General features: G+C 64.3%; 97 protein-coding genes and 2 pseudogenes (1 of these 99 cut by a window edge). 48 read left to right on the top strand and 51 right to left on the bottom strand.

The window, feature by feature from the left end:
- Window positions 1-1397: the 5' portion of an excinuclease ABC subunit UvrB gene (gene uvrB / locus AB0O52_RS05125; protein ID WP_364534331.1), read on the bottom strand. 691 nt of this gene lie to the left of the window's left edge; only the first 1397 of its 2088 coding nucleotides appear in the window; the start codon lies at window positions 1395-1397; its stop codon lies beyond the left edge, outside the window.
- Window positions 1398-1496: 99 nt separating this feature from the next.
- On the opposite strand from uvrB, the gene AB0O52_RS05120 reads away from it, so the two are divergent.
- A complete protein-coding gene (locus tag AB0O52_RS05120) occupies window positions 1497-1619 on the top strand; it encodes a hypothetical protein (protein ID WP_364534328.1) in 123 nt (40 codons plus the stop codon).
- Here AB0O52_RS05120 and coaE read toward each other — a convergent pair.
- Window positions 1616-2836: a dephospho-CoA kinase gene (coaE, locus tag AB0O52_RS05115; protein WP_364534325.1), complete on the bottom strand. Its 1221-nt coding sequence runs from the start codon at window positions 2834-2836 to the stop codon at window positions 1616-1618. The two genes, AB0O52_RS05120 and coaE, sit on opposite strands and share 4 nt — an antisense overlap.
- A 22-nt stretch (window positions 2837-2858) precedes the next feature.
- Between coaE and AB0O52_RS05110 the strand changes: the two genes are divergently transcribed.
- Window positions 2859-3548 carry a YigZ family protein gene (locus tag AB0O52_RS05110; RefSeq protein WP_364534322.1) on the top strand — a complete coding sequence of 230 codons (690 nt, stop codon included), beginning with the start codon at window positions 2859-2861 and terminating at the stop codon, window positions 3546-3548.
- Between the two features lie 886 nt (window positions 3549-4434).
- Here AB0O52_RS05110 and rpsA read toward each other — a convergent pair.
- The 4 genes from rpsA to polA all read right to left on the bottom strand — a co-directional run bounded on the left by rpsA (window position 4435) and on the right by polA (window position 11085).
- On the bottom strand, window positions 4435-5910 hold the full coding sequence (rpsA, locus tag AB0O52_RS05105) for a 30S ribosomal protein S1 (protein ID WP_184735405.1): 1476 nt from the start codon (window positions 5908-5910) through the stop codon (window positions 4435-4437).
- Between the two features lie 167 nt (window positions 5911-6077).
- A complete protein-coding gene (locus tag AB0O52_RS05100) occupies window positions 6078-7010 on the bottom strand; it encodes a polysaccharide deacetylase family protein (RefSeq protein WP_364534318.1) in 933 nt (310 codons plus the stop codon).
- 41 nt (window positions 7011-7051) lie between these two features.
- The gene (locus AB0O52_RS05095) at window positions 7052-8356 is read right to left on the bottom strand and encodes a GNAT family N-acetyltransferase (protein WP_364534315.1); all 1305 of its coding nucleotides are present in this window, start codon (window positions 8354-8356) and stop codon (window positions 7052-7054) included.
- 86 nt (window positions 8357-8442) lie between these two features.
- Window positions 8443-11085, bottom strand: coding sequence for a DNA polymerase I (gene polA, locus AB0O52_RS05090; protein ID WP_364534312.1), 2643 nt, complete (start codon window positions 11083-11085; stop codon window positions 8443-8445).
- Between the two features lie 187 nt (window positions 11086-11272).
- Between polA and AB0O52_RS05085 the strand changes: the two genes are divergently transcribed.
- Window positions 11273-11740 carry a hotdog fold thioesterase gene (locus AB0O52_RS05085; RefSeq protein ID WP_364534309.1) on the top strand — a complete coding sequence of 156 codons (468 nt, stop codon included), beginning with the start codon at window positions 11273-11275 and terminating at the stop codon, window positions 11738-11740.
- On the opposite strand, the gene AB0O52_RS05080 is transcribed toward AB0O52_RS05085, so the two are convergent.
- The 7 genes from AB0O52_RS05080 to AB0O52_RS05050 form a co-directional block, all read right to left on the bottom strand.
- Window positions 11693-12289, bottom strand: a complete 597-nt coding sequence (locus AB0O52_RS05080; protein WP_364534306.1) for a dihydrofolate reductase family protein — start codon at window positions 12287-12289, stop codon at window positions 11693-11695. The genes AB0O52_RS05085 and AB0O52_RS05080 overlap by 48 nt on opposite strands.
- Window positions 12290-12325: 36 nt before the next feature.
- Window positions 12326-12547: a hypothetical protein gene (locus AB0O52_RS05075; RefSeq protein ID WP_364534303.1), complete on the bottom strand. Its 222-nt coding sequence runs from the start codon at window positions 12545-12547 to the stop codon at window positions 12326-12328.
- Entirely contained in the window at window positions 12544-13758 is a 1215-nt protein-coding gene (locus AB0O52_RS05070) for an inorganic phosphate transporter (protein WP_364534300.1), read from the bottom strand. The genes AB0O52_RS05075 and AB0O52_RS05070 overlap by 4 nt, the downstream gene beginning before the upstream one ends.
- A 168-nt stretch (window positions 13759-13926) precedes the next feature.
- The gene (locus AB0O52_RS05065) at window positions 13927-14424 is read right to left on the bottom strand and encodes an HAD domain-containing protein (RefSeq protein WP_364534297.1); all 498 of its coding nucleotides are present in this window, start codon (window positions 14422-14424) and stop codon (window positions 13927-13929) included.
- A gap of 52 nt (window positions 14425-14476) precedes the next feature.
- Window positions 14477-18646, bottom strand: a complete 4170-nt coding sequence (locus tag AB0O52_RS05060) for a Pls/PosA family non-ribosomal peptide synthetase (protein WP_364534294.1) — start codon at window positions 18644-18646, stop codon at window positions 14477-14479.
- A gap of 33 nt (window positions 18647-18679) precedes the next feature.
- Window positions 18680-20080, bottom strand: a complete 1401-nt coding sequence (locus AB0O52_RS05055) for a diaminobutyrate--2-oxoglutarate transaminase family protein (protein WP_364534291.1) — start codon at window positions 20078-20080, stop codon at window positions 18680-18682.
- 111 nt (window positions 20081-20191) lie between these two features.
- Window positions 20192-21673 carry an aspartate kinase gene (locus AB0O52_RS05050; RefSeq protein ID WP_364534288.1) on the bottom strand — a complete coding sequence of 494 codons (1482 nt, stop codon included), beginning with the start codon at window positions 21671-21673 and terminating at the stop codon, window positions 20192-20194.
- Window positions 21674-21831: 158 nt separating this feature from the next.
- On the opposite strand from AB0O52_RS05050, the gene kynA reads away from it, so the two are divergent.
- Genes kynA through AB0O52_RS05010 form a run of 8 tightly spaced genes read left to right on the top strand, consistent with a single transcriptional unit; the run spans window position 21832 to window position 29158 of the window.
- Entirely contained in the window at window positions 21832-22716 is an 885-nt protein-coding gene (gene kynA / locus AB0O52_RS05045) for a tryptophan 2,3-dioxygenase (protein WP_364534285.1), read from the top strand.
- A 49-nt stretch (window positions 22717-22765) separates the two neighbouring features.
- Window positions 22766-24004 carry an aminotransferase class V-fold PLP-dependent enzyme gene (locus AB0O52_RS05040; RefSeq protein ID WP_364534283.1) on the top strand — a complete coding sequence of 413 codons (1239 nt, stop codon included), beginning with the start codon at window positions 22766-22768 and terminating at the stop codon, window positions 24002-24004.
- Window positions 24001-24855 (top strand): PaaX family transcriptional regulator C-terminal domain-containing protein, encoded by an 855-nt coding sequence (locus AB0O52_RS05035; RefSeq protein WP_364534280.1) that lies wholly within the window; start codon window positions 24001-24003, stop codon window positions 24853-24855. The genes AB0O52_RS05040 and AB0O52_RS05035 overlap by 4 nt, the downstream gene beginning before the upstream one ends.
- A gap of 56 nt (window positions 24856-24911) precedes the next feature.
- Window positions 24912-25997 carry a DUF2092 domain-containing protein gene (locus AB0O52_RS05030; RefSeq protein WP_364534277.1) on the top strand — a complete coding sequence of 362 codons (1086 nt, stop codon included), beginning with the start codon at window positions 24912-24914 and terminating at the stop codon, window positions 25995-25997.
- Entirely contained in the window at window positions 25994-26980 is a 987-nt protein-coding gene (locus AB0O52_RS05025; RefSeq protein ID WP_364534274.1) for an ABC transporter ATP-binding protein, read from the top strand. Before AB0O52_RS05030 ends, AB0O52_RS05025 begins: the two co-directional genes overlap by 4 nt.
- A gap of 16 nt (window positions 26981-26996) precedes the next feature.
- A complete protein-coding gene (locus AB0O52_RS05020; RefSeq protein ID WP_364534271.1) occupies window positions 26997-27842 on the top strand; it encodes an ABC transporter permease in 846 nt (281 codons plus the stop codon).
- A gap of 27 nt (window positions 27843-27869) precedes the next feature.
- Window positions 27870-28490 carry an L-threonylcarbamoyladenylate synthase gene (locus AB0O52_RS05015; RefSeq protein ID WP_364534268.1) on the top strand — a complete coding sequence of 207 codons (621 nt, stop codon included), beginning with the start codon at window positions 27870-27872 and terminating at the stop codon, window positions 28488-28490.
- 2 nt (window positions 28491-28492) lie between these two features.
- Window positions 28493-29158 carry an alpha/beta family hydrolase gene (locus AB0O52_RS05010; protein ID WP_364534265.1) on the top strand — a complete coding sequence of 222 codons (666 nt, stop codon included), beginning with the start codon at window positions 28493-28495 and terminating at the stop codon, window positions 29156-29158.
- Window positions 29159-29161: 3 nt separating this feature from the next.
- Here AB0O52_RS05010 and AB0O52_RS05005 read toward each other — a convergent pair whose 3' ends face one another.
- The 3 genes from AB0O52_RS05005 to hrpB form a co-directional block, all read right to left on the bottom strand.
- Entirely contained in the window at window positions 29162-31339 is a 2178-nt protein-coding gene (locus AB0O52_RS05005) for an elongation factor G-like protein EF-G2 (RefSeq protein WP_364534262.1), read from the bottom strand.
- Between the two features lie 113 nt (window positions 31340-31452).
- On the bottom strand, window positions 31453-32205 hold the full coding sequence (locus AB0O52_RS05000; RefSeq protein WP_364534805.1) for a M50 family metallopeptidase: 753 nt from the start codon (window positions 32203-32205) through the stop codon (window positions 31453-31455).
- Between the two features lie 67 nt (window positions 32206-32272).
- Window positions 32273-34993 carry an ATP-dependent helicase HrpB gene (hrpB, locus tag AB0O52_RS04995; RefSeq protein WP_364534259.1) on the bottom strand — a complete coding sequence of 907 codons (2721 nt, stop codon included), beginning with the start codon at window positions 34991-34993 and terminating at the stop codon, window positions 32273-32275.
- Window positions 34994-35106: 113 nt separating this feature from the next.
- Between hrpB and AB0O52_RS04990 the strand changes: the two genes are divergently transcribed.
- The 4 genes from AB0O52_RS04990 to AB0O52_RS04975 all read left to right on the top strand — a co-directional run bounded on the left by AB0O52_RS04990 (window position 35107) and on the right by AB0O52_RS04975 (window position 37459).
- A complete protein-coding gene (locus AB0O52_RS04990; RefSeq protein WP_364534256.1) occupies window positions 35107-35292 on the top strand; it encodes a hypothetical protein in 186 nt (61 codons plus the stop codon).
- A gap of 207 nt (window positions 35293-35499) precedes the next feature.
- Window positions 35500-36330 (top strand): slipin family protein, encoded by an 831-nt coding sequence (locus AB0O52_RS04985; protein WP_364534253.1) that lies wholly within the window; start codon window positions 35500-35502, stop codon window positions 36328-36330.
- Window positions 36331-36407: 77 nt separating this feature from the next.
- Complete coding sequence (locus AB0O52_RS04980; protein WP_364534250.1) at window positions 36408-36800, top strand: hypothetical protein; 393 nt, start codon at window positions 36408-36410, stop codon at window positions 36798-36800.
- A 152-nt stretch (window positions 36801-36952) separates the two neighbouring features.
- The gene (locus tag AB0O52_RS04975) at window positions 36953-37459 is read left to right on the top strand and encodes a DUF305 domain-containing protein (protein ID WP_364534248.1); all 507 of its coding nucleotides are present in this window, start codon (window positions 36953-36955) and stop codon (window positions 37457-37459) included.
- A gap of 86 nt (window positions 37460-37545) precedes the next feature.
- On the opposite strand, the gene AB0O52_RS04970 is transcribed toward AB0O52_RS04975, so the two are convergent.
- Window positions 37546-37788 carry a hypothetical protein gene (locus AB0O52_RS04970; protein ID WP_364534245.1) on the bottom strand — a complete coding sequence of 81 codons (243 nt, stop codon included), beginning with the start codon at window positions 37786-37788 and terminating at the stop codon, window positions 37546-37548.
- A gap of 212 nt (window positions 37789-38000) precedes the next feature.
- On the opposite strand from AB0O52_RS04970, the gene AB0O52_RS04965 reads away from it, so the two are divergent.
- The 8 genes from AB0O52_RS04965 to AB0O52_RS04930 all read left to right on the top strand — a co-directional run bounded on the left by AB0O52_RS04965 (window position 38001) and on the right by AB0O52_RS04930 (window position 46194).
- Entirely contained in the window at window positions 38001-39587 is a 1587-nt protein-coding gene (locus AB0O52_RS04965) for a CehA/McbA family metallohydrolase (RefSeq protein ID WP_364534242.1), read from the top strand.
- A 125-nt stretch (window positions 39588-39712) separates the two neighbouring features.
- Complete coding sequence (locus AB0O52_RS04960) at window positions 39713-40756, top strand: NAD(P)-dependent alcohol dehydrogenase (protein WP_364534239.1); 1044 nt, start codon at window positions 39713-39715, stop codon at window positions 40754-40756.
- A gap of 169 nt (window positions 40757-40925) precedes the next feature.
- Window positions 40926-41522 (top strand): TMEM175 family protein, encoded by a 597-nt coding sequence (locus AB0O52_RS04955; RefSeq protein WP_364534236.1) that lies wholly within the window; start codon window positions 40926-40928, stop codon window positions 41520-41522.
- Between the two features lie 38 nt (window positions 41523-41560).
- Entirely contained in the window at window positions 41561-42538 is a 978-nt protein-coding gene (gene trxB, locus AB0O52_RS04950; RefSeq protein ID WP_364534233.1) for a thioredoxin-disulfide reductase, read from the top strand.
- 164 nt (window positions 42539-42702) lie between these two features.
- Window positions 42703-43953 carry an Nramp family divalent metal transporter gene (locus AB0O52_RS04945; RefSeq protein ID WP_364534230.1) on the top strand — a complete coding sequence of 417 codons (1251 nt, stop codon included), beginning with the start codon at window positions 42703-42705 and terminating at the stop codon, window positions 43951-43953.
- Window positions 43954-43957: 4 nt separating this feature from the next.
- Window positions 43958-45205 carry an APC family permease gene (locus AB0O52_RS04940; protein WP_364534227.1) on the top strand — a complete coding sequence of 416 codons (1248 nt, stop codon included), beginning with the start codon at window positions 43958-43960 and terminating at the stop codon, window positions 45203-45205.
- 146 nt (window positions 45206-45351) lie between these two features.
- Window positions 45352-45741, top strand: a complete 390-nt coding sequence (locus AB0O52_RS04935) for a hypothetical protein (protein WP_364534224.1) — start codon at window positions 45352-45354, stop codon at window positions 45739-45741.
- Between the two features lie 195 nt (window positions 45742-45936).
- A complete protein-coding gene (locus AB0O52_RS04930; protein ID WP_364534221.1) occupies window positions 45937-46194 on the top strand; it encodes a mycoredoxin in 258 nt (85 codons plus the stop codon).
- A 204-nt stretch (window positions 46195-46398) separates the two neighbouring features.
- Here the strand turns inward: AB0O52_RS04930 and AB0O52_RS04925 are convergent, their stop codons facing one another.
- The 4 genes from AB0O52_RS04925 to AB0O52_RS04910 all read right to left on the bottom strand — a co-directional run bounded on the left by AB0O52_RS04925 (window position 46399) and on the right by AB0O52_RS04910 (window position 48762).
- Window positions 46399-47175 carry a lipoate--protein ligase family protein gene (locus AB0O52_RS04925; protein WP_364534218.1) on the bottom strand — a complete coding sequence of 259 codons (777 nt, stop codon included), beginning with the start codon at window positions 47173-47175 and terminating at the stop codon, window positions 46399-46401.
- Window positions 47175-47978, bottom strand: coding sequence for a thioesterase family protein (locus tag AB0O52_RS04920; RefSeq protein WP_364534215.1), 804 nt, complete (start codon window positions 47976-47978; stop codon window positions 47175-47177). The genes AB0O52_RS04925 and AB0O52_RS04920 overlap by 1 nt, the downstream gene beginning before the upstream one ends.
- Window positions 47979-48010: 32 nt before the next feature.
- Window positions 48011-48499: a VTT domain-containing protein gene (locus AB0O52_RS04915; protein WP_364534212.1), complete on the bottom strand. Its 489-nt coding sequence runs from the start codon at window positions 48497-48499 to the stop codon at window positions 48011-48013.
- Between the two features lie 68 nt (window positions 48500-48567).
- On the bottom strand, window positions 48568-48762 hold the full coding sequence (locus tag AB0O52_RS04910) for a DUF1918 domain-containing protein (protein WP_364534210.1): 195 nt from the start codon (window positions 48760-48762) through the stop codon (window positions 48568-48570).
- A gap of 96 nt (window positions 48763-48858) precedes the next feature.
- On the opposite strand from AB0O52_RS04910, the gene AB0O52_RS04905 reads away from it, so the two are divergent.
- The 3 genes and pseudogenes from AB0O52_RS04905 to AB0O52_RS04895 form a co-directional block, all read left to right on the top strand.
- Window positions 48859-48990, top strand: a complete 132-nt coding sequence (locus AB0O52_RS04905; protein ID WP_364534207.1) for a hypothetical protein — start codon at window positions 48859-48861, stop codon at window positions 48988-48990.
- A 140-nt stretch (window positions 48991-49130) separates the two neighbouring features.
- A pseudogene (locus AB0O52_RS04900) lies at window positions 49131-49640 on the top strand (polysaccharide deacetylase family protein); the annotation flags it as partial.
- 372 nt (window positions 49641-50012) lie between these two features.
- Window positions 50013-50603 (top strand): annotated as a pseudogene (locus tag AB0O52_RS04895) (S-layer homology domain-containing protein); the annotation flags it as partial.
- A gap of 57 nt (window positions 50604-50660) precedes the next feature.
- Here the strand turns inward: AB0O52_RS04895 and AB0O52_RS04890 are convergent.
- From AB0O52_RS04890 to AB0O52_RS04880, 3 genes are read right to left on the bottom strand one after another with little or no spacing between them, the layout of a single operon-like run.
- The gene (locus tag AB0O52_RS04890; RefSeq protein WP_364534204.1) at window positions 50661-51317 is read right to left on the bottom strand and encodes a DNA alkylation repair protein; all 657 of its coding nucleotides are present in this window, start codon (window positions 51315-51317) and stop codon (window positions 50661-50663) included.
- Window positions 51318-51347: 30 nt separating this feature from the next.
- Window positions 51348-51854: a dienelactone hydrolase family protein gene (locus tag AB0O52_RS04885; protein ID WP_364534201.1), complete on the bottom strand. Its 507-nt coding sequence runs from the start codon at window positions 51852-51854 to the stop codon at window positions 51348-51350.
- The gene (locus AB0O52_RS04880) at window positions 51844-52323 is read right to left on the bottom strand and encodes a dienelactone hydrolase family protein (RefSeq protein ID WP_364534198.1); all 480 of its coding nucleotides are present in this window, start codon (window positions 52321-52323) and stop codon (window positions 51844-51846) included. The genes AB0O52_RS04885 and AB0O52_RS04880 overlap by 11 nt, the downstream gene beginning before the upstream one ends.
- 105 nt (window positions 52324-52428) lie before the next feature.
- Between AB0O52_RS04880 and AB0O52_RS04875 the strand changes: the two genes are divergently transcribed.
- From AB0O52_RS04875 to AB0O52_RS04840, 8 genes are all read left to right on the top strand, one after another.
- Window positions 52429-53319, top strand: coding sequence for a ribonuclease Z (locus AB0O52_RS04875; RefSeq protein WP_364534195.1), 891 nt, complete (start codon window positions 52429-52431; stop codon window positions 53317-53319).
- Between the two features lie 140 nt (window positions 53320-53459).
- Window positions 53460-56228 carry a PAS domain S-box protein gene (locus AB0O52_RS04870; protein ID WP_364534192.1) on the top strand — a complete coding sequence of 923 codons (2769 nt, stop codon included), beginning with the start codon at window positions 53460-53462 and terminating at the stop codon, window positions 56226-56228.
- Window positions 56229-56818: 590 nt separating this feature from the next.
- Complete coding sequence (locus AB0O52_RS04865) at window positions 56819-57640, top strand: hypothetical protein (protein ID WP_364534189.1); 822 nt, start codon at window positions 56819-56821, stop codon at window positions 57638-57640.
- Between the two features lie 272 nt (window positions 57641-57912).
- Window positions 57913-61095: an efflux RND transporter permease subunit gene (locus tag AB0O52_RS04860; protein WP_364534186.1), complete on the top strand. Its 3183-nt coding sequence runs from the start codon at window positions 57913-57915 to the stop codon at window positions 61093-61095.
- Window positions 61092-61556 (top strand): hypothetical protein, encoded by a 465-nt coding sequence (locus tag AB0O52_RS04855; protein ID WP_364534183.1) that lies wholly within the window; start codon window positions 61092-61094, stop codon window positions 61554-61556. The genes AB0O52_RS04860 and AB0O52_RS04855 overlap by 4 nt, the downstream gene beginning before the upstream one ends.
- A gap of 1 nt (window position 61557) precedes the next feature.
- Window positions 61558-64752 (top strand): efflux RND transporter permease subunit, encoded by a 3195-nt coding sequence (locus AB0O52_RS04850; RefSeq protein WP_364534180.1) that lies wholly within the window; start codon window positions 61558-61560, stop codon window positions 64750-64752.
- A 130-nt stretch (window positions 64753-64882) separates the two neighbouring features.
- Window positions 64883-66787: a DUF222 domain-containing protein gene (locus AB0O52_RS04845; RefSeq protein ID WP_364534177.1), complete on the top strand. Its 1905-nt coding sequence runs from the start codon at window positions 64883-64885 to the stop codon at window positions 66785-66787.
- A 603-nt stretch (window positions 66788-67390) separates the two neighbouring features.
- Window positions 67391-68179, top strand: a complete 789-nt coding sequence (locus AB0O52_RS04840; RefSeq protein ID WP_364534174.1) for a metallophosphoesterase — start codon at window positions 67391-67393, stop codon at window positions 68177-68179.
- Window positions 68180-68195: 16 nt separating this feature from the next.
- Here the strand turns inward: AB0O52_RS04840 and AB0O52_RS04835 are convergent, their stop codons facing one another.
- Window positions 68196-68684 (bottom strand): DUF805 domain-containing protein, encoded by a 489-nt coding sequence (locus AB0O52_RS04835; RefSeq protein ID WP_364534171.1) that lies wholly within the window; start codon window positions 68682-68684, stop codon window positions 68196-68198.
- A 250-nt stretch (window positions 68685-68934) separates the two neighbouring features.
- Between AB0O52_RS04835 and AB0O52_RS04830 the strand changes: the two genes are divergently transcribed.
- Window positions 68935-69348 (top strand): VOC family protein, encoded by a 414-nt coding sequence (locus tag AB0O52_RS04830; RefSeq protein ID WP_364534168.1) that lies wholly within the window; start codon window positions 68935-68937, stop codon window positions 69346-69348.
- A 330-nt stretch (window positions 69349-69678) separates the two neighbouring features.
- On the opposite strand, the gene AB0O52_RS04825 is transcribed toward AB0O52_RS04830, so the two are convergent.
- From AB0O52_RS04825 to AB0O52_RS04805, 5 genes are read right to left on the bottom strand one after another with little or no spacing between them, the layout of a single operon-like run.
- A complete protein-coding gene (locus AB0O52_RS04825; RefSeq protein WP_364534165.1) occupies window positions 69679-71097 on the bottom strand; it encodes an aminotransferase class III-fold pyridoxal phosphate-dependent enzyme in 1419 nt (472 codons plus the stop codon).
- On the bottom strand, window positions 71094-72449 hold the full coding sequence (gene accC / locus AB0O52_RS04820) for an acetyl-CoA carboxylase biotin carboxylase subunit (RefSeq protein WP_364534162.1): 1356 nt from the start codon (window positions 72447-72449) through the stop codon (window positions 71094-71096). Before accC ends, AB0O52_RS04825 begins: the two co-directional genes overlap by 4 nt.
- Window positions 72446-73000: an acetyl-CoA carboxylase biotin carboxyl carrier protein gene (gene accB, locus AB0O52_RS04815; protein ID WP_364534159.1), complete on the bottom strand. Its 555-nt coding sequence runs from the start codon at window positions 72998-73000 to the stop codon at window positions 72446-72448. The genes accC and accB overlap by 4 nt, the downstream gene beginning before the upstream one ends.
- On the bottom strand, window positions 72990-74531 hold the full coding sequence (locus tag AB0O52_RS04810) for a pyruvate carboxylase subunit B (RefSeq protein WP_364534156.1): 1542 nt from the start codon (window positions 74529-74531) through the stop codon (window positions 72990-72992). The genes accB and AB0O52_RS04810 overlap by 11 nt, the downstream gene beginning before the upstream one ends.
- Window positions 74532-74577: 46 nt before the next feature.
- Entirely contained in the window at window positions 74578-74877 is a 300-nt protein-coding gene (locus tag AB0O52_RS04805) for a hypothetical protein (RefSeq protein WP_364534802.1), read from the bottom strand.
- A gap of 739 nt (window positions 74878-75616) precedes the next feature.
- Here AB0O52_RS04805 and AB0O52_RS04800 point away from each other — a divergent pair.
- The 4 genes from AB0O52_RS04800 (at window position 75617) to AB0O52_RS04785 (ending at window position 80649) form a co-directional block, all read left to right on the top strand.
- Window positions 75617-76141: an Lrp/AsnC family transcriptional regulator gene (locus AB0O52_RS04800; protein ID WP_364534153.1), complete on the top strand. Its 525-nt coding sequence runs from the start codon at window positions 75617-75619 to the stop codon at window positions 76139-76141.
- A 326-nt stretch (window positions 76142-76467) separates the two neighbouring features.
- A complete protein-coding gene (locus AB0O52_RS04795) occupies window positions 76468-77772 on the top strand; it encodes an MFS transporter (protein ID WP_364534150.1) in 1305 nt (434 codons plus the stop codon).
- A 39-nt stretch (window positions 77773-77811) separates the two neighbouring features.
- Window positions 77812-79008, top strand: a complete 1197-nt coding sequence (locus AB0O52_RS04790) for an acetyl-CoA C-acyltransferase (RefSeq protein WP_364534147.1) — start codon at window positions 77812-77814, stop codon at window positions 79006-79008.
- A gap of 33 nt (window positions 79009-79041) precedes the next feature.
- Window positions 79042-80649, top strand: coding sequence for a long-chain fatty acid--CoA ligase (locus tag AB0O52_RS04785; RefSeq protein WP_364534144.1), 1608 nt, complete (start codon window positions 79042-79044; stop codon window positions 80647-80649).
- A gap of 69 nt (window positions 80650-80718) precedes the next feature.
- Here the strand turns inward: AB0O52_RS04785 and AB0O52_RS04780 are convergent, their stop codons facing one another.
- The 10 genes from AB0O52_RS04780 to AB0O52_RS04735 form a co-directional block, all read right to left on the bottom strand.
- Window positions 80719-81207: a hypothetical protein gene (locus AB0O52_RS04780; RefSeq protein ID WP_364534141.1), complete on the bottom strand. Its 489-nt coding sequence runs from the start codon at window positions 81205-81207 to the stop codon at window positions 80719-80721.
- Window positions 81208-81448: 241 nt separating this feature from the next.
- Window positions 81449-81805, bottom strand: coding sequence for a hypothetical protein (locus AB0O52_RS04775; protein WP_364534138.1), 357 nt, complete (start codon window positions 81803-81805; stop codon window positions 81449-81451).
- Window positions 81802-83292 carry an MFS transporter gene (locus tag AB0O52_RS04770; RefSeq protein ID WP_364534135.1) on the bottom strand — a complete coding sequence of 497 codons (1491 nt, stop codon included), beginning with the start codon at window positions 83290-83292 and terminating at the stop codon, window positions 81802-81804. Before AB0O52_RS04770 ends, AB0O52_RS04775 begins: the two co-directional genes overlap by 4 nt.
- Before the next feature lie 94 nt (window positions 83293-83386).
- On the bottom strand, window positions 83387-84499 hold the full coding sequence (locus AB0O52_RS04765; RefSeq protein WP_364534132.1) for a Zn-dependent alcohol dehydrogenase: 1113 nt from the start codon (window positions 84497-84499) through the stop codon (window positions 83387-83389).
- 112 nt (window positions 84500-84611) lie between these two features.
- Window positions 84612-85988: an aldehyde dehydrogenase family protein gene (locus AB0O52_RS04760; protein ID WP_364534129.1), complete on the bottom strand. Its 1377-nt coding sequence runs from the start codon at window positions 85986-85988 to the stop codon at window positions 84612-84614.
- 43 nt (window positions 85989-86031) lie between these two features.
- Window positions 86032-87384, bottom strand: coding sequence for an FAD-binding oxidoreductase (locus tag AB0O52_RS04755; protein WP_364534126.1), 1353 nt, complete (start codon window positions 87382-87384; stop codon window positions 86032-86034).
- Between the two features lie 32 nt (window positions 87385-87416).
- Window positions 87417-88112, bottom strand: a complete 696-nt coding sequence (locus AB0O52_RS04750; RefSeq protein ID WP_364534123.1) for a hypothetical protein — start codon at window positions 88110-88112, stop codon at window positions 87417-87419.
- Window positions 88109-89476 carry a flavin monoamine oxidase family protein gene (locus AB0O52_RS04745; protein WP_364534120.1) on the bottom strand — a complete coding sequence of 456 codons (1368 nt, stop codon included), beginning with the start codon at window positions 89474-89476 and terminating at the stop codon, window positions 88109-88111. The genes AB0O52_RS04750 and AB0O52_RS04745 overlap by 4 nt, the downstream gene beginning before the upstream one ends.
- A complete protein-coding gene (locus AB0O52_RS04740) occupies window positions 89460-90392 on the bottom strand; it encodes an alpha/beta hydrolase (RefSeq protein WP_364534117.1) in 933 nt (310 codons plus the stop codon). The genes AB0O52_RS04745 and AB0O52_RS04740 overlap by 17 nt, the downstream gene beginning before the upstream one ends.
- Window positions 90385-91917: an NAD(P)/FAD-dependent oxidoreductase gene (locus AB0O52_RS04735; RefSeq protein WP_364534114.1), complete on the bottom strand. Its 1533-nt coding sequence runs from the start codon at window positions 91915-91917 to the stop codon at window positions 90385-90387. The genes AB0O52_RS04740 and AB0O52_RS04735 overlap by 8 nt, the downstream gene beginning before the upstream one ends.
- 171 nt (window positions 91918-92088) lie before the next feature.
- Here AB0O52_RS04735 and AB0O52_RS04730 point away from each other — a divergent pair, with 171 nt between their 5' ends.
- Both AB0O52_RS04730 and AB0O52_RS04725 read left to right on the top strand, forming a co-directional pair.
- Window positions 92089-93321, top strand: coding sequence for a helix-turn-helix domain-containing protein (locus AB0O52_RS04730; protein WP_364534111.1), 1233 nt, complete (start codon window positions 92089-92091; stop codon window positions 93319-93321).
- 127 nt (window positions 93322-93448) lie between these two features.
- Window positions 93449-93709 (top strand): hypothetical protein, encoded by a 261-nt coding sequence (locus tag AB0O52_RS04725; RefSeq protein WP_364534108.1) that lies wholly within the window; start codon window positions 93449-93451, stop codon window positions 93707-93709.
- A gap of 111 nt (window positions 93710-93820) precedes the next feature.
- On the opposite strand, the gene nrdF is transcribed toward AB0O52_RS04725, so the two are convergent.
- The 4 genes from nrdF to nrdH form a co-directional block, all read right to left on the bottom strand.
- Window positions 93821-94795, bottom strand: coding sequence for a class 1b ribonucleoside-diphosphate reductase subunit beta (gene nrdF / locus AB0O52_RS04720; RefSeq protein WP_364534105.1), 975 nt, complete (start codon window positions 94793-94795; stop codon window positions 93821-93823).
- Window positions 94796-94913: 118 nt separating this feature from the next.
- Window positions 94914-97034, bottom strand: a complete 2121-nt coding sequence (gene nrdE, locus AB0O52_RS04715; RefSeq protein WP_364534800.1) for a class 1b ribonucleoside-diphosphate reductase subunit alpha — start codon at window positions 97032-97034, stop codon at window positions 94914-94916.
- A 56-nt stretch (window positions 97035-97090) separates the two neighbouring features.
- Window positions 97091-97561: a class Ib ribonucleoside-diphosphate reductase assembly flavoprotein NrdI gene (gene nrdI / locus AB0O52_RS04710; protein ID WP_364534102.1), complete on the bottom strand. Its 471-nt coding sequence runs from the start codon at window positions 97559-97561 to the stop codon at window positions 97091-97093.
- Window positions 97562-97617: 56 nt separating this feature from the next.
- A complete protein-coding gene (gene nrdH / locus AB0O52_RS04705) occupies window positions 97618-97860 on the bottom strand; it encodes a glutaredoxin-like protein NrdH (RefSeq protein ID WP_028267421.1) in 243 nt (80 codons plus the stop codon).
- A gap of 477 nt (window positions 97861-98337) precedes the next feature.
- Here nrdH and AB0O52_RS04700 point away from each other — a divergent pair, with 477 nt between their 5' ends.
- Window positions 98338-99315 carry a LysR family transcriptional regulator gene (locus tag AB0O52_RS04700; protein WP_364534099.1) on the top strand — a complete coding sequence of 326 codons (978 nt, stop codon included), beginning with the start codon at window positions 98338-98340 and terminating at the stop codon, window positions 99313-99315.
- Between the two features lie 51 nt (window positions 99316-99366).
- Complete coding sequence (locus AB0O52_RS04695; protein WP_364534096.1) at window positions 99367-99873, top strand: DUF2004 domain-containing protein; 507 nt, start codon at window positions 99367-99369, stop codon at window positions 99871-99873.
- Window positions 99874-99953: 80 nt separating this feature from the next.
- Here AB0O52_RS04695 and metE read toward each other — a convergent pair whose 3' ends face one another.
- Both metE and AB0O52_RS04685 read right to left on the bottom strand, forming a co-directional pair.
- Window positions 99954-102302, bottom strand: a complete 2349-nt coding sequence (metE, locus tag AB0O52_RS04690; RefSeq protein WP_364534093.1) for a 5-methyltetrahydropteroyltriglutamate--homocysteine S-methyltransferase — start codon at window positions 102300-102302, stop codon at window positions 99954-99956.
- A gap of 66 nt (window positions 102303-102368) precedes the next feature.
- The gene (locus AB0O52_RS04685) at window positions 102369-103337 is read right to left on the bottom strand and encodes a methylenetetrahydrofolate reductase (RefSeq protein WP_364534090.1); all 969 of its coding nucleotides are present in this window, start codon (window positions 103335-103337) and stop codon (window positions 102369-102371) included.
- Between the two features lie 450 nt (window positions 103338-103787).
- Here AB0O52_RS04685 and AB0O52_RS04680 point away from each other — a divergent pair, with 450 nt between their 5' ends.
- Window positions 103788-103985, top strand: coding sequence for a hypothetical protein (locus AB0O52_RS04680; protein ID WP_364534087.1), 198 nt, complete (start codon window positions 103788-103790; stop codon window positions 103983-103985).
- Between the two features lie 24 nt (window positions 103986-104009).
- Here AB0O52_RS04680 and AB0O52_RS04675 read toward each other — a convergent pair whose 3' ends face one another.
- The 5 genes from AB0O52_RS04675 to AB0O52_RS04655 all read right to left on the bottom strand — a co-directional run bounded on the left by AB0O52_RS04675 (window position 104010) and on the right by AB0O52_RS04655 (window position 109856).
- Window positions 104010-104864, bottom strand: coding sequence for a carbohydrate ABC transporter permease (locus AB0O52_RS04675; RefSeq protein WP_364534797.1), 855 nt, complete (start codon window positions 104862-104864; stop codon window positions 104010-104012).
- A gap of 20 nt (window positions 104865-104884) precedes the next feature.
- On the bottom strand, window positions 104885-105688 hold the full coding sequence (locus AB0O52_RS04670; protein ID WP_364534794.1) for a sugar ABC transporter permease: 804 nt from the start codon (window positions 105686-105688) through the stop codon (window positions 104885-104887).
- A 126-nt stretch (window positions 105689-105814) separates the two neighbouring features.
- Entirely contained in the window at window positions 105815-107170 is a 1356-nt protein-coding gene (locus AB0O52_RS04665) for an extracellular solute-binding protein (RefSeq protein ID WP_364534084.1), read from the bottom strand.
- A 118-nt stretch (window positions 107171-107288) separates the two neighbouring features.
- Window positions 107289-108542 (bottom strand): ROK family protein, encoded by a 1254-nt coding sequence (locus AB0O52_RS04660; RefSeq protein WP_364534081.1) that lies wholly within the window; start codon window positions 108540-108542, stop codon window positions 107289-107291.
- A gap of 174 nt (window positions 108543-108716) precedes the next feature.
- Window positions 108717-109856: a methyltransferase gene (locus tag AB0O52_RS04655; RefSeq protein WP_364534791.1), complete on the bottom strand. Its 1140-nt coding sequence runs from the start codon at window positions 109854-109856 to the stop codon at window positions 108717-108719.
- 209 nt (window positions 109857-110065) lie between these two features.
- Between AB0O52_RS04655 and AB0O52_RS04650 the strand changes: the two genes are divergently transcribed.
- The 4 genes from AB0O52_RS04650 to AB0O52_RS04635 all read left to right on the top strand — a co-directional run.
- The gene (locus tag AB0O52_RS04650) at window positions 110066-110443 is read left to right on the top strand and encodes a cupin domain-containing protein (protein WP_364534078.1); all 378 of its coding nucleotides are present in this window, start codon (window positions 110066-110068) and stop codon (window positions 110441-110443) included.
- Between the two features lie 191 nt (window positions 110444-110634).
- Entirely contained in the window at window positions 110635-111228 is a 594-nt protein-coding gene (locus AB0O52_RS04645; protein ID WP_364534075.1) for a DapH/DapD/GlmU-related protein, read from the top strand.
- Window positions 111225-112433, top strand: a complete 1209-nt coding sequence (lhgO, locus tag AB0O52_RS04640; protein ID WP_364534072.1) for an L-2-hydroxyglutarate oxidase — start codon at window positions 111225-111227, stop codon at window positions 112431-112433. The genes AB0O52_RS04645 and lhgO overlap by 4 nt, the downstream gene beginning before the upstream one ends.
- 237 nt (window positions 112434-112670) lie before the next feature.
- Window positions 112671-115343: N,N-dimethylformamidase beta subunit family domain-containing protein (locus AB0O52_RS04635; RefSeq protein ID WP_364534069.1), on the top strand; the 2673-nt coding region annotated here is incomplete at its 3' end.

Here is a 115343-nt window from a genome sequence, read left to right as displayed (position 1 = left end):
GCCATGCGCTTGGTCAAGGTGGTGACCAGCACGCGTTCGTCGCGCTCCACGCGCGTCCGGATTTCGCCAAGGAGATCGTCGATCTGGCCCTTGGTCGGCTTCACGATGACTTCCGGATCGATCAGTCCGGTGGGGCGGATGATCTGCTGGACGAAACCGTCGGCCTTGCCCAGCTCGTACTTGCCCGGGGTCGCGGAAAGGTAGACGGTCTGGCCCACCCGTTCCAGGAATTCGTCCCATTTGAGCGGCCTGTTGTCCATGGCCGACGGAAGCCGGAAGCCGTGGTCCACGAGGGTGCGCTTGCGCGACATGTCGCCCTCGTACATGGCGCCGATCTGCGGGACAGTGACGTGCGATTCGTCGATAACCAGCAGGAAGTCGTCCGGGAAGTAGTCGATGAGGCAGTGCGGGGCTGTGCCGCTGCCGCGGCCATCGATGTGGCGTGAGTAGTTCTCGATCCCGTTGCAGAACCCCATTTGCTGCATCATCTCGAGGTCGTAGGTGGTGCGCATGCGCAGCCTCTGGGCCTCCACCAGCTTGTTCTGGCCTTCGAGGACCTTGAGCCGCTCCGCGAGCTCTTCTTCGATGGCGGTGATGGCGCGGGACATGCGTTCCGGTCCGGCGACATAGTGCGAAGCCGGGAAGATGTACATCTCGGTTTCCTCGCGGATCACATCGCCCGTGACCGGGTGCAAGGTGTAGATGTTCTCGATCTCGTCGCCGAAGAACTCGATGCGCAAGGCCAGCTCTTCGTACATGGGGATGATTTCCACGGTGTCTCCGCGGACACGGAAAGTGCCGCGGTGGAAGTCCATGTCGTTGCGGGTGTATTGCATGGCGACGAACCTGCGCAGGAGATCGTCCCGGTTCAATTCCGCGCCCTTGGTGAGGGTGACCATCCCCGCGATGTACTCCTCGGGGGTACCCAGGCCGTAGATACAGGACACCGTGGCCACCACAACGACATCCCTGCGGGTCAACAGCGCGTTCGTGGCCGAGTGACGCAGCCGCTCGACTTCCTCGTTCACGGAGGAGTCCTTCTCGATGAAGGTATCCGTCTGGGGAACGTAGGCTTCGGGCTGGTAGTAGTCGTAGTACGACACGAAGTACTCGACCGCGTTGTTGGGCAGCAGTTCCCGGAACTCGTTGGCGAGCTGCGCGGCCAGGGTCTTGTTCTGGACCATCACCAAGGTGGGCCGCTGTACCTGTTCGATCAACCAGGCAGTGGTGGCACTCTTGCCCGTACCGGTGGCACCGAGCAGGACCACGTCTTTTTCGCCGTTGTTGATCCGTTCGGTCAGCTCCGCGATAGCGGCCGGCTGGTCACCGGCCGGCTTGAATTCGCTGATGACCTCAAAGGGCGCGACGACTCGGTTGATCTCCTGGGCAAGACTCATGAATCCAATGTACCCCCGCCCGCGGACAGTTACTGTCCGCGTTTTCCGGTTGAACGGGGACCGCCGGGGCGCGTCCAGCTGTCATCCAGCCGTCCCCTGATGGAACGGAACATCTTGACGGCGAACCAGATGCCGGACACAAGCCAGGGCGCGAAGGGCGCCGAGCTGCTGCCCCTCAAGACGGGACGTGATTCTCCGACCCCGGCCATGCGTACCGCCTAGCCTCGCGCCGCGGAGTGCGACGGCGGCTGCCACCCGCTGCTTCTGGCCCAGGCATCCATGAGCGGCCAGGCCACTTCGGTGAACCAGGGTTCCTTGGCTTCCGCATACGCCAAGGTCCTGTGGTCGCCCGCGTGGAGCGCGGCGAGCTCCTGTTTCATGTCCGCATACATGCTCACTGCCTCGGGGTTGGCGCGGAGCCAGTCCCTGAACAACAACGCATAACGCCAGCCTGGACTTCCAAGGACCCGGACATGGACATTCGCGGCCCGCCCGGGGTCCGCATTGCAATGGAAGCGTTTTTGCCATGCCGATGGATCCAGGTCCGGCGGCTTGGGTGTGTCACGGGCGGAAGCCTCCTGCAACGGGAAACCGGCCTCGCCCAAGGCCGTTGCTATCCGGTCCGCGGCTTCCAGCGAGGACACATTTACTTGCAGGTCGATGACGTCCTTGGCGGGAAGGCGGGGTACCGACGTCGAGCCGATGTGGTCTGCGCCCAGGATCTCCGGAGATGACCGCCTGAGCCTGGCAAGCAGCCGTTCGGCCTGGACCGGCCAGTCGGGGTTTGGCGGGGACAAGACGGGTCCGCCGGCCCGCGGTGCCGGGCGGCCGGCTGCAAGATTGCGGGCAAACGGTGCCAGTCGTTCATCCCATAGGGCTTCCACGAGCTTCGCAACGTCCTCAACGCTTCCGGAGTTGTCCAGCACGACGTCGGCCGCTGCCAACCGTTCGTCCCTGCCGGCTTGCGCGGCCATGCGGGAGACCGCGTCCTCGACCGTCATGCCGCGGATCTCCGTCATGCGACGGATCCGCTCTTCGTCCGACGCATCGACCACGAGCACCAAGTGGAAGCTGCTGCCTTGCCCGGTTTCAACCAGGAGCGGAATATCCTGGACGACGATGTCTCCCGGTTTGGCGGTCGCGAGCATCGCGGCGGCCTTCTCCCGGACGCGTGGATGGATGATCGCGTTGAGCGCTTCCCGGCGATCCGGCTCAGCGAACACAATCGCGCCGAGGCGTGCCCGGTCAAGGCGCCCGTCGCCGTCGAGGATGCCCTCGCCGAACTCGGCAACAACCTCCGCCAAGCCTGGCGTGCCCGGCTCCACGACCTCGCGGGCCAGCGCATCGGCATCGATCAAGACAGCGCCCAGCTCCCGCAGACGGGCGGACACGAGCGATTTGCCGGAGGCGATCCCGCCGGTAAGTCCAATCTTCAGCACCCCTCCACACTAGACTGGGTCGGTGGCAGAACAGGACGAAAGCCGGGCGACCGCGTACACAACGTTGTCGCTTGGAGTCGATTTCCGCCACGAACTCGAGATCAAGCGTTCGCGCTTCATCACAGTGCTGCGCCGCGCCCCGGACGAGGACTCCGCCCGCGCCTTGGTGACGGAACTGCGCAAGGAATTCCATGACGCCCGGCACCACTGCTCGGCATTCGTCCTCGGTCCGGATCGCCTCATCCAGCGTTCCAACGACGACGGCGAGCCCTCCGGCACAGCCGGCATCCCCATGCTTGAGGCACTCATCAAACGCGAGACACTTCCCGGGGTGGCTGACCTCAGCGACGTGAGTGCCGTCGTCGTGCGCTATTTCGGCGGGATCCTCCTGGGCGCCGGCGGGCTGGTCCGCGCCTATTCCGAGTCAATTTCGGCCGCGCTGGACTCCGCTCCCCTGGTTCAGCGGCGCCGCCTGCGGATTTGCGACATCCACGTGCCCCACCACGCGGCCGGAAGGCTTGAAAACGACCTGCGATCCGCGGGCTACGTCATGGCCGAAACAAGCTACGAGCCCTCGGGGACGATCCTGCGCGTGGCACTGCCTGATGATGCAATCGCAATCGCCGACGCCGGTGAGCGGCTGGCATCGATGACCGGGGGCGCCTCGTTACTCCACTTGCGGGGAACGGAATGGGTCGACCTCCAGGCCTGAGCTTCCTGTGGACATGCCCTCCCCTGGCCGCCACCACTGGACATAGTAGGTATATGTCCAGTCCTTGCTGCCAAGGAGGGGCATGTCCAGTGGGGACCCGGGCCAAGCCGGAAGGGACATGCCCTCCCCTCGCCACCACCACTGGACATAGTGGGGATATGTCTAGTCGTCGCTGCCAACGAGGGGCATGTCCCGTGGGGACACTCGGATCGCACCGTGCGGGGTGGAATTCAAGCTGGATTGGTTCCTGAACCGGCAACAGCCTATTTCAGATGGTGGTCATTCTGCGGTGCAGTCATTCCGCCTGAGCCACGCGGGAGTGCCCTGGATCCTGCCTTCCGGAATAACTTGATGACGTAGAAAGTGGTGATGGCCAGAGCTGTCAGCAAGAGGAAAGGAGCGGAACAAAAGAAAGTAGTGCCTCAGGAAACGTAGGAACCAAGGGGTTCATAATTCTGATCACCCCCATCCGCAGGAGACTACTTCGTCCAAAGAGCCAATCACATGCCAACTCAGGGTGGGAGATATTTGATAGATAGTTATCAATTGGTGATCAAGGCTGAGCTTCCACACAGGGACATGCCCTCCCCCGATCACCACCGCTGGACATAGTGGGTATATGTCCAGTCCTTGCTCCCAAGGGGGGGCATGTCCCGTGGGGACCCGGGCCAAAGCGGAAGGGACATGCTCCACCCTGACCACCAACACTGGACATAATGGGCATATGTCCAGCGCTTGACCCGAACGAGGGGCATGTCCAGTGGGGACCGCGGCAAAGGGGACCCGGGCAGCAGCGAAACAGGGTTAAACAAAGCGGCTCCTGCGATTCGTAAATGAATCGCAGGAGCCGCTTTTATCCCGGCCCGGAAATCCGGGCCAGTGGCAATTAGTTGCCGGTCAGCTTCTCGCGCAGAGCGGCGAGGGCCTCGTCGGAAGCCAGGGTGCCCGCGTTGGACTCGGTGGCAGCCGGCTCGGAGGAGTAGCTGGTGGTGCCGGAGTCGCTCTCGCCGGAAGCGGCAGCAGCGGCGTCGTCCGCAGCGTGCTGGGAAACCTGCTTCTTGTGAGCTTCCCAACGTGCCTGGGCGTCAGCGTACTGCTGCTCCCAAGCGGCGCGCTGCGTCTCGTAGCCCTCGAGCCATTCGTTCGACTCGGGGTCGAAGCCCTCGGGGTACTTGTAGTTGCCCTCTTCGTCGTACTCAGCGGCCATGCCGTACAGAGCCGGGTCGAACTCGGTGCTGTCGGCGTCAACGCCCTCGTTAGCCTGCTTGAGGGAGAGGGAGATGCGGCGGCGCTCAAGGTCGATGTCGATGACCTTGACGAAGAGCTCGTCGCCAACGGAGACGACCTGCTCAGCAAGCTCAACGTGGCGGACAGCCAGCTCGGAGATGTGAACCAGGCCTTCGATGCCGTCTTCGACGCGAACGAACGCACCGAACGGAACCAGCTTGGTGACCTTACCCGGAACAACCTGGCCGAGGGCGTGGGTGCGGGCGAAGGTCTGCCACGGGTCTTCCTGCGTGGCCTTGAGGGACAGGGACACGCGCTCGCGGTCCAGATCCACCTCGAGAACCTCGACGGTGACTTCCTGGCCAACCTCGACAACCTCGGACGGGTGGTCGATGTGCTTCCAGGACAGCTCGGAAACGTGAACCAGACCGTCTACGCCGCCAAGGTCCACGAATGCACCGAAGTTGACGATGGAGGAAACGACGCCGGGACGAACCTGGCCCTTTTCCAGCTTGTTGAGGAACGTGGAGCGAACCTCGGACTGGGTCTGCTCGAGCCATGCACGGCGGGAAAGAACAACGTTGTTGCGGTTCTTGTCCAGCTCGATGATCTTGGCTTCGATCTGCTGACCGATGTACGGAGCGAGGTCGCGGACCCGGCGCATCTCGACAAGCGATGCGGGCAGGAAGCCCCGCAGGCCGATGTCGAGGATGAGGCCACCCTTGACAACCTCGATGACGGTACCGGTGACAACACCGTCTTCTTCCTTGACCTTCTCGATGTCGCCCCAGGCACGCTCGTACTGAGCACGCTTCTTGGAGAGGATGAGTCGGCCTTCTTTGTCTTCCTTGGTGAGCACCAGGGCTTCGACCTGATCGCCAACGGAGACGACGTCCCCGGGGTCAACGTCGTGCTTGATGGAAAGCTCGCGGGAAGGGATGACACCTTCGGTCTTGTAACCGATGTCGAGCAGGACTTCGTCGCGGTCAACCTTGACGACGATACCTTCGACGAGGTCTCCGTCGTTGAAGTACTTGATGGTGGCGTCGACAGCTGCGAGGAAGTCCTCAGCGGTACCGATGTCGTTGATCGCGACTACGGGGGTACCGGGCTTCTCGGTGGAGGTGATGGTCATGTAGTAGGGGCTCCGTTGTGGATAGAGTATCGGTCAGGCAAACCGCCCGCTTTCCGTCGCCGGTCCGCAGGACACGGCAAAACGCCGGGTCATCCTGAATTGTGGATTCTAAATTTGCGCGCACGTAGTATGCGCCCGTTCATTCTAGTCGTTCGCCGCAAGGAGGGTCAAAGCGGCAGCGTGTCACCGAGCCGCGCGAACGTCACGCCACGGTCCAGCAAGCCTGGAAGGGCCCGCGCATATCCCTCCGCAGTGCCGCCGGCAGGCTGGTTGAAATGCGAGATCACAATCTGGCCGGCGCCCTGTCCCGCACCGATCTTGTTCACTTCACCCGCGACCGTCGGGGCCGGGAAGGTCGCGCCGCCGTCGCCGTTCACCGTGAAGCTCACGGGGACCAGTCCGAGGGCATGGGTGATCGACACCGCGACGTCGTCGTAGTAGGCAGTTCCCGCCCTGAAGAAGCGGGGGGCCTTGCCGCAGAGCCGCTCCATGACTTCCTGGTTACCCATGACTTCGTCATAGACTTCGCCCGCATTGGCGGTGCCCGGGATGCCGTATGCCGAGCGCCCGTTGACCGATAGGGGCTGGTGCCGGAAGCCGTGGTTGCCGAGCTCGAACAAGGGATCGGCCGCGAGGTCGGCTGCCAGCCCGGGGTTGGCCTTGATCCAACGGCCGTTGACGAACAAGGTGGCGGGAACGTTGAGCTTGCGCAGGGTCTTGAGCAAGCGTTGATCGTAGTCCGAGCCTTGGGGGCCACCGCAAGCGTCGAACGTCAAGACCGCATGCTTGGACGGGGTTTTCGAGACCACGCCAGTGACGGAGAGCCCCCATTCGACGGGCTTGCGCCCGGAGAATTCGGCCACAACCTGGGACCTCGACGGCGGTTCAGGCCGCGTTTCGGGCACGACAGGATGCTGGCCCGCCTCTTCCACGACCGGCGTTGAAACCGGAGCCGGGCGAGGCGCCGGCGCCGCTGCCGGTTGTTGGGCGCAGGCGGCCAATCCGGTCATCGCGAGTCCGGCGGCAGCCGCCAGCAACGACCTCCGGCCCGGCAGCTCCGATGGGCCGAAGGAGTGGCCCTCCGGCTGGAATTCCCCCATGGAATCCTTCTTCTGCTGTAGATCCTGCGTGTGGGTGGTGCCTAGAAGTGCGTCAGGCAATGGGCTGGACGTTCGACGGCGAACATGTGCCCGGCAGCCAATGCTGCTCCCGGCGTGTGCTCCCGGATCCGGCCTGCCGAAGCCAAGATTACAGGACTGGCGGCACCCAGATAGACAGACCCCAAATCCGTGACGTCCATGCTCAGGTCCGGGCTCCCGCCACGCGTCTGCCTGACGGTGGCGACACCGCCGTCGGACGTCAATTCCCACGTACCGTCGGCAAAACCGAGCGCGTCCCGGATTTCCAGCACCAAGCGTCCATCGGTGCCGTAACGGCGGGCCGACAAGGCTGCAGGCACGTCCAGGACGCGCAACCACAGCATGTCGCGGTAGTCGGAGGACGTGACGCAGCGTCCGTCCTCGAGTGCCCACACGAGGGGGTCTTCAATGGGAGCTTCAGGCCAGGAGACCTGTTCGACAAGGTCGATGCTGCCCAGGAATTGCCACAGTTCCAGGTACGCGGAGTCCGTCGCGGCGACAAGGTCCACGATTTCCACGGTGTATGGCTTCGTGTCCCAGCCGGCGAACTTGTAGGACAGGTACCCGTCAATGCCGCCGTCCGGTCCGTAGTGGAGCGCACATTTGATGGCCTTGTCTTCACTGCCGTCGCGCTTCATGGCCCCGGATACATGATGGCGGTAGGAGTCCTGCCTCACGATGGACCCGGGCGTACGGCGGTGAACCCGTTCGAAAACCTCGGGCGCGAGGTCGAGAAGAACTCTTGGGTCTGCAATTTCCACCCGGCCAACGGGCTCGTGCATGATGCGGAATTTCGGACCGGTGTCCACCTTGATGCTCCGCTCGAAAGTTGCGACGCCAAATCCAAAGCGCCCGTAGATGGACGCCTCGGAGGCGGTGAGGGCGGCCATGGCGAAGCCATCGTCCTTGGCATCGGCGAGATCCGCGGTCATCATCCCCCGCAGGATGCCCTGGCGCCGATGCGTTCCGCGGACTGTGACAGCCGTGATCTGGCGCGTCCGTAGTTCCCGGCCGAAGCCGATATTCAGCTTGTTTTCCAGCGTTCCAAAGGTCGCCACCGGAAATCCCGGGTCGAGCGCATGCAACGGAGGTTCGTCGTTGACGTAAACGCCCGTCAACTCACGGTTGTCCGCCTGGTACATCGCGAGGATCTTCTCGATGAGCTCATCGCTTCGTTGCTCGTCGTGGAATCCGAAGCCGACGGCCCGGATCCACTCACGTGCTTGTCCGTAGTCCGGGTTCTCCTTGTCGACGGAACGAAAGCGCTTGACGTTGTATTTTTCGTTGGTTTCCTTGGGATCAGCCACGCCCCGAGCCTAGCCAGACGGCAAGGGGCACGCCACCTTATCGGCGGCGTGCCCCGTCCAGGCCCGTAACGGGGTCTGGGCGCCTGTTAGTGCCCGGCGTCGTACCAGCTGGAGCCGACTCCGAGCTGCACGTCCAGCGGCACCGAGAGCTCGGCTGCGGTCCCCATCTGTTCGGTCACGAGCTTTTCGACGGCTTCCCGTTCACCATGGGCAACCTCGAGCACGAGTTCGTCATGGACCTGCAGCAGCATCCGGGACTTCAGCCCCTGGCTGGTCAGCTCGGCCGAAACGCCGAGCATCGCCCGCTTCATAAGGTCCGCCGCCGAACCTTGGATCGGCGAGTTGAGTGCAATGCGCTCGGCGATCTCGCGGTGCTGGCGGTCCGTGCTGGTCAGGTCCGGAAGATAGCGGCGGCGGCCTTCGATCGTGGAGGTGTAGCCGTCGATCCGGGCCTGCTCCACCACGCCACGCAGATAGTCGCGCACCGCACCGAAGCGGTCGAAGTAGTCCTTCATGAGGGTCCTGGCTTCGTCGACCGAGATTTCCAGTTGCTTGGACAGGCCGAACGAAGTCAGGCCGTAGGCCAAGCCATAGGACATGGCCTTGACCTTGGAACGCATGGCACTCGTGACCTCTTCCGGTGCCACATTGAAGATGTGCGAGCCGACATAGCGGTGCAGGTCCTCACCCTCCTTGTAAGCCTGGATGAGCCCTTCGTCGCCGGACAGATGCGCCATGATACGCATTTCGATCTGCGAGTAGTCGGCCGACAGCAGGCACTCGTAGCCCTCACCGACGACGAAGATCCCTCGGACGCGACGACCTTCCTCACTGCGCACCGGTATGTTCTGCAGATTGGGATTGTTCGAGGAAATACGCCCCGTGGCGGCGACGTTCTGCGCGTACGTGGTGTGGATGCGGCCGTCCTCGGCCACCGATTTCTTGAGCGTCTCCAGCATCTGGGCCAGCTTCGAGGATTCCCGGTGGGCCATGAGCTGGACCAGGAACTCGTGGCCGGTCTTCTCCAGGAGGGTCTTCAGCGACGCGGCGTCCGTTGTGTAGCCGGACTTGATCTTCTTGGTTTTGGGCAGGCCAAGCTCTTCGAAGAGGACTGTTTGCAGCTGCTTGGGCGAGCCGAGATTGACCTCGTGGCCAATTGCGGCGAATGCCTGGTCCTGCGCGCTGTCGATCACTTTCGCGAGGTCCGCGAGCTGTTCGTCCAGTCGTTCCGTGGAAATGGCAATGCCCGAGAGTTCCATCTGGGCCAGGACCCGCGCGACCGGCAGCTCCAACGTGGTCAGAAGCGCTTCAGCCTTGCGTTCGGCGAGCTCGCTTTCGAAGTGCTTGCTCAGTGCGTGCACGACGGCGGCGTGCTGGACGAGCGCGCCGGCCGCGGCACCGTCCGGCCCATCACCAAGATCGAGTTCCAGCTGGCCGGTTTGCGCCGCTGCAGCCGTGACAGTGATCCTCAAGTGGTGCTGGGCGAGCTCGGCGAGCTCGTAGCTGCGGCGGTCCGGCTGGATCAGGTAGCCCGAAATGGCAGTGTCGTCCACCACCCCTTCCAAACCAAGTCCGCGGTTGTCCAAGGCCTTCAAGGCGTCCTTGAACTCGTGCATGACCTTGGCCTCTTCGGGGTCCCGCAGCCACTTGGCCAGGACGGCATCGGCAGCCGCGTCCAAAGACGACAGCTCGATGTAGGCAGCCCCGTTGGACCTCACGATGGCAAGGGCATCGGCGTCGTCGCCAATCCGTCCTGGGACCAACCGCACGGCGACGGCGGCACGGCTCCCCGCACCGGCGGCGAAGAACTCTTCCAGGGCGGCGGCGTCCTCCAGGATCTTGTAGTCGGGCGCCTCGATGGTTTCGGGAGGCGCGCCGACGGTGTCATCGCCATAGAGTTCGAACAGCCGGGCGCGGAGGGTCCTGAACTCGAGGGTGTCGAAGAGTGTCTCGATTTCCTGGCGATTTGGACGCGGCTCCTCAAGTTCCGCGAGCGTGACAGGGAGCTCAAGGTCGCTTAGGAGCGTGTTGAGGCGGCGGTTGCGCTTGACGGCGTCGATGTTTTCCCGGAGGGCTCCACCGACTTTGCCGCCGATGGAATCCAGGTTCTCCAGGATCCCGTCCAGGCCGCCGTAAAGGTTGATCCACTTGGCCGCGGTCTTGGGGCCGACGCCGGGAACGCCCGCAAGGTTGTCGGCGGACTCCCCTACCAGCGCAGCGAGATCGGAGTAGCGGGACGGGGGAACGAAGTACTTTTCTTCGATGGCCGCCGCGTCCATGCGGGGAATATTGGAAACGCCCTGTTTCGGGTACAGGACGAACACGTTGTCGGTGATGAGCTGGAAAGCGTCACGGTCTCCTGAGACCAGGAGGACTTCGTAGCCTGCGGCCTCGCCCCGTGCCGCGAGTGTGGCGAGAATGTCGTCAGCCTCGTAACCGGGCATCTTGATGGTCTTGATGCCCCACGCTTCCATGACTTGATCGATGAGATCGATCTGCCCGCGGAATTCCGGCGGCGTCTCGTTGCGGCCAGCCTTGTATTCGCTGTACTCCGCCTTGCGGAACGTCGTGTCGTCCGAGACATCGAAAGCCACCGCGACGTGGGTGGGCTTCTGGTCCTTGATGAGGTTGATCAACATCGAGGTGAAGCCATGGACGGCGTTGGTGTGCTGGCCCGAGGATGTGGCGAAGTTCTCTGCCGGCAGTGCATAGAACGCCCGGAAAGCCATCGAGTGACCGTCAAGGACCAGGAGCCTCGGCTTGCCACCTGCCCTGGCGCCCGCAATGGTTGTTGAAAGCTCTGGTGCCGTTGCGGTGGCAGTTGATGGTGCCGTTCCAGTTGAAACTGGCGTTGGCGTTGACGTTGGAACTGAGTCCGGTTTGGTTGTTTCGCTCACAGGTGCCAGCCTAGTTGCCATGATGGACAATTTCACGCCGGGCCCGTTCACTGACGAACTCAATGCGGCGGGAGTTCCGCAGGAGTTGCACGGATGGCTTTCCCGCTACGGAGTGGGGTCGCTCGTGGTGAAGATGGGCATCAAGTTCCTCGAACTGGGCCCGGAACGGACTGTCGCCACCATGCCGGTGGAGGGCAATACCCAGGTTGCGGGCATCCTCCACGGCGGCGCCCATGTGGTCCTCGCCGAAACCTTGGGATCCTTCGCGGCGGCCTTGCATGCCGGAGCCGGACGCCACGTGGTGGGAATCGAGGTGGGCGCAACCCACCACCGCTCCATAGCGAGCGGCCTGGTCACGGGCACATGCACGGCCATCCACTTGGGCGGCACCCTCGCCACCCACGAAATTGTCATGACCGACGATCACGGCCGACGGCTGTCAACCGCCCGGATTACGAACATGATCCGGGAGAACAGGGCCCGCTGACCCGGCACGCGCGGGGAACCTGTAGCGCAACTCGACTGCCGCGCCGCCAAGGGTGCGGGACGAGATCAACTCGAGCGGCGCCGTCGGGCTCTCGACAGGCAGCAATCGCTTGCCGGAACCCAAGGCGACTGGGATGAGGGTGACAATCATCTCGTCCAGCAGGCCGGCCTTGGCGAACTGGGCCACGAGGTCTCCACCACCAACCAGCCAGACGTTCTTCTCGCCGGCATCGGCAACCAGGTCCGGCGCGAATTCCGCAACCTCGCCGCGCACGAACGTAACGTCCGCGCCGGGCGGCGCAGCGTATTCGCGGTGGGTGAAGATCCAGCATGGAATACCCGGATAAGGCCATTTGCCCGGCTCGTGTTCCATGAGCCAGCGATACGTCTGGCCGCCCATGGCAATGCAGCCGATGCCTGCCATGAAGTCTTCGTAGCTTTCGGTGACGCCCTCGGCCTCTTCGAACTGGAGCAGCCAGCCGAGATCGTCTTCTTTCGTGGCGATGAACCCGTCAAGCGATGACGCCACGTAGTACTGGAAATCCGCCATGGCCCCACCCTACCCATGAGGCAGCGGCGTTCACAGCTACTTCGTGAAGTACGGGACGATCAGGTAGATCCCGAAAAGCACAGCGATTCCGCAGGCCGCGAAGCACACGTAGGCGAGGGAGCGGACCATGACCGGCGACTTCTGCCGGGCGTCGCCCGCGATGGCGGTGAGACGGACACCGAGGGAATACAGCACAACGAGCAGCACGGCTGCCACAAGGGTTGCGCCGGCTACCTCCACCAGATCCAACCACTTCATGACCGGATGTCCTTGCTCGTGCTTTTGCCCGGAATCTGTTTTTTAGCTTTCTTCTTACGGAAGCGGACTGCGGTGCCTGCTTCCTCGACTTCGACGGCGTTGTGGTGGCCCACGTGCGACTTCCTCGAGTAAATGAACATAAAGACAACGACGGCGGTGCCCACAACTACAGCGATCACCACGCCGGCGGTGCCGGCGCCGATGAGGAGCGCGGTCAAGGCGCCCACGATGGCAGCCGCAGGGAGGGTGAAAAGCCAGCCGGTGGCGATGCGCCCCACGGTTCCCCAGCGCACCGTGGTGCCCTTGCGTCCGAGTCCCGAGCCAATGACCGAACCGGAGGCCACCTGGGTGGTGGACAGCGCAAAGCCAAGATGGGAGGAAGCAAGGATGGCCGAAGCGGTGCTGGCTTCCGCCGAGAAGCCCTGCGCCGGTTTGACGTCGGTCAGCCCCGAGCCCATGGTCCGGATGATGCGCCAGCCGCCGGCATAGGTGCCGATGGCGATAGCGAGGGCGCAGGCTCCGATCACCCAGAGGAGTGGTCCGCTGCCGGCCGGTTGGGTTCCGGCGGCGATCAGGACCAAGGTGATGATGCCCATCGTCTTTTGCGCGTCGTTGGTACCGTGCGCCAACGCGACAAGGCTGGAGGTGAAGATCTGGCCTGCACGGAATCCGCCGCGCTTCTGGGTCAGTTTGTCGCCGGTTTCGGGGTCATGGCGGGACGTCAGGGCGTAGGCCAGCTTGGTGCACAGATAGGCCACGGCACCGGCGAGCAGCGGCGAGAAGATGGCAGGAAGGATGACTTTCTGGAGCACGGTGTCGAAGTTGACGGCGTGGAGGCCGACGCCGACGATTGCCGCACCGATGAGGCCGCCGAAAAGCGCGTGCGAAGAACTCGACGGCAGCCCCTTGAGCCAGGTGAACATGTTCCACAGGACGGCCCCCATCAGTCCGGCGAAGATGATCTCCGGCGTGATGTGGATGCCGTCCGTGCCCTCTCGGATAAGGCCTCCGGAGATGGTCTTTGCCACTTCGGTCGAGAGAAAGGCGCCCACGAGGTTGAGCACCGCGGCCAGGGCGACAGCCGTCTTGGGCTTGATGGCACCCGTGGCGATCGGAGTCGCCATGGCGTTCGCAGTGTCGTGGAACCCGTTGGTGAAGTCAAAAAATAAGGCCAGCGCTATGACAAGCGCGACCATGAAGGTGATTCCCACCTTGTGCCCAATCTGCAGAGTCGACGATGCGCAGTTCCACTTCCCAGGGCCTGCCTAACCCAAAACAGTTCAGCAATCCTTCATCTGACTGCACTGGCGGAATTATCTATGGTGGGCGTGAAACCTTAAGAATCTTACGTGCGATCGCCGGCATGGCCAAACATCGAATCATCCAAGGAATTGCCGAACGGCCGCGATGTCGCTCCGTGACAGGCCCCTCCGCGGGTCCGGGGAGATCCAAAGCACACGGTTGCCGAGGAATTCGGCCCAGGACCGGGCAGCGGCTTCATGGTTCAGCTGATCGTCCATCCACACGATGCGTTCGGCTCCGGATTCCTGGACGTCCTTTTGCAAAACGTCCAGCTTCCACCAATCAGCGGTCTGGTCCCACATGTCGCTCGTCAGGACGGGCCAGTGCTCGCCGTGGAGGCCGATTGCCGGGCACAGGAACTCGGGAGCGAGCCGCTGCCAGCTCGTCAGCCAGACAAACCTCGCCCCGGGATGGGCGGCCAGCTCATTGAGCTCGTCAACCAGTTCGGAGGCGTAAACGACGTCCAGGATTCCGGCGTCGGCGATTTTCCATTCAGTGCCCCAATCGGTGAAGCCCATGGGCCCGAAGGGGCTCACCACGCCGTCGACGTCCAGATACAGCGACACCGTGGCCATGAAGCCCCTCCCCGACGTGCCAACAAGGCCAGCGTAAGGCAAGCGCTGCGTGTCAGTGCAGTCCGGGGGTGGCTTGCCGCGTGAGTTGGCGTGCGGGATTGCCGCCGAAGATGCTGTGGGCCGGGACGTCTTCGCCCTTCATCAGGAACGAGTCGGCTTCGAGCTGGGCACCTTCGTGCAGGGTGGTTCCGTAGTGGACGAATGCGCCCACTCCAAGGGTGCAGCCGGGACCAATATTGACGGCATCGAGTTTGAACGCGCCGTCTTCCATCGAGTGGCATTGCGCAACGGAATAGGCGTTTAGGGTGCAGTAGTCCCCGATGGTGACGAGGGTCTTTTCCGGGAGCCCGCAACCGTCGTCGAAGACCTTCTTGCCTATCCGAGCCCCCAGGATTCGCCAGATCACGGCTTTGAACGGCGTACCGTTGAACATTTGGACAATGCCTCCGGCTCCGAGCTTCCAGAAGCGCTCATGGCGCCAGAAGGGCACTTCGTAAATGGAGCAAAAGGTCGGCGAAAGTCTCCTGAATCCGAGGGATGCCCACTCGACGAGGATCATCACGGCGCCGGTGGTCGTCACCATTGTTCCGACCGCGGCCAAGGCGGCTAGCGCTCCTGCGGTGGGGAGGAAAGCTTGCGATGCCCAGGCAGCGAGGAGTATCACGTACAGCTCGGCCCAGCGGGCAAGCAGGTAGTAGATCACCGTCACGGTGTTGTGGATGTTCTTTGCCGGGATCCGGCGCGCCCGTTCCTCAGGCGTCCTGAACCGGTCAAAGGTGTTGTCACGGTCCACGGTGCGCGGTATTTCAAAGGGAGGTGAGCCCAGGAGTCCCACTCCTTCGCGGAGCGGGCCCTCCACGGGCACCATGGTCTTCGTCCCCAGCAGGCAGTTGTCCCCTAGCCTCGCTCCGGCGGGATAGGCGATGTTGTTCCCGAAGAAGCTCTTGGCCCCAATGGCGGCAGGAGAGAGGCGGAAAGCGGTGTTCGAGTAGTCGGCATGGATGATCGACAGGCCATCGGAGACCATGGTGCCGCTGCCGACTGTGGTCAGGGTGGGGCTGTCATGCTTGAGTCCGACGCCGAAATTTGATCCGGTCTGCACCAGGTCCGGCTGGTGATAGCCGAGGACGTTCAGGTAGTAGACGATCAGGGAGCTGTCTCCGGTGAGCTGGAGGAGGGCTTTGAGGTTGGTCAGGCGCTGAGCTGTCCGCAAGAGTCCGAATCGGAAGCCGTAAAGGGGGTAGTCCTTGCCAGGGGCCAGGAGCAACGCAAGCAGCCTGGGAAGCGTGGCTGCAATGGCGAAAGCGACAAGGATGCTGCCGAAAAGAAGGACCCCGGAAATGAGCAGGAGCGCTTCCCAGAAAAGCGGCCGGCCCGGGTTTGTTTCTCCAGTCGGGAGAGAGGCGAGTACCAGGTCGATGGCTCCAAGCCCGAGGGCTGACACCAAAACCACGTGGACCAGCAGGGTCCAGAAACTGAAACTGGCCCGACGGGCCGGCCCTGACGTGGCTTGTCCCGCCCTGCGGTAGCTGGCGTTGGTGGGCTCGGCGGGTGAGCCTGCCCACGCTCCCCCATCCGGAACAGCCTGGAAGCGATGCAGGCAGGAGCTGTGCCCCAGTTGGGCGTCATCGCCCATGGCTGTGTCAATGTCCAGCGTCGTCTGTTCGCCGATCAGGACATTGCGGCCCAAAGTGACGGTCCCCGTCTGGATCCGGCCGGCGTGGGCACGGTAGCAATTGAAGCTGCAATCCCTCCGGATCACCGTGCCGGCACCTACCGTCAGCAGGTCGGTGCAGGCGGGAATCCTTGAGGAGAGGATGGTTACCCGGGGGCCGATCCTGGCCCCGAGTGCGCGGAGATATAACGGAAAGACCGGCGTCCCGACGAACAAGCGGAGCGGGCTCGTGTTGACCAATGTCTTGATAAACCAGAAGCGGACGTACCGCAAGGACCAGATAGGGAACTCCTCGGCCTTCCACCGGCCGATCAGCATCCATTTGAGCACAACGGGTATGACCGCCAATGCCAGGAACGATATGGTCCCGACGACGGCGGAGCGCGCCACGACGACGCCGGGCTGCCGCGACCCGCCGATCCACTGCTCACCGGTGAAGGGGATGAGCACGACCACGTAAGCGTAGAACAGCCCGGCTAACGCCTGCAGAAGCCCGCACAGCAGGTACTGGCGAGTGCCTACACGCAGGTACGGCTCAGCCATTGCGGTTTCCCTGGCCTGTGCCGGGGACACCCCCAGCGCCTCGCCGTTCGCGGCGTCCAGGGCGGCCGCCAAGGCGGCGATGGTCGGATGTGCATAGATGTCGCGCATCGAGACTGAAGGCGGGTTGGCTTCCTTGCGGACGTTGGCGCAGAAATGAGCCAACAGCAGGGAATTTGCCCCGAGGTCGTTGAAGAAATCGGCGGTGGTGGAGACTGACGTGAGCTGGAGTGCCGCAGCGAGGGCCGGGGCCAGGATCCGTTCCGTAGGAGTTACCGGCCCGGTGTCGGCGGAATCTGTACTGACCGCGCGCGGGCCGGAGGGATCTGGAAGCCTGCCGCGGTCCACTTTCCCGCTGACCATCATCGGCATGGTCCGGAGGGGCTGGAAATAGCCCGGCACCATGTAGGCGGGGAGCCGTTCGCGCAGCCAGGCGCGGAGCTCGCCTCCTTCCACCTTGGGTGCGTTCCGGTGCAGCGTGTAGTAGGCGGCAAGTTCCGTGATTCCCGGTCCGGGCTCCCACGCCTTCACGACTGCCATCGCTATCCCGGGCATCTGCAGAAGGACGCTTTCGATTTCGCTCAGCTCAATCCGATAGCCCCGGACCTTCACCTGCGTGTCGGTGCGTCCGTGGTACTCGATTTCGTCCTGGTCGTTGAACCGGCCGAGGTCACCGGTGCGGTAGATGCGATGGGACGGGTTGTCCTCCAGGCCCAGGAAATCGGGAATGAATGCCTTTTCTGTCAGTTCGGGCCGGTTGACGTAACCCCGGGCGAGCCCGATGCCGGCCAGTCCGATTTCTCCCAGCTCGCCGCGGGGCAGTGCGCGGTCCTGGACGGGATCCAGGATGACCGCCGAATAGCCGGGCAACGGTTTGCCCAGGGTCACGGGCTTGCCGGGCTCCGCTGTGCCCCACGTGGCTGTCACGGTCGCTTCGGTAGGCCCGTAGACATTCAGGAAACGCCGGCCGGGCCGGTGCCACCGCTCCACAAGGTCTTCCGGGCAGGCTTCACCGGAGACGAGCAGGAACCGCAGCGCGGGCATGTCGTCGTCGAGCGTGGCCAGCAGGGTCGGCACGCAGCAAAGGGCGGTGATGTTCCGGGCCTCGATGAACTCGGCAAGATCCGGTCCGAGGAGGTTGTTCCCGGGCGGCCGGGGCACCAAGGTGGCCCCGACCATCCAAGGCACCCAGATCTCCTCCACGGAGAAGTCGAAAGCCGTGGTCATGCCTTGGTAGACCCGGTCGCGGGGATCGTACCCATAGGTTTCGGCGGCAATCCGCACGAAGTGGCAGATGCTGGCATGGGTGATGGCCACTCCCTTGGGCCGTCCCGTGGATCCGGAAGTGTAGATGATGTAGGCCAGCCCGTTGTCCGGGGATGCCTGCCCCGCCCAAGCCAGGCGGGAGGATTCAAACGCGGCGATGCGGTGGTCCTCCTTGTCCACGCGAACGGCCAGCTCCGCAGTCCCGGGCGGGAGGCTGTCCGCGAGGCGGGAGACAGTCAGGAGCATGGTGACGCCGGCGTCTGCGGCGATATAGGAAATTCTCCCTGGCGGGAACACCGGGTCCAGGGGCACGTAGACGGCGTGGGCCTTGAGGACCGCAAGCATGCCGACATAGGACCGTACCGGGTCATCGAACAGGAGCGCGATTCTGTCGCCGGGCCTTACCCCGCGGGCAAGGAGGTAGCGGGCGAGCCTGTTGGCCCGGGCGTCCAGTTCTTCGTAGCTGAGCGAGCCATCCGCCGTTTCCACGGCAGGATGACGGCTGCGGCCTTCGGCCCGTAGCCGGTCGCACCGGTTCTCGAAGAGCTCCTCAAGCCGCTCGCCGGGGCTCCACCGGATTGTGTTGCCCAGTCCTGAGTTGCCCGGTCCTGTGTTGCCCAGTCCTGAGTTGCCCGGCGCGGCGCCGACCAGGACCGGGGCGCCGTCCCTGAGCTGGACCAGGGAGCGGGGGCGTGTGGCCGCTCCGCCGGAGGTCCGGCCCGGATCCACGTGCCTTCCCATGTTCGCCTCCTTGTCCTGGCCTTGTGTCCGGCCTTACCGGGCCGCGCCTGTCGTGGTCCTGTGTTCTGCCATGGCACTTTGTTCGGCAATGGCAGACAGAAGGAGCCGGCAGGCGGCGTCGACGAGTTCTTCGGTGATGTTCAGTGGAGGCAGGAGCCTGACCACGCAGTCGTCCCGGCCGCCGCATTCGAGTATCAGGCCCCGCTCCAGGGCATTTCGCTGCACTGCCCGGGCCAGGTCTCCGGCAGGCCGGCCGGTATCCGGATCGGCGAACTCGATCCCCCACATCAGGCCGCGGCCGCGCACCTCGCGCACCCAGGGGTTGCCGGCCACGGGGGCGAGAAGCCGGGCAATCTGCGTGCCGCGCCTGCGGACGTTGCCGAGAACGTCGTCGCGCCGGATGATCTCGGCTGCTGCGGCCCCCGCGGCGAATGCCAGCTGGTTTCCGCGGAATGTTCCGGTGTGGGCGCCGGGGAGCCAGCGGTCGAGGTCCTTGTTGTAGATGATCAGGGCAACCGGGAGTCCGATTCCGCTGAGGGCCTTGGATGCGACGATGACATCCGGCTCGATCCCGTATTGCTCGAACGCGAACCAGGTTCCGGTGCGCCCGCCCCCGGTCTGGATCTCATCGATAATCATCGGGATGCCCAGCTCGCGGGTTACCCTGCGCACGGTTCGGGCGAATTCGGCGGTGGCCGGTACCACTCCTCCCTCGCCTTGGACCATTTCCATGATGACGGCCGCGGGAAGCGGAATGCCCCCGAGCGGGTCTTTGAGGGAATGTTCCAGGAATTGGACGCAGTTTGTCGAACAAGTCTCCGGGTGCAGGCCCAAGGGACACTGTGCGCAGTAAGAATAAGGGAAGAAGTGCACTCCGGGCACCCCGTTGGCCACCGCTTGCTTCTGTTCAACCAGTCCGGTCAACGCCATCCCCACTGCGCTGCTACCGTGGAAAGCCCCCTGGAAACACACGATGTCCCCGCGCCCGGTGGCCGTCTTGCACAGTTTGACGGCAGCATCCACGGCGTTCGCACCGGTCGGTCCGCAGAAGTGGATCTTCATCCGATCGGCAAGCCCCCAGGGAAGCATGGACAGCTGCGCCGTCGTGAAGGCATCCTTCGCCGGCGTCGGGAAATCAAGTCCATGGCTCAATCTCCGCAGTTGTCCGGCCACGACCTCAACCAGTTCCGGATGGCTGTGCCCGAGGGACAAAACCCCGGCACCGGCGAGGAAATCAATGAAGACATTGTCATCGACGTCCCGCACGAAGGCCCCGGAGCCCTCGGCAATCGCGATGGGAAGGTGCCGCGGATAGGTGCGGGCATTGGATTCGTTGCGTTCCTGATGCGCCAGCAACTCGGCAGACCTGGGTCCCGGGAGGGGCCCGGTTACATGTGCCGAGGTCAAGGTAGCCTGCTGCGGGAGAGTGTTCATGGCGATCGTGTCCTTATCCCGGGGATCCGCGGAGGCGGATCAATGATCGAGCCCTTCCCGCGGCCCTGCCTGGGTGACGCGGGGAGGATGGGTGCAGGTGCTGCGGCCCCGCTACGGCGCTTTCGTGGCCTCCTCTCCTGCATGATCCGGCCCTGCAGAGTCCGGCCCTGCAGAGTCCGGTCCTGCAGAGTCCGGTCCTGCATGGTCCAGTCCGAAGGCCGAACGCACAGCCCGCTGCGCGTCTTCAAGCACGGCCGCGCGGACAGCAACGTCGATGCGCGTATCCGACGCCGAGATCAACTCGGTCCCGGCTCCTGCGTCCGAAAGGGCCGTGAAGAGCCGGGAAACGACCTGCGCGTCAGTACGCATGCCCAGCCCGATCAGTGACAGCCTGCCGATCTGGCCGTCGTACTGGAGGTCCACGAAGCCAATGGCCCTCCGGGCAGCGGACAGGGCGGCACGGACACGGAATCCGTCCGGGCCGGAAACCGCCAGCGAAATGTCGCTCCCGCCGGCGCGCGCGGACGAGGCGCATTGAACGGCCATCTCCACCCGGGCGCGCACATCGGCAAGAAGCCCGAAGATTTCTGCGGACTTTCCGACGCCGTCCGCGACGCCCATCAGCGTCAGCTTCGCCACGGACTTGTCGCAGAGAACCGCAGAGACCACTGGCTGCTCAACGGCCGGAGCCCTGTCCCACACCGGCTTGTGGTCCCATTCCGCCTCCTGGTCCCGGCCTGGCAGGATCAAGGTTCCTATACGCCGGTTGAAAGAGGAGCGCACATGGATAGGGACGCCAAAACGGCCCGCATATTCAAGACATCTGGCATGCACGACTTTGGAACCGGACGCAGCCAGCTCCAGCATTTCCGCGGTTGAAATGACGTCGATTTTCCGCGCGCGGGGAACGACCCGCGGGTCAGCGGTGTACACGCCATCGACGTCGGTGTAAATCTCGCACATTCCGGCGCCCAACGCCGCGGCCAAAGCGACGGCCGTGATGTCCGAACCGCCCCGGCCGAGGGTGGTGACCTCTTTCTTCTTGAGGCCCTTGCCCTGGAACCCGGCGACAATGGCAACTTCTTCGCGCGCCAAGCATGCACGGATACGGTGCGGGTCAACGTTGACAATGTGCGCCTTGCCGTGGATGCCATCGGTTATCAGTCCGGCCTTTTTTCCGCTGAAGGTCCGTGAAGGAACACCCAGGTCGGACAAGGCAATCGCCAGCAGCGTCACGGAGATCCGTTCGCCCGTGGTCAGCAACGTGTCGAGTTCGCCGGCGGGAGGACTCGGGCTGAGGGAGACGGCCAGGTCAAGCAGTTCGTCTGTGGTGTCGCCCATGGCCGAAACCACGACCACCAGCGGATGTCCGGCCTGCCGGGTCTCAGCGATCCGCCGGGCCACTCGCTTGATGGCTGCCGCATCGGCTACGGAGGAGCCCCCGTATTTCTGCACTATGAGATCCCGGGCCCGAAGCTCGGTACGCGCACGTAGCGCCGCCTGTTCGAGACCGGGGAAGCGTTTTGGTCCGTCCGCCTCCGGATGCCGACCGTCTGCTCGTATATCCCGGATGCTGACTGTCTGCTGGTACATGGAGCCTCCTGGCGCCCACACCCCCCTTGCCGATTTTACAACGTACAAACCTCGGGAGCGGTTCACTTGGGCAACAAAAAGTAGCCTTAGTAACGACGTCAAGGGCACCAAAAAATTCACTATCTTGACGTTCGTCACGCGAGTGATACGCTCAATACATGGAAAACCGCGCCGGCAACTCCCAAGAGGGCATCAGTGCCCAGAGCATCAGACCCATCGAGGATTCGGTCCGCACCGACTTCAGCCAGGCCATGTCCTACGGCGGGTACCTGGACCTTGACCGCCTCCTCACCGCCCAGCACCCGTTGAGCACCCCGGAACACCATGACGAATTGCTGTTCATCATCCAGCACCAGACCAGCGAACTGTGGCTCAAGCTCGTCCTGCATGAACTCCTTGAAGCCCGCCGCCTCCTTGATGCGGACAACCTTGCCAAGGCCCTCAAATGCATCGCACGCGTCAAGGCGATCCAGCGGACCATGACCGAGCAGTGGTCTGTCCTGGGCACCCTCACTCCTCGCGAGTACTCCGAATTCCGGCGCTTCCTGGGCAGCTCGTCGGGCTTCCAGTCCCACCAGTACCGCGCCGTCGAGTTCCTGCTGGGCAACAAGAACCGCGGCATGCTCCGGGTTTTCGAGAGCGATCCGGCGGCGCATAGCCAGCTCAGCACCCTCCTGGCGGAGCCGACCCTCTACGACGCCTTCCTCGCGGTGCTGGCGCGGGCCGGTTATGCCGTTCCCGCCGAAATCCTCGAACGCGATACCAGCGAACCGTGGACGTTCCGGAAGGACCTGGTCCCGGTCTTCCAGGAGATCTACGAATCCGAAGCCACGCCATGGGGTTTCTACGAGGCCTGCGAAGACCTCGTGGACATCGAGGACAACTTCCACGCCTGGCGCTTCCGGCACTTGCGTACGGTGCAACGGACCATCGGATTCAAGGTGGGTACGGGCGGCTCCTCGGGCGTCGACTTCCTCAAGCGGGCCCTTGACCTGACCTTCTTCCCCGAGCTTTACGCCGTCCGCACCGAGATCGGCAACTGAACAGCAATCCAGGCAAACAGACAACCCATCAGCTTCCTTCAGGAGAGACATGAACAGCGCTCAGCAAACGCAATGGCCGACGTCGGCAGAACTCGACGCCGTGGATCCCCTCGCCCCGCAGCGTGAGGCCTTTTACTCCCCTGGAGGCGGCCAACTCATGGCTTACCTCGACGGAAACTCCCTCGGCCGTCCGCTCAAGGCGACATCGGCGAAGCTCGCGTCATTCGTCGAGGACGCCTGGGGCAGCCGCCTCATCCGTGGCTGGGACGAACAGTGGATGGACGAGCCCACCACGGTAGGCGACCGGATCGGCGTCGTCACCCTGGGCGCCGCGGCCGGCCAGGTCACCGTGGGAGACTCCACTTCAGTGATGCTCTACAAACTCATCCGGGCCGCCGTCGACGCCCAGCCGGGCCGCGATGAGATTGTCGTGGACCGGGACAACTTCCCCACGGACCGTTTCATCATCGAGGGCATAGCCGCGGAAAAGGGCGCCACCATCAAATGGGTCGCCTCCAACCCGGCCAGCGGCGTCCGGACCGCGGACCTCGAGGGACTGCTCAGCGAGCGGACCGCCGTCGTCGTGCTCAGCCACGTGGCTTACCGTTCCGGTTTCCTGGCGGACGCCGCGGGGATCACCGCCATGGTCAAGCACGCCGGAGCGCTCATGCTCTGGGATCTGTGCCACTCGGTAGGCTCGGTACCCCTCGAACTGGACGCGTGGGGTGTGGACCTTGCCGTGGGTTGCACGTACAAATACCTCAACGGCGGCCCGGGCTCGCCCGCGTTCGCTTACGTCAACGCTTCGCAGCAGGACCGGCTGCAACAGCCCATTTGGGGCTGGATGGGCGCCGACGACCCCTTCGGGATGACGGAAAGCTACAAGCCGGCGAAGGGGATCCGAAGCTTCATCACGGGCACTCCCCCGGTGCTGGCCATGCAGCCGCTCAAGGACATGGTGGAGTTGATCGCATCAGTGGGAATGGACGCCGTGCGGGAGAAGTCCATCAAACTCACGGAGTACGCGGTCGCCTTGGCCGAGGACATGCTGGTCCCCCTCGGCGCCGAGATTGTCAGCCCGCGCAACACCGCAGAGCGTGGGTCACACATCACAGTGGACCATCCCCTCTTCGGCGAGGTGACCCAGACGCTGTGGGAACGCGGTGTCATTCCGGATTTCCGTCCGCCGCATGGACTGCGGATCGGTCTCTCGCCGCTCAGCACCAGCTACGCGGAGGTTGAGCTGGGCGTGACCGCCATCCGGGACGCCCTCAGCGAACTCCTGTGAGCGCCGTCCTCGACGACATGGACTCCCGGCCCGGGAGTACCACGTCGTTGCTTCGCACGGTCATCGGCCTCTACCTGCGCGAGGCCGGCGGATGGATGTCCACGAGGCACATCATCGCCCTCATGGAGGCCCTGGGGGTGGCTGCGCCTGTCTCCCGGACGGCCTTGTCACGGTTGAAGAAGAAGGAAATCGTCCTTCCGCAAATGCGTCACGGTGTTGCCGGCTTCGCCGTCACCGAGGGCGCCGCAGCGATGCTTGCCCGCGGCGACCGGCGGATCTTCAACCCCCGCCTTATGTCGCCCGCGGACCGCTGGTGCCTGGTGTCCTTTTCCATTCCGGAATCGGAGCGGGAAAAGCGGCACCAGTTGAGGCGCAGATTGCACTGGATCGGCTGCGGCACGGTGGCCGCAGGGCTGTGGATCTGCCCGGATTCGCTGCGGGAGGAGGTGGAGGAGATCCTGGCGGACCTGGAGCTGCGCGGCATGGCCACGGTGTTCGTCACGGACACTCCCTTGGTCGGCGGCAGCCTCCGGGATGCCGCATCAGCATGGTGGGATCTGGAGGCCGTGGCAGAACTGCATCGGGACTTCATCCGGCATCATCGTGCCGAGGACGACGGCGGCGGCCCGGGCAACGGTTCCGGCGGCGGCCCGGCCTCCGCCGAAACCTTCGCCCGCTATGTCCGATGCATCGACCGCTGGCGGATCATTCCGTACCTGGATCCAGGACTGCCGGCCGAGTTCCTTCCCGAGGATTGGCCCGGCACGGCGGGAATCGCCCTATTCGAGCGTCTCGGAGCCGTTTATTCACGGGCGAGCGCGGACTTCGTGCGGAGGACGCTGGAAGGCTAGCAGGAGTACTCTGGAAGCATGAACTTCCCCGATGGTGGATGGTTCGCGAGGTTGCCATGACTCGCCCCTGGTTGCGTTGGTTGCCGGCCGCTCTTGTCCCGGTAGCGCTTGCTGCGGCAGCCCTGGCTGGTTCCTACCAGGCGGGAGCAGCGACGAGCCTGCCGCACAAAACGGCAGAAGAAGTCATCGCGATGATCGCCCGCGCCAACGTCCACTCCTTGTCCGGAACCCTTCAACAAAGTTCCGAACTGGGACTCCCCCAGCTGCCCTCCGCCGGGCCAACCGCAACACAGGGTCCGGCTTCGGTCATCGAACTTCTGAGCGGTTCACACACGGCCCGGGTCTACCTGGATGGTCCCGCCAAGGCCAGGTTCCAGGTGATGGACATGCTCGCCGAGCGCGACCTCGTCCGCAACGGCAACGATGTCTGGCTCTACAACTCGGCCGACAACAGCGCCGCGCACATGACGATGCCCGCTGAACCCGCGCGCACAGCGGCCCCGCACGCGACACCGGCCCCGGGGGTCACCACCCCTGACGTTCTCGCGCAGCACTTCCTCGCCGCCGTCGGGCCCACCACGGACGTGACAGTGGGCGACGGAACCACCGTGGCCGGCCACACGGCCTACCCATTGGTGATCAAGCCGCGCAGTGCCGGCACGCTCGTCGATTCCGTGACGATCGCCGTGGACTCCGCCTCGGGCCTGCCGCTCGGCGTCGATGTGCGGGCACGCGGCCAGGCCGCAGCGGCCTTTTCGCTCTCGTTCACTGAACTGAGCTTGTCAACGCCCGACGCCGCCCTGTTCAGTTTCACGCCGCCCCGCGGTGCCGCCGTGGAGGAGAAGGCAACCCCGCAGCTGCGTGCGCTCCCCGGCAAGCCCGGGCAGGCACCGCAGGCAAAGGGGGCAACGGGCCGGCCCACCATCACAGGGACCGGCTGGGACGCAGTGATGGCCCTGCCCGCGGGCACGGCGCCAACTGATGTCCGCTCGGCTCCGTTGTTTGCCCAGCTCACCCAGCCGGTCGCGGGCGGCCGCGCGCTGACCACCAGCCTGGTTACTGTCTTGATGCTCGACGACGGCCGCGTCTTCGCGGGAATGGTGCCACTTGAGCGGTTGCAGTCCGCAGCCGCCACGAAATGACGGAGGCATCCGCGCCGGCTGAACTGGCGATCCAGACCCAAGGCCTCAGCAAGCGGTTCGGGCACCGGGCCGCCGTCGACGGCGTCGACCTGGCAGTTCCCCGCGGTTCAGTCTTTGGCTTCCTCGGTCCCAATGGCTCCGGCAAGACCACGACCATCCGGTTACTGCTTGGCTTGGCGGCCGCCACGGACGGCCGCATCCGGGTCCTTGGCGGCGAAATGCCGCGCCAACTGGCAACAGTCCTGCCCAATGTTGGCTCGCTCGTGGAAGGCCCGGCGTTCTACCCTTTCCTGTCCGGGGCAGCGAACCTCCGGCGATTGGACAGCGCCGATCTCCATGCTTCCCCGCGGACCCGGGCCGCACGGGTGGATGAAGCGCTCGAGAGGGTCGGGTTGTCCCACGCCGCAGGCAAGAAGGTCCGCGCCTATTCCCTCGGGATGAAGCAGCGGCTCGGAATTGCCGATGCCCTGCTGCGTCCGAGGGACCTGCTTGTCCTGGACGAACCCACCAACGGCCTGGATCCGCAAGGGACCCGGGAGGTCCGCAGCCTGGTCCGCTCCCTGGCGGCTGGAGGCACCACGGTGTTCGTTTCCAGTCATCTCCTCGCGGAAGTGGAGCAGATGTGCACCCATGTGGGAGTCATGAGCGTGGGCAAGCTCGTGGCGCAGGGAACCCTGCACGAGCTGCGCGCCGCGGGAAGAGCCACGATCCGTCTCCACACGCCCGATATTGAGGCCGCCGTCCGGGTGCTCTCGAGGCTGGGCCTGCAATCGGAACTGTCTGCTCCGCCGCCCGGCTCGTACGGCCCCGATGGCCGTAGCCTCGTCAGCACCGGTCCACCGGGGCACGAGGTGGCTCCCGAGGCGATCGTGGCTGCCCTCGTGTCGGACGGCGTACGGGTGCGGGGCTTCGGGGTGGAGAATGCCAGCCTGGAGGAGCGTTTCGTCTCCCTTACCGGAGAGGGCTTCGACATTGCCGGCTGAACACGAAACTGCAGTCATGGATGCCGCGCCGAAGGCCCGGCCATCAAGCTCGTGGTCGCTCATGGCCTCGGAGCTCTCGGTGCTGTTCAGGCGGCTGCGGACATGGGCCATGCTCCTGGCACTCGCCGCGATTCCCATCCTTATCGCCGCGGCGGTCAAGCTGAGCTCGCATCCCGTGGCGCCGGGGCGGGGTCCGCCCTTCCTGGACCGGATCACCCAGAACGGGCTTTTCGTCGGCGTGACGGCGATGATCGTTTCCGTGCCCTTGTTCCTGCCGCTCACGATCGGAGTGGTGGCCGGCGACACGATTGCCGGAGAAGCAAACCTTGGCACGCTCAGGTACTTGCTCGTCGCCCCGGCGGGACGCGTCCGCCTCTTGTTGATCAAATACGCGGCCGCCGCGGCCTTCTGCCTGGCCGCGACCCTGACGGTGGCCGCCGCCGGTGCGCTGGCCGGAGTCGCGCTCTTCCCGGTCGGCCCCGTCACGCTGCTCTCCGGCGACACGATCGGCGTCGGCGAATCCGTGGTGCGTTCCTTGCTGATTGCCGCGTATATCGCGGTGTCACTGTTGGGGCTGTCCGCCATCGGGCTGGCAATTTCCACCTTTACGGACGTGCCGGTCGGGGCCATGGCTGCGACCATCGTGTTGTCCGTGGTGTCGCAAGTGGCGGACAACCTGCCGCAATTGGAGTGGCTGCACCCGTGGCTGTTCAGCCATTACTGGTTGGGTTTCGCCGATCTTTTGCGCCAACCCATCTCATGGACGAGCTTCGGCGACAATGCCCTGCTGCAGGCGGGCTACATCGTGGCGGCCGGGGCACTGGCTTATGGCAAGTTCACGAGCAAGGACGTCCTGTCCTGAAGTAGGGCCTGCCCGTAAGCTCGTGGCATGGCAAGATTCTTCGATGTCCACCCGCAGGACCCCCAACCACGCGCCATTGCCCAGGTGGTGAATATCCTCCAGTCGGGCGGGCTGATCGCGTACCCCACCGATTCCTGCTACGCGCTCGGCGCGCAAATCGGCAACAGGGAAGCCCTCGACCGGATCCGTTCGATCCGGCAGCTCGACAGCAAGCACCATTTCACCTTGGTCTGCAAAGACTTCGCGCAGCTCGGGCAATTCGTCATGATCGACAACGATGTGTTCCGAAGCATCAAGGCCGTCACGCCGGGAAGCTACACCTTCATCCTGCCGGCCACGAAGGAAGTGCCGCGCCGTCTCCTGCACCCCAAAAAGAAGACAGTAGGCGTGCGGATTCCGGACCATAATTTTGTCCAGGCCTTGCTGGGCGAACTGGGCGAGCCTCTCCTTTCCAGCACCTTGCTGCTTCCCGACGAGGAGGAGCCCTTGACCCAGGGCTGGGAAATCAAGGAACGCCTGGACAACCTCGTGGAAGCGGTGATCGATTCCGGAGACACCGGCGCAGAGCCCACGACCGTGGTGGACTTCTCCAGCGGCACAGCGGAAGTGGTCAGGCGCGGCAACGGCGACCCCTCCCGGTTCGAGTGACCATGCGCAGCGACGAATCCCGTGTCACGGTCGACGCCGACGGTACAGCGATCTCCGGTATCTACGCCCGGCCCGACAAACCGGTTGCGACCCTCGTGCTCGCCCACGGCGCCGGGGCGGGCATGGAGCATCCGTTCCTGGGCGGCCTCGCGCACGCGTTGAATGACGACGGCGTCGCGACCCTGCGCTTCAACTTCCCCTACCGGGAAGCCGGCAAGAGGTTCCCCGACCGGCCGCCTGCCGCGGTCGCGGCGTGGCGGGCCGTCATGGAGGCGGCGGCGTCGCGTTCAGAGGGTGAACCGCTGTGGGCGGCCGGCAAGTCCTTCGGCGGTCGCATGGCATCGATGGCGGTCGCCGAAGGCATGCGCGCGGCCGGACTCGTCTACCTCGGCTACCCGCTCCACCCGCCCGGAAAACCGGAGAAGCTCCGCGACGAGCACCTCTACGGGCTCACGCTGCCCATGCTCTTCCTGCAGGGCACCCGGGATACTTTCGCGACGCCCGAGCTGCTCGAAAACGTGGTGGCCCGGATTGGACCCACCGCCACCATCGAGTGGTGGGACGGCGGCGACCATTCCTTCAACCGCGTGGGAATCAAAACGGGCGCGGCGGACGTCGGAGCGTCGCTGGCGGCCCCGGTGTCAGCATTCCTTCGCAAGAACAGCTGAGCCTCAGGCTTTCGCCGCGGCAACGGCTATGCCGGGAGGCAGCGGCTCATGCCGCAGATACTCGCGGCGGAATCGACCGCTTCCCGCAGTCAGTCCCCGCAGCACGATCGCGTACCGCACCAATTCCTGTTCTGGAACTTCGGCACTGATCTCAGTTCTTTCTCCGCCAACGGAGGTCGTCCCGGTGACGCGTCCGCGCCGCGAGGACAGATCGCTCATGACCGCGCCCACATGCTCGTCGGCCACGAGGACCGTGACGGCCGAAATCGGTTCAAGGAGTTGGATGGTGCCCGCCGCGGCGGCCTCCCGCAAGGCCAACGCGCCGGCCGCCTGGAAAGCTGCGTCCGATGAATCGACGCTGTGCGTCTTGCCACCTACCAGGGTCACCCTGATATCGACCACCGGGAACCCCGCCCGCACGCCCTTGCTCATCTGGGCACGGACGCCTTTCTCGACCGACACGACATACGTGCCGGGGATGACCCCACCCACGATCCGGTCGACGAATTCGAAGCCTCCCCCGCGATCGAGGGGTTCCACTTCGATGTCGCAAATCGCGTACTGTCCGTGGCCACCGGATTGCTTGACATAGCGCCCGTGGCCGGCGGCCTGTGTGGCGAAGGTCTCCCGGAGCGGCGTGATGACGTCGACGGTCTGAAGCTTCACTCCCTGCTCGCGCAAACGGTCCAGGACTGCCTCAGAGTGGGCCTCGCCCATGCACCACAAGACCAGCTGGTGCGTCTCGGAGTTGCGCTCCACCCTCAGGGTCGGATCTCCGGCCGCGACCTTGGCCAGGCTCTTGGAGAGCGCGTCCTCATCGCCGTGCGAGGCCGCTTCGATCGCCACAGGCATCAGCGGCTCGGGCATGTCCCAGGTTTCCACGAGCAATGGAGCCTCGCGGGCGGACACCGTGTCTCCCGTCTCGGCGCTCGCCACCTTCGCCAGCGCGCAAATGTCCCCGGCCACGGCGAACTGTACCGGCCGGAGACTGGATCCCAACGGCGAGTAAAGGTGCGTGATCCGCTCGTCGCTGTCGTGGTCGGGGTGGCCCCGCTCGGCCAGGCCGTGCCCTCCCACGTGCACGGCAGAGTCCTCGCGAAGCGTTCCTGAGAAGAGCCGCACAAGGCACACCCGTCCAAGGAACGGGTCAACGGTAGTGCGTACCACTTCGCCAAGGAGCGGTCCATCCGGATCGCATGCCAGGGGCGCGACCGGTTTCCCGCCCAGGTCGGTTACGGCCGGGAGGGTTCGCTCGATCGGAGACGGAAACGCCCGGGTCAGCAATTCCAGCAGTTCGGCGGTGCCGACTCCTGTCACGGAGGAACTTGCCAGCACCGGAAAGAACGTCCCTCGGACGATCGCGGTCTCCAAATCCTCCACGAGGGTATCGATGGGTACCTCCTCTCCGCCGAGGTACCGGTCCATCAAGGTCTCATCCTCGCTCTCGGAAATGATGCCCTCGATGAGTTCCCCGCGGACACCCTCCGCGCCGGCCAGTTCCGCCGCAGTCGCGGGACGGACCACGGGTCGTGGCTCCCCGGACGTGTACTCCGACACCGAGCCCGAAAGCAGCCCGAGCACGCCCGAGACAGCGTCACCGTTGCGGACCGGCAGGTGAAGGGGCAGGACGGAATCGCCGAAGGCAGCCCTGCATTCGGCCAGGACGGCATCGTAGTTCGCCCGCGGATGGTCAAGCCGGCTGATCACCACTGCCCGCGGCATGCCGACGCGCTCGCATTCACCCCACAGGGCGGTGGTCCCGGCGTCGACCCCGTCAACGGCCGACACCACGAACAGCGCCGCATCCGCAGCACGCAGCCCGGCCCGCAGCTCTCCCATGAAATCGGCGTACCCCGGGGTGTCCAGAAGGTTCACTTTGACGTCGTCGAATACCAGGGGCGCCGCGGATAGTCCGATGGATCGCTGCTGGTGGATGGCCGTCGCTTCCGAGTCACTCACCGTGGTGCCATCCACGATCGAACCCATCCGGGATACGACCCCGGCAGCGTAGAGCAGTGATTCGAGCAGCATCGTCTTTCCCGCGCCCGAACGGCCGATCAGGACGACGTTGCGGATGTTTTCGGGCCGATCGGCGGGCGCCGAAGAAGGGTCCGCGCGTCGAAGATCGGGGTTGGTCCGGTTCGATCCCTTCGTCGCGCTGCCTGGGCCTTTCACCGACATGAGCACCTCCTGGAGTAGAAGCCGAATCCCCCGCGTCCTTTGCTAACCGATTCCACACCCTGGACCGGCGCACGGCAAGAGCAATCGATCCAGTCGGTGCCGAAACCGGAGGCTCAGGTGAGCAAGCCCCACACCACTCGAACGGAGATGGCCGCGCTTGCTGCAATGACAACAGCGAAAGCGACCAGCCACATCAACGACGGCACCCCGGTGGAACGGGCCAGGATGTAGGCATCCGACGACGCGAGCCGGTCCCGGCGGCGGGTGTGCACCGAAGCCACCTTGAACCAGTCCCGCACCGCCCCCACCTCGAGGGCTATGCCAAGTCCCAGCACCACATTGCTGACCGTCAAGGCCGTGCCGAACATGACAAGAAGCTGGGCAATCGCCGCGCTCAGGAGCGCCACGAGGATTCCGGTGAAGTTCCGCAGGAAGATCAGTGCGAGCAGCAACACCAGCGCGCCGATGGACATGGCCGCCCCCGACCGCCCCGCCGACACCGACCAGATGAGCGCCGCACCTACCACCGCGGGACTCGGATATCCCCAGAAACCGGACCAGGCTGCGCCGAACGTGCCGCGCCCGCTGCTCAGGAGCTGCCCGGAGTGGTCCAGTCCGATCCGGAGCCCGTGGACAATCCGGCCCGTCATGAGAGCGGCGAAGGCGTGGCCCAGTTCATGCACGAAGGTCACATAGAGGCCGAACCAACGCCATGTGGCCCGCGGGATACTCAGCACGACGGCCGCAGCCAGGATGCCCAACACCACCGGAGTCGCCAGGTTCGGAACCTCCGCCGTCGTGAATCCCCGCAGCACGGCCTGCCACCAGTCGTTGGCCAGGTCAGCGGGACGCAATTCCATGTTCATCACCGTGGCATCCTAAAGAAGAAGCCTGTGAATGCCTGCCAGACGGCTGCCACCACCACGCCCGGAGTCACATCTTCCGCTTGGTCCTGGCCGTGGCGGGCGCTGTCCACGGATCTTCGGGCCAGGGATGCTTCGGATAGCGGCCGCGCATTTCGGCACGGACCTGGGCATAGGGACCGGACCAAAAGGAAGACAGGTCATCCGTCACAGCCAGGGGTCGCCTGGCCGGAGAAAGAAGGTGGAACAGCACCGGCACCCGTCCGCCTACCAAACGGGGCGTCTCAGCCCAGCCGAAGCACTCCTGCAACTTCACGGCCACCACCGGCCGCCCGCCGTCGTCCGCTGCGTCCGGGTAGTCGATCCGCACCCGCGAGCCGCTCGGCACCTCAAGCCATTCCGGCGCCAGCTCACCGAGACGGGCGGCCTCCGGCCACGGCAAGAGCCGCCGCAACGGCTCGGCCAGGTCGATCCCGCTCGTAGCAGCGCCTCCGGCGAGCGCTTCGAGCTCCGGCGCGAGCCACTTCTCCAGCCGGGCCAGCAACGCCGGCCCGGAGACGTCCGGCCATGGCTCGCCCAGTTCCCTGTGCAGCAAAGCCAGCCGTCGACGCAACGCATCGGCGGCCGGTGACCATCCAATGGTCCCCAGTCCCTCCTTCGCCAGCGCGCGGGCTACGGCGACGCGCCCGTCGTCGATGGAAGGGCGCACGGGGGTCGACGAAAGCAGGATCGCTCCCAGTCGCCGTACCTGCCGGGCGGTGACGCGGCCCTGCTTGAATTCGGCTTCCACCATGTCGCTCAGGAGGTGGTTGGCGGCAGCTTCCGCCGCATCCGCTGCCAAGGGCGCGGCGGAACGGATGACGGCGCCGGTCCCTGCCGCATCCCGGCCCTCCGCGCGGGACACTTCGGCCACGGCAAGCCATTCGTGGCCGGCGAGTGGACTGCCCGCCGGCAGCCCCGCCCGTGTCCCGGACGTCAGCAAGTAGCGTTCAGGGCCGGTGCCTGGAACCCGGCGCGCCACGCGGTCCGGGAACGCGAGCGCGACGACGAACCCCACGGACTCGGCGGCGCTCGCCGGGGAAGGCCGGCTTGGCCGTGCGGTCGGGGAAGGCCCGACGGCGGATCGCTCCTGGCGTGCGATCGCCTCCATGCGGCGGACATCCTCGGCCCAACGCCGGGCTGCTGGGTCTTTGCCTGTCCTGAGTGTGGCCAGGAGGCGCGTCAGGTCAGCTCCGGGGGCCCGTTGATCCCCGCCCACGAGGGCGACCGCCTCGGCAGCAGCGCGGTGCCCGACTGTGGCGGCACCATCCAGCAGTGCGCGGGCCAGCCGTGGATCGGCGGGGATCCTGGCCAGGGTCTTTCCCACGTCGGTGGCCAGTCCGTCCGGGTCGATCGCACCAAGTTCCCGCAGCACTTCAATTGCGTCATCCATCGCGCCTTGCGGCGGGGCGTCCGGAAGTGCCAGGCCCCGGCCGCCGGGCGATCCCCAACAGGCCAGGACGAGCGCGGCGCCCGTCAGGTCCGCGGCCGCAATTTCCGGGGTGGGGTGCGCCGGTGCGGCACCATACGTTTTTTGCTCGTAGCAGCGGACCACACGCCCGGGCCCTTGGCGTGCCGCGCGTCCGGCGCGTTGTTCGGCGGACGCACGGGAGCACGAGACCGTGACCAGGCCGGACATGCCGCGGTTGGCGTCACGCCGTAGTTCACGGGACAGCCCCGAGTCGATGACGAGCCGGACTCCCGGAACTGTCAGGGAGGATTCGGCCAGGGCGGTCGAGACGATGATCCGGGGAGGTCCGCCGGGCTCACGGCCGGAAACCGCCCGGTCTTGTTCCGCCGGACTTGCCTGGCCGTGAAGCTCCAATACCTCCGTGTCCGGTGCCCTCACAGCCAGGCGGGCGCGCAGCCGGGAAGCGACGGAGGAGACCTCCCAAGCACCCGGGACGAAGACCAGGGCGTCGATGTCGGGATCGGCTGCGAGCGTGTCCGTGTACGACGCCGCCGCCGTGTCCGCCACATGGTCCAGGAAGGTGCGGGTCACGCCGCGTCCGTCCAGCCGCGGACCTGCCGCGGGCGCCCAGTCCACCTTCAGGGGATGCAGCGCGGACGGACAGTCGACGACGGGTGCCGGCCCGCCGCCGTCGTCCTTTCCGTCCGTGCCTTGTCCGACGCCGGCACCTCCCATCAGCGCGGCGAACCGCGGGGCGTCCAGCGTCGCAGACATCGCGACGAGGGTGAGGTCCTCCCGCAGCTCACGGACCTCGATGAGCATTCCGAGCAACATGTCCGTCTCCAGGCCGCGTTCGTGAACCTCGTCCAGGATCACGGCGCTGGCGGCCTCAAGCCCAGGGTCCGCGAGCAGCCGGCGCAGGAGGATTCCCGGAGTGACGAACTCGATGATGGTCCCCGGACCCGTCTGGCTTTCTCCGCGGACCGTGTACCCGACGCGATCGCCGAGCCGGCTTCCGTCGAGGGCGGCGAGGCGCCGAGCGGCTGAGCGTGCTGCGACCCGCCGTGGTTGGGTCACGATCACCCGCGGGCGCTCTTTCCCTGTGACGGCGCCGGCCGCGGTGTCGGCGAGCGCGATGTTGGCCAGCAGGGGCGGCACGAGTGTCGTCTTGCCGGTGCCCGGGGGCGCCTGCACGACGGCGGTTCCTGCCGTTCCGCCGGCAGCGAGGACTTTGGCGAGTTCCCCCAGCGATTCTCCGAAGACCAGTCCCGCGCCGATCGTGTCCAGGTCGAAAGGGCGGTATGCGAGCGCGGCGTTCCGGGCCACAAGTGGGGATTTCACTCCTCCATTGTGCCTATTTGCGGAGTGCCTATGTGCGGATCCGCACCTGAAAGGTGGACTGCGTGCCGGATCGGGAGGACGATTAAAGGGCAGTTGCTAGAAGGAGGTCTGTGATGTGCTACGGCTACTACAAGGATTTCGGGCGGGACACCAGGAAAGATGCCTCACAGGAACCCGAGGAACGCCCTGAACCCAAGGTGGACGCAAAGGACTTCAGGTTCTGGGCCTTCCCACGCCGCCACCGTGAGTTCACCAACGATCCGGAGCCGGTCATCGACCGGACCCGCGAAAGGGTCTAAGCCACGAAATTGAAGGAACGTCCCCCGGGGACGTTCCTTTCATTTGTGGCCCTACAACTCGGCGGATCCAAGGTGTGTACTGGAGATACAACTTAAGCGGGTTCGCCTGCCTCGCTGCGGAAATTGGGCTCCCCTTTCCCTCCACTGCCACCGAAGGATCTCTGCCATGAACGCGTCAGCACTCAGCGATGAAGCCGGTGGGCGGCCATGACAGCGGACGCCATCACCTGGCTGATTGTCTTGATTGTCCTGCTGGTCATCTGGTTTGCGATGGCCGTCCACATTGTCACCCAGTATGAGCGCGGTGTCCTGTTACGGCTGGGGAAGGTCCAGGGCCTCCGGACCCCGGGCCTGGTGATCATCATCCCGTTCGTCGACCGGCTGAGGAAAATCTCCCTGCGGATCGTCACCCTGCCCATCCAGTCCCAGGGCATCATCACTCGGGACAACGTCAGCCTGGACATTTCAGCCGTCGCGTATTTCCGGGTGGTGGACGCCATCAAGTCCGTCCTTGCCATCGAAAACGTCTACGCCGCAATCGACCAGATCGCACAGACCACGCTCCGCAAAGTAGTCGGCCAGCATACGCTTGACGAAACGCTCGCGGAAACGGATGTCATCAATGCCAACATCCGCCAGATCCTGGACGGGCTGACCTTGGAATGGGGAGTCGAAGTGACCCTCGTGGAACTCAAGGACATCCAGCTGCCGGACAGCATGAAGCGCGCCATGGCCCGCCAAGCCGAAGCCGAGCGTGAGAAGCGCGCGAAGATCATCGCCGCCGAAGGCGAATCCCTGGCCGCGGCCGCACTGGGCATGGCCTCGGACACCATGATGGCCCACCCTTTGGCCCTGCAGTTGCGCAATCTGCAGTCCATGGTGGAGATCGGCGTTGACAAGAACACCACTGTCGTCTTCCCCGCGCCCTTGATGAGTACCATTGGCGAGCTCGGAGCATTCCTTGCCCGCGAAGCCGCCGCCGCGAAGGCCGCACAACCACCGAGGACCATGACGGGACGGACCATGGCGGCCGGATGAAACCTAATGGCGCTTATGCTCGTTGAACCCGTCGTAACCCGGGAACCGGGCACACGGGCTGCAAAAGGAGGAAGACCATGACCGACCCCCTGCGGGGCCGCGCCGCCGTCTTCCTCCTCCGTATGGGCCTGTTGGCAGGATTGCTGTCGATCATCGCCGGAATCGTCGGGATGCACGTCATGGCAGGTGGCCACAGCATGCACGCCGCACCGGTCGTGAGCGAGCAAGCAGTCCATCACGCGGCTTCACCGGCGGCGCCGTCTTGCACAAGCACGGGCACGTGCACCGGGATGTCGGCCCTGCACGCCGTCTGCATACCTGCGCCAGGCCATAACACGCTGACAGCACCCGTACCCGGCGTCGCGCCCTATGCCAGTGCGGCCACGGCCGGGTCCGGCGCCCTGGTCTCCGGCAATTCGCACCGCCCGGGCAGTCCTTCCCCGGGCGATCTGTGCATCAGTCGCACGTAAAATCCACGGCCGCACCGGGCCGCCGGCCCGCTGCACAAGACTCCACCCTGACGCGCCGCCCACGAGGTGGGCCTGCCGCGCGCGTCCCACGCAGCCGTACCTCTGCAGGCTGATTGATTGAAGGACCCCGAAACATGAGAAAAAACCTGACCATGACAACCTTTACCGTAGCCACGGCAATCGCGCTTGCCGGTTGCTCGGCCGGAGGCCACAACGCGGCGGACGCAGGGTTCGCCCGGACGATGATCCCCCACCATGCCCAGGCCGTCCGGATGAGCGACGTCGTACTCGCCAAGAACGACATCCCTGCACAAGTGACCGCGCTCGCCGGCAGGATCAAGGCAGCCCAAGACCCGGAGATCGAGAAGATGACGGGCTGGCTCAAGGAATGGAACGAGCCCGTCGGGATGTCCGGCGACCACACCATGAACGGAATGGTCGACAACCAGGACATCACCAAGCTCGAGGCCGCCCAGGGACGGGAAGCAGCCAGGCTGTTCCTGACCCACATGATCGCCCACCACCAAGGCGCCGTGGCCATGGCGCAAAAGGAAGGCGCCGACGGTAAGAACCCCGATGCCCTCAAACTCGGCAAGGACATCGTGTCGGCCCAGCAGTCCGAGATCAAGGAAATGCAGGATCTGCTAAGCACCCTTTAGCTCCAAAGCGCCGGCCCACCTGGTTTTTCCAGTGTGGGCCGGTGCGGGTGGCCTGGTAGCGGCGTCTCAGCTCGCGAAACTTCTGTCTAGGCCGTGACGCCGACGGAGGATCCTTCCGCTGCGAACACAGCCTGCGCTACGTCTTCCCTGAGGTGGTAGTCCCGGGCATCGACCGGATACAAGGAACCACTGACCACGTAATAGCCCCGGCCTTCGCCTGGCCCGCCGGCCGCGGCATCTATGGCCGCGATCATCGCCGGCTCCAAGGGCTTTTCTTTTCCTGCCTCACGCAATCGTGCGAGGTCCTCGGCCTCAAGGCGACTGATCAATCCCGGAATATCGCACATCTAAAAACACCGTCCTGTTCGGTCCATGGGAAAGGTTGCGCCGTCGCCCCAGCCCTTGGTGCATGCCAAGAACAGTAAGCCCGGGCATTGCTCGTGGCAAGGGTCCAACGAGGTCGAGTCCACTAAGTGGGCACCGCTTGCCAGCGCTTGCGGTTTCATGCTGCGTTCCCGCTTCCGTTGCCTACTGTTCAGTAATGGTCGGCAACATCGAGGAAGTGACTTCACCATGCAAAGCCCACTCGGGCGACAATGTCTCCTTCTCCCCTACCCGGCGCGGCTTCCTGGCCGCCGCACTGACCGGGGCGGCCTTGACCTTGGCCCCGGTTTCGTTCGCGGCGGCCGCTACCGGAACCAGCAAGACCAAGACGATCACCGGCCACCTGGATCCGGGCGCCGCAGATTTCGTCTACTTGCCGATCGAGGTCCCTGCCGGCGTCAACAAGATCAGCGTTTCGTACACCTACAGCAAGCCCCAGGTGGCGTCCGGACTTCTCGGGAACGCCTGCGACATCGGAATCTTCGATGAAAAGGGCACCGACCTCGCCGGCAAGGGCTTCCGTGGCTGGTCAGGCGGTTTCCGCACAGAATTCAGCATCAGCGCCGGAGGCGACACCACGCCGGGCTACCTGCCAGGACCGATCGGGAAGGGCACGTGGAACGTTGTTCTCGGCCCCTACCAAGTGGCCGGGCAGGGCCTCGACTACACCGTGAACGTCACCCTTGACTACGGACCCGACGCCACCCCTTTCAAGCCCCAGTACCCGCCGCAGCAGATCGCCGGCCGCGGCGCAGCCTGGTACCGCGGCGATGCGCACCTCCACACTGTCTACTCGGATGGAAAGCGCACCCCCGAGGAAGTCGCAGCCGGCGCCCGCGCCGCGCGCCTGGACTTCATGATCTCCACGGATCACAACACGCCGGCATCGCACGGCGTCTGGGGGCCGCTCGCCGGCAACGATCTGCTCATCCTCACAGGCGAGGAAGTCACCACGCGAAACGGTCACTACCTCGCGCTCGGCCTGGAGCCGGGCGAATGGATCGACTGGCGCTACCGTGCCCGCGACAAGGGATTCGAGAAGGAAGCCCAGCGGATCCACTCCTCGGGCGGGATTGTTGTTCCGGCACACCCCTATTGCCCTTACGTCGCCTGCCGCTGGAAGTTCGGTTACGACGACGCCGACGCGGTTGAGGTCTGGACGGGCCCGTGGACCCTGGACGACGAGTCCTCCGTCAACACGTGGGATTCGATGCTCGCCCACTCCGTGCGCACAGGTGGCCGGTGGCTCCCGGCGATGGGCAACAGCGACGCCCACAGCGTCCCCCAGGTCATCGGCTTCCCCCACAACGTGGTCAACGCCGCGGCGTTGTCCCGCGATGCCCTGCTGGACGGCATCCGCAATGGCCGGAACTGGATCGCCGAGTCCGCTGACGTCTCGGTGGACTTCCAGGTGACGTCCGGCGGCAAGAGCGCAACCGTGGGAGACCGTCTCAACGTCGCGGCAGACGCCCCCGTCACGGTCTCGGCGAAAATCGCCGGGGTGCCGAACGGCGTCGTACGCTTCATCACGGATGAGGGACAGACCCAGCAAGTCACGCTTCCCGCGTCGGGCCAGGGAACGAGCACGTGGGTTACTACCCCGCAGCTCGCGGCGTACGTGCGTGTGGAGGTCCGGCATCCGAAGAGCGACGGAACCTCGGGCAGCGGCACGGAGATGGGGACGGTCATCCCGCTCGGCCCCATGGCGGCGTTGACTAACCCGATCTTCCTGGGCGCCAGCTAGTCCGCGACGGATCCGATTCAGTTGAGGGGGGCCCTGCCGGTACCCCTACCAGCAGGGCCTCCCTCACCTCGGAAATGTCTTGTTGGATGGATAGTGCCAATCCTCCGTCCACCAACAGGAGAAAAATGCTGACCGTCAATGCTTACGCCGCCCCGTCCGCGGGCGAAGCCCTCGTCGCCACCACCATTGAGCGCCGCGACGTCGGTGCCCACGACGTGCTGATCGAGATCAAGTACGCAGGCATCTGCCATTCAGACATCCACACTGTCCGCGGCGATTGGGGACCGCAGTCCTACCCGCTCGCGCCCGGCCACGAAATCGCCGGAATTGTCACTGAAATCGGCTCCGAAGTGAGCCGCCACAAGGTCGGCGACCGCGTCGGCGTCGGCTGCATGGTCAACTCCTGCGGCGAATGCGGAAACTGCCGCAAGGGCGAGGAGCAGTACTGCCTCAAAGGCATGACCGGCACTTACGGCGCCGTTGACCGCGATGGGACGATCACCCAGGGCGGCTACTCCACCCACGTCGTCGTGACCGAGGACTTCGTGGTGCGGATCCCTGAAGGAATCGAGCTCGACGCCGCCGCTCCCCTGCTGTGCGCAGGCATTACGACGTATTCGCCGCTCCGGCATTGGGGTGCGGGCCCGGGCAAGAAGGTCGGCGTCGTAGGACTCGGCGGGCTTGGCCATATGGCCGTCAAACTCGCGCACGCCATGGGCGCCGAAGTCACGGTGTTGTCCCAGTCGCTGAAGAAAATGGAAGACGGCCTGCGCCTGGGCGCCGATCGGTACTTCGCCACGAGCGAGCCGGCCACCTTCGAAGAGCTTGCGGGAACCTTCGACTTGATCATCAACACCGTCAGCGCCGCGATCGACATCAGCTCCTACCTTCAGTTGCTGGCCCTCGACGGCGCGCTGGTGAACGTAGGTGCACCGGCCGAACCCCTGCCCGTCAACGCCTTCGCACTCATCGGGGGTCGTCGGTCCTTCGCCGGATCCATGATCGGCGGCATTCGCGAGACCCAGGAGATGCTCGACTTCTGCGCCGGACACGGACTCGGCGCCGAGATCGAAGTCATTCCGGCCGACAAGATCAACGACGCCTACGAGCGTGTGCTCGCCTCCGATGTGCGGTACCGCTTCGTTATTGACGCGTCCACACTGGGCTAGGAGTAGGGGAAGCGTGCCCTGATCCGTCCCATCCCGAAAGTCCCTGCGGGGCGCCTGCACCGTGGCTCCGGCCGCGTGCCGGCGCTTCGTGGGGGCTTTCTGCTGGCGGGGAGTGTCGCTTGGCCTTGGGAGTCCGCAGCGACGATGATGTCCCCATGAAGGCAATCCGATGAACAAGAACCGGCTCGAGGCATTCAGTGACGGCGTGCTCGCCATTGTCATCACCATCATGGTGCTGGAGCTGCGCGTGCCCGCGGAACCGAGCTGGCAAGCCTTGCTCAGCGTCTTTCCCACGTTCCTCAGCTACTTGCTCAGCTTCGTCTACGTGGGGATCTACTGGAACAACCACCACCACATGATCCATCTGGCGGATCGGGTGGACGGCAGAATACTGTGGGCGAACCTGCACCTGTTGTTCTGGATATCCCTCTTCCCGTTCAGCACACGCTGGATGGACGAGTCAGGCTTCGCCGAGGTCCCGGTGCTGGCTTACGGGTTCAACCTGCTCTGCGCCGCGATTGCATACTTCGTCCTGCAGCAGTCGTTGATCCGGCACCAGGGGCGGCAGGGTGCACTCGCTCAAGCGATTGGCCGGGACTGGAAGGGGAAGACATCGCCGCTCATCTATCTGGCCGGTCTTGGACTCTGCCTTCTGCATCCTATGCTCGCTGTCGCCGCCTACACTGTCGTGGCACTCATCTGGCTGGTTCCGGACCGTCGCGTTGAACACTTTGTCACCCGTGCGCACCAGGACCGGGCAGAGTAGCCCTTGATTGAAGTCCTCGTCCTTGTTGCACTTGTCCCATGAGCAAAGAACAGCTGATCATCGTCGGATCCGGCCCTGCCGGCTACACCGCGGCAATCTATGCCGCCCGGGCGGGCCTGAGCCCCCTCGTCCTTGCCGGATCGGTCACCGCCGGCGGCGCATTAATGAACACCACGGAGGTGGAGAACTTCCCCGGCTTCCCCGCTGGAATCCAGGGTCCGGAACTCATGGATGGCCTGCAGGAGCAGGCCGCGCGCTTCGGCGCCAAGATAGCGTTCGACGACGTCACTGAAGTCCAGTTGCGGGGCCACCTCAAGCGCGTGGTCACCGGGTCGGGCGACACCCACGAAGCACCGGCCGTGATCCTTGCGACCGGTTCCGCCTACAAGGAACTCGGCTTGCCGGAAGAGAAGAGGCTGAGCGGACACGGTGTTTCATGGTGCGCCACGTGCGACGGCTTCTTCTTCCGCGAACAGGAAATCATCGTGGTGGGCGGCGGCGATTCGGCGATGGAAGAAGCGATGTTCCTGACCCGGTTCGCGAAGACCGTGACCGTCGTCGTCCGCCGGGAGGAGCTCCGGGCCTCCCGGATCATGGCCCAACGGGCCAAGGACAATCCGAAGATCCGCTTCGCGTGGAACTCCGCGGTCACCGCAATCCACGGCGACACCAAGGTCACCGGCGTAACCCTGACTGACACACGTTCCGGCGAATCGCGCAAACATGCGGCTACCGGGATATTCGTAGCCATTGGACATGTCCCCCGGACGGAGCTGGTGGCGGGACAGGTGGAGCTCGACGCCGAGGGCTACATCAAGGTTGACTCCCCCACCACGGTTACCAGTCTCTCCGGAGTCTTCGCTTGCGGTGACGCAGTTGACCACCGCTACCGCCAAGCCATTACGGCCGCCGGCACGGGTTGCGCCGCAGCCTTGGATGCCGAACGCTACCTCGCCGCACTCGAGGACGCGGACAGCATCGCGACGGCGCTGGTGGAAGAACCCACCCACGCCTGACCCCAACTGGCTCGCAGTTAATGCCGTCTAGAGGGCTCAGAACGACATCTAGTGCGAGTCAGTTGGGGAAAGCGTGTGACCAAGACGCACCTAAAAACGACTTTTCGGCATGCCTAACTTAACGGTATCCTCATCATGTCCGTATCCCCGATGTTGAGGAAACCATGGCCGCCATCATTGCGGAGCAGCGCCCAGGCAAGACCCGATGGAGGTCGCGCCTGCTCTTGTTGGGGCCGGCTTTCGTTGCTGCGATCGCATACGTGGATCCGGGAAACGTCGCGGCGAACCTCACTGCAGGAGCGAATTACGGCTACCTGCTCGTGTGGGTCCTGGTAGCGGCAAACATCATGGCTGTCCTGGTGCAGTACCAGTCGGCGAAACTTGGCTTGGCCACCGGCCACAGCCTGCCCGAACTCCTGGGCAAACGGTTGGGAACCCACCGGCGCAGGCTCTTCTGGGTCCAGGCAGAGGTGGTTGCCGGCGCTACCGACATGGCCGAAGTCATCGGCGGAGCGGTAGCCCTCAACCTGCTCTTCGGACTGCCGCTTCTCTTGGGCGGAATCATCGTCGGCGTCGCGTCCATGTTGCTCCTGGCCCTCCAGTCCTCACGTGGCCAGAAGTCCTTTGAGTACGCCATCATGATGCTCCTGGCCGTGATCGCCGTCGGTTTCCTTTCGGGGCTCTTCGTCAGTCCCCCCGAGAGCGGTGGAGTATTGGCTGGCTTGGTGCCGCGGTTCGAAGGCACAGACACTGTCCTCCTCGCGGCGAGCATGCTCGGTGCCACCGTCATGCCCCATGCCATCTACCTGCATTCGGCCCTGGCCCGTGACCGGCATGGCTTCTCGGAAGATCCCGCCGTACGGACGAGGCTCATCAAGACCACCCGCGTGGACGTCGTGGGTGCGTTGATGCTGGCCGGAATCGTGAACATCGCCATGCTCCTTCTAGCGGCATCCAGCCTGCGGGGAGTAGGAGGCACCGACACCATCGCCGGGGCCCATGCCGCCGTTACATCGGCCCTTGGCCCGATCATCGGAGTGGCCTTCGGCGTCGGATTGCTCGCTTCGGGCCTCGCTTCAACGTCGGTCGGATGCTACGCCGGCGCAACGGTCATGGGCGGACTCCTCAAGATCCGGGTACCCTTGCTGCTTCGCCGGGTGGTCACACTGATCCCGGCCTTGGTCATTCTCGGCGCGGGCATAGAACCCACCCTGGCGCTCGTGCTGAGCCAGGTCCTGCTGAGCTTCGGCATACCTTTCGCTTTGATTCCACTGATCCGGCTCACCGGCAAGCGCGAGGTCATGGGCATCCACACGGATTCCACGGCATTGAAGATTGCAGGGTGGACAAGCGCCGCACTTATCGTGGGCCTCAACTGCGTCCTCATCGTCCTGACAGTCACTGGGAATTCCTAGGCTCATGAGCAACCCCCAGGCCCTGGCCCGGCGGCTGGGTACGTTTGACGCGGTCGTCATCGGCCTGGGCTCGATGATCGGCGCCGGTGTGTTCGCGGCCTTCACCCCGGCCGCTGCCGCCGCAGGATCAGGGCTGCTGATTGGACTCGTCGTCGCGGCAGTCGTGGCATTCTGCAACGCGACGTCCTCCGCCCAGCTCGCCGCCGCATATCCCACGTCGGGCGGAACGTACATTTACGGTCGTGAGCGGCTGGGACCGTGGTCCGGCTACCTGGCCGGCTGGGGATTCGTCATCGGCAAGACCGCCAGCGCGGCAGCCATGGCCATGACATTCGCTGCCTATGCAGCTCCTGCGGGGTGGGAACGCCCCGTGGCCATCGCCGCCGTCGTCGTCCTCGCCGTCGTGAACTATCACGGGGTGACGCGGACGGCCGGGCTCACACGCATCCTGGTTCTCGCGGTGCTGGCGGCGCTCGCCGTTGGCGTGGCGGCGTGCTGGGGCGGTTCTGTTTCCTCCCCGGCCAACATTTTCGGGGATGGACTGCTTGCACACGGCTGGTACGGGATCCTCCAATCCGCCGGGTTGTTGTTCTTCGCCTTTGCTGGCTACGCGAGGATCGCGACCATGGGAGAGGAAGTCCGCAACCCCCGGCGCGCCATCCCGCGTGCCATCGGAATCGCGCTGGGCATCGCCGTCGTCCTCTACGCCGTCATTGCGGTGACGCTTCTCGCTGCGCTCGGCCCGGACGGCGTGGCCGGCACCTCGACGCCGCTCGCTGCCGGGGTCGGAGCCGGGACGTTCTCCTGGGCTGCTCCGGTGGTCCGTGCGGGAGCCGCCGTCGCTTCCCTCGGTGCCCTGCTGGCGCTCATCGCCGGCCTGGGCCGGACCACGCTGGCAATGGCCAGGCAGCATGACCTCCCGCACTGGCTCGCCGCCGTCCACCCCCGGTACCGTGTCCCGCACCGGGCCGAAGTCACCCTCGCCGCCGTGATCTGCGTGATCGTGGCAGTGGCCGACTTGCGCGGCGCGATCGGCTTCTCCTCGTTCGGCGTGCTCGTCTACTATTTGGTCGCCAATGTTGCGGCGTTCACCCAGCCGGCCGAAGACCGCCGATACCCCAAAGCGCTCCAGGTGTTCGGAGCGCTGGCTTGCGTGATCCTCGTGTCCACGCTGCCGCCGCTATCTGCGGGCCTGGGCGTGCTCATGTTCGCAGCAGGCATCATCCTGCGCGTTGTCAGGCTCAAGCGATAGCGTCTTGGGCGGGCGCGGCGGCACATCTTCTGGCTGGTCAGGGCTGATTTCGGCCGCAGGGCCGAACAGATCCGGCCGACGGCAAGGCTCTGACAAAACCCGGATCAGGGGTGGACGGCGGAGGTCGCACAGAGCAGGATTGAGCCATGAGCATCCATGAGGCACTTCTGAAGCAGGCCAGCGTCACCGCCACGGAAGCCACGCTCGTGGCGAAGTTCGAGATCGAGGGCAACATCCCTGGTTCCGGCGCCTATGTCGTCGGCCTGGTCGCCGCCACTCCTGATTATTCCTCTCAACGAAGACTGGGCATCGAGTTCATGAACGGGGAGGCGATCGCTTTCTTCTCGTTCAACCATGATCAAAGCGCCGAAGAGAACTACGACCTCAAGGGTGTTGAGCACTCGGGGAACACCATAACGGGCCACTTCCCTCTCTCGGCGATCAACGGCCTTGGCAAGGGACACGTGATGACGGCCTTCAGTGAAGCCGACGGCCGCGAGTTCCAATCCGGCGTCGCCGTCGAAGAGGCGCTCTAGGATCGACTACTTACGGTCCTGGGGCACCGCGGGTCGATTTCGTTTCTTCGGGCGCGTGCGCGGCGCGAGGCGTCGCGCCGTTTCTATGTGCGTTTCCATGTACAAAGTGTCATGTGACACATGCGCGCGAAGGAATAGCGACTGCCGGGTTACCGTTGACGCGAGTAGTTCATAACAAAGACGACAGGAGACTCCGTGGACTTCACCCCCGAATCCGGCACCATCACCATGTTCTCGACCACTTGGTGCGGTTATTGCAACCGCCTCAAGAAGCAGCTGGACGCGAAGGGCATCGGCTACAACGAGATCAACATCGAAGAGGTGGAGGGCACTGCCGAACTCGTGGAGAAGCTGAACGGCGGCAACCAGACCGTCCCCACGGTCCTTTTCCCGGACGGCACCGCCGCCACCAACCCTTCCGCAGCCGAGGTCCAAGCGCGCCTCGCCGCCTGACGCCCCACGAGGGAGTCATCCGGGTGGTGCGACCGGCTCCAGGCGCACCACCCGGTGAGGTTTGCGTCGGAATCGTGGACAACGGATGGCTTCTTGTCCATTGCTCTGCCTCGCTTCGGGAGGACGGCGGATTCCATTTCCGGGAAGGAGCCACCGCCCGGACCACTTGGTTGTGGCCTCAAGCGTAGTCCCGGCGGTATTCGTCTATAACGGCGTGCTGGTGCTCGTCACAGGGAGAAGGCTCTGGAAATCGCCGTCGATGAGTTCGGCGTATTCCGCGTAAGCCGCGACGACGGCGTCTTCCACCGTGGGTACGTCCAGCTGCGGCAAAAGGTCATTGGCCGCCCCGGCGGTGGCAGGATCCCACTCCAGTCCGAGGGCTCCATAGCTGGCAGTGAGGACTTCGCGGATAGGTGCCGAGTTCTCGACGACGATCACCGAACTGAACAGCCATCCCCCGGAGACCACCCTTTGGGCAGTGCCGACGAGCTTGATCTGGTGTGTTGGAAAATCCGGGTCCAGGCCGTGGACACTGAACTCACCCGGGCAGTACTCGCCGGGGATCTCGCCGACGGCGGCCTGGACCCCGACGCGGCGGAGCGCACCCGCCAGGAGCTCGCCGAAGAAGGAGAAACGGGCCTTCGCTCCGGCAATCGCGTCGGTGTGCGGCTCTACATGGTCGATCACCAAGGTGCCCCGGTGGTACGCCGCTGCCCGGCCACCCGCCTTGCGGATCAAGGGTTCGAACCCCAGGTCCCGGCAGGCTTCGGACGCGGCCCGGAATCCCGGCAGCTTGGCATCGCGTTGCCCGAACGCCACGGTGGGGCGGGGCCGGTACAAACGCAGCGTTGGTGCCAGCAGCCCCCTGCGGGCACGGTTGAGGAGCTCGATCCCGAAGTCCAGGTCACCAGCGACGCCAAGCGATTCTTCCTGACGCACCACCGTCAGCGTGCGCTGCTCCCCGGTGCGCTCCGGGGTCATCAGCCCTTCCTCAATGTGAGGATCTGCTCGGCGCGGCCGAAGGGACCGCTGATGTCGTGGAGCACCGTGGACGTCAGGCCGATGCCGTCGTCGCCAAAGGAGACCATGTTGTCCAGTCCCAGCCATTCTCCCGCGGGTTCGCGGTACATGTGGACCTGCAGGTCAAGGTTGGGGAAGATATAGCTGTTCTTGCCCGGTGAGACGCGGGCGGCGATGCCGTTGGCGGTGTCCACGAGTCCGACGAGCCTCGCGAGGTCACGGCTGTCGGCTGCATCAGTCAGCGGATGCTCTGTGCGGATCCAGACCTTCCCGGAACCTGCCCGGTGACCCTCCGCGATCCGCATTTCCAGGGACCGGATATACCCGCCGGGCCACACGCTCGCGCCGTCCCAGGGTTTGCATTCGTCCGGGGCCGGCATGGCGACGTCTTCTACGGCGGCGACGGCGCTCGTGTCGCTGGTGGCCATCCGCCAGGCTGTCGCCCGGATAGCCACGCGTCCTGCCGCCGAGAGTTCCGCCTGGATCAGTTCAATCGTTCTGCCAGGGCGGAGCGTGCTGGTGGTGATTTCGAATTCGCCGCCCGGGATCAATCCAAGGATTTCGTAGCTGAGGCGGGCCATCCGGACGTCATCACGAGGCTCATGGCGGAGCAGTGCATCAGCCATGATGCCCGATGCCGGCGCCATGTGCTGCTCATGCGGATTCCACGCGCCTTGGGCGTGGATGGTCGAGCGGAACCGCCCGTTCCCGAGCGATTCATAGTAGAAGTCGCCTTCCGCAAGGTCCGGAAGCTCAATACTCAACGCCTGCCCTTTCGCCGGTCCGGTAATGGAACTCAGACCACTGTATCTTCTGGCGCAACAGCCGTCCGACGCCGACGCCGAATGACCACGGCGACTGTGAGTCCGGCAAGGGAGAGGACCAGGAGAATTGCGGCCAGAGGGGAGGCCGCCATGACGGCGAACCACGCCTCCATGGCCGCCAGCCCGATGGTCGCATAGACGAAGGCCCAGATGCCGGAGCCGAGTATTGCCGCCGGGAGATACCGGCTGAGTGGCATTCTCCCGGCCCCGGCAGCCAGGTTGACGGCGGTTTGGAGTCCGATCGTCAGGAAGGTCAGTACGACGGCGTAGGGCCCGAAGCGCTGAATCAAGGCCTGCGCTTTGCTTGCTTTGGGGCGATGCAGAGCGCGTGCGAAACGCGTGCGTTCCATCCCGGCTGCTGCGCCGCGGCCGATCCAGTATGTCGCGTTTACCCGGACCATGACCACGGCGAAGAGTGCCACAAGCGCAACTTCAAAGGGCAGGTCAAGGATCTGGTCCACGCGCGCCCTCCCCGGTCGTCTCAGCAGGTAAGTCTTACCTTATCAACGCTCGGACGGCCGGCCCCGGGTTACGAACGCCCGCCTGTGCGATCGATCGTGAAATCCCCACCCGGATACAGGATGGTCTCGTGTCCATCGTCAAAACGGACGAAATACGGCGGCGCACCATTTGGTCCGCGGACTTCGATGATCTCGCCGTGCCGGTCGGACGCCCCGACCGTTCTGCCATGAATGATGATCCGATCTCCCTGGGCTGCTTCCACAGGAACCACCTCCCAGCATTCAGATTACGAGTGTTGGGCCGTCGTGGGAACAGGCTTGGCCGGAGTTCCCAATGTTGCAAAGCGCCGCTTGCAACATTGCCTCGGTACCACGAGATCGGGCAGATCGCGCTGCTTGAGAAGCTCGACGACGCCGCGACCCGCCTCTGGTACGCAGCGGATATTTTGTTCCTCGACCTGAGCACTATTTCCGGAGAACTTCGGGATTGACTCTCGCGTCTGCAGGCAGAAACCAACCTGAACGTAGGCTGTGAATTCGGCCTTTGCCCGTTCTTTGTGTTCACCCTGCGCGATTCAAGGCGTACCCTACCTTCATACGCGCCTGGGGGCCCTCGTCTCGTGGAGGAGCCATGCGCTGGTTACAACGGTATTTCGAGAAGCAGGGCCGGCCGAGCGACGGGTCCCGCCGTCCAGACTACCCAAACAAGAACAAGCAGTTGACGTCCATCTTGGGCGTCCTGGTGCTCACCGTCGGGGCCCTCGGCGGAATCGTCGTTCCCGCGCGGGCCGTAGCCCCGACTGTCGTGAGCCTGACCTTCGATGACGGTAACGGCAATCAGCTCGCTGCCGAACAGGTACTCAAGGCCCACGGGCTGGTGGGAACCTTCTTCATCACCACCAGCTGGATAGGCACCCCCAGCTACCTGACCCAGGCAAATCTCCAAACCATAGCCGGCGACGGCAATGAGATCGGTGGCCATACCGTTACCCACCCGGATCTGACCACGCTTACCTCCGCAGCCGCCAGCGCGGAAATCTGCAACGGCAAATCGACGCTGGAAAGCTGGGGATTCCACGTCAACAACTTCGCTTATCCATTTGCCGCGGAAAACGCATCCGTTCAGACTGATGTGAAGAACTGTGGATTTGCCAGCGCACGCGGACTGGGCGACATCCGTTCACCCGCGAGCTGCCCAAGCTGCCCGTTCGCTGAGACCCTTCCTCCGGCAAACCCCCTGGTCACCAAGGCTCCGGACGAAGTCGATAGCACCTGGACACTGCAGAATCTGGAGGATTTGGTCACCAATGCCGAAAGCACGGGCGGCTGGCTTGAGCTGACATTCCACCACATCGCGGTCGGAACTGATCCCACGCTCACCATCAGCCCGACACTCTTTGAAACTTTCGTCACGTGGCTGGCTGCGCGGACCGCAAACGGAACGACTTCGGTCAAGACTGTGGCCCAGGCGCTAGGGCAATCGACACCGCCACCTCCGCCGCCTCCGCCACCGGCGTCGAGTCCGTTCGTTGACGTCCCCAGCAGCTACCCGTTCTTCACCGAGATCAATTGGCTGGCGTCCCAAGGGATCTCCACCGGCTGGGACGAAGGTAACGGGACCAAGACATACCGCCCGCAGCAGGCCGTTAACCGGGACGCCATGGCCGCCTTCATGTACCGCCTCGCTGGCAGTCCCGCCTTCACGCCCCCGGCCGTTTCGCCTTTCAGCGATATGACGCCTCAAACTGCGTTCTACAAGGAGATCTCATGGCTGGCGTCCCAGGGGATCTCCACCGGCTGGGACGAAGGAAACGGGACCAAGACGTACCGCCCGTTGCAGGCGGTGAACCGCGATGCCATGGCCGCCTTCATGTACCGCTTCGCGCACAGTCCTGCCTTCACACCCCCGGCCGTTTCGCCGTTTACCGATGTTTCCCCTCAAGTTCCGTTCTATAAGGAAATCACGTGGCTCTCCTCCACGGGGATCTCCACGGGGTGGATCGAAACCAACGGCACTAGGACCTATCGGCCGGTCCTAGCCGTCAACCGGGACGCGATGGCGGCCTTCATGTACCGCTACAACACCAGCTTCCCGAGGAATTGACGGAGGTCGTCCGGGTTTGCCGTGTCCATGCCATTGGCGCGGACCCGGCAATACGGCTCAAGCGGCTGACGAGGGAAACCGCAGCTCAGGGCGTCGCTTGGCCACCTCGTTCAGAACGATCGAAACCGCTTCCCTGACCACCTCCGCTTCCGTGCCCATTTCCCGAGCGGCGTCCAGCCCCGCCGTGGCGTGGCCTACAAACGCGTCCCAGTCGCCTCCCCCGGCACGGAGCGCCCTCAGCGGCGACATCAGGGCTGCGCGGCACAGCCACGCGTCACGCTCCCGCACCCATCGATCCATCACGCTTGCGGCCCGCATCTTGGCCTGCCCCTCCAGCCCTGCAAGCAAAGGTCCGATCACGTCAACCGCTAGCGGATCGACCAGGTCGCGCAGCCTTCCTTCACGGACAAAACCTTCAAGCCGCGTCAGATCGGTATTCGTCAGCAGCTGGACGTTGGACTGCAGAAGGACGATTGCGGCGAGCCTGCGTTCGAAAACGGGAACCTCCCACAATTCCGAGCTCAAGGCAGTGACCTCGTCGTGCGCGAGTCCCCGGTGGCGGCGGAGGGCGTCGCGAACCGTTCCACGGATAGCCCCGATCGAGGACCCGTAGTGATGCAGACCGTTTCCCAGCCGTGCCTCGGCCTGCTCTGCCCGGATCCATGAGCCTTCACGGCGCAAAGCCTCATCGATGAACAAGGCAGCGTCACTCATGCGAACATTATTCCGCAACTGGGCGTGCGCTCAGACGTACTCGCCAAACCAGGCGAGCATGTCCTGCCAGGCGGCTGTCGCCTGCGTTTCGTTGTACCGCTCGCTGGTGTCGTTGTGGAAGGCATGGTCGACGCCGGGATAGACAGTGAGCTTGTGGCGGACGTCAGTGGCTGCGAGCGCATCCCGAAGTGCCGGCATTGCGCCGGTGATGCGCTGGTCGAGTTCGGCATAGACGCCAAACACGGCCGGTTTGATGGATGGGACCTTGTCCAGGTCCGGGGCGGGGCCATAGAAGGCCGCCGTGGCTTTCAGCCCGGGTATCTCGGTCGCGGCCTGCCAGGTGATGCCGCCGCCAAAACAATAGCCGTTCATCGCGATACGCTCGCCGTCCACGAAATCCAATGACCGGAGGTAATCGAACCCCGCGGAGAAGTCGGAAACATGGCGCCCGGCTCCTGCCTTTGTCAGCGCTCCGGGGACGGCGTCGGCATCCACGTTCGGAGTGCCTCCCTCCCGGCTCAGGAGATCAGGTGCCAAAGCGACGTACCCTGCCTTGGCAAAAACGGCGGGCCACGTCCTGGATGTGCGGAGTAAGTCCGCGGTTTTCATGGCAGACGAGCACCGCAGGTCCCGGATCGGCCCCCTCAGGCCTGGCAAGGTAGGCGCTGATCCCGGTTCCGCCGGCCGGGAACCGGACGGTGGCCGTCACAAGTCCGGACGCACCTTCAGGTACGGAAAGCGGACTCTTCGCTCCTGGCACTGGCCCGGTAGCCGCCGTCGTCGGGGGCCGGGCGGACGACGCTTCGGGGCTTGGCATGGGATCGGTGCCTCGCGGGACTTCATCCGGAGCACATCCGAGCTGCAGCATCGTCGAGGCGGCGGCAGCCATGCTCCCGGTGATAAATGCGAGCCGACGAATGAACGCCCGCTGCGACATGTCTCCCGCTCGGTAGTCGTCGAAGAATTCCTCGACCAGGTACTTTTCGAATTTGCCGAGCTGGATCATGGAAGGCCTCCTGAGTTTGCCGCATATCCTCCTCCCAAGACCGTCACCGGGCAAGGGTGCCCAAGATGATGGGTGTAGCCGCCGAGTAATGAGACACTCGGTTCCATGCGTGAATTCGTGGTTCTCGGCACCGCCTCCCAGGTCCCCACCAGGACCCGCAACCACAACGGATATGTGCTCCATTGGGATGGCGAGGGCCTGCTCTTCGATCCTGGAGAAGGCACCCAGCGGCAGATGATCCAAGCTGGTGTCTCAGCCAGCCAGATCACGCGTATCTGTATTACCCATGTCCACGGCGACCACTGTTTCGGGCTGCCGGGCGTGCTCTCGCGCATGGCGCTGGACCGGGTGGAGCATCCAATCCATTTGCACTATCCCGCATCCGGCGAGGACATGATCCGCGCCCTCGTGGCTGTCGCGTCGCCCGGCATCGACCTTCGGCTTCATCCGCACGGCGGGCCCGGTCCTATCGCTGCAGGACTGGAGGTGCGCCCACTGCTCCATCGAATCGAGACCTACGGTTACAGGGTCCTCGAGCCCGAAGGCCGCAGCCTTTTGCCGGAGCGGCTTGCGGCAGCCGGGATTACAGGATCGGATATCAGCCTCCTGCAGCGGGACGGGAGCCTGGGCGGCGTGCGCTTGGAAGACGTGAGCGTGCCGAGGCCCGCTCAGAGCTTCGCCTTCGTGATGGACACGGCACCATGTGACGGTGCCGGGGAACTCGCCGAGGGTGTGGACCTTCTCGTCGCTGAGTCCACTTTCAGCGACGACGACGGCGCCCTGGCCGCGCAGTACCGCCACCTCACCGCCGGGCAGGCGGGTGGGCTGGCTGCCGCCGCAGAAGCGGGCATGCTCATCCTTACGCATTTCTCCTCGCGCTATCCCGACGTCGGACAGCTTGGGGAGCAAGCACGGGCGCGGTCCGGCGGGGCTGCCGTCATGGCCGCGAACGACCTGGACAGGGTTCCCTTTCCCAAGCGGCAGCGGTGGTTGTAGAAGGCGCGAAGTACAGGGCGGCTTTGTGATGCTTTCGGGTACGTTCCCGGATACTCTGTCCGTGGGGAGGGCCACACCGGCACACCCAGGCGTCCGCCGATGCGGGCGGGCTTGTCATCTATTCAGCTCTGGGGGCCGAAATGACAAACGAAATGCCGCCGGATACCTTCGGCTCTTTTGGCGGCCTGTCTTTTAGCGGACTGGTTGAGGCCGTGCCCGACGCTTTGCTCGTGATCGACGCGGACGGTCAGATCACGTTCGGCAATGCGTATTCAGAGGAGCTCTTCGGCTATCCGCGTAGCCAGCTGCTGGGCAAGCATTATGAAATGCTGCTTCCGGCGCGGTTCAAGGGCCAGGGCGGCGCCATCCAGGACCTCTTTGCCGACGATCCTGGAATACGCCGGTCCGGGACCGACCTGAAGCTGTTCGGCCGCCACCGTGACGGAAGCGAGTTTCCCATTGAGGTAAGTTTCGCTCCGCTCGGCGCCGGACCGGACATGCACCTTGTCGCGTCCATCCGCGACGTAAGTGACCGCAGCCTCGTTGATGCCGAACTCCGGGATGCCCTCTCGGTTCTCAGTGCCACCCTGGAATCCACTGCGGACGGCATTCTGGTTGTCGCGGCAGACGGGACTATCGCGGGGGCGAACGAGCGGTTCGCCGAGTTATGGGGCATCCCCAGGGATCTTCTGGAGTCCCACGACGACGGTAAGTTGTTGGCTTTCGTCCTCGACCAGCTCACGGATCCCGATGGCTTCATAGGCAAGGTCCAGGAACTTTACGCCGATCCGGGCGCCGAGAGCCTGGACATGTTGGAATTCCGTGACGGGCGGACGTTCGAGCGGTATTCCCGGCCCCAACGAGTCGGGGAAGAGATCGTGGGACGGGTCTGGAGTTTCCGTGACGTCACGTCCCGCCAGCGCGCACAGGACCAGGCGCGGGAGGCGCTCGCCCAAGTGGAGGGTCTGGCAGCCATCGTTGAGTCCTCGGCTGACGCGATCATCGGTATGACGCCCGAGGGCATCATCACCAGTTGGAACCCCGGGGCGGAGAAGCTGTACGGATTCACGGCCGCTGAAGTGAGCGGGCAGAACGTCCGGCTCCTCATCCCGGACTACCTCCGTGCCGAGGACGAAGTGCTGGCCGCTGTCCAGAATGGCGGACCGGCCCGTAGCTTCGAGACAGACCGGATGCGTAAGGATGGGTCCATCGTGCCCGTGTCCCTGACGGTCTCCCCGATCCGCGGCGAACATGGAGTGATCGGAATTGCGACCATCGGGCAGGACATTACCGCCCGGCGTGCCGCTGAAGCGGAACTGTTGGCCGCCAGGGAGGCGGCCCTGGAATCCAGCAGGTTGAAGTCCGAGTTCCTCGCGACGATGAGCCATGAGATCCGTACCCCCATGAACGGAGTCATAGGCCTGACAACGCTGTTGTTGGACACCCCGCTGGATGAAGAACAACGGAAATACGCCGAAGGAGTTCAGACCGCCGCCGGAGCGTTGTTGACCCTGATTAACGACATCCTGGATTTCTCGAAGTTGGAAGCAGGGAAAATCGACCTGGACATCACGTCCTTCGATCCGCAATCCCTGATGGAGGAAGTCGCCTCGCTCCTGGCCGAAGCAGCCCAGGGCAAAGGCCTGGAACTCATCGCGTATTGCCACCCCGACGTTCCCGCACGGCTGGCTGGTGATGCCGGCAGGATCCGGCAGATCCTGTTGAACCTGGCTTCGAACGCCGTAAAGTTCACCGCGTCCGGTGAAGTCGCCATCCGGGTGAACGTCGCGGAACAGGACGCGAGAACCGCGCTTGTGCGATTCGAGGTCAGCGATAGCGGTATTGGTATCGATGCTGCGGATCATTTGCGCTTGTTCGATTCTTTCTCCCAAGCGGATGCCTCCACCACGCGCCGGTACGGTGGAACAGGGCTGGGGCTGGCCATCTGCCGGCGTCTGACGGAAGTGATGGGCGGCGACATCGGTTTAACGAGTACCCCTGGCGAGGGAAGCACGTTCTGGTTCTCGCTCCGATTGCCGCTGGCCAAGGAACCCGGGCGGGTTCCCGACCGTCCGGTCCGGAGCCTATTGGGAGGTCTGCGCGTGTTGGTGGTTGACGATAACGCCACCAACAGGTTCGTGTTGGAATCGCAGTTGAACACGTGGGGGCTGCGGCCGGACGCGGTAGCGGACGCGCGCGCCGCCCTCGGCCTGTCACGGACGGCGGCCGCCGCAGGGAAACCCTTCGACATTGCGGTGCTCGACATGTGCATGCCGGACATGGACGGCCTTGAACTCGCCCACGAGTTCTCGAGGGACCCGGCCCTGCGAGGCATCCGACTCATGATGCTGACCTCCGCGTCCCAGGTGTCCAAGACCGATATGGCTGACGCGGGAATCAGCGAATGGCTCACGAAACCTGTCCGCGGCTCAGAACTCTACGACCGCCTGATGCGGCTGGTAGCCGGCAACACGGCGACCGACGCGGCGTCCGCGCTTGCACCGCCCCCGAGGCAGGACAGGCCTTCCAAAGGAAGAATCCTTGTAGTGGAGGACAACGAGGTGAACCAGCTAGTCGCCCGTGAAATGGTCGCCAAACTGGGGTACCAGGCCGAAGTGGCTGCCGATGGCGCCCAGGCCGTCTCCGCCATCGCCGCCCGCTCCTACGCGGCTGTGCTCATGGATTGCCACATGCCGGTCATGGACGGTTTCGAGGCCACCAAGAGCATTCGGGCGCGGGAGAACCGCTCCGAGCACCTGCCCATCATCGCCATGACCGCAGGAGCCCAGGACGAAGACCGCGAGCGCTGCCTCGCAGCCGGGATGGACGACTACCTCAGCAAACCGGTCGATCTGGCCGCTTTGGATGAGGCCCTGAATCGGTGGGTTCCCCGCGGGAGCGCCCCCTAGGCCGAGCTGTGCCGGAATGGGAGAAGGCCCTGCTTACGTAGGGTTCTCCGCGTGTTTGGCCGCCCCGGTCTGGAAAACGAGTAGGCAGCACTCGTGCCTCAGGGCCGGGAAAGATGTTGAATTAATACAGGAACACATCCGCGGCTTGAGACAGACCAGCCGGCCCTCCGGGACCGGCATTGGACGGGGCCGACGGCGGGAGGGCCCCTGGAGCCCGGGGCTCGGGGCTCTCTACCCCAGACGCCGCCGGCCCCCCGGGCTTACCCGAGGGAACCCCGGCCCGCCACATCATGTTTGTGCGCCATCTGTTCTCTTTCTCCGCCTGCCGGAGCACAATTGAGAAATGTTGGACCGTGGGCGGTGCGGCATGAAAACCCTCCCACTGTCCCGGTCCTCCTTTCATCAGCCTGTTGTGAAAGGACACCGGGATGTTCCAGCCAAGCAAACGGATAACAGCGTTGGGCTCCGCACTCGTGCTGTTTTTGGCAATGTCGGCGGTGGCGTCGTGTTCCGGGCCAAGCGGCACGCCTTCCCCGTCCACATCAAGCGGGACGCCGACAGGGCCGACGTCGGGATCAGCCTCCCCGACAGTGACCCCGACAGCGGCCGCGGAGTTCTGCGGCGCAGGGTCCGCCATCCACTATGACCGCTCCGCCTTCCAGTCGACGCCCAGGATCGACAACAAGTGGTTTCCGCTGAAGCCCGGCATGCAGTACACGACGAAGGGCACCGTGAAGAGCGCCGACGGCACCTCCGAGCGCACGGTCGTCCACTCCGTGACCGGACTGACAAAGGTGATAGACGGCGTGAAGACCCTCGTGATGTGGGACCGGGACTACGTCGACGGGCAGCTGGTGGAATCCGAGCTGGCCTTCTTTGCCCAGACCGAGAAGGGAGCGGTCTGGCTCTTCGGGGAGTACCCGGAGGAGTACGAGAACGGCACTTTCACCGGCGCGCCCCGCACCTTCATCAGCGGCATATCCAAGGCCCAGGCAGGGATCGCCATGCAGGATCAGCCCCTGACCGGTACACCCGGGTACGTCCAGGCCCACGCGCCCGACGTGGGCTTCCTCGATTGCGGAACCGTCTTCAAGCAGCACGAACGGGTGTGCGTCCCCGCCGCATGCTACGACGACGTGTTGGTCATTGACGAATACAATCCCTTGGAACCGTCTGTGGGCCACCAGCAAAAGCACTATTCAGCGGGCACGGGGCTGGTGAAAGTGACAGCGGTTGGTGGTGCGGACCAGGAGTCGTTGGACCTCGTCACCGCCGAGACGCTCGCGGACTCCAAACTGAGTGAAATCAATCAGCAAGCACTCGAATTGGACGGGCACGCCTACCAGATCAGTGCGAGCGTTTACGGCACAACGCCCCACGCCGAGATTGCGGTGCCAGGCTCCGGCGGCTAGCGCACTCATACCACCATCATTTGCTAAACAACGGAGGATTACCTGTTAATATCCTGAGAATCCACGCATTGAGCGTTGACCCCGGGTTTCCTCGGGCTCATTATTGACGTACACGTCTGGGGGCGCTTTGGCACTGTTCCAGGGAGCGGCGTGGTGGACAGGTACCGGGGATCTAACGTTTTCAGCGGGCACCCACTAGAGACCAATAGTGGAGTGTCCCCTCCCCGCTACGGCTTCTCTGCAGTCCCACCCCGAGAACCGGGTGAGCGGCCATGATCGGCACGATCCTGCGATGGGTACTCCAGTTCCGGTTCCTGGTCCTGGCATTGGCAGCGGGGATCCTGGGGTTCGGCTTCACGAGCCTGCCTGGCATGGCAGTTGATGCCTTCCCGGAATTCGCCCCTCCACAAGTTGAAATCCAGACCGAGGCCCTAGGGCTTTCCGCCGCGGAAGTTGAACAGCTGATCACTTCCCCCATGGAGGCGGACCTGTTGAATGGTGTGGCCTGGGTGGAAGCCATTCATTCCAAATCCGTCCCGGGCCTGTCGTCGATCCAAATGGTGTTCAAGCCGGGGACCGACCTTTTTCGGGCCCGCCAGCTTGTGTCCGAACGTCTGACCCAGGCGCGCGCGTTGCCGAACGTGTCTGCCGCGCCCGTCCTGATGCAGCCGCTCTCATCGACGAGCCGGGTCATGATGATTCGGCTGACGTCCAAAGAGATGTCAGCCATTGACATGTCTGTCCTGGCCCGCTGGACCATGAAACCCGCCCTCCTGGCGGTGCCCGGCGTCGCGAACGTGGCTATCTGGGGCCTCCGCGACCAGCAACTGCAGGTCCTGGTCGATCCTGGTGAACTTGAGGCCAAGGGCGTGACGCTGGACGAGGTCATTACTACCACCGGCAACGCCGTGTGGGTGTCGCCCTTGAGTTACCTCGAGGCATCCACGCCCGGCACCGGCGGCTTTCTGGAGACCGGCCACCAGCGGCTCGGAGTCCAGCACGTCCTGCCGATCACCACGCCCGAGGATCTGGGCAAAGTCAGCCTGGAGGGGCCGTCCGGAAAGCTGGTGTTGGGCGATGTCGCCCACGTCGTGACCGATCACCAACCACTGATCGGGGACGCACTTTCGGGCAAGGATGCCGAATTGCTCCTGGTCATCGAGAAGTTCCCGGAGACGAACACGATGGACGTGACCCGGGGCATCGATGATGCGCTCCATGCCCTCCAGCCAGGGTTGTCCGGCGTCACAATCGATACCGCCGTCTACCGACAAGCGGCGTTCATCCAGGAAGAGGTCGGCACACTTGGTGTCGCGCTGCTTGTCTCGCTGCTCCTGATAGCCACCATGTTTGGCGCGTTCTTCCGCTCCTGGCGCACAGCGGTCATCAGCCTGGTCACGATTCCGGTCTCACTGACGGCGGCAGCCTTGGTGCTGTATCTGACAGGCACCGGGATGAACACCATGGTCCTGGCCGGAATGATCCTGGCCTTGGCTGTCATCGTTGGGGACGTCGCCGAAGAGCTCCATGGCGCAGTGCGAGCCGGGAGGGCTGGCGCCGGCAGGGCCGGCGAGAGGTCCGGCGTCGGGCCCGGCGTCGCGGAGTCGGGCGTCGCCTTGGTGACGGGGTCCCTGCGGGCAGTGCGAACACCGATCCTTTACTCCCTGCTGATCATGGCGTTGTCTGTACTGCCCGTGTTCTTCGTCCCGGGCGAAGACGGAGCCCTCTTCCGCCCGCTGCTCCTTTCCTACCTGCTCACCCTGGCTGTCGGGATGATCGTGGCGCTGACGGTAACCGCGGCGCTGGTCTTCGTCCTGCCCGTCGGCCGGACCACTGCAAGGCACGGCCGCACCCTGAACCGGATCCACAGCCGATACCGCCGTGCCTTGTCCCGGGCGGAAGGAAAGGCCCGGTGGGTTTTCACGGCCGCCGCGGTCATCGCACTCGCCGGGCTTGCGCTCACGCCCCAGCTGGCCGCCGGCCATCCGACAGTGCCCGTCATGCCGGACAGGACCCTCGTCGTCCAGTGGAGCACCATCGCCGGCACATCAGACCAGGAAATGAGCCGGATCGCTGACGCGGCCGCGCAAGAACTCCGGACACTTCCCGGCGTGGCCAATGTGGGGGGACACGTCGGGCGCGCCATCACCTCGGACCAAGTGGGTGACATCAGCGCCGGGGAGCTCTGGGTGACCGTTTCTGCGGAGGCCTCCTACCGCGACACCGCGGCGGCCGTCCAGCACGTGATTGCTGGGTACCCGGGGTTGACCGGCAAAGTATCCACGTACGCGCAAGAGAAGATCGACCAGATTCATGAGGCCGCCGACCCCGGATTCACTGTCCGGGTGTACGGCCTGGATATGACCGCGCTCCGCCAGAAGGCGGAGGAAGTGCGGCAAGTCCTGGCCCGGACCGGCGGCGTCGTCAATCCCCATGTCGATGCGCCCGCCCAACAACCAATCGTCGAGGTCCAGGTTGACTTGGCCGCCGCCCAGAAAGCCGGCGTCATCCCGGGGGATGTCAGGCGCGCTGCCGCTGCCCTCCTGCAGGGAATCGAAGTCGGCAACATCTATCAACAACAAAAAGTCTTCTCGGTGATCGTGAAAGGAACCCCGTCCACCAGGAACAGCCTCACCAGCGTCCGCGAGCTCCTGATCGACACCCCCGGCGGCGGGCACGTACGCCTCGGCGACGTTGCCAAGGTCAACGTGGTAGGGAACGAGGCGGTCATCCTGCACGATGACACCTCGCGCCGGATCGATGTGAAGGCCGAGATTCAGGGGCGCGCGCTCAACGACGTGCAGCAGGACATCGAGAAGGGCTTGCAGCAACTGCAGTTCCCGCTCTCGTACCATGCGGAAATCCTCACCCAGTACGCAGAGCAACAGAATAGCGCCCGGTGGCTATGGCTGCTGGCGGCTGTCGCTGCGGCCGGAATCCTCGTGCTTCTCCAGACCGCGTCGGGAAGCTGGCGGCTAGCCGCGACGGTCTTCCTGGGCCTGGTTGCGGCGCTCTCCGGCGGGGTGCTCGCCGCCCAAATGACGGGCGGAATAAACTCCTTGATCTCGCTTCCTGCCTTCTCCGCCGTCCTTGGCATCGCCGTGCGCGGCTCCATCCTGCTGATACGGCACGCCCGAAGCTTGGCGCTCCCGGACGGCGCGCCCTTCGGGTCCGCGCTCGTGATCCGAAGCGCGCGCGGCCGGTTGATGCCCGTGCTGATGTCGGCCTTGATGACGGCTCTTGCCCTGCTGCCGCTCACGCTCATCGGTGGCGTGGTCGGAACGGAAATCATCCAACCGCTCGCCGTCATCATCTGGGGCGGGCTGCTCACCACCACTCTTTTCCTGCTATTTGTCTTGCCCGCACTGTTGCTTCGATTCGGACCGGGCCCGGCGCCTTGGGCCGCAACCCGCAACGATTCGCTGCTCCGGGCACAGAGCGAGGACGCACCATGAAAAAGATCGCTTCCCGACGGCGCCACCTCAGCACGGTCCTGATCTCGCTGGTAGTGGGCGCGTTCCTGACGCTGTCTCTGCCTGCCTGCTCCCAGCCGCATGCCGAAGCAGTACCTACCGCCGACAACCCTGCCACCCTGGACGAAGTACCGGGGACGGACCTTCACCGCATCACCCTGACCGAACGCGCCGTCGAGCGTCTTGGGCTAAAGACCGGCGTGGCGGCGTCGGGTCCGCAGGGGAAGCTGACCGTCCCCTACGGGGCGATCCTGTACGACAGCCAGGGCAGAACCTGGGTCTACACAAATCCAGAGCTCCGCGTGTATGTCCGCCAGGCGGTGACCATCGATCGAATCGCCGGCGAAGCGGCGCTGCTGAGGGACGGACCGCCGGTCGGCACGGCGGTAGTAACGCTGGGGGCCGAGGAACTCTTCGGCGAGGAATTCGATACGGCCCACTGAAATGCGTTGGATCATAGGCATCAGCCTCAAATTCAGGACCGTGGTTGTTGCGCTGGCCTGCGCGGTGATGCTGTTGGGCTCCGTACAGTTGAGCTCAGCGTCCATCGATGTCTTCCCGGAATTCGCGCCCCCGCGCGTGGAAATCCAGACGGCCTGCCTGGGCCTGACCGCCCAGGAAGTGGAAGAGCTGGTCAGCGTCCCGATCGAGGCTTCCCTGAGCGGAATGCCCGGCCTAGATGAGCTGCGCTCCAAGTCCGTGCCCCAGCTGTCCTCGATCGTGCTCATCTTCAAACAGGGTACCGATCTGCTGAACGCCCGCCAGGTGGTCTCTGAACGGATGGCGGCAGTGACCTCCGCCCTGCCCACCTGGGCGGCCCCGCCGGTCATGCTTCAGCCGTTGTCATCGACGAGCCGCGTGATGAAGATCGGCATGACCTCCTCCAACCGGTCCCTGATCGAGATGTCCATGCTTTCCTACTGGACGATCCGGGCCCGCTTGCTCCGGGTGCCCGGGGTGGCCAATGTCGCCATCTGGGGTGAACGGCTCCAGATGCTGCAGGTCCAGGTGCAGCCGGACAAGCTCAAGGCCGAAAACGTTTCCCTCAACGAGGTCATGGAAGTCACCGCCGGAGCCGTGGACGCCGGCCTGCTGAAGTATTCCCCCGGCCGGTTCATCGGCACGGGAGGCTTCATCGACAGTCCGAACCAGAGAATGGGCGTCCAGCACGTCCAGGCTGTTTCCAGCCCCGAGGACCTTGCGCAAGTCACTATCAGGGAAAAGGACGGCGTCGCGCTGCACCTGGGCGACGTGGCCAAGGTCGTGGAGGACCATCAGCCGCTCATCGGCGACGCGGTCATCAACAACGGGCACGGGCTCATGCTCATCGTCGAGAAGCTCCCCTGGGGAAACACCCTCGATGTGACGAGAGGAGTCGAGGACGCCCTCCGCCAGCTCCAGCCAGGGTTGAGTGGAATCACCTTCGACACCACCATCTTCCGTCCGGCGAGCTTCATCGAGGAGGCGATTTCCAACCTCAGCCTCGCGCTGCTCCTGGGCTGCCTGCTGGTCGTCATGATCCTCGGCGCCTTCCTCTTCCAGTGGCGCACCGCGCTGATCAGTCTCGTAGCCATTCCGCTCTCCCTCCTGACGGCGGCGCTCGTGCTGTACTTCACGGCGAGCTCCATCAACACCATGGTCCTGGCGGGGCTCGTCATCGCAGTGGGTGTCGTCGTCGACGATGCGATCATCGACGTCGAAAACATCATGCGCCGGCTCAGGCAACATCGGGCCCTGGGAAGCGCGGAACCAACTGCCTCGGTGGTGCTCAGGGCCTCCTTGGAAATGCGGAGTCCCATTGTCTACGCGACCTTGATCATCGTCGTCGCGGCCGTTCCCATTTTCTTCCTCGACGGACTGACCGGTGTCTTTTTCCGGCCGCTGGCTGTCTCCTATACCTTGGCCGTCCTCGCCTCGATGCTGGTCGCGCTGACGGTGACACCGGCGTTGGCCTTGATTCTGCTCGGCAAGGCGAAACTGGAGCAGCGCGATCCTCCCCTGGTCCGGGTGCTCAAGCGCGGATATCACGCCGCCTTGTCCCGGACCATGAACCGGCCCCGCTACGGCTACGCCGGTTTCGGCGCCATCGCGCTGGCGGGTCTGGTGATCGCTCCCCTGCTTGGCCAGTCCTTGTTCCCCACCTTCAAGGAACGGGACTTCCTGATGCACTGGGTCTCAGAGCCCGGCACCTCGGCAGCAGAGGAATACCGCATCTCACAAAGGGGCTGTGAGGAACTCCTCAAGGTGCCCGGAGTCATGAACTGCGGAACACACATAGGCCAGGCGTTCACAGCAGACGAGATCGTCGGCGTCAACGCCGGGGAAAACTGGATCAGCATCGACCGCCACGCTGACTACGATAAAACGGTGGCAGCTGTCCAGGAGGTTGTCGACGGCTATCCGGGCCTGCACCGCGACGTCCAGACCTACCTGAAAGAGAGAATCGAAGAGGTCCTGACCGGCTCGAGCGAACCAATCCTGGTCCGGGTCTACGGCGATGACCTGAACGTGCTTCGGGACCAGGCCCAGAAGATCAAATCAATCCTTGACCACATCCCGGGCACCAATGAACCCCACGTCTCCCTGGAAGTCGAGGTGCCGCAGATTACGGTCAAGGTGGATCTTGCCGCGGCGCAAAAGTACGGGCTCAAACCCGGCGATGTCAGGCGGGCAGCCGCGACACTCGTGGCCGGGGAAGAGGTAGGCGACGTCTTCCGGGACGGTCGTGCCTACGACGTCCAAGTCTGGAGCACACCGGAGACCCGCGCCAGCGTCACCAGCATCGAAGACCTGCCGATCGACACCCCGAGCGGACAGCGCGTCCGGCTGGCCGACGTCGCCGCTGTCAGTGTGCAAGCGACACCCAACCTCATCGACCGCACGAACGGATCCCGCCGCGTTGAGGTCGGTTCCTTCATCGATCAGGGGGCGGACCTCGGGACAGTTGTCCGCACGCTACAGGAACGCCTCGAAGAGATGAACCTGCCGCCTGGTTACAGTGTCCAACTCCTCGGTGAGTACACCGAACGCCAGGCGGCCACCGAACGCCTGACGATCTTCGCCACAGCGGCCCTTGCCCTGATTTTCCTGTTCCTGCAGGCATCGTTCCGAAGCTGGCGGCTGGCCCTGCTCGCGCTGCTGACGCTCCCGATAGCCCTGGTCGGCGGAGTGTTCGCCGCCTACATCACCGGCGGGGTCCTCTCGCTCGGCTCACTCGTCGGGTTCCTCACGGTCATGGGCATCGCAGCCCGCAACGGGATCCTCCTCATCAGCCACTGCCAGCATCTGGAAAGGAACGAGAACGAAGCCTTCGGCCGCGCCCTCGTGTTGCGCGGAGCTTCTGAACGGCTTTCCCCGATCCTCATGACCACCTTGGCTACCGGACTTGCCCTCGTGCCCTTGGTGGTCATGGGCAATATCCCGGGCCATGAAATCGAACACCCGATGGCCGTGGTCATTCTGGGCGGACTCGTCACGTCCACACTGCTCAATTTGTTCATTGTTCCTTCGCTCTACCTCCGCTTCGCAAAAGCAGGGTCCATCCCGAGCGGAGCTTCAGGTGTGGCGCGTCCGGGATTAAGGTTCCCTTTCCGGAGACTCGGGCGGATGGTTCCTTCCCGAACGCAGTCACCTAGTTAGCCCCGGCGTCTGCCTCGCGCACGCCCAGCGGGGTCAAGCGGCGCCGCGCGGCGCCAATATTACGCACACGCCCAGCGGCGCCAAGCGGGGCCAATATTAAATTGTCGGTGCCTCCTGCGATGCTGTGGGTATGGATGGAAGGACAGCCTGGAGTGCCGAGAGCAGGGCGGCCGTGGCGGCCGTTGCCGGCTCCGTTGCCGCGCTGGCCGGCTTCGCCGGCGGCGCTGGTTCCTCCGATCTGCCCGGCCCCGATTCCCCGCGAGGCGCTGATTTCCCGCCGGACACCGATCCGCTGCGGGATCTGGCCGATGGCTGCCTGGACGGACTCGCCGAAGTGGCCCGGCTGGAAGCCCGGACCGCCGCGCTGAAAGCCAAACTCGCCACGGACTACCTCCAGGCGGCCAGGGCCCTGGCGGCCCCGGACGCCCCACCCCAGGAAGCCACCGCCCGCGAGCTTGCCCTCATCGCCGAGGTCGCCTGCGTCCTGACCGTCAGCGAACGCACCGCCGCGGCCCTCCTGTCCGTATCCCAGGCCCTGGCCACGGGCCTGCCCCTGACCCTGGCAGCCCTTGAGGCCGGCACCCTCTCCTGGCAGCACGCCCGGATCATCGTCGACGAAACCACCGGCCTGGACCCCGCCGCAGCCGCCGCCCTGGAAACACACTTCCTGAACCCCCGCGCACCGGACCCCGCCCGGGGCTGCCCGGCCGGGGACCTAGTCCCCTCCCGGTTCCGGGCCAAGGCCCGCACCTGGCGCGAACGCCACCACCCCGTCAGCATCGAAGAACGCCACACCGCCAAAACCGCCGACCGGCGGGTCGAATACCTCCCGGACCGCGACGGCATGGCCTGGCTCTCCGCCCACCTCCCCGCCGCCACCGCGGCCGGGATCTGGGACCGGACCACCGCAGCCGCCCGCGCCCTCCAAGGCCCCGCCGAAACCCGCACCCTCGCCCAGCTCCGCGCCGACATCACCGCCACCTGGCTCCTCACCAACACCACCCCCGGCGCCACCAACGCCGTCGGCACCACCGGCACCACCGCGGCAACGCCCGACGGCGGCCTGTCCGGCGGCGGTCTGGAACCGGGGCGGGTTCCGTCCCCGAGGGCGCAGGTGCTGGTCACCGTCCCGGTCCTGTCCCTGCTCGGCGCCACGGACGAACCGGCCATGCTGGACGGGTACGGGCCGATCCCGCCGTCCATGGCCCGGCGCCTGGTCGCCGAGGGAGCCGAGTCCTTCCACCGCGTCCTGACCGACCCCCGCGACGGGGCGCCGCTGGAAATCGGACGCACCAGCTACCGCCTCACCAAGGCCATGCGCCAATGGCTGCGGCTCCGCGACGGCAAATGCCCCTTCCCCGGCTGCAACAACCACTCCCTGGACAACGACGCAGACCACCTCCTGGCCTGGGCCGAGGGAGGCACCACCGGCATCTCCAACCTGGGCCAACCCTGCCCCAAACACCACCGCCTCAAACACCGCACCGCATGGACCCCCACCCCGGCCGGCAAAGACCACCCACCCGGGTGGACCTCACCCACCGGCCGGCACTACCCCGGCGAACACCAGGACTGGGAACCACCCCGCTGGCCACCCCACCTCCCGATCACAACCACCAACACAAACATGGCGGCAGACACGCAACCGGACCACCCCGAGCCGCCACCAGGCACAGACCGGAGCTGGCCCCGGAATATGACCTGCCACCAGACGAACTGCCACCAGACCTGGAACTGCCCCAAAAACACGAACTACCGGCCGATCCCTTCCCCGACTGGACCTCCTTCACGGCCGCCCACCCCTGGCCCGACACCCACAACGATGCAGGCCAAACAGACAACCCGGGCTGGACCCTGCCCCTGGACGACCCCCACGCCGAATACGCCGCGTACTAAAGCGACTGACCGTTTAGAAGCCCCGTTCCAGGCGCGGGCCACCCGCTCAACCGAGTTGGGGCAGGTCCCTCCGGCGCCTCGAAAATGGATAAGCGGATTAATTAGCCCGCCGTTCATCTCTCATCAGGCCATCGCTTGAACCGTCTTCACGAACTTGTCGCGGCCCAGGGTGAAGCTGACTCCATGACGGACGACAAAGACATCTTAAGGTCCGGACTTTCACGCCGCGGGTTCGGGCGCCGCAGCTGCGGGGGTCACAGCCGCTCTCGCAGGGGCCGCACCGGCGTCAGCCGATGACAAGGCCGGCCTTGCGTCCGGACCCGGTGACCCACTCACCACACCGGTAGTGAACGGGCTGCACCTGCAGTTCGGAGCCGATTCCTCCAGCGAAGTTGTCGCCTCATGGCACACTTTGCAGCCCGTAACGAAAGCTCGGGCAATGCTCGGCGAAACGGATGGAAGCTACGCCGGAGCCAGGATGCGCTCGAAACCAGCTATGTCGACGCCAAATCCGGTCAAAAAGTCTACGCGTACCATGCGAAACTGGCCGGGCTCGCTCCATCACACGACTACCTCTATACCGCCACGCACGACGGCGCACAGGCGGAGTTTGGCTCCTTCCGGACAGGTCCACGCAGCCGCGGAAAGATCACCTTCACCAGCTTCGGCGACCAGGGCACCCCCACACTCGGAAAGAAGTCCACCGGAGCCGGCGGCGCACAGCAATGGGTCAACGACAACCTTGGTTCCCCTGCGGCAGGCAGATGTCACCCGAGGGCTCTGGTACTCCTTCACGGCAGGTTCGGTCCGGATCATCAGCCTTGCCAACGACGACGTTTGCTACCAGGACGGCGGAAACAGCTGCGTTCGGGGCTACTCGCAGGGCGCTCAGAAAGCCTGGCTGGAGAAGGAGCTCAGCGCTGCCCGGTCGGACAAAAACATCGACTGGGTGGTTATCTGCATGCACCAGGTTGTCGTTAGCACGGCCGGATCCTTCAACGGCGCCGACCTCGGCATCCGCCAGGAATGGGTGCCGCTCTTCGATAAGTACGGAGTCGACCTCGTCGTGTGCGGGCACGAACATCACTACGAACGCTCGCACCCAGTCCGCGGCCAGCAAACCAATGCAACGCTTACCCCCATCCCTGCGGACACCCGGAAGGACGTCATCGACACCACCAAGGGCACCGTCCACATGGTTCTCGGGGGTGGCGGAACCTCAGTGCCCTCGAACCAGTTGTTCACCAACCCTCCCGCGTGCCGCGTCATCACCGCCGTGGGCGCCCCGGACCCCACCACCCACAATCGGCCGCCGGTCTACGTCCAGGAAGACGCCGCCTGGTCAGCACAGCGCGACGCCGCGAACTCGTACGGTTTCGCATTCTTCAGTGTTGACCCCGGCACTGAACCCGGCGGAACAACGAGTATCGAAGTGACCTACTACAACGTCACCGGCCCCCAAGGCCAGCTCGCAGCACCCAAAGCGGGAAGCCCCGCCGTCGACAAGACGGCCGGGCTTTCCGGGGCTTAGCTGGTGCTACGGGCGGTTATTGCCCGACAGGCTGATCGAACCGCTGACCTGCACGGTTCGGGCCCAGGAACATAAACACCAGGAGGATGATTCCGCCGACGATCGGAATCAGGCCGAGCAGGATCATCCAACCGCTTTTGTTGCTGTCGTGCAGGCGGCGTACCGTCAGAGCCAAGCCCGGGACGAAGGTCCCGAGACCCCAGATGACGAGCAGAACTGTGCCGATCCCGGCACCTGGCCCGGGTGTGGTGCCATAAGCGGTGGTGGTGCTGCCAGCGCTGATAATGACGTTCAGGATAATGGCGACGACGACGGATACGAGCGCCCACCACCAGTATTCGCTGCGGCTGGCACGCCCGGTGAACGTGGCGTACTTCTTGAAAAATCGCTTGACTGCTTCCGGGAAAGGCGCGCCGTAATAGGGCGCCCACAGTGGCGGTTCGCCCTGCCACGACTGCTGCTGAGACGGGTACGGCTGCTGAGACGGGTATCGCGGTGAGCTCATGGTTCCCCCATGCATTTCAGAGTGATGAGACGCGCTCATGGTACGGCCTTGCACGGCTTGAAAGCGTCAGACTTGGGCAAATTCCCGGGAAATTTTCTAACCGATAGCGGGCATCCGAAAGGGCAGCACCGTAGCGCCGCCACTCAGCTACGATGAACACCACCCATCGGGGCCGGACGCCAAGCATGCGGGGCGTCGCGCGCTTCGCCGGCGCTGGCTGGAAGACGCTGATACTTGTTAGTCTCGGCCCATGACGGGATTTCCTCAGTTACTTCACACGGTTCTCGACACTACTGATGTGCGAGGACTGGCGGAGTTCTACCGCCAGCTTCTCGGACTCCAGTACCGGTCAGGCGACGAGCCCGGGGCCGAGGGCTTCCCTGATGATGTCGACTGGCTTGTCCTAACTGATGCGCAGGGCGATCGTAAGCTCGCTTTTCAGCAGGTTCAACATTTGAAGCGGACCACATGGCCTTTGCCCGATGTGCCAATGCAGATGCACCTCGATCTCACCGTTCCTGACCGAGAAGCCCTCGCACATCAACACTCCAGGGCACTGGCATTAGGGGCCGAGCTCCTCTTTGATCGTACGGACGATCCAAACGAGCCGCTGTTCGTCTACGCCGATCCGGCCGGTCATCCGTTCTGCATCTTCGTGGGCTAACGCGAGCATCAGATCCCCGAGCGTCCCGTTCGGGGATCGATTAGCGGGGGGCGGGGCTCTCAGTGGACGATCGGCACAGGCGGACGGGAAATCCGCAGAGCTACATGGCCACGCGCCGTCTCATAGAAAGCCCGTGATTCAACTCCTTCAGCGCGATCCAGAGACCGTCCACCGACCGTTACCGCATCGAAGAAGCCGGTCCGGACGACGTGGCCGTCTTTGAGGACATGTACTTCGTGGCCAAGCGACTCCTCCCAGGCCACTTTCCCCCACCCGCAGGACCGGTTGGTGGCGTTCGGGGCACCAACGTCGCCACTGACTGGACTGTTTCTATCGACCACTAACATCCGCTTTCTCCTCGGCGGCCTTCAGCGCAGTCTCCCGAATTCCGCCGATGATGACCTGCAGACCGTCCCGGAACAAGGTGGGCTCGATCACGATCGGCGGAAGCAATCGGATGACGTTTTCGTGAACGCCGTTCGTCAACGCCAGCACTCCGTTCGCGTGGCAATAGGCTGACACCGCCTTGGCGCGCCCGGATGCGGGCTCAAGCGTGTCCTCGTCGCCGAATTCGATGCCGATCATTGCCCCGCGGGCGCGTACATCGATGACGCCCTGCCCTGCACCCACGAGAGGGCGCAGCATCTCGACGGCGATCCGGCCCAGTTCGGTTGCCTTGTCGAGAACTCCTTCGGTGTCCAACTGCTCGAATACAGCAAGGGCAGCTTCGCAGGAAAGGGGGTTCCCGGCGTACGTTCCGCCGAGGCCGGCCGGATGCACAGCGTTCATCACGTCCGCCGGTCCCGTCACCGAGCTGAGCGGCATGCCGTTGGCGAGAGCTTTTGCTGCGACAAGGAGGTCTGGAACCACGTTCTCGTACTCGATGGCCCAGATCCGTCCGGTACGGCCCATGCCGCTCTGGACTTCGTCGGCGATCAGGAGAATGCCGTACTCATCGGCGATCTCCCGTAGCCCGGCCAGGAAACCCTCTTGTGGAATCAGGCACCCGGCCTCACCGAGGATCGGTTCGATGATCATGGCCGCAAACGATGTCGCGTCGTTCTCCAGCAGCGCGGCACGGACACGGTCCAGAGAGTGATCAACGGTGTCGGCTGAACCGCGTGGTGACGTGGGTACCGGCACGTGGATGACGTCATTGGAGAATGGCCCGAATCCGGTCTTGTAGGGATGGGCCTTGGAGGTCAAGGACATCGTCATGTGGGTCCGGCCGTGGTACGCGCCGTCGAAGGCAAGGACCTTCGCCCTTCCAGTGAAATAGCGGGCAATTTTCACCGCGTTCTCGTTTGCCTCGGCTCCAGTGGAGAACAATGCCGTACGCTTCTCCGCGTTGCCCGGCGCACGTTCGTTCAGCCAGCGGCAGACCTCCACGTAGCTCTGGTACTCGGTGGTCATGAAGCAGGTGTGCGTGAATCGGTCCAGTTGTGCTTGCAAGCGTTCCCGCACGCGTTCGTTCGAGGCCCCGAGCGACGTGGGTCCCAGGCCGGATGCGAGATCGATGATGCGGTTCCCGTCCACGTCAAGCAGGATGCCGCCGTCGGCACGTTCTATGAAAACCGGCAGTTGCGTGCCGAACCCACTGGACACCTGGGCGCGTCGCTCAACCATGAACTCATGTGAACGTGGGCCCGGGATTTCCGTGGCCAGATACCTTGACTGCTTCAAGGCCGGGAGCGGTGGCAGCGTCCGTAGCGGATCGGACCCCGCGACGAGATGGTTAGCGGTGCTCATGAATGACGGTCCTCCATGTATTCGGCAATGAAGCCTGTGTTGAATGTGCCGCTCCTGAAGGTCTCTGTGTTCAGGACTTCACGGTGAAATGCAGCGGTGGTCACCACGCCTTGGATCTTGAACTCATCCAGGGCCCTCAGGGTCCGCGCGATCGCTTCGTCCCTGTCTTGTCCCCAGCAGATGAGCTTGCCGATCATGGAGTCGTAGAAGGGCGGGATGGTCGATCCGCTCTCGATGTGCGTGTCCAGCCGCACGCCGAAGCCGCCAGGGGCGCGGAACTCGTGGATCATTCCAGGATTAGGGGCGAAGCCACGATCCGCATTCTCCGCGTTGATGCGGCACTCGATCGCGTGCCCGCGCACCTGCACGTCGTCCTGCGTCAGGTCTAGTGCCGCGCCACCGGCGATCTCAAGCTGCAGCTTGATCAGGTCTATCCCGGTCACCATTTCGGATACCGGATGCTCAACCTGGATGCGGGTATTCATCTCAATGAAGTAATACTCGCCGGTGGCATTGTCGAAGACGAACTCCACTGTTCCGGCGTTGGTGTAGCCGACTTCTTCGCAGAGTGCTACGGCTGCCTTGGCCAGGCCTTCCCGTGTTTCGTGGTCGATGGCTGGAGAAGGCGCTTCTTCGACGAGTTTCTGGTTGCGGCGTTGCGCGGTGCAGTCACGTTCGCCCAGATGCAACGTTGTGGTGCCGTCCGAAACCACCTGGATTTCGATGTGGCGGATATCGGTGAGGTAGCGCTCGATGTAGACGGAGGGATCGCCGAAGGCGACCTCGGCTTCGGCCATGATTTCCGCTAGGTCACCGGCAAGAGTTTCGGCGGCTTTCACAACGCGCAGGCCGCGGCCTCCGCCACCGGCTGCCGCTTTGATAAGCAGGGGGAAGCCGACTTCTTCTGCCACCCGGAACGCCTCGTCGTGATCGGCGATGGCCCCGTCGGAGCCCGGGACGGTGGGCACCCCCGCATGTCTGGCGATCTTCTTCGCCTCGATCTTGTCACCCATGCGGCGAATGACCTCTGCGGACGGTCCTACAAAGCCGACGCCCTCGGACTCGCAGAGCGCGACGAAGTCGGCATTCTCCGACAGGAAGCCATAGCCGGGATGGATCGCGTCGGCACCGCTCGCCTGCGCCGCTGCGATCACTGCGCGGCCGTCGCGGTAGCTGAGCTTTGCCGCGGCGGGGCCGATACAGAGCGCCTGGTCTGCAAGCCTGACGGGGAGCGAATCGCGATCAGCTTCGGAATGCGCGAGGATGCTGCGGATACCGAGTTCCTTGCACGCGCGGATCACCCGCAGAGCAATCTCGCCGCGGTTGGCGATCAACACGCTCGAGAGCGTCATGAGGCGTCCTTCCTGATCACCATCAGCGGCTGTCCGTACTCGACGAGGGACTCGTTCTCAGCGAGGATGCGGACCACGGCGCCCTCGACGCGGGCCTCGATGTTGTTCATGAGCTTCATCACCTCGACGATGCCGAGGACGCTGTCCGGCTGGACGCGGTCGCCGACCGAGACGAACGCGGGAGAGCCCGGCTGCGGTGAGGCGTAGAACGTGCCGAGCATGGGCGCCGTGATCAGCACTTCGTCGTCGGCGAGCCGAGCGGCATCCTTCGGAGCATCCGGGGCCGGCGCTACCGCCGCGGGCTCCTGTGCCGGCGCTACCGCCGCGGGCTCCTGTGCTGGCACGGCAGGGGCGGACGCGGCGGGGGCGCTGACGGCCGGACCGTCGACAGGCACGGCCGCGGCGCGCAGACCGACGCCGGCGCCGCTGTTCCGCGACACGTGCAGTTCGACGTCGCCGACCTTCAGCGACAGCTCGCGTACGTCCTCCGCGAGGTTCACCCAGTCGACGATCGCCTTGAGTTCCTTCATGTCGGGCAGGTTATCGGCCATCTTCGTTCTCTCCTTTTTCCAGGGTGATCCGCAGATCACCGCTCCTGAGCACCTGCCGGCCTGTGGGGGTGCCATCGTAAAGCGAGGTGATGAGGTCCAGGGTCGGCATCAGCTTCTCGCCGGCCGCACCGCCCTCCGTCATGACCTTCTTCATGTCGTCGACCTGGGTTCCCGCGAACTGGGCACGCAGCAGCCACAGGTCGATGTCCTCGTCCGGGTACCGTTCCTGCAGCGAGGGCATCATCGGAGGGATCGCCTCGGGCTCCTCTGCGATGTTCGAGGATCCGTTCGCGAGGATCTTCTCGAGTGCGGCGGGCTCGAGGGGCGCGAGCGGCTTGCCGTAGTAGCCGAGTGCGTACTTCTTCACCTCGTTCGGAACCACGCGGTAGCGCTCCCCGCTCATGACGTTCATCACGGCCTGAGTTCCCACATGCTGGGCGAACGGCGTGATCATGATGGGGTACGCCAGTTCTGCGCGCACCCGCGCGACCTCCTGCATCAGCTCGTCGAAGCGATCGGCGAGACCTGCTGCCTCCAGCTGTGACTGGAAGTTCGACAGCATCCCGCCAGGGGTCTGGTGCATGTAATGCATGCCGGTGTACTCGTGCGGGACGCCGAGAGGCTTGCCTTCTTCCTCGGCGATGCGCGAGAGCTTCCGGCTGATCGCAGCGATCCGCTCGTCGTCGACGTCCACGGTGTAGCCGAGCGCCCGCAGATCCCGCACCATGCCCTGCGTGGAGGGCTGCCCGTTGCCCGAGGCGAGCGGTGCGATTGAGGTGTGCACGGAGTCCGCGCCCAGCTCCACCGCTTCGAGGCACACGAGCGGCGCCAGTCCCGTGAGACTGTGAGTGTGCACTTCCAGGGGACGATCACCGATCACCGCTCTCAGCGCGGGCACGAGAGTGCGGATCCGATCCGGAGTTAGCAGTCCCCCGGCATCCTTGAGCATGATCCTGTCGACGTCGGCCTTCCCGATCAGTTCCTGCGCCTTGGCGACAAAGAGCTCATCGGTGTGCACCGGAGACTCGCAGAACGACACCGCGCCGAAGGTCTCGGCCCCCAGTCGCTTCGCCCGGAGCAGGGCCGCCGAGATGTTGTCTACGTCGTTTAGACCGTCGAACGCTCCGATCTCACGGAATCCGTTCGCGACGAGGCGATCCACCCATGCCTCGATCACGTCGTCAGGCAGGAAGTCGAACGTGGCAAGGTTCTTCGAGCGGATTAGTGCGCGGAACGTCGTGTTTGGGGCGTGCCGGTGCATCAGCCGGACCCGCTCCCACGGGTCCTCCTTGAGGTAGCGGACCGCGACGTCGAACTGGATGGGCGCGACGAGGTCTACGTGCTCGAAGCCGGCGCTGTCGAACTCTTCGATCATGTCCAGCATGTGCGAAGTCCGCATCCGCGTTGCCCACAGGCTCTGGTGACCGTCTCGCAGGGTGGTGTCGATGATCTTCACTTCGCGGCGACTGTGTGCGGGTCGGCCGCCGCGGCTCATGACCTCCGCGATGTTCGCGGGTGGGTTCTCCGGCATGTTCCTTAGCTCCTTTGCTCGGTTTTCGTGACGTGTGGAGGCCGGCTCAGCGAGTGACCAGATGTGACCTGGCGCCATTCGCCGCGAACGTCTTCGGCGGCAGGTCCGCCATCGTCAGAAGCCCGGGCGCGGAGCCGGGAAGCGACGGGATGACGTTCGCTGCGACGGCAACGGTTGACTGGTAGCTGTCGATCCTGCTGCTCGAGAAGTCGAGAGTCCCGGTGCAGCTCTCGATCCGCCAGCTGTCCCCGTCCGGGAAGGGGTCCGCGCTCACGAAGATCCCGAAGTCGATCGTCGCGTCGATTACGACGCGCCCGTCGAGGTATCCCCTGGCTGCGTGCCTCAGAGCAGCGATCGTGCCGGGGTCGACGGCGGTGTGCGACGGTGAGTCCGAAGCCGAACTTCGAGAGGATCCCGCCGTAGCCCGACATTTCCGCCGTCCGCCGGATTGTCACGCGGTTCACGTCCACCGTGAGGCTGCTGAGCAGCAGCGGAAGGGTGTCCAGGAGAATGCCGGGGTTGCAGCCCGTGCCGAGCACCGTGAGACCAGCGCGTCGCGCGCGCTCATCAATACGCCGGGCGACGGGTTCGTGGTCGTAGAAGCCGAAGCCGAAGCCGAGCTGCTCGCAGATAGTGACGACATTCATTCCGCGATCGAGCAAGTCGTTGATGATCGGCTCGACCTCGGCGACGAACGACGTGGTCGCGACGAACGCGACGTCGGCGTCTGGCGCATCCGCGAGGTTCGGCGCGATACGGGCGCCCAGGCCAAAGAGAAGCACCTTCGGCTGGTCATCAGAGTGCATGGTTACTCCTCTGCGGTACGTGGGAATCGGGAGGGCGACTTCGGAGAAGCCGTGGTGAAACGTGCCCGGCAACGAGGGATGACCAACGGCGTCGCGTTCGGACTGATCCGGCATCGTGGCGGCGGATGCTTGCTACAAGCCTACAATTCGAGACAAAAAATTCTTCGTATTGCGAAGATATCGCTTGAAATTTTAGAATGCTGGAGATTTATAAAAATATCTGCGATTTTCGTTGATTGCAGATCGTCTCGGTCAAATTTTTTTCGGGGGTATATCGACATGGTCCAATCCACTCGAGCAGGCAGGCCGCTCGATCCGATCGACGAGAAGATCGTGTGGGAGTTACGGCGGGAGGCACGCATCAGCAACAACGAGCTCGCCGCCCGCGTCAATGTGTCGCCGTCGACCGCCCTGATGCGGCTGCGCGCGCTCAGGGAGTCGGGCGTCATCGTCTCGACCCACGCCCAGTACGACATGACCGCGCTCGGACTCGACCTGCACGCAATCGTATTCATACGCCTGAAGCCGGGGACGCAGAGCAGCGCTCATGACTACGCCGAGCGCGCAGTCAAGTTCGTCAATGTCGTGAACGTTTTCCTCATGGGCGGGAACTACGACCTGCTCGTGCACGTCGCCTGCACGTCGAGCAGTCAGCTGCAGGACCTCGTGGCCCAGAAGATTGCCGCCGACCCCGTGGTCGCCTCGGCCCAGGCGCACATCGTCTTCGAGCATCTCATCGCCGCCCAGCACATGGAACATGTCGACGGATTCCCGGTGATGCGGGGGGAACGCGCCCCTGAGTGATCGGGAACCGGCAGCCGGCGCGTAGCATCTCGGACATGTGACCGCGGCATCCGGCCGAAGCGTCGCGAGGGACGATCGCAGACCTCGGGCTGTGTAAGTGCACGCTGCACCTGCACATCCGGAAGCAGGTGCGCCCTGTCGTGGTGACCGGGGCACGCGTTAGATCAGACTGTGTGCATCAGTTTTTGAGGGGCATGGAATCCTCCACGAGTGAGGCCGTCGCTGTCGACGCGGCCGAGCTGGATGCATCTGCGCTACGCAGGCCGTGCTTCTCCGCTAACGACGACCCTTCATCCGGTCTCGCGCGCTCAACGAGAGGCACACTCATGACCGAACTTTTAGACTCACACGCCGGCACTGGTCTGAAGCGGGTCGGCCCGCTCTGGATGACGCTGTTCACGGTCGCGTGGTTGGCGATCTGGACTATCCAGCTCACGCCAATCCAGCTCCTGCTGCCACTGCAACTGGACACCGGCGCCCTGGGAGAGAACTGGATCGGCGGCGTGGTATGGGCCGGCGTGGTGCTGTCTGTCGGGGGACTAATCGGGGTCATCGCCGCGCCGATGGCAGGCCGCTGGTCTGACCGCACCCGTTCCCGGTGGGGGCGCAGACGTCCCTGGGCGATCTGTGGATCGCTGCTTTCAGCGATCGGGCTGGTGCTCACCGGCCTCGTGACGGGTCCCGTCGCGATCGGTGGTGCCTGGATCGTGGTCTCCGTTGGGATTTCCGTCGCATCGGCGGCCTTTACGGCGATGATCGCCGATCAGCTCCCGGCTACCCAGCGTGGTGCCGCGTCAGCCGCGTCAAGCTCGGCGCAGGCGCTCGGCGTCGTCGTCGGCGTGGGCACCGTCGTGCTGAGCGGACTGGGGATCTTCGAGTCGTACCTAGTCATCGCCGCGATCATTGCGGTGATCGGCGTCGCCGCCGCATTGTGGCTTCCGGATGAGCCCGCGCACCGCATGATCGCGCTGGCACCGGGTTCAACCGCCCGGCGTTCGTCTTCCCTGCGCGACAGCAACTTCCTGTGGCTGCTCAGCAGCCGCCTGGTCGTGAACATCGGGAACGCCTTGGGCACCGCGTTGCTGCTGTTCTTCCTGCTGTACGGATTGAAGGTGCCCGCGGCCGAGGCGCAGGACGATTTGCTCCTCCTCATCGCTGTGTACACGATCTTCACCGTGGTCTCTGCGGTTGTCACGGGGTTCGTCTCTGATCGGGCCTCCGCGAATCCGGTGCGCCGGCGCCGCACACTGACAGTGCTGTCTGCGCTGTTTGGGATGGTCTGGGGTGTGGTGATCCTCATCAGTCCGTCTCTGATCATGACTATGATCGCTTCGGCACTCATGGGCGTCGGTTACGGGGCGTACATGACGGTGAGCCTGGCACTCGCGACGGATCTGCTCAAGGACCCGGAAGGCCACGCGCATGATCTCGGCCTCGTGAATGTCTCTGCTCAGCTCGGGCAGCTTTTGGGCCCGCTGCTCGGGGCAGGGCTGGTTGCGGTCGTCGGCGGGTTCTGGCTGCTACAAGCCGCCGCCGTGGTTCTGTCCGCCGTGGGTGCCATCATGACCTACGGAATCAAAACGCCCGGCCTTGTCCCGCAAGCTTCAGCCGCAGTAGCGCGACATTCGTAGCGCGCCGCAGTCTAACTCAAACCCCCGAAAGGCTATTTGATGTCCCCAGATATCCCCGTCCCCGTTATTCTCGGCGGCGCCCGCACCCCCTTCGGACGCTTCCGCGGAGGACTCGCCTCTCTCTCGGCCAGCCAACTAGGTTCACACGCAATCCGTGCAGCACTGGAAAAGACCGGCGTGGCCGCTGAGCAGATTGAAGCAGTAATCGTCGGCCAAGTCGTCCAGGCTGGCGCCGGCCAAGGGCCGGCCCGGCAGGCCAGCGTGGGTGCCGGCATCGGCTGGGACGTACCCACCGTGACGGTCAACAAGCTCTGCCTCTCCGGTCTCACTGCGGTGATCGACGCAGCCCGGATGATCCGTGCCGGCGAGGTCGATTTTGTCGTCGCGGCGGGCCAGGAATCCATGACGAACGCCCCGCATCTGGCCATGGGACTCCGTGCCGGGGTCACCATCGGCGACACGCCACTGGTCGATTCCCTGAACCACGACGGCCTGCAGGATCCCTTCCGCGGTGAACTGATGGGTGCCGCCACGGACACCGGGAATCACGGCCGCGGTATCAGCCGCGAAGAACAGGACGAGGTCGCCGCCCGTTCCCACCAGCGTGCAGAAACGGCCCGGGTGGCAGGAATCCTCGCGGAGGAAATCACACCCGTTACCATTGCCCAGCGCAAGGGACCGGCCCTGGTGCTCGATACGGATGAGGCGATCCGCCCCGAAACGACGGCCGAGCTACTGTCCAAGCTCAAGCCCGCCTTCTCAACAGCCGCAGAAGCGACCATTACAGCCGGTTCTTCCTCGCCCCTCTCCGATGGGGCTGCAGCGATAATCATCGCCAGCAAGGCGGCAGCTGAGGCAGCTGGCCTGGAATGGATTGCCGAAATCGGCGCCCACGGCCAGACGGCCGGCCCCGATGCATCCCTGCACTCGCAGCCCTCCCGGGCAATTGAGCATGCACTCAAGCGCGAAGGGCTGACTGTGGAGGACCTGGATCTGATCGAGATCAACGAGGCCTTCGCTTCCGTTGTCATCCAGTCAGCCAGGGACCTTGGCATCAGCACAGAGCGCATCAACACCGACGGCGGCGCCATCGCGCTCGGGCACCCCGTCGGTGCCTCAGGCGCTCGCCTGGTCCTCCACCAGGCGCTGGCACTCAAGCGCAGTGGCGGCGGCACCGGCGTCGTGGGCCTGTGCGGCGGCGGCGGCCAGGGCGATGCACTGATCCTCAAGGCCTAAGCTCCGGCCCACAACTATTAAGGACAAGCAACCATGAAAATCACGCCAACCAATGACGGCTTCGGCACCGTCTCCGTCGCGGCCATCCTGGCCGAGTCCGCCGCCCGCTGCCCTGAGGGCACCGCTCTCATCGTCGGAGACGAAGAGACCAGCTACGGGCAACTGTGGGAGCAGACCCGTGCCTACGCCGGAGCCCTGCGCGCCCGTGGGATCGGACCGGGCGATCCCGTTGCCGTCCTCATCCCTAACGTGGCGGACTTTGCCCGTGCCTATTACGCGGTGCTGGCCCTTGGAGGCATCGTAGTACCTATCCACGCACTGCTAAAGGCCGGCGAAATTCAGTATGCACTGCGCGACAGCGACGCCAGGCTGCTGATCTGTGCTGCGCCGCTGCTGGGCGAAGGCGCCCAGGGTGCCGCAGCGGCCGACGTCGAAGTCGTGACGGTGATGGCGCCGGAAAGTGCTGGCGGTCCAGCACGACTGGAAGGCGAAGCTGCCGGCGCTGTCCCGATTCAAAGCTATGTCCCGCGGAAACCTCAGGACACGGCGACCATCCTGTACACCTCCGGGACTACAGGGAAACCCAAAGGCGCCCTCGGCACGCATTTCGCCCTGATGGAACAGGTCAATGTGCTGCTGACCGGCACCCTGGACGTCCGGGCCGGCGATAAATTGTTCGGCGGCCTGCCGCTGTTCCATACCTTCGGCCAGACCTGCGTTCTCAATATCGGCCTGCGCGTCGGCGCAACTATCGTCATGTGCCCCAGGTTCACCGGGGAGGCCGCTCTGGAACTGCTGCACAAACACGCGATCGACGTGTTCTTCGGGGTGCCGACCATGTATACGGCGCTGGTGGAGGCTGCCAAGGCCAATCCTGCCCGCCCCCGGATGCTTCGCTACGGAATCTCCGGCGGCTCCGCACTACCGGTACCGGTACTGGAGAAATTCCGTGAGCTCTTCGGTGCCGACATCCACGAAGGCTACGGGCTGACCGAAACCTCCCCGGTGACCAGCTTCAACCATGTGGGCAAAAAGCCGCGACCCGGTACCATCGGCACCCCAATTTGGGGCGTGGATATCGAGATCGCCCGCCCCGAGGTCACGGACAGCATTGAACTACTGCCCGATGGCGAGCTCGGAGAACTGGTAATCCGCGGACATAACCTGTTCAAGGGGTACCTTAACCGGCCGGACGCCACCGACGAAGCGGTCGTGCAGGGCTGGTTCCGCACCGGAGACCTCGGCACCAAGGACAGCGACGGCTACCTGCGCATCGTCGACCGCAAAAAGGACATGATCATCCGCAACGGCTACAACGTTTACCCGCGCGAAGTTGAAGAAATCCTGAACCAGCACCCGCAGGTGGTCAGCGCTGCCGTTTTCGGTGTCCCCCATGAGATCCACGGACAGGAGGTAGCCGCGGCAATCGCCACGACACCGGGCGGCACCCTCACTGCCCAGGAATTGGTCGACTTCGCCAAGGCCCGTCTGGCTGCCTACAAGTATCCGCGCATCATTGAACTGATGACGGAACTGCCGCTGGGCCCAAGCGGAAAGATCCTGAAACGGGAACTCGCCGCCCGGTATTTGGAAAACTCCGCTTCCGCTGCTGTGCTTCCGGAAAGCGCAGAAACACGATGAGCGGCTTTGACGGCCCCAGCCTGGCCAACAAAGGCAGCAAAAACATGGATCAGGATTCTATTCACGGCGTCACCAAAAACTGAATGCATCGGTGGCCTTCGGGTAGCCAAGTTCCTCCAAACACGCGAGCACGGTGGCGGGCTTGCGGGTTACGAATGTCCATGGGCGACCGACGACAGGTATGGCTCTGACACCTTGGTAGGGAGCTAACCATGTCCGCACATGCTGGATCTCTACTACGTCCTCCCGCTTAAGCACCCATGGTCCAAAGAACCGCCCCAGGCCATACGCGAGGCTGAATTCCAAAGCTTCCGCCGGGGGGCTCAGCACCAGCATCCGGAACTGAGGAGAGACCGAAAAGCCCACCGGTTGGGTTCCCCACAATTTGGATAGGGCTTCGCCTTTCACCGGTATGGTCCCGCCGCCGTCGAAGTGCTCCTCCTCAAGAAATACTTCGGGCGGTGCCGGTTCTTTCCTCAGATTGGTGACGGTCATTGCGATTGCGACCACCGCGAGCTGTACTCCGGAGATCATGAGCTGGCCGCGGGTGGGATTCATGGCAGCGAAAATGACCGCCGTGAACAGAAGAAACAGCTCGAGAACTGTAATCCTGATTCGAGGGATCCGCCACGAATGACGTCCCTGCGTATTCATCCCGTCCCGTGACGACTGATGTAGGCGGCATGGACAGCAAGGCTTGATCACAGGCTCATCTTGGCATGAGTGGGGCGAATGGCAAGTGAAAGTCTGGCCGCGCTCCGGCGTTATGACGCTTTTTGTGGCTGGCCGTTTGCAGGCGTCAGGTGTGCGACAAGCCACGCCCGTTCAGGACCTTTACCATCATTACCGCATGCGGGATGCCTCCCCTGCTCCGGTAAGCCAAATCCTGCTGCGCTTGATGAGCAGCCTCCTGCCCGGAGACCGGCAGGATTGTATAACCCTGTGCCTTTTCATATAGGGCACGCGGTTCAACCCCCTCGGCTGCAATCCACAGTGCGTCCGCAGCTACAGTTACGGCTTCTACGTAACCGGTCCGAACGGTGCGCCCGTCCTTATGAACCTGCACCTTCCGGCCGAATAGATCACTCCACCCTGCATCGTTTCCCACGAGAATCCCTTTCGTAGTCAGAATTTTTGACGGGAGCACGAACTTCATCTCTTCGTTCCTTTCGGGCTTCGGGCCGCAGCGGCGGCGCGGCGGGCAGTACGGGCTCGGGAAACCAGGACGGTGACCACCACCAGCGCGGCGAGGACGTTGACGATCCAGTAGCCTGTGCCGTACAAGTCCTCCGTGGCGACCACGATCTCCGTCCCCGGAACCTGTACAACGGAGGCACTGAGGACCCCGGTGACCAGTGCGGTGCCGACGGCGAAACCCACAGCCATAGCGGTCCCGGCCACGCCGGCAGCCATCCCGGCCTTCTGCTCCGGTACCGCTAGTTGAACCATGGTGAAGCCGGCGGCATAACCCATGCTGCACCCAAGTCCCAGGAGACCAGCGCCCACAAGGTAGTGCCAGCCCTGATCGTGAGCCAGGGCCAGCCAGGTGAGTCCCGCAGCACAAATGGCAGCACCCACCATCAGTACGCTCCCCCCGTTGCCCCGCGAGACCGGGCCGTCGGCGAGAACGCTACCCACCAGAAACATCACTGCGAAGGGCAGCATGAGCATGCCCGTCTGCAGGGCAGTGAGTCCGAGACCGTAAGCATCCGCTGCGGGGAGTGCCTCAGGCAGGACTTGGCTGTAGGTACTCAACAACAACAGGAAAGCAGCGTTCACCGCTGCGAACAGGGCGATACAGACGCACGCGGCTGTGAAGAAGGGCGTTTTCAGCAGGGCGACGTCGAAGACAGCCGAGGTGGACCGTCGTTCCACGCGCAGCCAGGCGGCCCCACCGGCGACTCCGGCAACCAATGGGACGAGCGCTGCGGCGCCCCACACCAGACCTTGAGTCAGTGCCAACAGGATCGCCGCGACCCATGCGACCATCCAGATCGAGCCAAGTACGCCGATACGTCCGGTGGGCTCGGCTGGCGGGGAGTGCGGGATGACGATGTAAGCGACCAAAGTGCACGCGCCGAAGGCAGCCGTAAGGATCCAGAATAGGCTACGCAGCGAAAGGTTCTCGACGACCAAGCCCCCGCCGATCATGCCAACGACAATGCCGATTCCAGTAGCTACGACCAGGACCGCAACCCCCACAGTAATGCCCTTGTCGCCGAGGCTGCGGCGGAGAAACCCCAGGGGCAAGAGTTGGGCTGCTCCTCCGAATCCCATGAGTGCGCAGCCCACCAGGAGTGCCGGGTACGAATCGCCCAATGCGGCCACAAGGGCGCCCGTCGTGAGGACCGCGGACGCCATCACGGATGCATTGCGGTCGCCGTGGACGTCGGCGAGGCGCGGCAGCAGGATGAAGCCTGCTCCCCCAGCCAAGGTAAGCGCAGTGTAGAGCCAGGTCGTCTCCGAGACCGTGTCGAGGCCATACTGCGCCTGGATGACCGGCAGCAGCGGCGGCAGTACGAATACGACCGCGTTGGTCAGGATAACCATCAGAGCCCCAACTCCGATGAGCAGTGCCCTCCGGGGCGTGCGTCGGGCCTTCAGATCCGGCCCACGACGGATCCTGTCGTTGATCTCAGTCATTTCTGATTCCTTGCTGTTTGAACCTGCGCGGGAACGTACCGGCGCCGGTGGAGGATAGTGATCGCAGGTGAGAGGGGTTAGGGCAACTACGGAATCAGGGGATGAGCAGCGTCCGCAGCACGCCGCCGGCTTCTAGGTCGTCGAGCGCCTCCGCCGCTTCAGCCAGGGGACGGCGCCCCGAGATCAGCGCGTCGAGCTTGAGCTGGCCGTCCATATACCGGTCGACCAGTTCAGGGATGTCGATCGACGGGCGGACCGAGCCGTAGTTCGAACCGAGGATCCGCTGGTCCGCCTCGGCGAGCACGAGCGGCTCGAACGACGCACGGGCCCCAGTGGGCGGCAGCCCGACGATCACCGCGGCGCCGCCGAGACCCAGCATTCGGACGGCTTGCTCGGTAGTAGCGGTGCGGCCAATCGCATCGAAAGCGTAGTCGACGCCGTCGGGAATCAGCGCGTACAGCTGCTCCACCGCGTCGCCCTTGGAAGCGTCGATGCGGTCGGTCGCTCCGAACTGCAGCGCCATGTCCGTCTTCTCCGGCACGACGTCGATCGCAACGATGCGCTCGGCACCGGCGAGCTTCGCGCCCTGCACCACGTTGAGGCCGACCCCGCCGCAGCCGATGACGGCGACTGTCGAGCCCGGCTCGACGGCAGCGGTGTTCGTGACGGCCCCGACGCCCGTGGCGACCGCGCAGCCGACCACGGAGATCACGTCGAGCGGCGCGTCGTCGCGCACCTTGATCGCACCGGATGCCGGCACGACGACCTCCTCCGCAAAGGAGGAGACGCCAAGGTAGTGGTACAGCGTCTCGTCGTCGCGGTTCTCGCCGGACGTGCTCATGCGCGAGGTACCGTCGAACAGCACCCCCTTCGGCGCCACGAGGGTCGCGACCTTCTGGCAACGCGCCTCGCGCCCCTGCAGGCAGTAGCGGCACTCGCCGCACGGCGGGACCCAGCTGAGCACGACATGGTCGCCGACCGCGAGCGAGGTGACGCCCTCGCCGAGCTCAACGACGATGCCGGAACCCTCGTGGCCCATCACCATCGGAACCGCTGCGTCCCAGTCTCCCTGCCGCACGTGCAGGTCAGAGTGGCACACGCCTGCTGCGGCGATTTTGACGCGGACTTCGCCCGCCTTCGGGGCCGCGAGCTCGACGTCGGTGACGGCGACGTGGGTGTCGGAATCGCGGAACACGACTGCCTTCATATGCTTCTTCTCCTTCAAATTTGGGCATGCGAAACAGCACCTCGCATGTAAGGGGGGTGGCAGCGTGGCTGTGCTGCTTCAGGGTCCGGCGTGCCGGAGGAGGTCCAGAGGTCTATTCAGCGATGAAATAGAGACGTTTGTTGGCGAACTCTCCGATGCCGACGGGACCCATTTCGCGGCCGAAGCCGGATCGCTTCACGCCGCCGAACGGGATGTCCGCTCCCTCCGCAGCGATGATGTTGACGTGCGCCATGCCCACCTCGAGCTTCGACGCGACTCGAGCGGCGCGCGCCTCGTCGGTCGAGAACACCGAGCCGCCCAGGCCGAGCGCGCAGTCGTTCGCGAATTCCAGCGCCTCCTCGTCGCTGTGTACCCGGTAAACGATCGCGACAGGGCCAAAGATCTCCTCGCGGTACGACTCGGAGTCACGCGGCACGTCGACGAGCACTGCCGGAGAGTAGTAGGCGCCAGGCCCATCGGACAAGACACCACCTGCCAGGAGGCGGGCGCCGTCGGAGACCGCCTTGCGGACCTGCGCGTCCACCCTTTCCGCTGCGGCGCGGGACGAGAGCGGGGTGTACTCCCCTGCTTGGAGGTTCAGTTGGTCGCCGGGTTTGAGCCCGTCGGCGAGGCGGACCAGCTCTGCGACGAACTCGTCGTAGATGTCGTCCATCACGATCAGGCGCTTGTTGGAATTGCAGACCTGGCCGCCGTTATAGATGCGGTTTTCCCAGGCCATCTGAGCGATCCCGGCCACATCGTCGGAGTCGAGCACCACCATGGCGTCGATGCCGCCGAGTTCGAGCACGCATTTCTTGAGGTTCGCGCCGGCCTGGGCGCCGATGATCGCGCCCGCGCCTTCCGAGCCGGTCAGCGAGACGCCTTGCACGCGGGGATCGGCGATGACGGTCGCGATCTGTTCGTGCGAGGCGAGCAGCGCCTGGTAGCCGCCGACCGGAACGCCGGCTGCCTCCATGATCTCCTGCACCACGAGGTTCGAGCGTGCGCAGATGTCGGCATGCTTGAGGAGGATCGTGTTGCCGAGAATGAGGTTCGGCGCTGCGAACCGGGCGACCTGGTAGTACGGGAAGTTCCACGGCATGACGCCGAGCAGGACCCCTAGCGGCAGCTGCTCAATCACTGCCCTGCCGGGGACCGAACTCGGGATCTCGTAGTCGGTGATGAGTCCCGGTCCGTGGACGCCGTAGTAGTCGATGATCGCGGCGGCGAAGTCGACCTCTTCGAGCGCGGCATCGGTAGACTTGCCCATCTCGGTGGAGATGATCGTCGCGAGCTCCTCACGGCGCTCCGTGAAGAGCTCGGCGATGCGCCGCACGACGCCGGCACGGTGCTGCACGCTCTGCTCTTTCCACAGCCGGTAGGCAGCGTCGGCAGATGCGAGGTGCTGCTCAACTTGGTCGTTGGTTGCTGATTCGAAGGTTTCGGTGATCTCACCCGTCGCGGGGTTCTGGAGGCGATACTTCGCCATGGTCATCTGCTCCTGTCTTTCTTCTGTGTTTGATGCACGCGATTCAGGACGCTGACGCGGCGGCACGCCGGGCACGCCGCCGGCTGCCGTTGAGCAGGTCACTGACCCGGTCAAAGAGCCAAACCGCGCGCAGTCCGAAGGGATTTATCACCGGGGAGGGCGGGTAACTCGCCTTCTCCTCCCAGACCGACTCCAGGTCTACCGACCGCTTTCCGTCGACGATGCTGTCGGCGATGAGCGACCCCAGGTAGGGGGCCTGTGCGAGCCCGTGCCCGTTGCAGGAGGCGGAGTAGTAGACGTTGTCTCCGACCCGTCCGGCCACCGTCGTCCACGATGAGGAGAACGAGATCCACCCTCCCCAGCATCGCGCGATGGGCACGTCGGACAGCGACGGGAAGCGCGTGTAAAAGGTTTCCGCCAGTTCCCTCATCATCCCCGGATCGGGGTTCCTTGGCAGAAGCGGGTAGCTCGCTCCGGACTCCAGCCGTCGCACGCCGAACACCACTGAGTTGCGCGGCGTGAGCCGGTAGTTCTCCATGATCTGATGCTGCGTGACCACCCCCGAGCGGCTCGTCCATCCCAGTGCGGCGATGCGCTCCGGAGCGATCGGCTCTGTCTCGACCTCGATGATCCATGCTGGGGTCGAGAGGTGCTTGGGGATGATGTCCCACTCGCCGGAGTACGCGTTTGTGGACAGCACGACCTTGTTCGCGATGAGCTCTCCACCAGACGTGGTCATGACGACCTTGCCGCCCTGGCGCTGCACATTGGTGACCCTGGACTTCTCGAACACTCGCGCCGACGAGTCAAGCAGTGCCCGCCGCACGCCGCGGCTCAGCTTGCCCGGGTTGAGCATTCCGCCGCGGCGCTCGCGCATGCCTCCGACGAAGGCCTCGGGGATCCCGATCTCCTTCGCTGTGCCAACCTGGCCATCGACTCCGAGCTTCCTGAGGATCGCCGCGAGCGTTTTCACGCGGAACATCTGGATCGGAGACACAGCTGCCCACACCATGCCGTTGGCCTCGTAGTCGCACTCGACCTTGTGGTCTTTCATGAGTCGTTCCACGTAGTCCGCCGCGTTGTCGGCGAACCTCACCATGCCGGGCAGCTTCTTAGGGGAAAGGACGCGCAGCATCCGGAGGTCGCCGCCGGGAGCGGATGCGATCTGCCCGCCGTTGCGTGAGCTGGCTCCGTATCCGCAGAACTCGGATTCGAGGAGCACCACGTCCACTCCGCGCTCGGCGAGCCGCAGGGCGGTCGCCATGCCGCCCATGCCGCCGCCGACCACGGCGACGTCGCACTCCTGAGCTCCCTGCAGCGGCGGCGCGAGATCCGTTGGTGGGTCGATCCACCCGGTGAATGATGTGTACTCCACGTTCTTGTACGTGGGGTTCATGACAGAAATCCTTGTTTGTTCGGAGACGGGGCTCATGCCAGTGCTCCCTGTCTGTTCGCGGCGGCAGCGGCGTCCTCCCGCGCGTTGCGGTTGTACAGCGCCTTGTAGCCCTTGAAGTAGAAGAACCCTTGGGTGCCCCACGTCGCCAGCGCGGCGGTGTAGAAGTAGGAGCGGTAGGCATCATCGAACGGCCAGGGAAAGAAGTCGTACGTGACCGCGATCATCATCGCCACCAGCGTGATCAGCGTGACAGCCACGGACCAGCCGCGCGCTCCGGCGCGCCAGACCCTGCTCGCGAAGTAGAACAGGAAGATCGAGGTGATCAGGTTCGTGATGAGGAAGAACGTCGCAGGACCGACGTCGTACTTGCCGCCCTGATGGAGCGTGACCAGATAGGCCCCACCAGCGATGGCGAGTACGAAGGCGCCGATCTCATGCCAGAGGGCCGGCTTGTAGCGATGAGTGACCATCCTCAGGCCGAGGATGAGGACCAGCGTGAACCCGAACGAGCGGGAGAACGCGTCGAGGAAGTACGCAATCGTGTACATGGGGTTGTCCGGGTCGCCGCTGAACAGGGACCAGAGCAGGAAGTTGGTTGCGGAGGTGCCGACGACCAAGCATTCGATGCCGAGGAAGTAGTTGTGATACTTCCGGATGAATCTCCATCCGAAGAAGTAGCCGACGAAGATCAGCCACAGGTCTGCGACGCTGAAGAGCATTTCGATCATTTTCCTGATTCCTTTCCAATGCGTTCGGCGACCCGCTCCGCGGCCTGCTGGCCGGTGACGACGGCGCCGTTCATGCAGCCGGATGACTCGGCCGCAGTCTCCGTGCCCGCCCACTCGACCCGCCCGTGCGGCTCGGTGAGCGCGGTGGCGTAACTCGTCAAGGCGAAGGGCGGGAGTGCCGGGTTCGGGCCGCCGGCGCCGAACTCCTCCTCGAGCCAGCAGTGGTCGACGTAGTCGATCGGATTCCCCGCCTGGGGGCCGTACAGCTCGACCATCTGCTGGATCACGCGCCGGCGCCGGTTCTCCGGATCGAACCCGTCGAACAGCCCGGGATCGCAGAACCCAAGCAGGATGCCGGGGCCGTCCTCGGGACCCACATCGAAGGTGATGAACACGGCGCCGGTGTCGGAGATCGCCTCGCCGGAGACGCCGTCCTTCCGCCAGAAGGGCGTCTCGTACGCGACGTACGCCTTGCTCAGCCCGCCCAGCCGCCAGAGCTTTGACAGGCTCACAGCCCGCTCCGGCAGGGCGGGCTCGAACGCGATGTCCTTGCGGTGCATCGTGGCGGTGGTGACGATCGCATACTTGGCCGCGATCGTCATCGCATCGGTGTGCACAGTGACGCCGCTGCGGTCCTGCACGATGCGGCGCGCCGGGGCGCTGAGCAGGACCCGGTCGCCGAGGTGCGTTGCGACTCGCTGAGCGATCTCCTGTGTGGTCTCGGTGATGCGATCCTGCTGCATACCGTTCTCGACATCGAGCATGTGATCGAAGCCGCCCGCGCCGCGAATGTAACCCAGGACGGCAAGCATCGAGATGTCGTCGGGGCTGGCGCCCCACTGCACCCTGCTGACCACGTTCATCAGGGCGCGGGTGGGAGTGCCGGCACGCTGCTGGCCGAGCCATTGGCCGAACGAGATGGCGTCGAGCTCTTCGGCGTTCGGAGACTTCCAGGCGGCCTCGGCGTCGATCGTGCCCACCAGCTTCTCCAGGGCCATCTGCACCCGGGCCATGTTCACGACGGCGAAGGGGGACACCGGGGGGATCGTGCCTTTGTACGTGCGACGACGGCCAGCCATCCACAGGGTGTTGCGACCGTCGGCGAACTGTGGAGTGATCGTGCAGCCGAAGCGCGCGGCGAGTTCGCGGATCGCCGTGTGCCGCGGCGAGACCCACGTGCCCCCGAAATCGACCGGGACTCCGGCGACCTCTCCGGTCAGCACTCGGCCTCCGACTCGATCACGGCCTTCCACGACTTGGACCGACAGGCCCATGCTCACCAGTCGGTCTGCCGCGCTCAGGCCGGAGAAGCCCGCTCCGACGACCACGACGTCGACGGTGGTGGATTCACGAGATTTCGACATGCTTTCCTCCTTCATTGACACGTGCAGCGTGCTGCGCGATGTATCCGGTGATCGTCTCGACCAGGGTTTCGGGCATGTGATGCCCCATGCCGGGTATGACGACGTGCTGGGCGCCGCGGATCGCCCTGACCGTGGCGGCGCCACCGGTCTCGGCGACCATCAGGTCACTGTCGCCGTTGATGACGAGGGTGGGTGCGGTGATCCTGCCCAGTACCGCGGTCCGGTCTCCGGAGAGCTGGATGGCCTGGATCTGACGCGCCCCGCCTGCCGCCAGATCCCCCGCGGCACGGTCCCAGCCGCGCGCGGCGATGGCGGCTTCGGCGGCGTCGTCGATCGGATACTCCTTGCCCGCGATGTGCCGGGTGATCCGCAGGTGGGCACGCACCGCGTCCGTTCTGCTGCGGGCGTCCGGACCCATGAGGAGTCGGATCGTGGACTGCGCGGGCTGACCCACCTTCCTCGAGCCGGTGGTCGAATAGATCGAGGTCAGGGACAGCACCCGATGAGGCTCAGTCGCGGCGATCGTCTGCGCGATCATGCCGCCCATCGATCGGCCGACGAGGTGCACTTGCTCGATACCGAGATGGTCGAGCACGCCGACCGCGTCGCGGGCCATGTCTTCGAGCGTGTAGCCGTCGCGGCGCGGACGCGCGAGCACCTGACGCCACACCGCTGGGGGAGGCGTCGTCGCGAACCCGGACTGGCCGGCGTCGCGGTTGTCCAGCGAGACGACGCGGAAGCCATGGGCCACAAGTGCATCGACCACTGCGTCGGTCCAGAACGTGAGGTCTTCGCCGAGCCCGGCGATGAGCAGGATGACGGGGTCGGACTTCTCGCCCGCATCGCGGAAGCAGATCTTCATCCCGCAGGGGAGCGTGACGAACCGGTCGACCTGTGCTTCGGAGAGGTCAGACATGAGCGGCCTGCTTTCCTGCGACGCGGCGTGCGGCGGCGCGGGTCCCGAACGCGAGGTTCTCGTCGGAGACCGGGCCGCGCAGTGCCTTGGCGTCCTCGGGGTAGGACATCATCGTCCGCCAGGGCTTCACCGATCCCTGCCGGGGAAGCACCCGCTCCCCGCGTTTGGCGTAGCCCGACTGCAGGTCCATGACCGGTCTGGTCTCCATGCCCGGATCCGCGACCGGCACCACCGTGTCGTATCCGTGCGCGTCCATGTGCTTCACCAGGTCGATGAAGTAGCGGCACAGCAGGCTCACCTTGAGAGTCCAGGATGAGGTCGTGTACCCGATGGCCATTGCCCAGTTCGGGATCCCGCTCAGGAGCGTCCCGCGGTAGGCGATGGTGTCGACGACGTCAATCTGGCGCCCGTCGACCACGATCGGCATGCCGTCGAAGAGCTGGAGGTTGAGTCCGGTGGCCGTCACGATGATGTCGGCCGCCAACTCCTCGCCCGAGCCCAGAACGACGCCGCGCTTGCTAAAGCGGGCGACACTCTCGGTGACGACGGACGCGTCGCCCGACTTGATCGCGTCGAAGAAGTCGCCGTCCGGCGCAGCACACAGTCGCTGATCCCACGGGGCGTACGGTGGATTGAAGTGTTTGTCGACGTCGAAGCCCTTCCCGAGCCTCTTGATGTTCTCCCGCCGGACCAGCGCGCGACCGGCCTTGGGGAATCGACGGAGGCCTTCGACTATCAGGTGCTCGGTCCAGATGTTCTTGAACCTCGTGGCGGCATAGCCCCGCCGCTCGCCGAGGAGCTTCGTCAGGGCGAGCGCGACGCGGTCCACGCGGGGCAGCGGCATGATGTAGGTCGGGGTGCGTTGGAGCATCGTCACGTGTGCGGCAGCCCTGGGGCCCTTCACCATTGCGGGCACCATCGTGACGGCGGTCGCACCGCTGCCGATGATCACGACCTTCTTGCCGCTGTAGTCGAGGTCCTCCGGCCAGTGCTGCGGGTGCACCAGGGTGCCCTCGAAGTCCTCACTCCCGGCGAACGTTGGGGAGTACCCTTCTTCGTATTTGTAGTAGCCGGTTGCGGCGAACACCCATCCCGCCTTAATCGACTTCGTGATGGACGATCCCGTGGCGGGGTCCGTCGTCGCGACGGTGAGGGTCCACTTCGATTCCGTGGAGGACCATTCCGCCCGGCGCACGCGATGGCCGGTCCTGATGAGGCCCCCCAGCGCGTTCTCATCGACCGTCTCGCGGAGATAGTCCAGGATCAGGGGCGCGTCAGCGATCGCGTTCTCGTGACGCCACGGCTTGAACTCATACCCGAATGTGTGCAGGTCCGAATCCGAGCGGATGCCTGGGTAACGAAAAAGATCCCACGTACCCCCGATGTTGTCCCGGCCCTCGAGTACCATCAAGGACTTCCCGGGCAGCTCGCGCCTGAAGTACGTCGCTGCACCGATCCCGGAAATTCCGGCGCCGATCACGACGATGTCAAATTCCTCAACCGCGTCTGGTGTTGCACTCGTCATCGTTGGCTCCTTGCTGTCTAAAAGCTGCTGATCAAGTGTCGCCAGTCACACCCGCGGCCTACTACGACAATGCGCACCGGCTTTGACTGGCGCGGGTGCAGCGTGCACATATGATCCCTGGACACCACGTTTCCTCGTGACTAGCCCGCCACCTCAAGGCAAACTGTCGATATGGAAGAACTTTGGGCCCCGCCCAGCCCTGCGGCCGCGGACATGATCCGCTCGCTCTGCGAACGGCTCTTGACCGGTGCGGACGCATTGGCAGACGCCATCTCGGAACCGGCTGTCCGCGCCCAGAATGCCCCTGCCCTGCTCGCAGATGCGTCGTTGCTGGCGGAGGACCGCGAACAAAACCGCTCAGATCTTGTTCAGTGGCTCACTTCGAACATTCAGCACCCGGGGATTCGAGTGGATCCCTATGTCGGTCCAAGAACTGCCGCCTACATCCGTGACCTTGTGTCCCGCGGTATCGCCCCGGACTACGCGGCAGGATGGCGGGCCGCACTCGCAGTCGGTTGGAGAGGATGGCTCACGGAATGTGTGTCGCAGTGCTCCGATCCAGACCTTCTCGTCGAAGTCCTCGACACGTCGGCGCACTCATTGGTGCAGTACGCTCTCGACTCCGTCTCAGTACTCCGCGAGGCCACCCTTGCGGCCGCCATGGGCAATGCGGGGGCCGAGGCCGTTGCGCTTATCCAGCTCATTGCCGGCGGAGCACCCGTGACCCAGGATTTCGTAGAGGAACGCCTCAGCTATCGCATGGCCCGACGGCACGTCGCCCTTGTTCTCTGGACAGACGAGCCCCATCAGGAAGGTTTCCTCGACAAGGCCGTATCCGCCTTGCGTCTGGCCGTCCCGGGACGAGCCGTGCTCGTAGCCAGGGCCAGTGGCGCCTCACGATGGATCTGGCTTTCCGGGCCGGACATTATTGACCTTCACCACATCGAAAAGATCCTCGTGAATGAGCGCGTGAGGAGCGCGGTCGGCAAGCCAGGACACGGGCTCGAAGGATTCAGATCCAGCCACCAGGACGCTCTGGCGGCCCAAGCGATGCTTACCCGGCTGGGATCGGACCGGCAGTTCACTGTGTACGCCGAATTCGAATTGGTCGACAGCCTCACCAAGGACCGGCCCAGCGCGCAGCGGTTCATCGCCAGTACGCTCGGTCCCCTCGCCGAAGCGGACGAGGCGTTGCAGCAGGCACTCCTGACATATGTTCAGTGCGGTTTCAACACCACCCGAGCTGCCTCCAGGCTCTACCTGCACAGGAACACCGTGGAACGGCGCGTTTCGAAGGCCAACGAGCTCTCTCTGGTAAAGGTCGAGGACAACCCGACCAATGTAGCAGCCGCACTCATGGTTTTGGATCTCGTCCCTGGCATCTCGGCATCATCGATTAGTTAGGCCCGACCACATGGCTACAGCGTCTAAGATCGTCGTACTGATCCACGGGCTGTGGATGACTCCCTGCAACTGGTAACCGTGGGTCGAGGCGATCCGCCGCGACCCGAGCCCGCTGGCCAGTCTTGGCGTGGCCGATGTCGTGAACTCCCTCGCCGAGCAGATCGAGGCCCTCGATGAGCGCCAATCATTATGGGTGCTGAAGAACCCGGCCAACCATGACAAGGCCGTGCCGATCACCGAGGAAGAGTTCCACTACGCCTTCACCAACAACCTCACCGCCGAGCAGTCCAAGCCGATCTACGACCAGTACGCCATCCCTGTCTCGGGTCGGATGCTGTTCGAGGCCGGGTTCGCCAACTTCCGGTCGACTGTGAGGGACAGCGTGTGATCTGCCATTGCATACCAGAAGGCTTACAAAGCGGGCCCTGCACGATTCACCGCGCAGGGCCCGCTTTAGTGGAAGCTATTCGGAAGGCTTTCCGGCGATCTCACAGAGGAGCTAAAACTCCCAGTCCTCATCCTCGGTATTAACAGCCTTCCCGATCACATAGGAAGACCCGGACCCCGAGAAGAAGTCGTGGTTCTCGTCAGCATTAGGTGACAGGGCCGACAGGATGGCCGGGTTCACGTCGGTGACCGAAGCCGGGAACATGGCCTCGTAGCCGAGGTTCATGAGGGCCTTGTTGGCGTTGTAGTGCAGGAACTTCTTGACGTCCTCGGCCAGGCCTACGCCGTCGTAGAGGTCGTGGGTGTACTGGACTTCGTTTTCGTACAGCTCGAAGAGCAACTCGAAGGTGTAGTCCTTGATTTCCTGGCGCTTCTCCTCGGAGACCTTTTCGAGGCCCTTCTGGAACTTGTAGCCGATGTAGTAGCCGTGTACGGCTTCGTCACGGATGATCAGGCGGATGAGGTCTGCCGTGTTCGTGAGCTTGGCACGGGAGGACCAGTACATCGGAAGGTAGAACCCGGAGTAGAACAGGAACGATTCCAGCAGCGTGGAAGCCACCTTGCGCTTGAGGGGATCGTCGCCCTGGTAGTAGTCCATGACGATCTGCGCCTTCTTCTGCAGGTTCTCGTTCTCGAGGGACCAGCGGAAAGCGTCGTCGATCTCCTTGGTGGAGCACAGGGTCGAGAAAATCGACGAGTACGACTTCGCGTGCACCGACTCCATGAAGGCGATGTTGGTGTACACAGCCTCTTCGTGCGGAGTGATCGCGTCCGGGATCAAGGAAACAGCACCCACGGTGCCCTGGATCGTGTCCAGGAGGGTCAGTCCCGTGAATACGCGCATGGTGAGCTGCTGCTCGTCCGGCGTCAGGGTGTGCCAGGACTGGACGTCGTTGGACAGCGGTACCTTCTCCGGAAGCCAGAAGTTGTTGACCAGGCGGTTCCAGACCTCCACGTCCTTTTCATCCTGGATGCGGTTCCAGTTGATCGCTTCGACGTGGCTAAGCAGCTTGACCTTCTCGGTCATTTCGTCCCCTTAACGTATGTGTTCTTTAAGGTAAGCGTACGACGCCGGGCGCTCACCCGGCGTCGTACTCTTCAGTTTTGTGGCGCGGCGGCTGCCGCAAATAAACAACCGTTATCGGTTACAGCATGCAGGAAACGCAGCCCTCAACCTCGGTCCCTTCCAGCGCGAGCTGGCGGAGGCGGATGTAGTAGAGCGTCTTGATGCCCTTGCGCCATGCGTAGATCTGCGCCTTGTTGATGTCACGAGTGGTGGCGGTGTCCTTGAAGAACAGCGTCAGGGACAGGCCCTGGTCCACGTGTTGCGTGGCGGCGGCGTAGGTATCGATGATCTTCTCGTAGCCGATCTCGTACGCGTCCTGGTAGTACTCCAGGTTGTCGTTGTCGAGGTACGGAGCCGGGTAGTAGACGCGGCCGATCTTGCCTTCCTTGCGGATTTCGATCTTGGCGGCCACCGGGTGGATCGACGACGTCGAGTTGTTGATGTAGCTGATGGAACCGGTGGGCGGCACGGCCTGCAGGTTCTGGTTGTAGATGCCGTGCTCCATGACGGAAGCCTTCAGCTCACGCCAGTCATCCTGCGTCGGAATGTGGATGCCGGCGAAGAGCTCGCGGACGCGCTCGGTCTCCGGGGTCCATTCCTGCTCGGTGTACTTGTCGAAGAACGTGCCACTGGCGTACGTGGAGTTCTCGAAGCCACCGAAGGGCTGACCGGTCTCGATGGCCAGCTTGTTCGAGGCACGGAGGGCGTGGAACAGCACCGTGTAGAAGTAGATGTTGGTGAAGTCCAGGCCCTCTTCGGAACCGTAGTGGACGTGCTCACGGGCGAGGTAGCCATGCAGGTTCATCTGGCCGAGGCCGATAGCGTGGCTCTGGGCATTGCCCTGCGCGATGGAAGGCACCGAGTTGATGTAGGACATGTCCGACACCGCACTGAGGGCACGGATGGACGTCTCGATCGACAGGCCGAAGTCCGGGGAATCCATGGTCTTGGCGATGTTCATCGAACCAAGGTTGCAGGAGATGTCCTTGCCAACGGTCTCGTAGCTGAGGTCCTCGTTGTAGATGGACGGCGTGGAAACCTGCAGGATCTCCGAGCACAGGTTGCTCATGGTGATCTTGCCGGCAATCGGGTTGGCCCGGTTCACCGTGTCCTCGAACATGATGTACGGGTAGCCGGATTCGAACTGGATCTCCGCGAGGGTCTGGAAGAACTCGCGGGCGCTGATCTTGGTCTTCTTGATCCGGGAGTCGTCCACCATCTCGTAGTACTTCTCGGTGACCGAGATGTCGGAGAACGGGACGCCGTAGACGCGTTCGACGTCGTACGGGGAGAAGAGGTACATGTCCTCATTCTTCTTGGCCAGCTCGAACGTGATGTCCGGGACCACGACGCCGAGGGACAGCGTCTTGATGCGGATCTTCTCGTCGGCGTTTTCCCGCTTGGTGTCCAGGAAGCGGTAGATGTCCGGGTGGTGGGCGTGCAGGTACACGGCACCCGCACCCTGGCGGGCACCGAGCTGGTTGGCGTAGGAGAAGCTGTCCTCGAGGAGCTTCATGACCGGGATGACGCCGGAGGACTGGTTCTCGATCTGCTTGATCGGGGCGCCGTGCTCGCGGATGTTGGTCAGCGAGAGGGCCACGCCACCGCCGCGCTTGGACAACTGCAGCGCCGAGTTGATACCGCGGGCGATCGACTCCATGTTGTCTTCGATGCGCAACAGGAAGCACGAGACCAGCTCGCCGCGCTGGGCCTTGCCGGCGTTGAGGAACGTGGGCGTGGCGGGCTGGAAGCGGCCGTCGATGATTTCATCGACGAGGCGGCTGGCCAGTTCTTCGTTGCCGCGGGCAAGGTGCAGGGCAACCATGCAGACGCGGTCTTCATAACGCTCCAAGAAGCGCTTTCCGTCGAAGGTCTTGAGCGTGTAGGACGTATAGAACTTGAAGGCGCCGAGGAAGGTCTCGAAGCGGAACTTCTTCTTGTAGGCGCGGTTGAAGAGGTCACGGATGAAGTTCATCGTGTACTGATCGAGGGTTTCGCGCTCGTAGTACTGGTTCTTGACCAGGTAGTCCAGCTTCTCTTCCAGATCATGGAAGAAAACGGTGTTGTTGTTCACGTGCTGCAGGAAGTACTGGTGCGCGGCCTCGCGGTCGGCTTCGAACTGGATTTCCCCGTTCGGACCGTAGAGGTTCAACATGGCGTTGAGCTCATGGTAGCCAAGGCCCTTATAGGCCTCCGGCAATGGCTTCTTGGTTGCCTTGACTGCTTCCACGGCGGTGGCCTGCCCTTCGGACCTGGTTACTTCTGTATCTGCGACAGTCGTGTCCAAAACTTTTCCAATCCTTGATTGACCCGGTCAACATCTTCCGGAGTCCCCATGAGTTCGAATCGATAAAGAAGCGGAACCCGGCATTTGGTGGCGATGATGTCTCCCGCCATGCAGTAGTTTTCCGCGAAGTTGGTGTTTCCTGCTCCGATGACACCGCGGATCAGTTCCCTGTTCTGCGGGTTGTTCAGAAACCTGATGACTTGCTTGGGCACCGATCCTTCGCCATTCGTGCCGCCATACGTGGGCAACACAAGGACGAAGGGTTCCAGTGCGAGCAGCGGCGCGTCCTTGGCATGGAGCGGGATGCGTGCCGCGTCGACGCCGAGCTTCTGGACGAAGCGCTTGGTGTTCTCAGATGTGGAGGAAAAGTAGATGAGGTGACTCCGCGTACTGACAGCTTCAGCCATTGCTTGAGCAGGTGCTGTTGCCAGCGCTGCCATGGGAGTCACCTCGACTACATTGGAATACTTTGTTGTTGTGGCGCAGTCCTGAAAGACTAGGCCACCGAAGCGGCAGCCAGTGCGAGCTCTTCGATCTTGTCCGGACGGAATCCCGACCAGTGGTCCTGCTCGGTCACCACGACGGGGGCCTGCATGTATCCAAGGGCCTTCAGGCGCTCAAGGGCCTCGGCATCCTGGGAGATGTCGACGCTCTGGTAGGCGATGCCCTTCTTGTCGAGTGCACGGTAGGTTGCGTTGCACTGAACACAGGCCGGCTTCGTGTAAACCGTAACAGTCATGGTTCCTGTCCCCTTTGTTGAAGTCTTTGCTCTTCGTTCGGCAGGCCCCGCCGGTTCTGGTTCCGTCTCCGATGCTGGCCCGCTGGGCCGCCGAGGCGGCCAAACTATCTATTCACATCTTGCATTCATGTCTTGTGCTGGTTTCCCGCTCAATCCGTAAATTGATACTACATGTAGTGCAAGCGCCTCAGCGGGACCCCAAGATGATGTATTACAAGTATGTCATTTTACGCACCGGTAGTCCACAGGCCATGGCGGTAAAAATGTCCGGGAATCCGCCAAATCCGGAGACGTAATCCACACCCTGTGGACTACTTAGCCACAATTAATCGTCAGCGTGTCGCTTGGATCCCGGCGTGTCGCGGCATCCTGCAAACACGGTTTCATGGAGCCGCCCGGGCAGCAGCGGAGACCGATTTCACACCGCTATGCTGGCTGGGCACGGATTTCGGCCGGCACCGAGCCTAAGGATCACCGATGGTCAACCTTCTCCACCTGCGGACGCTGCTTGAAGTCACACGGCTCGGTTCCTTCGCGGCAGCCGCCGGGCGGCTCGGCTACACCGCCTCAGCCGTATCCCAACAGATGGCGGCGCTGGAACGGGACACCGGCGTCGAGCTCTTCCACCGTTCCGCACGCAGCGTGGTTCCCACCGAGGCCGCCCTCACCATGGTGCGCCATGCCTCCAAAGTGCTCACCGACGTCGAGACCCTGCTGGCGGCCGCCTCAAGGAGCACGGACTCCCCCGTCCAGGAGTTGCGGCTTGGCATCTTCCCAAGCCTGGCAACCTACATCCTCCCGGACATCCTCCGGAAGCCGCGCTGGAAGAAGCTGGGCATAGAACTGCGCGTGTGGGTGGCCGAGCCTTCCCAGACCATCCAGGGGTTGCGCACCGGCGGTGAGCTGGACCTCGCGCTGGTGTACCAAGTGGGCCAGTCCGGACTCGCGTGGCCCCACACCCTGGACCGGCAATGGATCGGCGACGACGACTTCCGGGTGGTGCTCCCCGCTTCGTGGGGCATCAGGGAGGACGCCGAAATGCAGGCCTCCCAACTTTCGGACATGCCCTGGATCATGCACCATCCGGGCACCAGCGACGCCGTGGTGATTGAACGCCTGTTTGCCAGTTGCAATCTGTACCCTCGCGTCGTGGCCTATAGCGACGACTTCCACGCCAGCCTTGAGATGGCGGCAGCGGGACTCGGCGCCGCCCTCGTGCCGGAACTGGCGCTGCGGCACCGGCCGCCCGGCGTCGTGGTTCTCGACGTTCCGGACATCCGGCTCGCCCGCAACGTGTTCGCCCTGATCCTCAATGAGAAGCGCACAGCGCAAGTGCAGCTCTTCACCGAATTGCTGGCCGACACCCTTCGCGGGAGCACCGCAACCGTCCGGGCCGGAAGCCCCGCGACGATGCCCAAAACGACTCAAAAGTCAACGCCCAAACCGCCTGCCTGAAATCTTCCAGGATGCTGGAACACGCCGCTTGTTTGGGACTATCTTGAAGACATGAGCAAGGTAGCGAGCAAACATTTCGGGGAGATCGAGCTCAACCACGGGCGGGAGCACTGTTACGTGGCTTCGCACGAGCTCGCCGGAAATCCCCTCGAACTGGACCTGAACGTCACGGCGCATGACCACTTCGACGAGAGGGCACTCCACAAGGTGGACTACCGCCTGGGCTACCTCCCCGAGTTGGTGGACCAGGTCCGGGACATGATTGCCGAGGAGCTGGACCAGGACGGCACCAACTCCCAGCAGTTCCTCCACTTCCACTCCAACCAGCTCAAGGAAGAGCAGCTGGAGGCGGTGTTCGGCGTCCGCGACAAGACACAGCTCACCAAGGACGTTTTCCTCAAGGCCCTCAAACTAGGTCATGTTGCGATCTACCCCGGCCAGCCGGAACGCTATTTCGTCCTGGATTTCACCTTGGGCTCGCACTTCACCGACGAGCTCCTGGTAGTTGCGGCGGACGAGGACGGCGTGGTGGACGACGAGATCCTCTGGGAGTCCTGAACAACGTCCGACCGTTAAAATACGACGGCGGCCGGTCACCTTTCGAGGTGACCGGCCGCCGCGTTTATACTACCGGGGCTTTACTTCGCTGCTTCCAGCAATCCGGCGCGGACCGTCTTGGTGGCCTTGACCAGGTTGCGCAGGGACTCTTCGGTCTCGGCGTAGCCACGGGTCTTCAGGCCGCAGTCCGGGTTGACCCAGAGCTGGCGGGACGGAACGTGCTTGACGGCGGTGGACAGCAGCTCGGTGACTTCGGCCTCGCCCGGAACACGCGGCGAGTGGATGTCGTAGACGCCCGGACCAACGCCGCGGCCGAAGTGGTGCGCCTCGAGGTCGTGGACAACCTCCATGCGTGAACGTGCAGCTTCGATGGACGTGACGTCGGCGTCGAGGCCGTCGATCGCGTCAATGATCACACCGAACTCCGAGTAGCAGAGGTGCGTGTGGATCTGGGTGGCGTCGGCGGCACCGGCGGTAGCAAGGCGGAACGAGTCAACCGACCACTTCAGGTAGGCGGCGTGGTCAGCCTTGCGCAGCGGCAGGAGTTCGCGCAGTGCGGGCTCGTCCACCTGGATGACCTTGATGCCGGCAGCTTCGAGATCGGCGATCTCGTCACGCAGCGCCAGGCCGACCTGGTTGGCGGTCTCGCCCAGCGGCTGGTCGTCGCGGACGAAGGACCAGGCCAGGATGGTGACCGGACCGGTGAGCATGCCCTTCATGGGCTTGCTGGTCAGGGACTGAGCGTATTTGGCCCAGGCAACCGTGATGGGAGCCGAGCGGGTGACATCGCCCCAGAGGATGGACGGACGGGTGCAGCGGGAGCCGTAGGACTGGACCCAGCCGTGGACCGTTACGTCGAAGCCTTCGAGGTTCTCGGCGAAGTACTGGACCATGTCGTTGCGCTCGGGCTCGCCGTGCACCAGGACGTCGTAGCCGAGTTCTTCCTGCAGCTCGACGACGCGCTTGATCTCGTCCTTCATGAGCTGCTCGTACTGCTCGTTGGTGAGATCACCCTTGTTGTTGCGGGCACGGGCAGAGCGGATTTCCGACGTCTGGGGGAAGGAACCGATGGTCGTGGTAGGCAGCGGCGGCAGGTGCAGAGCTGCTTCCTGGGCGGCTTCGCGGACCGCGTACTCGGAGCGGTTGAAGTCGGCCTCGGTGAGGGCAGCGGTGCGGGCACGGACGTCGGCGCGCTGGACGCCTTCGGCCGTGGCGCGGGAGGCGATCACTGCGGAGGCTTCGTCGATGGCGGCCTTCGCGGATGCCGGGTTGGCCAGGTAGTCTGCCAAGGTCTTGACCTCGACGGCTTTCTGGTCAGCGAATGCGAGCCAGCTGCGCAGCTGTTCCGAGAGCTGGGTTTCCTCAGCGGTGTCGTGGGGAACGTGCTGGGTGGAGGTGGAGGTGCTGACGGCAAGCTTGCCGGCTGCGGCCTTCAATTCGTCCAGCTTTGCGGCCGCGACGGCGAGGTCGTTGCGCCAGATGTTGTGGCCGTCGACGACGCCGGCAACCAGGGTCTTGTTGCCGAGGCCCGCCAGGGCTGCTGCGGACGGTACCGCACCCTTGAAGACGTCGATGTGCAGGGCGTCGATGTTGGTCGCGGCAAGGGTGCCGAGCTGGCCGTCGAGGGAACCGTACGGGGTGGAAACGAAGAGCTGCGGGCGAGCTGCGGCACCCGAGAGGACTTCGTACGCACGGGCAGTGGCGGCCTGGATTTCCGCGGCCGGGGTGTCTTGGTCAACAACAAGGGCTGGCTCGTCCAGTTGGATCCAGCTGGCGCCGGCAGCGGCGAGCTTGCCGAGCAGTTCGACGTAGACCGGGAGGATGTCCTCGAGGCGGGACAGCGGAGCGAACCCGGCAGGAGCGTCGTCGGAAGCCTTGGAGAGCAGCAGGTAGGTCACCGGGCCGACGATGTACGGGCGGGTCTCGATCCCGTTGGCCAGGGCGAACTCGAATTCCTCGACAATGCGGTTGGAGGCGAGCGTGAAGTCAGTCTCCGGGCCGATTTCCGGAACGAGGTAGTGGTAGTTCGTGTCGAACCACTTGGTCATTTCCAGCGGCTGCTGTTCCTTGTTGCCGCGGGCCAGGGTGAAGTAGCCATCGATGTCGAGCTGGCCTTCGGCGTTGAGCAGGTGGCCGAAGCGGGCCGGGACGGCGCCCAGGTGGGCGGTGGCGTCAAGCACCTGGTCGTAGAAGGTGAAGGTGCCGGGAACAGCGGCGGCTTCGTTGAGGCCAAGTTCCTGGAGTCGCTTCGCGGTGGTCAGCTGGATGTCCTTGGCAGCGGCGTCAAGGGCAGCGGCGTCGATCTTGCCGGCCCAGTAGGCTTCGACTGCCTTCTTGAGTTCGCGACGGCGGCCGATGCGCGGGTAGCCAAGCAGGGACGCTGCGGGGAACGCTGCGTTGGTCTTTTCAGTGAGATTCTGTTCAGTCATGGGATTTCCTTGGGGCAGTAGGTGCAAATCGAGGTGTCTTGGGGTTTGCGGACCAGCGTTGGCTGATCAGCTGACGAGTTCTTGCCGGCGGGCGATGGCGCTGAGCCTGCTGGCGGGCCGGGCCGGCCGGGGCAAGGCAAGCTTGTCCAGCACGTCCAGGGCGTAAGCGTGCTCGTTGAAGGTGTACAGGTGGATGCCCGGAGCACCGGCCTGGAGGGCGGCGTTGGCCAGGTCCACCGTGGCGCGGACTCCGATCTTGCGGCGTTCGGAATCGTTGTCGGCCGCGGCAAGGCGTTCGATCAGCTCCGGTGCCGGTTCGACGCCGGTGAGCTCGCCGAGGCGCTTGAGCCGGCGAAGGCTCGTCAGCGGCATGACGCCCGGAATGATCGGGATCGTGACGCCCGCACGTCGGGCCCGGGAGATCAGGTCCGCATATTGCTCGGTGTGGAAGAAGACCTGCGTGATGGCGAAGTCGGCGCCCGAGCGCTGCTTCGCGAGCAGCACCTCGACGTCGTGCTCCACGCTCGGGGACTCAGGGTGGCGGGTGGGATAGGCGGCCACGCCAACCGCGATCTTGCCCGCGCACAGGAGGGCCGAGCGTCGCTGTTCCACGCGGCGGATCAGTTCGATCAGGTCCTGGGCGTACCGCAGCGAACCGTTGACCGGCTGTCCGCTGTCCTTGGGGAGGTCACCGCGCAACGCAAGGATGCCGCGCACGCCATTGTCCAGGAGCTCGCCGATGATCTCGGCCAATTCCTGCGGGGTGTTTCCGACGCAGGTCAGGTGGGCCAGCGGCCGCAGGGTCGTTTCGAGCAACAGCCTGTTGATGAGCTCGACGGCGGTGTCCCGGTTGGATCCGCTGGCGCCGTAGGTGACGGAGACGAAGTCGGGGTCCGTGGCCTCAAGCTCCCCGATGGTCGTCCAGAGGGACTCGGCGGCGGCTGGAGAGCGGGGCGGGAACAGCTCGTAGGACAGGGCAACAGGAGCGGCGCCGGTCAAGTTTGGATGGGTGTCGATGAGGCTTGGTGGTGACATTTGCGTCCTTGGCTGTGTGTCAGCGGGCCTGCGTTCGCGGACTTGAAAGCCAGGTCCTTGGACTGCAGAATCGGTGAATTGAGTTTGGGGATACACGCAACGAACTCCAGCAGGGCGCAGCCGCGACTGTTACGCCTGGAATGAAGTTGTCCGTGTGCAAATGTCAGGCCCACATGGGGGCACCCACACCCTCCTGCCTGCCTTCAAGAGGTAGATCCGGCGGAGGATCGCTGACACGTTACCGCGGTAACTTGAATACGACTCTAGATCGGGCCCCCGGACGCCACAATCCCCCCGCCGAATTTAAGACGCATTCTTACGCTAGGTTTCGCCTGATTTCTGAAGATTGTTCGTTTGGATTGTCGGCAGGATCCAAGCCGCAACCAGTACCCGCGGGGCTCGCCGCAGCGAGCCCTCCCCATGGAGGTCCTGCAGGACTATTCTTTTGCCATGATCCAGCTTCCCGCCAGTTACCAGGAGTACCTCGCAGGCAAAGAGGAAAGATTCGTCCAGACCGTCCGCCCCATCCTGATGCAATCGGCCGCGGACCAGCTTCACGGAGTCCGCGTGGTCTACAACCGCAGTGGCCACCAAGCGCATTTGGATGACTCCATCCCGTACGGCACCATCGTCGAGGACATCGACTAGGCTCGGCACGCCGGATCCTGCCGCTCAGCCTTTCGTCGCGCCGGAAAGCGCAAACGCGCTGCCGGATCCTCTGGCTACCACCGTGTAGAGGATAAGCACCGGAACCGAATACAAGATGGAGAACGCCGCGAGTTCCCCATAGGCAATGGCTCCATGCTGGCCGAAGAAGCTGAAAACAGACACCGCGGCAGGCTGCTTGGACGTGGACAGCAACAGGATGAACGGGACGAAGAAGTTCCCCCAGGTCTGGATGAAGACGAAGATGAACACTACGCCCAGCCCTTGCCTCATCAGGGGCACGACGATTCTGCGGAGCGTGGCCAGTCCCGAGGCACCATCCATCCAGGCAGCTTCCTCCAGTTCGAGCGGCACGGAGTCCATGAAGTTCTTCGTCATCCAGATGGCCATGGGCAAGGTGGTGGTTGCCATGAAGAAGATGGTGGCCGGCATCGAGTCCAGCAATTGCAACTGCACGAACATGCCATAGACCGGCACCATGATCGCGGTGACCGGGAGTGAGGTGCCGAAGAGGATCGCGTACAGGAACGGTTTGTTGAATCGTGATTGGTAGCGGGACAGCGGATAGGCCGCGAGCACGGCGGCCACCAGGTTCACGACTGCCGTTCCGGCCGAGAGCAGGAAGCTGTTCACGAGTGGCAGGAAGAGCAGCCCGGGCGTCAGTACGGCGGCAAAATTAGCGAACGACGGCGATTGCGGCCACCGCGTCTCGTAGCCGGCGTGCGGATCAACGGAAGCAAGAATCAACCATGCAAGGGGCAGCACGAAGCACAGCCCGATCACGGCCAAGGCCGCGTTGGCCGCCAGGCGGACGCGGAGCCGTCCCGCGGCAACCGCCGTCGGGCGCTTCGCGGCGGGCAGTGCTACACGGCGGAGGGAGGTCACGGTTTCGCCCCGCGGATCAACCTGACGTACACGGCACCGAAGACCATGCCGATCAGGATCAATACCGAAGCGATCGCGGTGCCGTATCCGATGTCTCCGAGCTTGAATGCTTCCTGGTACGCCAGCACGGGCAAGGTGGTGCTCGCGTTGGAGGGACCACCGGCCGTCATCACCCAGATGAGGGTGAATACCGCGAGCGTTTGGAGGGTGGTCAGCATGAGGTTGGTGGCGATGCTACCGCGGATGATCGGAAGGGTGATGAAGGCCAGGCGTTGCCAACCCCTGGCGCCGTCCATGAGGGCGGCTTCGGAGACGTCGCGGGGGACCTGGGAGAGCGCGGCCCTGTAGACGAGCATCGAGAACGCAGTGCCGCGCCAGATATTGGCCAGGATGATGGCGGCCATCGGAAAGGCATAGAGCCAGTTGGCGCCTTGGACACCGATCATTCCCAAGAGCTGGTTGAGCGTGCCGTCCTGGCTGAAGTACGCGTAGGCCGCGAAGGCCGCCACGATCTCCGGCAGTATCCACGAAGCGACCACCACCGTGCCCACCAGCGACGCCGTCGTTCCCCCGGATCGTGTCATCAGCAGGGCGATGAGCAGGCCCAGGACGTTCTGTCCGAGGATCGCAGACACGGCCACGAAGACTACCGTCAGCCATGCCGAGAGCGGGAAGACGGAATCCGTCAGCATCCGGGCGTAGTTGTCCAGGCCGACCCATTGGGGGCTCAGGGCTGCCTTGCCTGACAATGCGGCGTTGGTGAAGGAGGCGTAGAAGGACCACGCCACAGGCGCCGCCATGAAGAGGGCCAGCAGCAGGATTGACGGCACGACCGGCAACAAGCGGAGCCTGCGACGCAGCGGCCCTTGGATCGGGGATCTGCGTCGCAGCGGACCGCGACCGAAAGATTCAGGGACTGCCATGCGTCATTTCTGCATGACCTTGGTGTCACCGACGAGTTTCTTGACCGAAGCGTCGTATTCGGCTGCCGCCTCCGCCGGGCTTTGTTTGCCGGTGATGACGGTCTCCGTGGCCTGTTGGACGGCGAGGGAGATCTTCGGGTAGTCCGCGGTCGCCGGGCGATAGTGCGTGACGCCTACCAGATCGGAAACTTCCTTCACGAACGGATTGGCCGCTTGGTAACCGGGATCGGATGCGACATCGGTGCGGACCGCGATCTGCGAATTGTTGACGTCGAAGGCCAAGGCATTCTTCTTGTTCACGGCAGTAGTCAGGAACTTGAAGGCCAGGTCCGGGCTCTTGGTCTTCGCACCGACGGCCAATGTCCAGCCACCGGACATGCTCACGCCACCGGGATCCTGTCCGAACTGGGTGGGGAACTTGGCTACCCCCATATCCTGCGCGTAACCGGCCCATTCGTAGGAACCGCCCTTTTGCCAGAACGACGGCGCGTAGGAGCCTTCCACGGTGGCGCCCATTTTGCCTTGCGGCAGCCACTGTCCAAAGACCTTCTTCCACACATTCGAATCGAGGGCGTCCGCCGGTGTCACGGAAAGCTTCTCGTCGTAGAGGGTCTTCAGGAACTGGAGCGAATCGGTGAATCCCGTGGATCCCACCACCCACTTCTTGTCGCTTTCGGAATACAGGGAGCTTCCCGTTCCATACAGCAGTTCGTAAAAGCTCTGCATGACCGTTCCCTCACCGGTGCCTTTTCCGGCGTACATGCTGAAGGGAATCACGCCCGGATCCGCGGCCTTCATTTTGCGGGCCGCAGCCAGGATGTCATCCCAGGTTTTCGGTTGCCAGGGCAACGGTATGCCGGCCTTCTGGAGGACTGTCTTGTTGTACCAGATTGCCCTGGTGTCGGTGCCGAGCGGGACGGCATAGATGCTGCCGTCGTCGCCGCGTCCCGCGGCCTTGGCACCCTCGTTGAACTTGGACCACTCGTCCCAGGAGCCCAGTTGCGAGTCGAGTTTGAGCAAGTATCCGGCGTCGACGTCCGAGCGGACCTTGAAGGTGTCCTCGTAGAAGACGTCCGGAGCCGTGTCCGGGGAACGCTGGGCCAGCGCGAGCTTGGTGCCATAGTCGTCGTCGTTGGCTTGGATGGGCTCCAGGTCCACAGTGACGCCCGCGTTTGCCGCTTCGAACTCCTGCTTGGCGTCCTGGAAGACCTTGTCCAGGGCGGTGAAGGAGTCCGTCTTTTGGTAGACGATCTTGATGGCTTGTTTGCTAACAGCTTGCGGCTGGGCGGAACAAGCGGCCGAGGCCAAAAGGCCTACGACGCCGAGCAGTGCTGCTCCGATCCGGACTGGGCGACGCATGACGCTCCGATCTTCAAGCGGCTGCAGCCCCCACACTTCAGCTGGCCCAGCCTGTTGCCAATATTGATTAATGCAGCCCTGCGACGCAGGACGTGGTGAAGGCCTCAGCCTTCCGGACTCAGCCTTCCAACAGGAGCCGCTGGGCGCGCGGCGCCAGCGTGTGTTCGAGTACGAGGCAGGCCGCCCCGATGGCGCCGACGTCTTCGCCCACGCCGGTCCCCACAACCTCGATGCCGTGGATGCTGTTGGCGGCACTGTTGGCCGCGAGGAGCGGTGGAATGCGATCCAAGTAGCGTTCGGACATGCGGCCCCAGAACGGGCCACCAAAGACGACGCGTTCGACGTCGAGCGTGTTGGTCACCACCGCAACCGCGCGGGCAACCAGCACCGCCGATTTATCGATGATCGCGACGGCGCGTTCGTCACCTGCATCCGCGGCGTCGCAAAGCCTGGCGAAGCCTTCCTGGACTTCCGGGCCCTCGGTGCCTTTGCGGCCACCGTTCAGGACACCTTGCTCTTCGGCTTCGGCCACGAGGACCTGCGGGATGCAGGAAGACTTGACACAACCGCGCAGCCCGCAATCGCATTCGGGCCCGTCCGGATCAACAATGATGTGTCCGATTTCGCCGGCGTTGCCGGATGTTCCGCGGACAACCTCGTCGTTCAGGACGATGCCGCAACCGATGCCGGTACCCATATACATGAAGATGAAACTTCCGGTGCCGCTGGGCCCGCCGGCCCAGGTTTCGGCGACGGCCGCGCTGGTGACGTCCTTGTCCACGAGGGTCTCGAGCCCGGTGGCTTCGGCGAGGGCGTCCCTCAAGTGCACCCGGTCCCAACCCGTCATGAGGGGCGGATCCACGACGGTGCCCTCATCGAGGTCTATGGGCCCCGGGGCCGCGACGCCAAGTCCGGCGATCTTTCCCGTGTCAACACCCGAATCTTCGATCAGCACCTTGATTTCCTCCGCAATGGCTGCGATGACGCGCTGCGGATTGCTTCCGGTCGGTGTGGGAATCCTGGAGTGCTTCACAACATCGCCCACCAGGTCCAGGACCACGGAGGTAATGACTGCGGGATCAAGATGGACGCCAAGCGCGTACATTCCCGAAGGATTCAGGCGCAGGATGGTGCGGGGCTTACCCGGGCCGCTGCCTTCCTTGCCTGCCTCGACAATGAGCCGTTGATCCAGGAGACGGCGGGATATGTTCGAGATAGTCTGTGGGGAAAGGCCGACGATTTGGGCGAGTTCCACCCGGCTCAGCCCGCCCGACGAGCGCCGGATCGCGTCGAGAATGACGGTCAGGTTGAAGTCCCCCATGCGGGGCAGATTGGTTCCGCGCCTCGGAGTCGGCTGGCGGATCTCAGTCACGGATTCCCCTAAAATCATTCGAATAATGCTGGTTGCATTTGCATCGTACGGCACGTGTGCTTGTCCGGGTATGCCCACACGCTGCCCGCGCGCAACGGACCCCGATATTGCTGATTGGAGGCCCGGGAACATGGCACTCATGCCTGAGGCCGAGGTGGATCTGAGCGCTGACGCCTAACGCTTGACGCTGCGCGTCACTGTGAATTTCGGGTTCCGGCCGATTTCGGTGGTGGGACCGATCAACCTTTCCAACGCTGCGCGATACTGCAGGTGGCTGTTGTAGACAGTCCAGAGCTCGCCTCCGGAAGCCAGGACCCGTGCCGCGGCATCGAACATCTTCGTGGCCGCCCCGGCATGGACGCTGGCGCCGAGGTGGAACGGCGGGTTCAGCAGGATGAGGTCGGCGCTGCCGGCTTCGAAGGTGGACATGGCATCGTCCTGGACTACCGTGATTCGTTCTGCCAGGCCGTTGGCCGCCGCGGTTGCCGTGGCGGACGTGACTGCTGCCGCCGATTGGTCCGTAGCGGTGACCAGGGCATTGGGACGGCTCCGGGCATACATCGCGGCGAGGATCCCGGTCCCGCAGCCAAGGTCTACTGCGTGGCGCACTTCGGGGATCCTGTCCAGGAAGCCCAGGAGGAAGCGCGTCCCAATATCCAGCTTCGTGCCTGAAAACGCTCCCCCATGGGCACAGACGGTCATCCCCAGCTCGGTGTTCTGCTCCGAGACCGGAAAGGGCTCCGGAGTGTCCGGACGCTTGGGACCGGCAGCAAGCAGGACACGTGATTTCCGCTGCGCAAGCTGGGCCTGCACCGACTCAAAGCTTCGTTCAAGGACAGCGTTCATACCCAGGGACATGTGCTTGACGCGACCTCCGGCGAGCAGGACGGCTCCCGGCGCTGCGAAGCGCGCAACGGCGTCGACCATTTCTTCCAGCTCCGCGAGGGCCTTGGGGAGCTGCATGATCACCAGTTCGGCGCCGTCGAGCAACCCCGCGCCCAGCTCGAACTGGTCAAAGCGGCCGGACAGGCCGGACGCGTCGGCGTTCCGTTGCAGCGCGAGCCTGCCGACGTACAGGTCTTGGGTCACCCGGACGTGCCCGACGCCGAGGGCCTCCAAAGCGCCGAGCGTCAGGGCTCCGTAGCGGTCACCGATCACGGAAACGCGGGTTTCCGGGTCAACGATGTAGCCAGCCGCGGTCTCAAGGAGGAGCCGATCGGTGGCGTCGTGCGCCTGCAGGTTCTCCGCCTCGACGTCGGGGAAGCGGCGGAGGGTGCCGAACAGCGTCTCAAGGTGTGAATTCAGCTCGGTCAAGGTCACGGTGCACCAATCTATCCCCCTCAGGAACCCTCGACAACACAGGGGGTGGCGGAGGAAGGTAGAGATTGCAAGTAATCGACCGTCTGACCGCTGCTGAAGGCACGGCACGCGCCGCAGCAGCCCGGACACCAGGGTCCGCTGCGAAGGGCGAGCCACGTCGCGGACCTCGAAGATCAGGCTCCCACTCCTCTTGTGAGCAGACCATGACTGTCAACCTCGTCACTCAGCTTGAAGTAAAGTCGCACAATTCCCCCGATGAAACCCGCCGTCCGGACAAAAGCGTGATCGAAGTCGTCACCGTTGGCGACTACACCATAGGCCGCTTCACGTTCGAGCCAGGCTGGACGTGGGCCGATTGCATCAAGCCGGTGGTCCAAACCGATTCCTGCCAAGCCAACCACGTAGGGTACTGCCTTTCCGGTGCACTGGAAGTCGAGACCACCGACGGCAAGAAGATCAGCATCTCCAAAGGAGATTCCTACACCATCCCGCCGGGACACAACGCCTGGGTCGTAGGCGACGAGACCTACTCGGCCATCGAGTTTGTCAGCGCAGCAGAATATGGAGTCAAGCCCGAGTAGGAGTCTGTGCGTGCCGTCAGCGCGTCCCTGTCACGCACTGACGGCAAGCCGCACCGGCAATCCTTGGCCGGACGAAGCTAACGAATACGAAACGCATCTACAATCGTCGCAGGCGACCGTCCGCACGGACAGTTCCACACCGGACGGGATACGCGGCCGCCTACCCACCGATAAGTAGAGGACGTGTTTCCATGGCTTTCGTTGAACCAAGCGCCGATGTCTCCGAGCATGCGCTCATTGGGCAGGGTACAAGGATCTGGCATCTCGCCCAGATCAGGGAAGATGCCCGCCTCGGCGAAAACTGCAACATTGGCCGGGGCGCCTATGTCGGTCCGGGCGTCGAAATAGGAGCCAACTCCAAGCTGCAAAACTATGCGCTGGTCTATGAGCCCGCCCGGCTGGGCGCGGGAGTCTTCATCGGCCCGGCAGCCGTACTCACCAACGACACATACCCCAGGGCCGTGAGCCCCGACGGCACGCTAAAGTCGGCCGACGACTGGACACCCGTGGGTGTGATCGTGGAAGACGGCGCGGCAATCGGCGCCCGCGCGGTGTGCATCGCGCCCATCACGATCGGCAGGTGGGCAACCGTGGCCGCAGGCGCGGTGGTTGTCCGCGACGTTCCGGCCTTCGCCTTGGTTGCGGGGGTTCCCGCCAAGCAAATCGGCTGGGTCGGCAAGTCCGGACACCCCCTTCGGCCCGACGGCGATGAACTGGTCTGCCCCGCGACGGGAGAGCGGTACGTCAAAAACGGTGACTCGCTCGAAGAAGCGCGCACGGTATGAGCAGAGTCCGTGCCGCCGTCGTCGGGGGCGGAATCATCGGCGTCGCCGTGGCACGCGAGCTTACCCGCCGCCTCGACAATGCGGACGTGACGGTATTTGAGAAGGAACTCGGTCTTGCCGGACACCAGACCGGCCACAACAGCGGCGTTGTGCATGCCGGGCTCTACTACGAGCCTGGAAGCCTGAAGGCGAGACTCTGCCGCCGCGGCGTGGAGCTGCTTCGGCAGTTCGCGGCGGAGAAGAATCTCGGCTACGAGGAGTGCGGCAAGGTGGTAGTCGCCCACCATGCCCGCGAACTTGACCGGCTCAAGGCGATCCACGCACGGGCCATCGCCAATGGCGTGCCGGACGTCCGTATGGTGAGCGGGGATGAACTCACCGTGATCGAGCCGCATGCCCGCGGCCTGGCCGCCCTGCATTCGCCGCGGACCGCGATCGTCGATTACCGCGCCATCACGATTGCCTTGGCCCAGGACGTACGTGCCGCGAGCGGAAACATCCTGCTGGGACTGGGCGTGACCGGTGTGGAAGACCATGGCCGCGAGGTGCGGCTACGGTCCTCCCGCGGAACTGAAGCCTTCGACGTCGTCATCACCTGTGCCGGCTTGCAGTCGGATCGGCTGGCCCACGGCGCCGGAGACCCCGCGGACCCCCGCATCGTGCCCTTTTTCGGCGACTATTTCCTGCTCCGGCCCGAGAAGCGTTCCTTGGTCAAGGGCCTGATCTATCCCGTGCCGGACCCGCGATATCCTTTCCTTGGCGTCCACCTCACCAAACGCATCGACGGCGCCATCCTTGTGGGACCCAATGCTTTCCTGGCGGGCGGCCGGGAAGCCTACCGCCGCGCCCAGTTGTCCCCCGCCGACCTCCGCCAGGTACTGGGGTTCCCGGGATTCTGGCGGTTCGCTGCGGGCAACCTGCCCGCAGCCGCCCGGGAGGCGCGCACAGTGATTAACACCCGCGCCTTCGTCAAGGAAGCACAAAAGTACGTCCCGGATATCCTGCCGGGCGACGTCACGCGCGGCCCGCGCGGCATCCGGGCGCAGGCAATGACCTCCGACGGCGGCCTCGTCGATGACTTCGTGATTACCGGCACGAGCCGCGTCCTCCACGTACGGAACGCCCCCTCGCCGGGGGCGACCTCGTCGATGGCCATCGCCGAGCACATCGTGGCCGAGGCAATGGGACGAGCCCGGCTCTCGTGAAGCGGCTGGCCTGACGGGTCCACCCGCGCCCCCATTTCCTCCGTGCCCCGAGGGTTTCGCTCCGGCGCGTCAGCCGGCATTTGCGCGTATCCGAAGCCAAAAAACAGGTAAACGACCGCCGTCCCCGACGTGCGGCGGCCAAAAAAACGGGTACCGGCACTCGTGCCACGCTCCCGGCCGGCTCCATATGCTTCCGTCATTGAGTGCCTGAAACCAAAGACAGAAGCAGGTCGCGACATGAGCAACAACCGAAATTTCCCTTTGGCTGTGCGTCGCGCGGTCCTGCCGACCGTACTGGCGATGATCGCGACGCTCCTGCCGTTGCAGATGGCGGCAGTCTCCGCCGTCGCAGCCACGGATCCGTGCGCCGCGCCCGTCACCAACCCGGTTGCTTGCGAAAACACGCTGCCTGGAAACCCTGCATCGGAATGGCAAGTCTCGGGAGCCGGAGACTCCACGATCCAGGGCTACGGCACGTCGATGAGCGTCAATATCGGCGGAACGATCTCGTTCAAGGTTCTGACGCCCGCGTCGGCCTACCACATCGATGTGTATCGGCTTGGCTACTACCAGGGCTTGGGGGCCCGCAAAGTTGCCTCGAACGTCCTCCCCTCGGCTGCATTGCCGCAGACACAGCCGGCCTGTAACACGTACTCCGACACGGGACTCATCGACTGCGGAAACTGGAGCGTGTCGGCTTCCTGGGCGGTGCCATCCACTGCGGTCTCCGGGGTCTACATCGCAAGGCTCGTCCGCAACGACACGAACGGCGCGAGCATCGTGCCGTTCGTCGTCCGGAACGACGCCGCACATTCAGACATGCTGTTCCAGACCTCGGATGAGACGTGGCAGGCGTACAACACCTACGGAGGCAACAGCCTCTACAGTTGCACCGTCGCTTGCCCTCCCGGCAACCCGCAGGCCTATAAGGCGGCCTTCAAAGTCTCGTACAACAGGCCGTTCAATTCAGCTGCCGACGACCAGGGGCGAAGCTGGTTGATGTACTCCGAGTACCCGATGATCCGGTTCATGGAAGCCAACGGGTTCGACATGAGCTACATGAGCGGCAACGATGTCGCCACCAAGGGTTCCCTGCTGCTCAACCACAAGACCTTCATGTCCGTGGGACATGACGAGTATTGGTCCGGCGACCAGCGCGCCAACGTCGAAGCCGCCCGCGACGCCGGGGTGAACCTTGCGTTCTTCAGCGGCAACGAGGTCTTCTGGAAGACGCGCTGGGAACCGAGCGCCGCGGGGCCCAGCACGCCCGGCCGGACGCTGGTGGCCTACAAAGATACGCATTTCAACGCCCCCACCGACCCGGTCTCGTGGACGGGAACCTATCGGGACTCTCGCTTCGGAACCTCAACCGGTGGAGGAAACCCCGAAAACTCGCTGACTGGCCAGTTCTTCGTCGTCAATTCAGGAACCACCGACATCACGGTTCCCTCGCAATACAGCGCGCTCCGCATGTGGAGGAACACGACGATAGCCACGATGGCCCCCGGAACCAGCGTGACCCTCGGTGCGGGCCTGGGCACGCTCGGTTACGAATGGGATATAGACGCCGATAACGGATTCCGGCCAGCCGGCCTTTTCAAGCTGTCGGCGACCACGGACACGTCCGCGGAAGTGTTCACCGATTACGGTTCGCAGACCGCCACTGGTAAGACGGCCACCCACAACCTCACAATGTACAAAGCTGCGAGTGGAGCGATTGTCTTTGGCGCCGGAACTGTCCAGTGGCCGTGGGGACTTGACGGATTCACCACTGGAAAAGCCGTGGACAAGAATATGCAGCAGGCTACGGTCAACCTGTTCGCCGACATGGGAGTCCAGCCGGCAACGATCGTCACGGGGCTGACTGCCGCCACCCGATCCACCGATGCCACTGCGCCGACGTCCACCATCACAGCACCATCCTTCGGCGCGAACATTGCTGACGGAACCATCGTCACCATCAGCGGAACCGCGGCCGACACCGGGGGCGTGGTGGCCGGCGTCGAGGTTTCCACCGACAACGGAAACACGTGGCATCCTGCCACCGGCACAAGCAATTGGACCTATACCTGGAATGCGCACGGCAACCCCACCTCTACCCTGCGCTCACGTGCCGTTGACGACAGCGGCAACGTGGAGACGCCGTCGTCGGGCGTGGTCACCAACATCGCCTGCCCCTGCTCCCTTTCGGGCGTAAACATCGCACCGGCCGTGGCCGATGCGGCGGACCCGACGGCAATCGAAGTAGGTGCCAAGTTCTACTCCGAAGTGAACGGAACCATCAAAGGGGTGCGGTTCTACAAGGCAAGCAAAAACACCGGAACACACGTCGGCAACATCTGGTCCGCGAGCGGGCAGCGGCTGGCCACAGCAAACTTCAGTGGTGAATCCGCCACGGGCTGGCAGACGGTGAATTTCCCGACGCCTCTCTCCGTCACGGCGAACACTACGTACGTCGTTTCCTATTACGCTCCCGTGGGCCATTATTCCGAGGACACAGCCTACTTCTACCAACATCCGTCACCGCCGCCTGCAGGTAACAGCCGCGTAGACAGTGCACCTTTGCATTACCCGCGGAGCGTCCCCGGCAGCCCTAACGGTATGTACGCCTATGGCCCTTCCTCGGCGTTCCCGAACGAGTCCTACGACGCCGAGTACTACTGGGTCGACGCGATCTTCCTTCCCTCAGGCACTGCTCCAGCGGTTTCCTCCACGTCCCCGGCGAACAACGCCAGCGCCGTGCCCACCACCACCGCACCGACCGCGACCTTCAACCAGGCCGTCACCGCGTCCTCCATCACCTACACCCTCAAGGACGCCGCCAACACCGCCGTGCCCGGCACCACCAGCTATGACGGCACCACCAACACCGCCACCTTCACCCCCACCGCGGCCCTGGCCAACAGCACC

Origin of the sequence: Arthrobacter sp. NPDC080073 (assembly GCF_040686575.1) — a bacterium.
Lineage (GTDB): Bacteria > Actinomycetota > Actinomycetes > Actinomycetales > Micrococcaceae > Arthrobacter.
The sequence above is the reverse complement of the archived record's forward strand: the minus strand, read 5'-3'. Positions and strand labels throughout refer to the sequence as shown.

Coding starts and splice junctions, on each gene's coding strand:
- nrdH (WP_028267421.1), bottom strand. CDS start 97,860: ATGACTGTTACGGTTTACACGAAGCCGGCCTGTGTTCAGTGCAACGCA.
- AB0O52_RS05000 (WP_364534805.1), bottom strand. CDS start 32,205: ATGAACATGGAATTGCGTCCCGCTGACCTGGCCAACGACTGGTGGCAG.
- AB0O52_RS05005 (WP_364534262.1), bottom strand. CDS start 31,339: ATGTCGGTGAAAGGCCCAGGCAGCGCGACGAAGGGATCGAACCGGACC.
- AB0O52_RS04755 (WP_364534126.1), bottom strand. CDS start 87,384: ATGAACCCCACGTACAAGAACGTGGAGTACACATCATTCACCGGGTGG.
- AB0O52_RS04745 (WP_364534120.1), bottom strand. CDS start 89,476: ATGTCGAAATCTCGTGAATCCACCACCGTCGACGTCGTGGTCGTCGGA.
- AB0O52_RS04850 (WP_364534180.1), top strand. CDS start 61,558: ATGCGTTGGATCATAGGCATCAGCCTCAAATTCAGGACCGTGGTTGTT.
- AB0O52_RS05100 (WP_364534318.1), bottom strand. CDS start 7,010: ATGGGGGAATTCCAGCCGGAGGGCCACTCCTTCGGCCCATCGGAGCTG.
- AB0O52_RS04765 (WP_364534132.1), bottom strand. CDS start 84,499: ATGAAGGCAGTCGTGTTCCGCGATTCCGACACCCACGTCGCCGTCACC.
- AB0O52_RS04695 (WP_364534096.1), top strand. CDS start 99,367: ATGAGCAAGGTAGCGAGCAAACATTTCGGGGAGATCGAGCTCAACCAC.
- AB0O52_RS04775 (WP_364534138.1), bottom strand. CDS start 81,805: ATGAAGTTCGTGCTCCCGTCAAAAATTCTGACTACGAAAGGGATTCTC.
- metE (WP_364534093.1), bottom strand. CDS start 102,302: ATGACTGAACAGAATCTCACTGAAAAGACCAACGCAGCGTTCCCCGCA.
- AB0O52_RS04990 (WP_364534256.1), top strand. CDS start 35,107: ATGTGCTACGGCTACTACAAGGATTTCGGGCGGGACACCAGGAAAGAT.
- AB0O52_RS04785 (WP_364534144.1), top strand. CDS start 79,042: ATGAAAATCACGCCAACCAATGACGGCTTCGGCACCGTCTCCGTCGCG.
- AB0O52_RS04810 (WP_364534156.1), bottom strand. CDS start 74,531: ATGCCGGAGAACCCACCCGCGAACATCGCGGAGGTCATGAGCCGCGGC.
- AB0O52_RS05050 (WP_364534288.1), bottom strand. CDS start 21,673: ATGTACCAGCAGACAGTCAGCATCCGGGATATACGAGCAGACGGTCGG.
- lhgO (WP_364534072.1), top strand. CDS start 111,225: ATGAGCAGAGTCCGTGCCGCCGTCGTCGGGGGCGGAATCATCGGCGTC.
- AB0O52_RS04750 (WP_364534123.1), bottom strand. CDS start 88,112: ATGATCGAAATGCTCTTCAGCGTCGCAGACCTGTGGCTGATCTTCGTC.
- accB (WP_364534159.1), bottom strand. CDS start 73,000: ATGGCCGATAACCTGCCCGACATGAAGGAACTCAAGGCGATCGTCGAC.
- AB0O52_RS04835 (WP_364534171.1), bottom strand. CDS start 68,684: ATGAGCTCACCGCGATACCCGTCTCAGCAGCCGTACCCGTCTCAGCAG.
- AB0O52_RS04925 (WP_364534218.1), bottom strand. CDS start 47,175: ATGACCCCGGAGCGCACCGGGGAGCAGCGCACGCTGACGGTGGTGCGT.
- AB0O52_RS04685 (WP_364534090.1), bottom strand. CDS start 103,337: ATGTCACCACCAAGCCTCATCGACACCCATCCAAACTTGACCGGCGCC.
- kynA (WP_364534285.1), top strand. CDS start 21,832: ATGGAAAACCGCGCCGGCAACTCCCAAGAGGGCATCAGTGCCCAGAGC.
- AB0O52_RS05120 (WP_364534328.1), top strand. CDS start 1,497: ATGGAACGGAACATCTTGACGGCGAACCAGATGCCGGACACAAGCCAG.
- AB0O52_RS04790 (WP_364534147.1), top strand. CDS start 77,812: ATGTCCCCAGATATCCCCGTCCCCGTTATTCTCGGCGGCGCCCGCACC.
- AB0O52_RS05015 (WP_364534268.1), top strand. CDS start 27,870: ATGGCAAGATTCTTCGATGTCCACCCGCAGGACCCCCAACCACGCGCC.
- AB0O52_RS05075 (WP_364534303.1), bottom strand. CDS start 12,547: ATGAAGTGGTTGGATCTGGTGGAGGTAGCCGGCGCAACCCTTGTGGCA.
- nrdI (WP_364534102.1), bottom strand. CDS start 97,561: ATGGCAGCGCTGGCAACAGCACCTGCTCAAGCAATGGCTGAAGCTGTC.
- accC (WP_364534162.1), bottom strand. CDS start 72,449: ATGACGCTCTCGAGCGTGTTGATCGCCAACCGCGGCGAGATTGCTCTG.
- AB0O52_RS04735 (WP_364534114.1), bottom strand. CDS start 91,917: ATGACGAGTGCAACACCAGACGCGGTTGAGGAATTTGACATCGTCGTG.
- AB0O52_RS04700 (WP_364534099.1), top strand. CDS start 98,338: ATGGTCAACCTTCTCCACCTGCGGACGCTGCTTGAAGTCACACGGCTC.
- AB0O52_RS04875 (WP_364534195.1), top strand. CDS start 52,429: ATGCGTGAATTCGTGGTTCTCGGCACCGCCTCCCAGGTCCCCACCAGG.
- AB0O52_RS04730 (WP_364534111.1), top strand. CDS start 92,089: ATGGAAGAACTTTGGGCCCCGCCCAGCCCTGCGGCCGCGGACATGATC.
- AB0O52_RS04670 (WP_364534794.1), bottom strand. CDS start 105,688: ATGGCGGCGCCTGTGGCGTGGTCCTTCTACGCCTCCTTCACCAACGCC.
- nrdF (WP_364534105.1), bottom strand. CDS start 94,795: ATGACCGAGAAGGTCAAGCTGCTTAGCCACGTCGAAGCGATCAACTGG.
- AB0O52_RS04870 (WP_364534192.1), top strand. CDS start 53,460: ATGACAAACGAAATGCCGCCGGATACCTTCGGCTCTTTTGGCGGCCTG.
- rpsA (WP_184735405.1), bottom strand. CDS start 5,910: ATGACCATCACCTCCACCGAGAAGCCCGGTACCCCCGTAGTCGCGATC.
- polA (WP_364534312.1), bottom strand. CDS start 11,085: ATGGCTTTCCGGGCGTTCTATGCACTGCCGGCAGAGAACTTCGCCACA.
- AB0O52_RS05025 (WP_364534274.1), top strand. CDS start 25,994: ATGACGGAGGCATCCGCGCCGGCTGAACTGGCGATCCAGACCCAAGGC.
- AB0O52_RS04780 (WP_364534141.1), bottom strand. CDS start 81,207: ATGAATCCCACCCGCGGCCAGCTCATGATCTCCGGAGTACAGCTCGCG.
- AB0O52_RS04740 (WP_364534117.1), bottom strand. CDS start 90,392: ATGTCTGACCTCTCCGAAGCACAGGTCGACCGGTTCGTCACGCTCCCC.
- AB0O52_RS05065 (WP_364534297.1), bottom strand. CDS start 14,424: ATGGCCACGGTGTCGCTGTATCTGGACGTCGACGGCGTGGTGAGCCCC.
- trxB (WP_364534233.1), top strand. CDS start 41,561: ATGAGCAAAGAACAGCTGATCATCGTCGGATCCGGCCCTGCCGGCTAC.
- AB0O52_RS04890 (WP_364534204.1), bottom strand. CDS start 51,317: ATGAGTGACGCTGCCTTGTTCATCGATGAGGCTTTGCGCCGTGAAGGC.
- AB0O52_RS04645 (WP_364534075.1), top strand. CDS start 110,635: ATGGCTTTCGTTGAACCAAGCGCCGATGTCTCCGAGCATGCGCTCATT.
- AB0O52_RS04880 (WP_364534198.1), bottom strand. CDS start 52,323: ATGATCCAGCTCGGCAAATTCGAAAAGTACCTGGTCGAGGAATTCTTC.
- AB0O52_RS04945 (WP_364534230.1), top strand. CDS start 42,703: ATGGCCGCCATCATTGCGGAGCAGCGCCCAGGCAAGACCCGATGGAGG.
- AB0O52_RS05010 (WP_364534265.1), top strand. CDS start 28,493: ATGCGCAGCGACGAATCCCGTGTCACGGTCGACGCCGACGGTACAGCG.
- AB0O52_RS04965 (WP_364534242.1), top strand. CDS start 38,001: ATGGTCGGCAACATCGAGGAAGTGACTTCACCATGCAAAGCCCACTCG.
- AB0O52_RS04985 (WP_364534253.1), top strand. CDS start 35,500: ATGACAGCGGACGCCATCACCTGGCTGATTGTCTTGATTGTCCTGCTG.
- AB0O52_RS04940 (WP_364534227.1), top strand. CDS start 43,958: ATGAGCAACCCCCAGGCCCTGGCCCGGCGGCTGGGTACGTTTGACGCG.
- AB0O52_RS04760 (WP_364534129.1), bottom strand. CDS start 85,988: ATGGCGAAGTATCGCCTCCAGAACCCCGCGACGGGTGAGATCACCGAA.
- AB0O52_RS04860 (WP_364534186.1), top strand. CDS start 57,913: ATGATCGGCACGATCCTGCGATGGGTACTCCAGTTCCGGTTCCTGGTC.
- AB0O52_RS05040 (WP_364534283.1), top strand. CDS start 22,766: ATGAACAGCGCTCAGCAAACGCAATGGCCGACGTCGGCAGAACTCGAC.
- AB0O52_RS04960 (WP_364534239.1), top strand. CDS start 39,713: ATGCTGACCGTCAATGCTTACGCCGCCCCGTCCGCGGGCGAAGCCCTC.
- AB0O52_RS05055 (WP_364534291.1), bottom strand. CDS start 20,080: ATGAACACTCTCCCGCAGCAGGCTACCTTGACCTCGGCACATGTAACC.
- AB0O52_RS05080 (WP_364534306.1), bottom strand. CDS start 12,289: ATGGCGGATTTCCAGTACTACGTGGCGTCATCGCTTGACGGGTTCATC.
- AB0O52_RS04980 (WP_364534250.1), top strand. CDS start 36,408: ATGACCGACCCCCTGCGGGGCCGCGCCGCCGTCTTCCTCCTCCGTATG.
- AB0O52_RS04650 (WP_364534078.1), top strand. CDS start 110,066: ATGACTGTCAACCTCGTCACTCAGCTTGAAGTAAAGTCGCACAATTCC.
- AB0O52_RS05020 (WP_364534271.1), top strand. CDS start 26,997: ATGGATGCCGCGCCGAAGGCCCGGCCATCAAGCTCGTGGTCGCTCATG.
- AB0O52_RS05085 (WP_364534309.1), top strand. CDS start 11,273: ATGATGGACAATTTCACGCCGGGCCCGTTCACTGACGAACTCAATGCG.
- AB0O52_RS04665 (WP_364534084.1), bottom strand. CDS start 107,170: ATGCGTCGCCCAGTCCGGATCGGAGCAGCACTGCTCGGCGTCGTAGGC.
- AB0O52_RS04845 (WP_364534177.1), top strand. CDS start 64,883: ATGGATGGAAGGACAGCCTGGAGTGCCGAGAGCAGGGCGGCCGTGGCG.
- AB0O52_RS04975 (WP_364534248.1), top strand. CDS start 36,953: ATGACAACCTTTACCGTAGCCACGGCAATCGCGCTTGCCGGTTGCTCG.
- AB0O52_RS04935 (WP_364534224.1), top strand. CDS start 45,352: ATGAGCATCCATGAGGCACTTCTGAAGCAGGCCAGCGTCACCGCCACG.
- AB0O52_RS04795 (WP_364534150.1), top strand. CDS start 76,468: ATGACCGAACTTTTAGACTCACACGCCGGCACTGGTCTGAAGCGGGTC.
- AB0O52_RS04955 (WP_364534236.1), top strand. CDS start 40,926: ATGAACAAGAACCGGCTCGAGGCATTCAGTGACGGCGTGCTCGCCATT.
- AB0O52_RS05060 (WP_364534294.1), bottom strand. CDS start 18,646: ATGGGAAGGCACGTGGATCCGGGCCGGACCTCCGGCGGAGCGGCCACA.
- AB0O52_RS04800 (WP_364534153.1), top strand. CDS start 75,617: ATGGTCCAATCCACTCGAGCAGGCAGGCCGCTCGATCCGATCGACGAG.
- AB0O52_RS04770 (WP_364534135.1), bottom strand. CDS start 83,292: ATGACTGAGATCAACGACAGGATCCGTCGTGGGCCGGATCTGAAGGCC.
- AB0O52_RS04830 (WP_364534168.1), top strand. CDS start 68,935: ATGACGGGATTTCCTCAGTTACTTCACACGGTTCTCGACACTACTGAT.
- AB0O52_RS04855 (WP_364534183.1), top strand. CDS start 61,092: ATGAAAAAGATCGCTTCCCGACGGCGCCACCTCAGCACGGTCCTGATC.
- AB0O52_RS05030 (WP_364534277.1), top strand. CDS start 24,912: ATGACTCGCCCCTGGTTGCGTTGGTTGCCGGCCGCTCTTGTCCCGGTA.
- AB0O52_RS04680 (WP_364534087.1), top strand. CDS start 103,788: ATGATCCAGCTTCCCGCCAGTTACCAGGAGTACCTCGCAGGCAAAGAG.
- AB0O52_RS04825 (WP_364534165.1), bottom strand. CDS start 71,097: ATGAGCACCGCTAACCATCTCGTCGCGGGGTCCGATCCGCTACGGACG.